The organism is Vreelandella sedimenti (assembly GCF_013416325.1).
GTDB lineage: Bacteria > Pseudomonadota > Gammaproteobacteria > Pseudomonadales > Halomonadaceae > Vreelandella > Vreelandella sedimenti.
In genome coordinates this window covers 1-114,238 of sequence record NZ_JACCGK010000005.1, presented here as the reverse complement: position 1 = coordinate 114,238, position 114,238 = coordinate 1, and the positions used below count along the sequence as shown (strand labels likewise).

The window sequence follows — 114,238 nt, the reverse complement described above, 5'->3', positions numbered from 1 at the left end:
ATATAGCTATACATTGATAACTGAATTTTGATGGAATAATAACGACGCCAGGAAGCCGATATGACCCATACCCCTCAAAATGCACCCGGGCAAGAGTGGAATGCCAGCGACTACGCCCAGAATGCTAATTTTGTACCTAAGCTAGGCAGCGAAATGGTCAAACTGTTAGCGCCTCAACCCGGCGAACGTATTTTGGATCTTGGCTGCGGCGACGGCTCTTTGACAGAGCGCCTTGTGCAACTGGGCGCTAACGTTCTCGGTGTTGACGCTTCAGAAGAGATGGTAAATGCCGCCCGCCAACGGGGCATTACCGCTCGCGTCGTTGATGGCCACCAACTGCCCTTCGACCATGAGTTTGATGCGGTATTTAGCAATGCGGCGCTCCACTGGATGCTTGACCCTCAGTCGGTACTCGCAGGCGTTAAGCGCTCATTGAAACCGGGAGGTCGGTTTGTGGCCGAGTTTGGTGGTCATGGCAACGTCGCCGCTATTTGCACCGCGCTGATTGCCGCCCTCCAGTTTCGGGGCATTAGCGCTCGTGGCCGTCATCCGTGGTATTTCCCAACCACCCATGAATATGGCCATCTGCTGGAAACAGTCGGTTTCAAAGTAGAAAGCATTGAGCTGATCCCACGCCCGACTACGCTACCCACCGGTATGATTGGATGGCTTGAAACGTTTGCCAGCCCGTTCTTACATGGGCTCGACGAGGATGTACGCGATGCCGTGCTTGAGAATACCTTGACGCTACTGGGCCACAGCCTGCGCGATGAGCAAGGAAACTGGACGGCAGATTATGTGCGTCTGCGTGTTTCCGCTCGCGCGTAAGCGATAGCTGTCTCTGAGGTGTTCTGAGATGTAAAAGAAGCTGCCGATGGTAAGTACGCTTAACATCGGCAGCTTTTTGTTGATTAAGACCTAGAACTCATCCCATTCATCGACGGCCTCTTTTTTACTTTGCGTCGACTGCTGGCGTGGCGCTGGCTCAATGTGGCCGTCATGCTGATGAGAAGCGCCCTTATGCGTCAGCACAACAGCGCTGGCAGCACTCTCATCAATGCGGAAGGTAGCCATCAAGTCGGCCAGCTCGCGGGCCTGCCCCTCTAGAGCGCTAGCCGCCGAACTGGTTTGTTGCACCAGCGCAGCGTTTTGCTGGGTGACCGAATCCATTTCGGTAAGGGCAGCATTAATCTGCTCAATGCCACTATTCTGCTCCCGAGTCGCGGTCGATATTTCGCCCATCAGAGTGGTGACTTGGCGAATCGCATCTACTGTTTGATAAATCGTCTGTCCACTGCGCTCCGCTTGTTCAGCGCCGCCGTTAATCTTCGTGGTGGTCTGCTCGATCAGGCTACGAATCTCTTTGGCCGAGTCAGCACTTCGCGTCGCTAGTGAGCGAACTTCGCTGGCCACCACGGCAAATCCACGACCTTGTTCACCTGCACGCGCTGCTTCAACCGACGCATTGAGCGCTAATATATTGGTTTGGAAGGCAATAGAGTCAATCACGCCGATGATATCGTTTACTTGGTTCGCACTGGCCGCAATCTCACGCATGAGTTGCACAGTGCGCTCCACCTCTTCACCACCTGTCTCCGCCGACTGTGACGCCGCCACCGAGAGCTGATCCGCTTCTTCGGCCGTTTCAGCATTTTTGCTTACCGTCGTCGACATCTCCTCCATACTGGAAGCGGTTTGCTGAAGTGCGGAGGCCTGCTGTTCGGTTCGTGAAGAGAGATCCTGGCTTCCCGCAGAGATATCACCCGCCCCGCTGAAAACCTGTTCGCTACTGCCTCTCAAGGCTATCACCAGCTGTTTTAACTTCTCCTGCATGGCCGCCAAGCCACCGAACAACTGACCAATTTCATTACGGCCCCGATCTTCAATTTGACCTGTCAGATCGCCATCGGCAATCCGTGCAAAGTGCTCACTGGCTCGCCGAAGGGGCCTCACAACGCTACGCATCATTGCCCATCTAATGACCACCACGGCCACCAGTGAAATCACTAAAAGGGTAATCGCAATGACGCCAATAGTCGTCGCCAAGCGATTGACCTGCTGGAGGACGCTAGCGCCACGCTCTTCGGTATAAGCAATAAAACCGCTCATGGCCAGATCCAGCTCGGCGCTTAATATTCCCAGTTCCTCTTGCCTGCGCTGGATTTGGAAAGGGGCGGCCTCGAGCAGCGGCGAAATACCCTCTGTCACAAAGGCGTTGTAAGCGCTGATAATCGCATCACGGTGGGGTGCAAGTGTGCCTTCAGGATTGATTGGCACTGCACTAAACTCATTAAAACGTGCCTCTGCCTCAGCGACCGCCTCTGCCGCCATGGCAAGGCTCTCCTGCCCCTTTTCTGGATTACCCTGGGTGCTAAAACTTGCCGAGCGGTCTAAAAACGTTTGTGCTCTGAGCGCATTGACTTGCGTGCGGTTGGCTAAATTCGTAAGTCGCACGTTGGTAGCCGTCAACTCTTCAAGCGCTTGAGAGCTATTATGATTAGCAAAAAATCCAAGCCCACTGATCAACCCAATCATAAGCACCAGCAAGGCTAACGCAGCAGTCAGGCTCCATTTAATAGAGAGGTGCTTCATCCCGTTGATCCCTTTTTCGTTTATAAGTCATTTAATTAGGTATCGGCCAGGTTAAAACCAACTGAAGCACTGCAGAGCGAATCTAGACGTTGGTATAATAAATAGCGTGACAGATGCAGCAGCTAGCGGTTAAGACGCCATGGCAATTTTGTGTAGTTTGACCCTATTAGCCACATCCACCTGGAGCCAAGCCCCCGCCATGCACTCTAGGTTAGGCGCCTCGACTACCCCCTGAATACGCGCCCGTGACAGCAGTGTGGCTTTAGTGTTGGCTTTAAGCGTACCGACCATTCTTCCGTCAATATCGACAGTGTTGCCTTCAAGATACGATGCGACGTGGCCAGAGGCAGTCACAGAGACAGGATGATTAGGTGCAATGAGAGTACCCTCCAAACGGCCCTTAATGAGCACAGGTTCATCGGCGATCACTCTGCCTAAAATATGAGTGGCTGACCCAATTCGGCTGCCACCTGACATGCACTGGATGGCGGGAGACGTCGCAGCGGAGGCTTCTTCAGGTGGCATCATAGCTTCAAAGGGGAGTTCTGCGATGGGAGCGGTATCCACTGTGTGTGGTCTCCCTGCGGCGCTTAAAGAGCGCTGTTTTAGCTTATGGCGCTTGCCATCCCATACGATCAGCGTCATTACTCCAACGCCCATCACAATAAACCATACTTGAATGCCCATACCGCTTCCTGCCGCTTTAGATGTGGTTGCCCCAGCTAACGTTATACTCGCTCTTTTATATTGCGGCGGCGTGAATAAGCCCACTCACTTGGCTTAACTCCAGGCTTTGAGATAGCAACAAGCCGATTAAGGTATTTAATGCCCAATACCACGCACCCCAAAGGCGCTCTGGCGTCATTCACTAGGAGCCACCCTATGTTTAACAAAGCCAAGAATGCCTCACCTGAGAATAAGGCTGCGACGCTAACGCCACCTGATACACGTTCATCAACAACGCCAGGCACGCCAACCAGCAGTGCGCGACCAAGCCTCTCCGTTATTGGGGGCCATACGCAAGTGGAGGGAGACATTAATAGTGATGAGGATTTGACGGTAGAGGGACGCGTAAGCGGCATTATCACCTGCAAACAACACACCGTCACCCTGGGTGCCAATGGCTATATCAACGGCGATGTATTTGCTCACACACTGCATATATCAGGCGAGGTAACCGGCAACTTGATGGCACACCACCGCGCAACGATACATAAGGGCGCCCAGGTCTCAGGCACTATTGTTGCCCCCTGCCTGGTACTGGAAGATGGCAGCGTTTTCCACGGCAGTATCGATATGAACCCCGACAACGATGTGCTGAAAAGTGCCTTTAGCGACGCCATCGACAGCATGACTAAAACCTCGCCAAAAGCAACCGTCGAAAAGCATTCAACCACGAGTGCGAATGCCGCAGAGCATGACACAGCAGAAGCAAAAGCTAACGATTAAGTCGCTTTCAGCACGTCAGAGGCGCTGAGCGCACACAGGGCAAGCGGGATCGCGAGGCACTAGAAAGTGCCGCCATTGGCCGCTTAAACCATCAAAGGTAGAGAGCCCCTGGTGGGCAGAACCTGCGCCACTAAGCATCTTAAATGCCTCAACCGCCTGAAAGCAGCCGATCAAGCCCACCAGTGGCGCCATGACGCCACTTTCTGAGCAGCTTAACGCTTCATCACCACTTTCGTCGGGCGGATAGAGGCAGGCGTAGCAGGGACACTCGGCATTGCGCGGGTCAAAGACTGCCAACTGACCTGAAAAGCGAATTGCCGCACCCGATACCAGCGGCACACCAGCTTTTTGGGACGCCGCATTCACCGCATAGCGGCTTGAGAAACGATCGGTACAGTCAAGCACCACATCCGCCGAAGCGACTAACCGCTCAAGCGATTCGCCCTCAACATGTTGGTCTAACGCAACCACTTGGCAGTGGGGATTGAGTGCGCACATGCTGGCCTGGGCAGAGTGCGCTTTATTTAAACCAATACTGGACTGCTGATGGGCAATTTGCCGTTGAAGATTGGAAAGTTCGACATGGTCGGCATCGGCGATAGTGATGCGCCCTACCCCAGCAGCAGCTAAATAGAGCGCTGCCGGAGAGCCCAAACCGCCGGCCCCAATAATCACTGCATGGGCAGATTGGAGGCGCTCTTGGCCCTCGAAATCCACCTCGGGCAGCATGATTTGACGGCTATAGCGCAGTAGCGCCTGGTCATCCATCATCGGCTTACTTATCCTCAAATTCCTCAAAGGCAGGAATGTGTAAATTGAAGCTCTCTTTTACCTCTTCCATCACCACGTAGCTTTTCGACTCTTTCACGCCCGGTAGCGTTAACACCACATCGCCCAGTAGCTGGCGGTAAGCGGCCATTTCGGGAATACGGCACTTCAAAATGTAGTCGAACTGACCCGAGACAAGGTGGCACTCCTGAATCTGCGGCAACTTCTCCACAGCACGGCGAAACTCATCAAAGACCGCTGGCGATTGCGTTTCTAAGCTGATCTCGACAAAAACTAATAAATTGGCCTTCAAAGCCCGCGGGTCAAGAATGGCTTGGTAACCACGAATAATACCCGCTTTCTCCAGACGCTTAACGCGTTCAAGGCAAGGGGTTGTGGATAAGCCCACTTCCGAAGCTAAATCGACATAAGAAATACGCGCATTTTCCTGCAAGCAGCGTAGGATTTTAAGGTCGATACGGTCCAGCGTTCTATTTTTTGGTTTCATGGCAGGATCCAATACTGATGAATCAGGCAGTTATTAAAGGTGCCCCAGGGTAACCCGTTCATGCCCCCCCAGGTCACGAGCACTTTCAACGTTTTTATAGCCAGCGCGCTCAAGCGCCTCACGCACCATTTCGGCCTGTTTATAGCCGTGCTCTAGTAGCAACCAACCTGAAGCCGCTAGATAGCGCTGCGCGGCGTTTACCAAATGCAGCAAATCCCCCATGCCGCAGGCACTAGCAATCAGCGCTGAGCGTGGCTCAAAACGCACATCGCCTTCGGCTAGATGAGGATCATCGGCGGCAATATACGGGGGATTACTGACGATAATATCGAACTGCTTATCTGCATCCGCACTCGTTTCCAAAGCAGCAAACCAATCACTCTGTAAAAACCTAGCATTAGATATGCCTAACGAGCACGCGTTACGGTTTGCCAACACGACCGCCTCAAAGCGCAGATCCACACCCACTACTTGCCAGTTAGGTTGTTCGCTGGCAAATGCCAGGGCAATGGCACCAGTCCCCGTGCCAAGATCGAGCAGCCGGCCTGAGGGTAGCGTCGCCCGCTTTAGGGCAAGCTCAACAAGAGTTTCAGTATCAGGCCGGGGTATCAACGTATCAGGTGAGGTGGCTAAGCGCAGCCCCCAAAATTCGCGTTCGCCGGTAAGGTAAGCAACCGGAGTGCCCTGGACACGTGCAGCGATGAGTGCGTCGAAACGGGCCTGCTCCCATAAGGGGCATATTTTGTCTCCCCAGGTGTAGAGCCAAGTGCGATCACGCCCAAGCACGTGGCATAACAGCACTTCAGCGTCGATACGCGGCGAGCTGGAACCCGCCACCTGCAAGCGTTGGACAGCCTGTTTCATCAGCGCATCAAGGGTCATTAGACATCCTGAAGGGCTGAGAGCTGTTCCGCTTGATACTCGTGAATCAACGGGCTAATCACGTCATCCAGCTGTTCGCCGCTAACCACTTCGTTGAGTTTATAGAGGGTCAGATTAATGCGGTGATCAGTGATTCTGCCCTGAGGAAAGTTATAAGTGCGGATGCGCTCACTGCGATCCCCAGAGCCCACTAGCGAACGGCGTGCATCCGCTTGCGTCTGACGCTGGCTATCGACGGCATTCCGCTTCAACTTCGCGGCCAGTAGCGACATCGCTTTGGCACGGTTTTTATGCTGGCTGCGCTCTTCCTGACACTCCACCACCACGCCGGTCGGCAGGTGAGTAATGCGGATCGCAGAGTCCGTGGTATTAACGTGCTGACCACCGGCACCACTGGAGCGGTAAGTGTCCACGCGCAGATCCGATGGGTTAATATCGATATCGCCTACGTCATCGACTTCAGGCATCACCGCTACGGTGCAAGCAGAGGTGTGAATGCGGCCCTGGGATTCGGTCGCGGGGACGCGCTGTACCCGGTGGGCGCCGGATTCAAATTTTAATTGGGCATAAACACCGTCGCCTTTGACGCGGGAAATGATCTCTTTGTAGCCGCCCTGCTCGCCGTGACTGGCGCTCACCACTTCGACCCGCCAACCGCGCTTTTCGGCATAGCGGGAGTACATGCGAAACAGGTCACCGGCAAAAATTGCCGCCTCGTCGCCACCGGTACCAGCACGCACTTCAAGAAACACCCCACGGCCATCATCGGGGTCTTTAGGCACCAGCAGGCGCTTCAGCTCGATATCCAGCTCGACTAACCGCTCCCGCCCTTCGCTTAGCTCCATCTCCGCCAACTCGCGCATGTCAGCGTCGCTATCGCGGCTAAGCTGCTCGGCTTCGTGCATATTGGTTTCAATATCACGATAGCGCTGCCAGGCCGCCACCAGCTCTTCTAACTCGGCATACTCACGCGAATAATCGCGAAAACGTTGCTGGTTATTGATCACGTCGGGATCCGACAGCAGCATCGCCAGCTCTTCAAAGCGTTCGGTAAAGCTGTCTAAGCGTTGGCGCAGAGTCTCTTTCATGCGGGCGTATCATCCTTCTGGCGGTTAACCGGGGGCGCTGGGGTAGTCTCAAAGGCTGGCTTAGTGGGCAACAGCAGACGCGGAGCGGCGTTGAGCAAATCGTGGTGCTCTTCAGACGCAGCATCGCGGATGGCCTGGGTGGGCTGGTGGAGCAAACGGTTAGTCAATTGATGCGCCAAGCGCTCAATGACTTTAGCGGGATCTTCACCTCGAGCCAGCCGCTCCAACGCTTGGTCGCGGGAAAGATCGCGCAGCGCTTCACCATGCTGGCGGTAGTCGCGGATCAGTTCACCACCATTACGAATACGCCGCTCATGCTGCCAACTACCCACCCCGTGTTCGATCAGCGACTCGGCTTGGTCAGCGGCAACCTGGCGGTGACGGCGATTTTCCTGGATGACCTCTTCCAGATCATCCACGGTGTAAAGAAACACATCCGCTAATTCGCCCACTTCGGGCTCAATATCCCGAGGCACCGCGATATCGACCATAAATACCGGCCGATGGCGGCGTTTTTTGAGCGCGCGCTCGACCATGCCTTTACCAAGTATAGGCAGCGGGGACGCGGTGGAAGAGATCACAATATCGGCGTTCTCGAGAGCGTCAGGAATCTCTTGCAGGGTAATCGCCGTTCCTCCCAGAGGGCCAGCGACCAACTCAGCACGTTCGCGTGTGCGGTTAGCAACCGTAAGCTCTCGGACCCCCGCCTCATGTAGATGTCTCGCCACTAATTCAATAGTTTCACCAGCGCCGATTAGCAACGCCCGTGAACGGCTGAAGTCATCAAAAATCCGGCTGGCCATGCTAACGGCAGCGTAAGCCACTGAAACGGGGTTTTTACCGATGCCGGTTTCGGTGCGCACCTGCTTGGCCACCGCAAAGGTGTGCTGGAACAAGCGTTCAAGTTCGCCACCCAAGCCCTTGGATTGGCGCGCTTGCTGATAGGCATCCTTCAACTGGCCCAGAATCTGCGGCTCGCCCAACACCATGGAATCCAGGCCAACCGCTACACGCATTAAATGGCGCGCTGCATCGTTGTCTAGATAGTGGTAGGCACAGCGCATCAGCTCATCGACGCGTAAGTTATGAAAGCGTCCGAGCCAATTGAGTACTGCCTGCTCGCCAGCCGCATCCGTGACACAGTAAAGCTCCGTGCGGTTGCAGGTAGAGAGCACCGCCGCTTCACTGATTTGTGGCAGGTTACGCAATTCAGCCAATGCGGTTTCAAGCTGCGTTGGCGTAAAAGCCACCTGCTCACGCACGGCCACGCTGGCGGTACGATGATTTATTCCCAGGGCAAGAAGCGTCATGCGTTATGCGTCTTCGCTAGTGTGTCGGACTTTTTGGCAGCCGTCGTGATGATAAGCGGCTGCACCGTCAATTAGGGCTTGCTAAAACAAGTCTTTAACGTGGTTCGCCGCTACCTACAAACATCTGTAAGCTGCCTACAATAGTCTTTAATAAGTAGGCATAAAGTTTGCTGACCACTTTTTCAAGGAGGAACATTCTATCACAGCAGGCTATCATCTGGCCCACACCACTTTGCCGCAGGCAGGCAAGCCGCTATGCTGGGCATCTGGCCACTTAATCGAGAGACGCATGCGACCTCGCTTTTCTTTATCGGGCCCTGGTTTAAAGGGCTTTACTTGTTCGGGCTTCTCACTAGTGAGCGCTATGTTCCGGCATTCGATGCGATTACCTTTGGCCGCTTCTGCTGCTCTGCTGCTGAGCGCCTGCCAATCTACGCCCAGCCCTCAGGATAGCCACCTCGGCACCTGGGCCGATGACCCAATGCGCAATGCGCCGCCCATTACCCGCGGGCTGGATGCCGCGGGGCTCAGCACGCTGCTTGGCGCTGAGCTTGCTGGCCAGCGTGGTGACTATCGCTACGCGAGCCAGGGCTACCTGGAAGCGGCTAAGCGCTATCGCGAGCCAGCGCTTGCCGAGCGTGCCACCTTCGCGGCCCGCTTTGGCGATGAAGCTGAATTAATCGAAGCCTCGGCACTTCGCTGGCGAGAACTTGCCCCCCAGGCAGAAGCACCCAATCGTCTGCTGGCGGCCTTTTCACTGCAGCGTGGTGATTGGCTCGACAGCCTTGAGCAGCGCATTGCTATTGTTGAAGCTGGCGGCCATGGCGATATCACCGCCTTTGCAGAGATCGCGGTGACTGAAGAGGCACCATTAACGTTGATCGCCCAGCAACTGCGTGAACATTTAGCCCGCCCAAACGCTGACCAACTGCCTCATCACAGCGATGTACTGCTGGGCACGGCCTTGATTGAGGCCGCCCTGGGTGATACTACGCTTGCCCAGCGACGGCTTGATCAAGTCGAGCTGCTCGACCCCGAATCCGCTGCGTTATGGTTGGTTAAAGCTCGCTTGGCACTGGAGGTCGAGGATTACCCGACCGCTCAACGCGCTGCCCAGCAGGGCCTTGAACTCGCCCCTGACGATGTGCGATTTATCCTGCTACTGGCTCAAGCAGAAATCCGCCTTAACAATATTAGCTCGGCTGAAGTGCAAACCAACGCTCTGCTAGAGAGCCATGCAGGCAATGAGGATCTGCGCTTATCGCTAGCCCAGCTCTATCTGGAAGAGGGGCACCCCGAACCCGCGCAGCGCTTGCTGCAGCCGCTGATTGGCCAACCTAACGTGCCGGATTTAGCCTATTACCTACTTGGCGCCATCACCCAAGTGCAAGGCGATACCGATAATGCACTGCTCTATTATCGCCAAGTCAGCGAGGGCAGTGAATTTTTGCCCGCTCGCGCGGCTGCCGCGCAAATGCTGATTGAGGAAGATCGCCTGCTGGATGCTCGCGCCTTTCTACGCATTGAGCGGATGCGCTTTGATAATTACTTTACTGAATTGGTGATGCTCGAAGTCCAGTTGCTGGACGAAATAAATCAGCCTGCGGACGCTAATGCGCTATTAGACCGCGAAATTAGCCGTACACCTGATGACGCATCGTTGCTTTATATGCGTGCCATGCGGCGTTGGGAAGCAGGCGACATCGCGGGCATGGAACAGGATTTACGTCAGATACTGCGCACCGACCCAGACAATGCCGAAGCGCTCAATGCCCTAGGCTACACACTAGCCGACCTTAACTTGCCTGGGCGTTTACAAGAGGCTTTTGAGCTGATTGAGCGTGCCTACGAGGCTGATCCGGACAACCCTGCCGTGCTCGATAGCATGGGCTGGGTCTACTTCCGCCTTGGCAAACCTGAAGAAGCGCTGCCCTGGCTTGAAAGCGCCTATATGCAGCTACCTGACCAGGAAGTCGCTGCGCATCTGGCCGAGGTGCTAACTGCGCTGGGGCGTGATGAAGAAGCGCGCCAGTTGATCCAGCAAATCATGCAGCGGACGAACCAACACCCACTGATCGACGGGCTACTTGAGCGTTATCCTGAGCTAAGCCCTGAGCTCAGTCCTTAAATAAGCCCTGAACTAACGCCGCCAGAGGCACCCTAACCCTGCGAACCCCATTTTAAGCGCACTCATCATGTTACCCTTGCGCTATAACCACCTGACATGGAGCCTGTTTATGTTGACACTGACGTCCCCCTCGCCCCGCTGGCCATTAACACGTCACACTTCGCGCCTCTGGCTTGCCAGCTTCGCGCTTCTCTTGCTCGCCGGGTGTGCCTCCCAGGCCCCCATGGATGAAAGTGGCCGCCAGGCAGGTCAGTGGGAACGCCAGCAGGCCGATGTAGAAGCATTCGATACCTGGACGCTGGTCGGCAAAGCGGGATTGCGCACTCCAGAAGAGAACGTCAGCGCCAACCTGGACTGGAATCAAACCCCCTACTATTTCCGTATGCTGATCAGCGGGCCCTTTGGCGGCGGACGCAACGTGCTCGAGGGTCGCGAGGGACGTTTCTCCCTCTCCAATAGCGACGGCCGCTTTGAGGCAGAAACCCCAGAAGCGCTTATGGAAGAGCAGTTGGGCTGGTCACTCCCCGTCACCGCTATGCCCAACTGGGTGCGCGGCCTGCCCGGCGATCCTGATAATGACAATACCGGCAGTTATCAGCTAGAAACCGACGAACTGGGCTTTCCTAGCCACCTTACCCAAGACGGCTGGGAAATCGACTACCGCGACTGGGAGAAAGTCGACGATTTATGGCTGCCACGGCGCATGGTCATGAACTACGATGATGTGCGTATTACGCTGGTCGTCAACCAGTGGCAAGCTAGCGAAGAGTAAGGGTAACCGTTTCAATGAACGCGCCATTAACGCTTCCCGCGCCGGCCAAGCTTAACCGCATGCTGCATATAGTGGGCCGTCGTGAAGACGGCTACCACGCACTGCAAACGCTATTTCAGTTTATCGACCTGTGCGACCACCTTACGTTGGCTCCCCGCGATGACGGGAAAATTCAGTTAACCAGTGAGGTTAGCGGCGTTAGCCACGATGACAATTTGATCGTACGCGCCGCACGGTTATTACAACAGCATAGCGGCACGGCACTAGGCGCTACGCTTACAATCGATAAGCAGTTGCCGATGGGAGGCGGTTTAGGGGGGGGCAGTTCCAACGCGGCCACCGCATTAGTGGGGCTCAACCACCTCTGGCAGCTCAATCTACCGCTAGTCGAACTAGCTCGCCTGGGGCTTCAACTGGGGGCTGATGTGCCGGTATTCGTACATGGTCATAGTGCCTGGGGCGAAGGCGTTGGCGAACGGCTTACCCCGGTGACGCTTGATACCCCTTGGTTTGTGATTATTCACCCCGGTATTAGCGTGTCTACGCCGGGCGTCTTCCAAGACCCGCAATTGACACGTGACAGCCGCCCCATTACTATGGCGCGCGCACTGCAGGGGGGAGCGCCGGAGTGGCGCAATGACTGTGAAGCCGTGGTAAAGGAACGCTATCCGCCAATTGCGGAAGCCCTGAACTGGCTTGCGCAGCACGCACCTAGTCGGTTGACCGGCACGGGGGCTTGTCTGTTTGCTGCTTTCGATACACAGCAATCGGCACAAGCCATCGCGCAATTAGCGGGACAACATTGGTCGACATGGGTAGCACGCGGACTCAACACCTCTCCCCTACATGATGCTCTGGGCTATTTATAGTTCCGCTCTGGGCAGCTAAAAGCGCCCGGTCAGTGCGTTAGGTTATTGCTGGGGTATCGCCAAGTGGTAAGGCACCGGTTTTTGGTATCGGCATTCCCAGGTTCGAATCCTGGTACCCCAGCCAACCCAACAATGGCCTGCGTTTTTTCCCCTGATCCCCAACACTGCAAAGGTGGCTGCGCGTGTCAAAATTGATGGTTTTCGCCGGGAATGCCAATCCCGCACTCGCTCAAAAAATTGCCGAGAGCTTAGACAGCCGTATGGGTAACGCTACGGTGGGTCAATTCAGCGACGGCGAAATCGCAGTCGAGATCAATGAGAACGTGCGCGGTAAGGATGTCTTCATTCTACAATCCACCTGTGCACCGACAAACGACAATCTGATGGAGTTGATCCTGATGGTCGACGCACTGCGTCGCGCCTCGGCAACTCGCATCACGGCGGTACTTCCCTACTTTGGTTATGCTCGCCAGGATCGCCGCGTGCGCTCCGCCCGGGTACCGATTTCCGCCAAAGTAGTGGCGGACATGATGGTTAAAGCAGGCGTTGACCGCGTGATGACCATGGATCTACACGCTGATCAGATCCAGGGTTTCTTTGACGTCCCTGTGGACAACGTCTACGGCTCTCCCATTCTGCTGGATGATATCGAGCGTCAGAATTACAGCGACCTTGTCGTCGTTTCCCCTGACGTGGGCGGCGTTGTTCGCGCCCGTGCCATCGCCAAACAGCTGAATGCCGATCTCGCCATTATCGATAAGCGCCGCCCCCAGGCTAACCAAGCCCAGGTGATGCATATCATCGGCGAGATTGAGGGCCGCACCTGTGTCGTAGTCGACGACATGATCGATACTGCAGGCACACTGTGCAAAGCCGGTGAAGCCTTAAAAGATCACGGCGCCAAGCGCGTGGTGGCCTATGCGACACACCCGATCCTGTCCGGCCCTGCGGTCGATAATATTACCAACTCCGTACTGGATGAAGTGGTGGTGACCGACACCATCCCGCTATCTGACGTTGCCCGTCGTAGCGGAAAAATTCGCCAGTTGAGCGTTGCTGGACTGATCGCAGAAGCGATTCGCAGGGTCAGCAACGAAGAATCTGTCAGCGCGATGTTCCACTAATCCGCTGACGATACAGCCCCCTTTTGGGGCCACGGAAACGTCGTCGTCTGGTCGCGGTCGGCGGCGTCTTCCTTACTTAAACTAAGAGGCAATTCCATGTCTGATTTTATCCTGAAAGCCAGCGTTCGTAACGACCTGGGGAAAGGTGCGAGCCGCCGCCTGCGTCGTGCGAACCAGCAAGTGCCGGCCGTTGTATACGGTGGCGAAAAAGGCGCGCAGTCCATCGCTGTTGAAAAAACCGCTTTCTACAAAGCGATTGAAGATGAGTCTTTCTTCTCTTCCGTCATCAAACTGATGATCGAAGGCAAAGAAGAGCAAGTCGTTGTTCGTGACCTGCAGCGTCACCCTTTCAAGCCGCTGCTGACCCACGCCGACTTCCTGCGCGTTGATGCGACTCACGAAATCACCATCAACGTGCCGCTGCACGTGACGGGCGAAGAGAAGTGTGTCGGTATCAAAGACCAAGGCGGCGAACTGCACGTACTGGCCAACGAAGTGGCGATCAGTTGCTTGCCGAAAGACCTGCCTGACTTTATCGAAGTCGACATCGCTGCCGTTGAGCTTGGCACGACACTGCACCTGTCTGACCTTACCCTACCGGCCGGCGTCACCTCAGTTGACCTGTCCCACGGTGAAGAGCATGACAATGCAGTACTCAGCATCACGAAAGTAAAAGTGCGTGCTGAAGCAGAAGATGAAGATGGTGAAAGCGAAGGCGAAGAAGACAGCAGCGCCGAGTAAGTACCCCGTTAAGCATCCTAGTGGGGCCATGCCTGCATGGCCCTCGTGATGCTGACATGATGTTAGAATCAAGCGCCTCGGCGCTTGATTTTTTTTAGGGCCGTCGCTGGCGCGGCGTCAACCATGTTTTCTGGATTGTTTTAGTCTTCTGGATAGTTTTGGTCTTCTGGATATTTTGTGCGAGGTGGGAAGATGAGCCAGGTAACAGCCATTATTGGATTAGGCAACCCCGGAGCGGAGTATGAAGCCACGCGCCATAACGCCGGTTTCTGGCTGGTAGAGGCTATTGCGCAGAGCGCCCATGCAGAGCTGCGACCGGAAAAGAAATTTTTCGGCCACTACGCCAAGGTACGCCTAGGCGGCCATGAGCTGCACCTGCTCAACCCCGCCACCTTTATGAACCGCAGTGGTGCCGCGGTGGCAGCCTTGTGCCAGTTTTTCAAACTTGCCCCTGAAAACCTACTGGTCGCCCACGACGAGCTCGACCTCCCCCCCGGCCAAGCACGCTACAAAACCGGTGGCGGGCATGGAGGCCATAATGGCCTGCGCGATATTATTAGCGCATTAGGCGGCCAGAAGCAGTTTCACCGGGTACGAATTGGCATTGGTCACCCCGGCGAGGCACGCCAAGTCACTAATTATGTATTGGGGCGTCCCGGCAAGGCCGAACACGAGGCCATTGTTCGCGCCATGGACGAGTGCGTCACCACCCTGCCGCTAGCGCTCGCGGGAGACTGGGCCAAAGCCATGAACCAGCTGCACAGTCTCAAGCCAGCATAGACGCCGCCAAAAGCGGTTAAGTTACGCCGGTAGCTGACGGCTAATGCATCTCGTAGAATGGCGATTACTTTTACGCCCTACCACCTTATTCTCAGGAACATTTTATGGGTTTCAATTGCGGCATCGTCGGCCTGCCTAACGTCGGCAAGTCCACACTATTCAATGCACTGACCAAGTCAGGCATCGATGCAGAAAACTTCCCCTTCTGTACCATTGAGCCGAACGTGGGTATCGTGCCGATGCCGGATCCGCGCCTTGATAAGCTTGCCGAGATCGTCAAGCCTCAAAAAGTACTGCCGACCACCATGGAGTTCGTCGACATTGCTGGCTTGGTTGCCGGGGCATCCAAGGGTGAGGGCCTAGGTAACAAGTTCCTGGCTAACATTCGTGAAACCCAAGCAATTGCCCATGTAGTGCGCTGCTTCGACAACGACAATGTTATTCACGTAGCCAACCAGGTCGACCCCCGCTCCGATATTGAAACAATCAATTTAGAGCTGGCGCTGGCCGACCTGGACACTGTTGAAAAAGCCAGCCAGCGCTTGGTTCGCTCGGTGAAGGGCGGCGACAAAGACGCCATTGCCACCAAGGCAATTCTTGATCGCATCCAACCCCACGTTGCGGAAGGCTTGCCGCTACGTAGCTTTGGCTTAAGCGAAGAAGAACAGCGCCAGGTGAAGAGCTTCGGCTTTTTGACCTTGAAACCGACCATGTACATCGCCAACGTCAATGAAGACGGTTTCGAGAACAATCCTTACCTGGATATTGTTAATGAAATCGCCGCTGAAGAAGGTGCACTGGTGGTACCTGTTTGCAACCAGCTGGAAGCAGAAATCGCCGAGCTGGATGACGAAGAGCGCTCGATGTTCTTAAGCGAGATGGGCATGGACGAACCGGGCCTTGATCGTGTCATTCGCGCGGGCTACTCACTGCTAGGTCTGCAAACTTACTTCACTGCCGGCGTTAAAGAAGTTCGCGCCTGGACAGTGAAAGAAGGCGCCACAGCCCCAGAAGCCGCTGGCGTGATTCACACCGACTTCCAGAAAGGCTTCATCCGTGCAGAAGTGGTTGCCTATGAAGACTTCATATCGCTAGGCGGGGAGCAGGCAGCCAAAGACGCCGGCAAGTGGCGCCTGGAAGGCAAAGAGTACATCGTCAAAGATGGCGATGTGGTGCACTTCCGCTTTAATGTGTAAGCGACAACACTGGCACGACCAGCAATAAAACATTGACTGAAGGCGGGGTTATCAGTATCATTCGCCCCCGTTGAAAGGCTACGTAGCTCAGCTGGTTAGAGCACATCACTCATAATGATGGGGTCCCCTGTTCAAATCAGGGCGTAGCCACCAAGCATATTAAAAGCCCGATAATTTTATTAACGGGCTTTTTTGTGTTGCCAAGTTTTTATTGCTAAGTAAAATTCAGCTATTTGCTTATATTAGCTTAATGCGGGGCGGTTTAGAAATAGCGTTAGAGCGCGGGTTAGATACTCAACATCTTTAGTACCCGCGGTTTCCCGAATCGAATGCATCGCCCATTGAGGCACCCCCACATCAATGGTGGGCACACCCAACTCGGTGGCAGTAATCGGGCCAATCGTGCTTCCGCAGCCCATATCCGCCCGGGTAACAAACGACTGCACGGGTACGTCAGCCTCACGACATACATCGCGAAACAGCGCGCCGGTGACACTATTGGTGGCGTAACGCTGGCTGGAGTTCACCTTGATGACCGGCCCACCATTAATCGCTGGGCCATGGCGCTCATCGTGCTTGTCGCGAAAGTTAGGATGCAGTGCGTGGGCATTATCGCAAGAGATCATCAGCGACGACTGAATCAGTTGAATCAGCGACTCGTCGCTTCCCTTGCCCACTTGGCCATTAATGCGCTTTAGCACATCCGCCAAGAACGGGCCTTGAGCACCACAGGCACTGGCGCTGCCGACTTCCTCGTGATCGTTGGCCACCAACAAAGCGCCTTGGCTGCCATCGCAAGCCAAGAGCGCTTCTAAACCAATGAAGCAGGAGAGCAGGTTATCCAATCGGGCGCTGGCCACCAGCTCTTGCTTAACACCGACCAGAGACGGCGGCTGAACATCGTAAAAGCCTAATTCAAAGTCCACCACTTCCACTGCACGCAGGCCGTGCTGCTCTTCTAACCATTGCGCCACTAGTTCATCTAGCGTAGCCGTATCGCTCTGCATCAATACTGGCGCCATTTGCGTCTGCGGGTTAATCGGCCGACCTGCGTTGACATCACGATCCAGGTGAATCGCCAGGCTCGGCACCATGGCAATTGCCCGATCGACATTTAGTAATACGCTTTCCAAGCGACCATCGGCATGGCGCACATGCACACGCCCTGCCAGGCCCAGGTCACGGTCAAACCACGGCGCTAACAAAACACCGCCATACACCTGCACTCCCAACTGTAGCCAGCCTGCAGAGTACTGCGTGGCGTTAGGCTTTAGATGCAGCCCTGGGCTATCAGTGTGGGCACCGATCATACGCAGCGCCGTCACTTCAGACTCAGGCAGTTGAAAAGCAATAATAGCCGAGTCATTACGGGTGACATAGTAGCGCTTGCCCGGGGTTAGCTGCCAGTCGGCCTTCTCTTCCAGCCGCTGAAAACCGGCTTGCTCCAATCGTGCAGCCATATTGCCTGCAGCGTGCCACGGGGTCGGTGACTGGCGCAGAAAATCGCATAACCGCATTAAACGATCAGCGTTGAAAGTCTCGGACATGGAAATCCTCATAACAGTAATGATTGAGTCTCATCGCGCAGGCGACCTGCTACAATACTCCCTCGACCTACGCAACTCATGGGTCATATGCGAGTCTAGGGAAGAATGAGTGTACACAAATCCGGGAGAGCTTGACTGATGAGCTTGTTTGCAACGCTTTCGCGTTCGGTCGCCCTGGCTGTCATGCTGGTTGTTACCAGCCCAGCCGCCTTGGCGCAACTTGAGCCGACCGACGAACAACGCCAAGCGGCAGTGGAAATTGCGGACTCGCTCCGCTACGGCCATTATGCTGACATTACATTTGATGAAGCGTGGTCGCAGGATGCTTTCCAACGCTATTTGGATATTCTGGACGGCCAGCGCGCCTACCTACTGCGCAGTGATATCGAGCCCTATCGTCACTTAGAGACGGGCATGGCAGAAGCTCTTTTTAATGGAGAGATAGATGATGCGTTCGATCTCTATAACACTTTTAGTGATCGGCAACGGTCGCGCCTTGAGTCGCTACTGGCAAAGCTGGACGAAGGCCTTGATTTCGATTTTGAGAGCAACGAGCGTTTAGAAATTGATCGTGAAGAGTCGCCCTGGGCATCCCGGCAAAGCGAGCTAGACGAGCTATGGCGCAAGCGGCTTAAAAACGACGCTTTAACGCTCGCTCTGACCGATCAGGATAGCGAACAGATTGAAGACAACCTGCGCCAGCGCTATGAAGGCCAACTAACGCGGCTGGAGCAAACCGAATCTGAAGATGTATTTGGCGTACTGATGGCAGCCGTTACTAGCAGTATCGACCCACATACTGGCTACCTCTCCCCCCGCCAGGGTGAATCTTTCGATATTCAGATGAGCCTCTCCCTTGAGGGCATTGGCGCCTTACTTCAGTCCGATGGTGAATATGTCAAAGTTTCCAGCCTTGTGCCTGGCGGCCCAGCGGAGCGCGCCGGTGTACTTGAGCCAGCGGATCGCATCATCGCCGTAGGCCAGGAAGAGGGTGAGATGGTCAATGTGGTCGGCATGCGACTGGACAACGTAGTGGACCTGATTCGTGGCCCTAAAGGCTCTGTGGTTCGTTTGGACGTGGTGCCTGCCCAAGCGGTGGATATGACCCGCTCGCAAACCGTTGAGATTACCCGAGACACCGTTAGCCTTGAAGACCAAGCCGCCCACGGCGAAGTGATTGAAGTTGAGCGTGATGGAGAACCTCACCGCCTAGGAGTCATTAACATTCCTACTTTCTACGTCGATTTTGACGCCTGGCAAGCGGGTGAAGAGGAGTATCGCAGCACTACCCGCGACGTAGCCAAAGAAGTCGAACGCCTTAAAGAAGAGGGCGTGGAAGGTATCGTGCTTGACCTGCGCAACAACGGCGGCGGTGCGCTCCAGGAAGCCAACTCGCTTATTGGCCTGTTTATCGATCGCGGCCCCACCGTACAGGTGCGCGATGCCCAGGGGCGTATTCAACTGTATGGCGACAGCGAAGCAGGGACACTTTATGACGGCCCGCTAGGGGTGCTGGTCAATCGCCTCTCCGCCTCTGCCTCTGAAATTTTTGCCGGTGCGATTCAGGATTATGGTCGCGGTTTAGTATTGGGCACGCCGACGTTTGGCAAGGGCACCGTGCAGACACTCAACGAGCTGAGTCATGGACAGATCAAGCTGACTCGCGCCAAGTTCTACCGCATTTCTGGCGACAGCACCCAGAACCGCGGCGTTGAGCCGGATATCGACTTCCCCAGCCTGATTGACCCCGAGCGTATTGGTGAGAGCAGCCTGGATAATGCCCTGGCCTGGGACACCGTTCAGAACGTCCAGTATCGCCGCTATGGAGAACCTGAAACCATGCTGGACAAGCTGATAGCCCAGCACGACGCACGTGCCCAGGACAACGCCAACTTTCGCTATTTAGAGCGCCAGTCCACGCTGGCCCGCCAGCTACGCGAGCAGCACACCAGCGTGAGCTTAAATCGCGAGCAGCGTAAGCGTGAAATGGAAGCTCAGGAAGCCGAGCAGCTTTCGCTGGAAAACCAACGCCGCCGAGCACTGGGCCTTGAAGAACTGGATGAGTGGATGGATGCCCGGACGGATGCTACCGAAGGCGTCGGAATTGAGGACGCAGAGGCAGCCCAAGACAGCGAAGGGGAAAGCGGCGAAGATGACGCACTGGCCGTTGACCGCGCCTATGTGCTCGAATCGGCTGAAATCCTGCTCGACTACGCCCATCTGCAAGACACTCAGCGACTAGCCGCAAAGCGCTAAGCAAGCCGAGTTAAAGAAGCAAACGCCGCCCCTTAGAGGGGCGGCGTTCTGGCTTTAATTGGCCTTAACCCTGGTTTCAACATAGCGCCGCCAGGCGCGCTGGCCGATCCCCCATTTTGGTTAAGCGCCGAGTCAACGCCGCTAACTGGGCGGCACTGCCCTGGCTACCCGCGCGAATAACCTCATGAGTCCAGGCAGGTAACTGGGGGGCAAGCCGGTAATAGACCCACTGACCCTCACGCTGGTCACTCAGCAACCCACATTGACGCAGCTGAGCCAAGTGGCGCGATACTTTAGGTTGGGACTCCTGCAGCGCATGAGTCATTTCGCACACGCAAAGCTCCTGCTCTTGAGCCACCAGCAGTACCAGCATCAAACGCGTCTCATCGCTTAAACATTTAAATACTTGTAGCGCCTGGGGCGCATTGACGTTGCCCACCATAAACTTCCCAAACTGAATGATTATGTGCAGTTTACGCCACAAGAACCGTTAGCGGTAAGCACCGTGCGAATGCTCGACATTCAGGTACAGAAAAACACCCAGATGCCCTTAAGCAGCGGGTGATTAAAGAAACAGTGAGACTTAAACTAACAGGGGGTATTAATTGGCTCCTCGAGCAGGACTCGAACCTGCGACCCAATGATTAACAGTCATTTGCTCTACCAACTGAGCTATCGAGGAACATCATAAGCTATCTTTCAAACGCTATAGTGTTTAAAGCGAAGCCAACTTGTCCATGAACATCAACAAGTGATTGGCTCCTCGAGCAGGACTCGAACCTGCGACCCAATGATTAACAGTCATTTGCTCTACCAACTGAGCTATCGAGGAACTGCTCAAACACGGTGCGTAGTATACCCATAGAATCGTGAGGGTCAAGTATCGATTATGGATGAACGCTAGCCGCTGGTTTCTTGTATCCGTATAATGCGCCAACTAACGATAGCGGTTTGGACACATCATTGCCGACCGCACGACAACACTCCATTCATCCTCGTCCCCCGACGACTCATAGATGACAGGTACCGATGGCGAAGAAGCTCTTCATCAAAACGCACGGCTGCCAAATGAACGAGTACGACTCCTCCCGCATGGCGGATCTACTCGGCGAATCTCACCAGCTCGAACTCACTGATAATGAGCGTGAAGCCGATGTCATTCTGCTAAACACCTGCTCAATTCGCGAAAAAGCGCAGGAAAAAGTTTTTCATCAGCTGGGACGCTGGAAAAAACTTAAAGACGCTAATCCCAACCTGGTGATTGGCGTGGGCGGCTGCGTGGCAAGCCAGGAAGGCGAAGCGATTCGCAAGCGCGCGCCCCACGTGGACATGGTGTTCGGGCCGCAAACCCTGCACCGCGTACCCTCAATGTTGGATGCCCGCAGCAATAATCAGATTGCCGCCGTGGATGTCACCTTTCCCGAGATCGAGAAATTCGACCACCTGCCCAAGCCCTCTTCTGATGGCGCAACGGCGTTTGTGTCGATCATGGAAGGCTGCTCAAAGTACTGCACCTTCTGCGTGGTGCCTTACACCCGCGGCGAAGAGGTCTCGCGCCCCTTTGAGGCGGTGATGGATGAAGTCATTCACCTTTCCGACCAGGGCGTGCGCGAGATCAACCTGTTGGGCCAGAACGTCAATGCCTACCGCGGTGAAAACCAGCTTGGCGATGAAATCGACCTGGCCGAATTGATTTCCTGTGTGGCGGCGGTAGAGGGCATTGACCGCATCCGCTTTACCACCTCACACCCGGTGGAGTTTACCGACAGCCTAGTCGACGCCTATGCCGATATTCCTGAGCTGGTGAGCCACCTTCACCTACCGGTACAGTCGGGTTCAGACCGTATTCTTACCGCCATGAAGCGCGGGCATACGGCGGCTGAATACATCGAAAAGATGGAGCGTATCCGCGCCAATCGCCCGGACATCAGTTTCTCTTCCGACTTCATCATCGGCTTCCCCGGCGAAACAGAAGAAGATTTTGAAGCGACGATGAATTTAATTCATCAAATCGGCTTCGATCACTCGTTCAGCTTCGTTTACTCCGCACGCCCCGGCACACCTGCTTCTGGCCTGCCGGATGAAACACCGGAGAGTGTCAAAAAGCAGCGTCTGGCGATTCTGCAGGAGCGGATCATTCAGCAAACCGCGCAAATTAGCCGCCGCATGGTCGGCAGCACACAGCGTGTACTGGTTAACGGCTTTTCGCCGCGTGACCCCGGCCAGCTCTCAGGGCGTACCGAGAATAACCGGGTGGTTAACTTCCGCGCTGCCAACCCCACCGAACTAATCGGCTACTTTGTCGATGTAGAGATCACCGAGGCATTTCCCAATTCGCTACGCGGTGAGCTTGCCTCACCCGAGCGCTATTGATCATTTATAAATGTCCGATAACGAGTGCAAGGGCAGGTTGAAGCGAGGGTCTTTTGCCAAGGCCGGAAAAGGCTCCCAACAATTCCGGCATTTCCGCCATCCATGGCGGTCAGATGGCAAAAGTAGCGCCCAAGGACGGGTTCACAGCGTCCTCGCGGAAACCTGCTCTTGGTACCGTGATGTACTTTCACTTATCACAGATCATTGCCCCGCTTCTGGTGGGGCAGTAAGCTGAACGATACACACACTAACGAGGGGTTCCCCACTCTTGAGCCAGCCAACACCTCAGGCCAATCGCATCATCACCTTAAGCCTTGAACCCAATGATCCGCAGCGCCTTGCTAGCCTTTGCGGCCAGCAGGACGAGCATTTGAAGCTGATTGAAAGCCGCCTAGATGTGACGCTGCGCAACCGGGGCAATGTGTTCCAACTGGCGGGCCCAGCCAACCGCATTAAGGCAGCGGCGAACGTGTTGGAACACCTCTATCGCGAAACAGCGGCGAGCGAACTTGACGCCGACACTGTGCACCTGTTCCTACAAGAGTCCGGGCTTGAAGCGCTGGAAGAGGAAGTTGACGGCACCGGCAGCAGCGATGAAGTGATCATGCGAACCCCGCGCACCATGATCAAACCGCGCGGGCTCAACCAGCAGCGCTACGTTTCAAGTATCCGCGAACACGATATCAATTTCGGTATTGGCCCTGCGGGTACCGGTAAAACCTACCTCGCTGTTGCCGCCGCAGTTGAGGCACTCAACCAACAGGAAGTACGCCGCATCCTGCTCGTACGTCCGGCGGTGGAAGCGGGTGAAAAACTTGGCTTCTTGCCTGGCGACCTGGCTCAGAAAATCGATCCCTACCTGCGGCCTCTTTACGATGCCCTTTATGAAATGATTGGCTTCGAGCAGGTGGCAAAACTGATTGAGCGTCAGGTGATTGAGATTGCTCCGCTGGCCTATATGCGTGGCCGTACGCTCAATAACTCCTACATCATTCTGGATGAGAGCCAAAACACTACCCCGGAGCAGATGAAAATGTTCCTGACCCGGATTGGCTTTGGCTCCACCGCAGTGATTACCGGCGACGTGACCCAGGTCGATCTACCCAAAGGACAGCGTTCGGGACTGATTCAGGTGCTCGACGTGTTGAAAGACACGCAAGGCATCGGTGTCACCCACTTTGCCGCCAAGGATGTGGTACGCCATCCGCTGGTACAGCGCATTATCGAAGCCTACGATATGTTCGAATCCCAGCAGGAAGTGGAAGAGCGCGCCCGCCGCGAGGCACGCCAGCAAGAGCGTGACGCACGTATGCAGGCACGCGAAGACGCATGGGATAGTTCGCGATGAGCATGTCTTTATGAGCATGTCTTTATGAGTAGGTCTTTATGAACGATGCCCCTATGAACCAGGCCACGCAGGTCATTGTTGATCGCCAGGCGGCGATTGATGAACCGCTTCTACCCGATCTGACACAGCTCACCCAGTGGGTGGGCTGTGTGTTTGCCCACCACCCTGACGACCAGCGTCTTGAAGTGACTATTCGCTTTGTGAATGAGCTTGAAAGCCAAACGCTCAACCGTGATTACCGCGGCAAAGACAAAACCACTAACGTGCTGTCATTCCCTTTTGAGAGCCCGCCGGGCGTGGATTTGCCGTTACTCGGCGATCTGGTGATTTGCCATGCCGTGGTGGCCAAAGAAGCCAACGAGCAAAACAAGCCGATCGAGCACCACTACGCCCATATGGTCGTGCATGGCATCCTGCATTTAATGGGCTACGATCATATTGATGATCACGAGGCCGAGGAAATGGAGCAGTTTGAGCGCGAGCTGTTAGCCGAGCTAAGCATTCCTGATCCGTATGCTGACAGCCTCCCACCCAATAGGGAAAACGCTTAGCCCCTTACCTCTTTATTATTTAACGGTGGGCGCGTTAAATCACGTAACAACTAATCTGGTACTATCCCCCGTTTCAGTGATAAAACAGCTACCTGACGACATGGTTTATATAACGATGTCGTCAACGAGATAGCAACTGTCTGCCCGCAAACGAGAGAATTGACGCATGAGCGAAGACCGATCGAGCAACCCCAATCAAAAATCCTGGCTCGAGAAACTCTTTGGCGCCCTTTCCGGAGACAATGACGAACCCAGCTCACGCGATGAGCTGATGACGTTTTTACGCCATACCGCTGGGAAATTAAAGCTGGATCAAGACGCCATTATGATCATCGAAGGCGCCCTTGAGATCAGCGATCAGCAGGTTCGTGAAGTGTTGATACCCCGCTCCCAGGTCTCAGCCATTGCGCTGGATCAAACCAGCGACGGCTACCTACCGCTGATTCAGGAAACCGGTCACTCCCGCTACCCGGTGATTGGTGAAAACCTGGATGATGTAAAAGGCATCCTGCTGGTAAAAGATTTACTCCCCCTGCTCTCCCAGACCCAGGCCCAGCGTGATGCGTTCAAGTTAGACGACATTTTGCGCCCCGCGATGTTTATCCCTGAATCAAAACGTCTAAACAGCCTACTCAAAGAGTTTCGGGATACTCACAATCACATGGCAGTGGTGGTGGATGAATACGGCGGCACGGCGGGCATTATCACTATCGAAGACATTCTTGAGCAGATCGTCGGCGACATCGAAGATGAGCACGATACCGATGAAGAGGACGATATCCGCGAAATAGAGAATGGCCGCTACGCCATTCGCGCACTGACCCCCATCGAAGACTTCAACGAACGCTTTGACACCGAGTTCTCTGACGATGAGTTCGATACCGTTGGTGGCCTGGTAATGCAGCAGTTTGGTCATCTACCTCGACGCGGTGAACACACCATTCTGGGCGGCTGGCGGTTTGTGATTCTCAATGCAGATACCCGACGCATCCGTCTACTCGAAGCCTATCGCGACACTCGCCGCGATGACGAAGAGGATGATGACCAGGAGAACAAGCCAGCCTAGGCGCTTGTTGTCACGCTGCTTTCTATCCACTCCCTCGCACATTACCGTAGATAGGTTATCGCTATGGGTTTACCCCCCGCGTTTTTGTTACAGCTGCTTGCCGCCCTGGTGGCGGGCGGTTTCACCACCCTAACGGCTTCCCCTTTTGAGCTTTGGTGGCTGGGCCCGGTGGCAATTGGCTTACTCTATGTGGGCCTGCACACTTTAACCCCCGCCCAGGCGGCTCTGAAGGGCTGGTTATACGGTGTGGCACTGTTCGCCAGCGGTACCTCCTGGGTGTATGTCTCTATCCACGACTATGGCTACACCGGTGTACCGCTAGCCGTTTTCCTGACCGCGCTGTTCGTGACGATTCTGGCACTGTTTTTTGCCGGCACTTTCTGGCTCTACCGGCGCTTTACCTCCGCCCGGTTCGCGTTTGTCAGCTTTGCCGGCGCCTGGGTGCTGGGCGAGGTGCTGCGCACCTACCTGTTTACCGGCTTTCCCTGGCTACTGCTGGGCTCTGGCTACGTCGACTCGCCGATGGCTGCCTGGGCGCCCGTTGGCGGCGTATACCTGCTCTCGCTGCTAGTCGCACTGAGCGGTGCACTTGGCGCTGAGCTACTGTTGCGCCGTCAGTGGTGGTCGCTTGCCCCACTGGCGGCCATTTGGCTGATTCCCTTGGCACTCCCCCAGCAGTGGACTACCCCAGCCGCCGAGCCTACGCGCGTGGCACTGCTACAGGGTAATCTACCGCAGCTGTTGAAGTGGACGCCCGAAGGGCAGCGCACGGCGGCGAATACCTATAGCGAACTCACCCGCGAAGTCGCCGATGAGGTTGACCTGATCATCTGGCCAGAAACCGCCCTGCCGATGATGGAGACCCAGGCCCGGCCGGTGCTGGAGCGGGTGCAAGCGAACCTACCGCCCGACGTCGCCCTGCTCACCGGCATCGTTCAGCGCGACGAGCAGGAGCGCTACTTCAATAGCGTGATTGGCGTCGGCGACGTAGAGGGCAGCTACCAGAAAGAGCACCTGGTGCCTTTTGGTGAGTACCTGCCGCTGGAGAGCGTACTCCGCGGGGCGATCGATTTTTTTGACCTCCCCATGTCGACCTTTACCAAAGGTGAGCATGAGCAAACACCGATGCAGGCCGCCGGGATTAATATTGGCAATGCGATCTGCTATGAGATTATTTACCCGCAACTAGTGGCCCGCCGTGCCCAAGACAGCGGTGTGATCATGACGGTATCTAACGACACCTGGTTTGGCGCCTCAATTGGCCCCCACCAGCATCTGCAGATGGCACGCCTACGCGCCCTAGAGAATGGACGCTATGTGGTCCGCGCCACCAGCAATGGCATTACCGCTATTATCGATTCCAATGGGCGCATTGTTGAACGCGCGCCGCAGTTTGAGACAACTACGCTCACCGGTGAGTTTTACGCCATGGAGGGACTAACACCTTTCACCCGCTTGGGTAGCTGGCCAGTTTGGCTACTAGCAGGCTTGATGCTCTTGCCCGGCGTAGTGGCAGCAAGAACCACACGCCAAGCGTGAACTTGAAACGCCATAGTCGCTAAAGCGGCTAGCTAGAAAAACGGCCCGGGTCCTCTGCAGGACTCGGGCCGTTTTGTTTTACTCAAGCTAACCGCCTATCTACGTGGCTAGATAGGCGGCTACTCAATCCGTTATTTAGGCTGCGCTGTTTTTTAGCGTCGCCATATCAATCACGAAACGATAGCGAACATCGCCTTTTTCCATGCGCTCAAAACCTTCGTTAATGTTGTTGATATCGAGCATCTCAATATCACAGGTAATGCCTTGATCAGCGCACAGCTTGAGCAGCTCTTCGGTCTCTGCAATGCCACCAATTAGCGAACCGGCCACTACACGACGCTTAAAGACCAGGTTAAAGGCTTCAATGGCGGGCTCAATGGGCTCCAGCAAGCCAACGATGATGTGAGTACCGTCATACTTCAGCGACGTTAGGTAAGGGTTTAGATCGTGCTGTACGGGCACGGTGTCGAGCATGAAGTCGAAGGTTTCAGCCACCGCATCCATTTGTGCCTGGTCGCTGGAAACCACCACGTGGTCAGCACCGTTACGTTTCGCTTCTTCAACCTTGGCGTCGGAACGGGTGAACACCGTGACTTCAGCGCCCAGCGCTTTGGCCAGTTTAACGCCCATGTGGCCTAAGCCACCCATACCGATCACACCGACTTTATGGCCTTTGCCCACGCCGTGATGCTTGAGCGGCGAATAAGTCGTCACACCGGCGCAGAGAATCGGCGCCGCTGAGGCCAGATCAATACCATCAGGCATCTGTAGCACAAAGTGCTCGCTCACCACGATGGAGTCGGAGTAGCCACCCTGGGTCATTGTGCCATCCTGGCGATCTTCGCTGCCGTAGGTCATGGTGAAGCCTTCCAGGCAGTACTGCTCTACGCCGTCTTTACAGGCGCTACAGGTACGGCATGAATCCACCATGCAGCCCACACCCACCAGGTCACCGGCTTTAAAACGCGACACTTTATCGCCCACAGAGGTCACGCGACCGACAATCTCATGGCCGGGGACGACGGGGTACTGGCTCATGCCCCAGTCATTGCGAGCAAAGTGCAGGTCGCTGTGGCAGACGCCGCAATAGAGAATTTCGATGGCTACGTCATCGGGGCGCGGCTGACGACGATCAAACGTAAACGGTGCTAAGGGCTTATCGTTAGCAAATGCGGCGTAGGATAATGCTTGGCTCATCGGTGAAACTCCTTATCAGCAAAAGACTGCCGTATAAATCAACAGCCATTTGCCTCGCGTGCGAGGCATGCCAATAGTATTGGCCTATTCAGTGGGGATAGCGATAAACGAAGCTACGTCATTTTTGCCAAATACTCCGACACAACGTAATAAAATAACAAAAAATAGCCATAAATCGTTATGATTATACAAAAGTCACCATAAACCCGAGAGAAACCATCATGGCCTCCACCGCTCAGGCTGGCAATGCGCTGGCTGCCGTTATCGCGCCACTGGTTAAAGGCGACGGCATCAATCAAACACCGCTACCCGGCGTGTCGTTACTCTGTTTAAGCCGCCATCAGGTACGTACGCCACTGCTCTATGAGCCGAGCCTGACCATCATTGCCCAGGGGCGCAAAATGGGTTATCTCGGTGATCGCGAAATCCACTACGACCCCGGCCACTACTTAGTGCAAACGCTGCCACTGCCTTTTGAGTGCGAAACCCACGGCTCACCGGAAGCCCCGTTACTGGGTATATCGGTACGCCTGGATCCGGCGCTGTTAAGCGAGATGGTGACGGCCATGGGCGATACCGGTCATAACGCATTGGCTCCGCTGCCGATGGCCTCGGTGGCCATGACAGAGGAAATGCAGGATGCCGTTTTGCGCTTGGCCAACGCGCTACATGCAGACATTGAGCGCAACACAATGGGCAACGCTCGCATCCGCGATGTGGTGTTTGAAGCGCTAAGGGGGGAACAGGGACCTGCTTTACGGGCGTTGGTATTAGGACACGGTAATTACTCACGTATCGTGCAGGTGCTGTCTAAGCTCCACACCCATTTTGCCGATGACTTTAGCGTGGAGCAGTTGGCAGCACAGGCCCATATGAGTCCGTCGACATTTCACCAGCACTTCAAGCAAATTACCCGCTCGTCACCGGCCCAATACTTAAAACAGTTGCGCTTAATCAAAGCGCAGCAGTTGCTGTTACAGGACAATCACAACGTCAATCAGGCCGCTGCGGCGGTTGGTTACCGCAGCGTGCCTCAATTTAGCCGCGACTATAAACGCTACTTTGGTGAGCCCCCGCTTCAACATCGCCGTCAGGAGCAAGCGTTACGAGCTTAAAACGAGATTTAATGCAGGGCTTATTTGGCAAAATTTATTTGGCAAAAACCTGGCTCATATCTTTAAACGCCTTGAATTCCAGGGCATTTCCGCAGGGGTCGAGCAGAAACATGGTGGCCTGCTCACCTACCTCGCCTTTGAAGCGAATGTAGGGCTCAATCACAAACTCCGTATCGCGCGCTTTCAAGCGCTCGGCCAAGGCTTCCCACTCGTCCCACGCTAATATTACGCCAAAGTGCGGCACCGGTACGTTGTGCCCATCTACAGGATTAGTGTGGGCGCTTTCTTGCCCCGGCGTTTTGGGCTGCTCATGAATGACCAGTTGGTGGCCAAAGAAATTAAAGTCGACCCATTGCTCGCTGGAACGCCCCTCTTCCAGGCCAAACACATCGTTGTAAAACGCCCGCGCCAGCGCTACATCGTAAACGGGTATCGCCAGATGAAAGGGTGAAAGGCTCATGGTCATTCTCCACATTATTGGGTTTTATGAGGGTTAGCGGGCACTTTTTATGCAGCCCCGCTGTATTAATCCTAGGGCCGCTCATGGGAAAATAAAATCAATAACTATTTAGCTGATTCACAAAAAGGATTGATCAATGATCCGCGAGCTAAAAACGCTGATTGCGGTAGCACAGGAAGGCACCTTTGCCGCAGCGGGCAACAAAATTGGCCTGACTCAAGCGGCGGTGAGCGCACAAATGAAACGTCTTGAGGAAGAGTTGGGTATCCCACTGTTTGAGCGTAAAGGGCGTACCGCCATATTGACGCAGCGTGGGCAGGAAACGTTAAAGCAAGCTCATACACTGCTCACCCTCTACAGTACACTGGGTGCGACGACTGCAGGCCAACCCACCACTCAACGGGTCAACATTGGGGCCATCGCGTCCATACAGCGCTCGCTACTGCCCGATGCGCTGGCGCGCTTTCATCACGGCTATAGCGAATGCCGCACCCGCGTTGTGCCAGGGCTCTCCATGGAGCTGGTGAATCAAGTCGACGCTGGGGAGCTTGATATGGCGGTGATTATTCGCCCGCCCTTTTCACTGCACAGCGATTTACGCTGGACGCCCCTTGCCCACGAGCCATTTCGTTTAATCGTGCCGCGCCATATTGAGGTCGATCACTGGCGGGAGCTGATCGCCCGCCAGCCGTTTGTCCGCTACGACCGCGCCTCCTTTGGTGGGCGGCAGGTCGAACGCTTTCTACGTGACAATCACTGCAATGTGCGTGAAGTATGCGAAGTCGATGAACTAGAGGCCATCGTTAAGCTCGTCGCCAAAGGGGTAGGCGTTGCCCTGGTGCCCCAGGCGATTGCGCAGCAACGCTGGCCAGCGGAAGTGCGTGCGATTGATTTAGGCGAACGCACCTTTCACCGTGATGTCGGGCTAATTCATCCCAGTAGCGGTCATTTGAGCGAACCCGCCCGGGCGCTTGCCCAACTGATTGGCGAAATCGCCCAGCGGCCTGATAATAGCGCCTAAGGCGTTTCGTTGAATATCAAAGGAGTAACTGCATGAAACCAGAGGATCTGGAAAAGTTAGTGACTCGCACCATGCCCTTTGGCAAGTACGAGGGTCGGCTTATCGCTGACCTTCCCGGCCCTTATTTAAACTGGTTCGCTCGGGAGGGGTTTCCCTCCGGGGAAATTGGCCAACTGCTGCATCTGATGCACGAAATTGATCATAACGGACTTGGCCCGTTGCTTGACCCACTGCGAAAAACGCCTAGCCAGCGTGGCGAAACTTAAGGGTGAGCGTTTTTATCTGCGTTCTCACGCTCGTCAAGGGCACCCTGAAACTCAACACGGTAAGCGGCCTCTTGCTGTGCGGTGTCCGCAGGAAAGCGGCCTAAGGCGACGGCTAGTTCAAAAAAACCAGCTGCGGGTAAACCGTCGCCGCGCCGGCTGACCACCAGTGCTGCGATGAAAGGCTTCTGCTGTGCGGCGTCTTCGCGCATTAAATGCTCTAACGCCTGAGTAACTTGAGCGATAGTCCGCGGCGGTGTTAGCGCTAGCGCGCTAGCCACCTGCTGATATGTCATTGGCAGGGCTTCACGCGGTGCGCTGAGCAGTAGCTGGCGAAGAGCGGCAACGTTATCGGTCATATATATCCTATCGTCAGGGTTTAACACGTTCACACTGCCAATTGACCCAGTGTTTGTGCTAAGAATAGCGAAATACGCTGTGATAAGGAGAGAACATGGTAACGCGACTAACAACGGTACGCCCTCGTGGAGGCCGTTGGCCAGGCGTCCTGGCTGGCTTAGCCATTTTGCTGCTAGCGGCGGCGACCCTAATGATGGCGGGCTCCGGGCCTGCTTATCGGGGCGAATTTATCAGCCTAGGCGAGGCGTTCAACTTACTCCGTAACGGCGTTTATGCCGCTGGAGGAGCAGTCGCGGTCAGTATTGTCACGCTACTGTTTAGCCTGCTGGCTCGTCGCTCTAGACCCGCTTTAATAGCCACGCTGGTTATCGTCGCCGCTGCTGCACTGCTTTACGTACCCTGGCAGCATTGGCAACGCGCTCAACAGGTGCCCGCAATTCACGACATCACCACCGATACGCAAAACCCACCTGCCTTTGAAGCGTTAGCTGACGTACGAGAAGCGGCGCCGAACGCGGTTGACTACCCGGGCGATGCCACCGCTCAGCAGCAGCAAGCAGCCTATCCTTATATCAAGCCGCTGGTCTTGGACGTGGCCCCACAAACGGTACTCGCTGCCGCACAAGCAGAGGCCGAAGAGGCTGGCTGGCGGATCGCCCGAATTACCGACAATCACATAGAAGCCACTGCGACCACGCGCTGGTTTGGCTTTGAGGATGATGTGGTCATTCGCCTAACCGAGATTGAGAACGGGGTGCAGGTGGATATGCGCTCAGCGTCACGTCTGGGTGCAAGCGACGTGGGCACTAACGCAGCGCGTATTGAACAGTTTTTAACGGCGTTGGAAGCGCGACTTGAGTGACCGTTTCAATAACGCCTTACTCACTCCTATCAATGCAATGGGTCGCGCGTTTTGCCGCCCTCACGCGCTAAAATTTGCTCAGCGTCCAAGGTGGCAATTGGGATTTGGTGCTGGGTGGGAATATCACCGGTCAATTGCAGCGCTTGATAACGCAGGGCGCAAACGCGCAAAAAAGAAGTAAAGTTACCCAAATCGTGTCCGGCGTCGATGGATTCGTGATAAAGCCGGGTAATCATCTGGGCCGTGTTCATTCCGTCACGCTGGGCTATCTCTTCCAGAATGTGCCAGAAGTAATTTTCCATTCGCACACTGGTAACCATGCCATCAATACGCAACGAGTGTGTCGCGCTGCGCCACAGCTCAGGGTCGGCTTGAATAAACAGTTTACACATGGGCGTTGTCTCTCCGCGTATTCGTATCCACTCAAACTATTAGCATAGCGGCAATTATTGGCGCAGCAAATAAGAGCGCCCAGCGGGAGCTGGGCGCAAAGACCGTCAGGTTACTGGGTCACGCTCACTTATTCAGTAGCGCCATAAACTGCGCAAGCCAGGCGGGGTGGGCAGGCCATGCAGGGGCGGTAACCAAGTTGCCATCGGTTATCGCATCGGTCACCTCCAGATTGGCAAAATGACCACCTGCAAGCTCTACTTCCGGCTGGCAGGCCGGGTAAGCGGAACACTGCCTCCCTTCCAGTACTTTTGCAGCGGCTAATAACTGAGCGCCGTGGCAAATCGCCGCCACGGGTTTGTTGGTCTCAAAAAAGTGCTGAACCATGGTTAGCACCTCTTTGTTCAAACGAAGATATTCAGGCGCACGTCCACCAGGCACTACCAGGGCATCGTAATCGGCGGGGTTAATACTGGCAAAATCGGCATTCAGGGCAAAACGGTGGCCGGGCTTTTCGGAATAGGTTTGATCGCCTTCGAAGTCATGAATCGCCGTCGCCACAGTATCGCCCGAGGCTTTCCCAGGGCAAACTGCATCGACGCGATGACCGACTGCCATAAGTGCTTGAAATGGCACCATGGTTTCATAATCTTCAGTGAAATCGCCGGTGATCATTAAAATGCGTTTGCTGCTCATCTCAGTGCTCCTCTTGGTTATCTTATGGTTATTGATCGAGTGTTTGAGCACACGCAGGGCGTGTTAGATGAGACTAGCAAGCGCCTTCCGACAATAGGTAGTAATTGCTTACTACTGAGTCACTTTCTCCTGCTGCGGAAGCGCTAGATGCCGTTGTCCTGCCGTGTCGCCGACGCGAAAACGCCCTACCAGTGAATGCATATCACCGGCACGATCATCCAGCGTATGGCTGGCAGTAGTCGCTTCTTGCACCAAGCGGGCGTTCTGGTGTGTCACCTGATCCAGCTGCGAAATTGCCTGATTGATCTGATCAATACCAGCCGATTGCTCATGGGTCGCCCCAGCAATCTCGGTAACATAGCGCGTCACCTCTCCCAGGCTATCAATGATTTCCTGCAGGTGTTTGCTTGAGGCGTTTACCAGTTGCTCACCTTCGCTTACCTTGGCGACACTGTCGTCTACCAAATGACGAATTTGGGCCGCTTCGTCGGCGCTACGTCCCGCTAGTTTGCGCACTTCTTGGGCCACTACGGCAAACCCACGGCCCTGCTCACCCGCTCGCGCCGCCTCAACAGAAGCATTGAGCGCCAGCAAGTTGGTTTGAAAAGCGATATCGTCAATGGCTTTGATGATCGAGGTAATCTTTTCGCTCGCCTCGCGGATATCCCCCATTGCCGCCGTGGTGCGCGTTGATACCTCACCAGCGGCACGGGCGCGCTGGTCAACATTACCGCTAGCGTCTTTGGCTTGGTCAGCGTAATCAGCGGTCTGCTTCACCGTGGCCGTGATCTGCTCAAGGCTTGAAGCCGTTTCCGCCAACGATGCTGCCTGCTGGTCAGTACGCTGGGAGAGGTTTTCATTACCGGCGGCAATTTGGCGGCTGCTGGCCGCGATAGCTTCGGCACTTTCGCGGATTTGAGCCACCATGCCTTCAAAAGTATTCATCATGTTGTTAAACGCTTGGGCAGTTTGGCCCACTTCATCATTGCGCTTAAGCTCAAGACGCTTAGAAAGGTCGGCGTTTTCTCCTGCGGTTCCGCTGATGCTTTCCATTTGCTGGCGCATAGCCACTAGCGGGCCCAATACACGCACCATGGTACGCCAGCCAAAGATGGCAAGCAGCGCGATAACCGCCAGAGTAACCGTAATCAGCAATGAACGCCCGGCGTTGGCTAATGCTTCGGCCTGGGTCGCGGCGCTGTCCGCCTGAGCCACGGTAAATGCCTCCACGTCGCTCAGCGCCGTGCGCATCTGCGCCATGGCCTGGGCAACATTGGTGAGCGCCGCTTGCACCTGGGCGTTTAATTCTAACTGCTGTAAACGCAGCTCATAGACAGCGTTGTCATCGGATACCATCAACCCATCCAGCCCTACGATGACATCGTCTAAATCACTGATTAGCGCGCGCTGATCCACTTCGGTGCTAGGCGCGTCGGCGATCGCCACCAGTGATTGGCGAGCTAGCCCCACCTGCTGGGCAATTTCATTGTGACGCAAATTGACCAGCGCATCGGCGCTATTCGTTTGCATCATTTGGCGGCCAAGATCTGACAGTTGCGCTAATGCCATGCGCGCATTGCCGCTCAGGCGCCCGATATCCGCTTGCCCGGTAAACATATTGTCGAGCAACTGAGTCGGTAGCGTGGTCATGCCATCTTCGCGCCAGGCTTCCATTAACTCTCGCTGTTCACGGTCACTGCGAACCTGTGCTAGCGCCGTTCGCCCGGCAATATCTTCTGCACTTAGCATTACTTGAGAAATAAGCGCTTGCATCGCACTGATGCGCTCGGCCATCTGGGTTTGTAGGCTCAACTCTTCGCGGCGTAAAGTTTCCAGCGCCGTATCTCCTTCCAGCAATGCTTGATAGTGGCTATCCAGCTCACTCAATCCTTGCCCTTGATCAACACCATGGAGGCCTTGCCGTGCATCATTAAAACGCTCATCCAGTGCCGCTTGAGTGGTGACCTCATCTAGACCAGTCATGCTTTCTGCGGCAAGCAAATCCGCATGGCGTTGGCCAAATGCCCCCATGGTAAGCACCATGCCCATGCTGGCATCCTGAAGCGGCAATACTTCATTGGTAATATAACGCTGTGAGTCGATTAGCCGTTGGTTGGTCGTCCAACCGGTTGCCGCCAGCACCACAGCGCCTAGCACTGCAGCTAAGAACAGGCTGATCAACATCGCTCGAATACTTAAGGTTTTTTTCATTATCTGTTTTCACTTGTGTCAGGGGGCAGACAGGTAACGTAAGCTTTAGGGCAACAGGCTTGCCCATTCCACCGACTCGAAACGGCCGTTTTTAATAATGGTTGGCCATACTGCATCACTGGCTTGATGGTCATTTGGCCCCAAGCTCAACGGCTCTTCCAAACCAATATCAACCGAACCCAACCCAAGCAGGCCATCCACAATCGCCTCACGGTCAGGGTTAGCACCGGCCGCTCTTACGCCCTCAACAAAGAGTTTTGCCGCCAAATAACCTTCCAGGGAAATAAAGTCAGGCTCACTACCACGGGCATGGGTTTCCAGCGCTTTGCGGTAGGCCTCAACGGCGGGCAGGTCGGCATTTAGCGGAGGCACGACTTGGGTAATAATGACGCCTTCCGCCAGATCGCCAAGTTCATCCATAAGCGCTTGGCTGCCCACAAAGGAAACGTTCAGAAATACTGTGTCAGGTAAGTCATTTTTCGCTTCACGAATGAAGTCAGCTGCGGGGCCGTATGTACCGACGATGATAACGGCGCGCGGTGTTACCGGCGCTTCCAGAATGGTCGCTAAGCCCTGGTGAATATTACGTGTACCGCGAGTAAAGCGGCCATGAGCAAGTGCTGCAATATTATCGACGCCATGGGCAGTTAGTGCCTGGGTGGCGCCATTGTATCCTGCATCGCCAAAGCTATCGTTCTGCGTAAAGAAGGCGATCTCCTCGGGCAAAACACCTGCCTCCAACAGCCCGTCCACCATGGCGGCGGTTTCTTGTACATAGCTTGCCCGATAGTTAATCACGTAGCGGTCAGGCGGCGCCTTACGCAGCACACCCGCGCCAGTAAAAGCGCCATACAGTAGCGTTTTATATTCGTTAAAGATGGGAATAGTAACGGTGGCCGTCGGCGTGCCGACATTACCGATCGCCGCTAGCACTTCATCCTCTTGAAGCAACTGTCGGGTATTACTGGCGGCCTGTAGTGGTTTGTACTGATCATCCCGGGCAATTAACGCCAGCGTTTCACCATTAACCCCGCCTGCCTCGTTGACCTCGGCAAAGTAGGTCTCGATACCTTTTTGCATACCCAATCCTAGCGGTGCGGCCCCACCGCTGGAAGGAGCAACAATGCCGAAACTCAGTTCTGCCTGCGCAAGAAGTGGAACAAACATCCCAACTGCTAATGCCATATTAAATAAGTATTTTCTTAATAAGGCCTTTTTTGACAAGGCTTTTATTAATAACCCGATTCCCAATCGTTGCATTGATCTGCTCCTTGCTGGCTAGATCACTTCCCCACTACATAAATGGCAATAGCGAATACGTGCAATGGTTAACACCGCACGCGTTCGAAATCACCAACCAGTACTTATCTCTATCGGCGGGAGAATATACGACTAAAGATTTATTATCGTCGATTACCAAGTAACAAATATTACTTAGATTGTAACAATTGATGTCACGCCCGCAATTAGCGCAAAATTATGCTTTTAAGCAGGTCTTTCGATGGCGAAACGGTCACTGATACGGATGTAATCACTGCCTGCAAGTCGGCCAACAGGTTTGAGTCGATCCATATCTACATGGCGACCGTCCCACAGCGAATCGTCAATATGGATGGAGACAACCTGAGCCAGCACCAAAGTACCTGCTAGCGGCTGGTCACCAAAGCTAATCATATCGAATAGTTTGCAACCAAAGGCCACGGGAGCGTTGGCAATGCGTGGCACGCTGACCCCAGGCATCTCAGCTTTTTCAAGGTCGGCCAGCGCAAACTCATCCTCTCCTGGCGGCAAGCTGGCGCTAGTGGTATTGAGCGCTTCTATCAGCCCCTCACTGCCCACATGTACGACACATTCAGGTACTTCTTTTAAATTGCGCACGGTGTCTTTAAGTTCACCGCTACCATTAAGCAGTGGGGAAAACGCCAGCACCGGTGGATTCACGCTGGCCACGTTGAAAAAGGAAAATGGCGCCAAATTGGCATTTCCTTGCTTATTCTGGGTAGACACCCAGGCAATAGGTCGGGGGCAAACAGTGCCCGATAGTAATCGATAAATAACCCCTGGGCTTAGAGGGGAATCATCCAATAGGTAGTCGCTCATTTTTGACTCCTGGGTAATGGGTTTAGGCGTATTATCAACCTATAACAGCTATCACTTTACAACAGCATTGCCAGCATAGACGTGTTTTACAAACACATGCTGCCAAGCAAGGAACCGATTCGATGAAGATTGTCATTGCCGATGATTATCAGGACTGTGTGCGCAGTTTAGACGCTTTCAAGCAGCTAGAAGGCCAAAAGGTAACGGTTTATCACGATACGCTTACCGACCTGGACGCATTGAGCGCGCGCTTTCAAGATGCGGAGGCTTTGGTACTCATTCGTGAACGCACGCCGGTCACGGCCGCCCTGCTTGAACGCTTGCCCAACCTGAAAGTCATTAGCCAAACGGGTGGCGGTGCAGCGCACGTTGATGTGGAGGCTTGCCGCCGTCATGGCATCACTGTCATGACGGGAACTGGCTCGCCTTATGCGGCGGCAGAATTAACCTGGGGCTTAGTGCTTGCCGCGATGCGCCATATACCAGCGGAGGTTGAGAACCTGAAAACGGGCCGTTGGCAGCGTACCTTAGGCACGGGCCTTAAAGGCCGCACCCTAGGCATTTTTGGCTATGGCAAAATCGGCAGCTTAGTAGCGCGCTATGGCCAGGCATTTGAAATGAACGTTTTGGTATGGGGAAGAGAAGGCACCCGCCAGCGCGCTTCAGATGCTGGACTAGAGGTAGCCAAAAATCAGGCCGATTTGTTCCAGCGTGCGGATGTGCTCAGCCTACACCTTCGTTTAAACGACGATACTCGCGGTATCGTCAACGCTGAATCCCTCTCCCACATGAAGCCTGCGTCGCTATTAGTCAACACGAGCCGCTCTCAGCTATTGGCCCCGGGTGCACTCGAACAGGCACTCCAAGCCGGGCACCCCGGCCAAGCTGCGGTAGACGTTTTTGACGAGGAGCCTGCGTTCGAAAGCTTGCTGCTGGCGTTACCCAACCTTATCGCCACGCCTCATCTTGGCTATGTGGAAAAGGATAGCTACGAGCTCTACTTTGGCGATGCGTTTAGTAACCTGCTGGCCTACATCAATGGTCAGCCCGTTAACAATCTAGCTGGCTAATAACGCGCTAAAACGTGGGCTTAACACCAGGGCTGCAAGCACCTCATAGTCTCATCAGGCTGGTAGCCCACACATTCGCGAGCTGAAGCTCTCTCCCACAAGTGCTGAAAGCCCTCCTTCATCTCATCAGGCTGAGGAGTGCCAATTGTGCTAGCCTTATGGGTTCACGAGTAACACAGGGGCCATTAATGCTCACCATTTCTAGCAACGTTACCCTGGCTGATTGGGAGATTGATATTAGCCAGATTCGCGCCCAAGGCGCGGGCGGCCAGAACGTCAATAAAGTCGCTTCAGCGGTACACCTGCGCTTCGATATTCTTAGCTCAACACTGCCACCGCTGTACAAAGAGCGCTTAATGGCGCTGTCCGATCAGCGCATCAGTAAAGAGGGCGTGGTGGTGATTAAAGCCCAGAGCCATCGTAAGCTTGAGCTGAATAAAGAGGATGCGTTGGCACGGTTAAAAGAGCTGATACAGAGTGCCACCAAGCAGCAAAAAGCACGCCGCGCCACTAAGCCCACTAAAGGTTCACAGCGCCGCCGCGTCGATCACAAAACCCGTAAGGGCAAAATTAAATCGCTGCGCGGTAAGGTCTCGGCATCTTCATGACGAAAAACGCCGCATCGCCCAATGGACGACCTCTCTCACCTTGCGTACATATTTGCCAGATCGAGCCCACCACGTCAGTCTGCCACGGTTGTGGCCGAACGCTGGATGAAATCGCGGGCTGGGGCAGTATGACCGAGGCCGAAAAAGCCCCGGTATGGGAACGTCTGGAAAGTGAAGGTTACGTATCTGCCCGCTAGGTTTACGTCGCGTCGCTATGTCTCACGTGACGAGGCTTTAGTGACAAGGCTGTCGGCTGGTGACGGTCTCGCAATATATGGTGTAGTTCACCACACGCTACCATCGGGTCTTCACAGTTGATAACGATATCCGAGTGGGCCAGCACGTAGCTGCGGCCAGTAATGGTGTTCTCCACTACCTGATAAGCGCCCTCCTGGTGGGTGCCGATGAAGGTACCGATAAACCCTGTCTCCCGCAGTGAAACGGTCTCTAGCTTATCACCCAGGTTTAACCGTCCTTCGTAGTTCATCAACGCCAAGCGCGCCGAGGTGCCGGTACCCGTCGTACTGCGGCAAATAACGCCTGGATGAACATACGTTGTTGAACGTGAGCGTATGTAGCCTTCTCCAATCTGCTCTTCAGGCCCCATAAAGTGCAAAAATGGCAGAGGCCCCACATCGCCCAGAGTGTAGTGAGAAAAGCCCCGCTGCGCTTTTATTGCCTCAACAATTTTGTAGGCACACTCTGAGAGTGCGCGCTCCTCATCACGCACCAACCTAAAGCCCAGCTCGGTTGCATCGACCAAGGCGTAAAAGCCACCGCTATAGGCGATTGAATAGGTGACTTCGCCAATCCCCGGCACGTGAATCGTATCGCGATAGGTATCGATATAGCTGGGCAGGCCACCACAAGTAACCGACTCCACCACACCGTTATGCACCTTCGCTTCGATTTGCACTAGCCCCGCCGGCGCTTCCAGCTTAAAGCGCTGTATGCCTTCCTGCTTGGGCACAATGCCGCTCTCTAGAACCGCTGTAGCGGTACACAGCGTGTTGGAGCCGGAGTAAATAGGGTACCCCATCACTTCCATGATGATGTAACCCGCCACCGCCTCAGGGTGAGTGGCCGGCACCAACAAATCGACCGACATTTCCGGGATGCCGTAGGGCTCTTCGAGCAGCAGGCGGCGCAAACCGTCGGCGTCATCGCGCAGGTACTCCATCTGCTCGCGAACGGTGGCGCCAGGCAGAATATCAATTCCCCCTGTGACGATACGGCTAACATCACCACCGGCATGAGTATCCATTAGCTGGATGGTATGAAGGTTATGCACTAGCGGCGCTCCTAAACAGCAGAAGAAGGATTTTCAAGGGCGAACGGCGCACCGTGAGATGCCCACTGAGCATCAGGAACAAGCACAATTTTGCCCAGATAATTGCTGCCCCGGTTAACAAAATAGCGCTCGGCGGCATGCAGGTCAGAAAGCTTAAAAGCGGCGTGGAGTACCGGCTTTAACTCCCCGCTGCGAATCCACGCCACCAGCTGTTCGGCCTCTTCTCGGGTGCCATGGGAAACGCCAAATATCTGTACTTGATAAAGGTAGACGCGGGTCCACATCATTTCGCTAAGGTTGCCACCACTGGCACCGGCAATAGAGAGGCGGGGGTAGCTCTTACGCCCCTGCATATCGACAATCATGGTGTCGATAAACAGGTTGGTCATCTCACCGCCGACCAAGTCCATCACCGCATCGATTGGTTTGCCGCCAGTGGTTTCCAGCACTCGGTCAACAAACGTTGGTAGGTCGCCACGATCGATGACCGCTTCTGCGCCTAGTTCTTTGAGCACCTCGGCTTTATCTAACTGGCTAACGGCATACGGAACCGCTCCCACAATACGGCAGAGCTGAATGAGCGCGGTGCCCACACCGCCACTAGCGCCACTGACCAGTACACGCTCGCCAGCACTCACCTTGGCGGCAGTCATCATGTGGTAAGCCGTTTGATAAGAGCACATGCCCATTGAGGCCAATTCAGCGTCATGAAGTTCGGGATTGGACACGTGATAAAACTGATCAGCAGGCACAGCGATATACTCAGCAAAGCCGCCGTCGGCTCCATGGCCATAGTAATCCGGGGTTAGATTAATATCACGGCGTTCATCGGCGTAAATATTAAAATCCAGCAAACCTCGCTGACCAATGCGCTCGGCGTCAACGCCCTCTCCCACCGCCACTATGCGGCCTGCTACGTCGGCACCTTGAATACGCGGGAAAGTTAAGGTTGGCGTACCTCCCATGGCAAAGGAGGTAACATCGCCTTTATCCTTGGTAGGGTACAGCCCTTCGCGCGCCTTGCGGTCCGTGTTGTTCTTCGCTGTGGCGGTCACCTGTACCAGCACTTCGCCCGCCTTGGGCTGCGGCGTGGCGACATCCTGATGGTATTCCAGCTTTTCGATACCGCCATGTCCGGTCAATAGCATAGCAGCCATTGTGGTGGGTACCGTGTGTGTTGTCTCGGCCATGGAGTGCCTCCTAGGTTGGGCTGACGTCAAACTGCTAAAAATAGATTAGCTAAAAACAGGGACGCCAATCAGCACTGTGTGCAAGTAAAAAGCAAACACCACATACACTACCAAGCCGACGAGTACAGCAACAATGGTGGCCATTTTATGGGTACTGACGGGCGTGGGCGGTGTAAGACGGTCACGCTTTTTGGCGGCTTTGAACGCCAGGATAGCCCAGATAAGAAAGGCAGCAAAAAAGATAATATCACCCAAGCGACCGTTGGCCAGCAGGTGAGCAAACGCCCAGATTTTTACCGCCAGCATCATTGGATGGCCAAGCTTGGCCTTAATCGCGTTATGCGGAATGTATGCCGCCACCAGCATAATAAAGGCGGGCACCATCAGCAGCGCCACCGCATGGCGCATTCCCATTGGCGGATACCAGATATAGATGGGGTCAAGGCGCATCTGGCCAAAACCGTAAATAGCTATAGCCAAGCCAAAGATGGATACCGCCGAATAGGCTACTTTCCAAGTGGTTTCGCCGTGTTTCGCAATCTGCTGCTGACGCCAGTTTTCAGCAAAGATACGTACAGAGTGGCTGCCTAAAAACATCAGCAGCCCGATAATCATAATCGTCATGGAACAACTCCCAGTGAAAACGCTAGTCGACGGCTTTATGCCTTATAGTCTTGGTCGCTGGAGAGGATGCCACACTCAACCACCGACCACCTATGCATGGGTCAACTTTTTGTTTCCTGGAGCCGTTCTATGGGGAGACTAAAACCCGTCCTTAAAACCTGTCTTTAAAACCAATGCTTGCGCTTAAATAGCCAAATCATGACCCCCGCAATACCCAACATGGCTCCCCAAACAAAAAAATAGCCGTACTGATAGCGTAGCTCGGGCATATTTTCGAAGTTCATGCCGTAAATCCCGGCGATAAACGTAAGAGGGACAAAAATCGCGGTAATGACCGTGAGCACCCGCATGGTGATGTTTAGCTGGTGGGAAGAAATAGAGATATAGCCATCGATCAAGTCACCGCAAATGTCGTAGTACATTTGGGTCAAGGTGTAGAGACGCTCAAAGCGATCCGCCACATCGTTGATCGCGTGTAGGGTTTCACTCTCTTCCCGCGGTAAATGCTCATAGTCATAAGCGGTGAGTTCTTGGGTAATCCCCTGGTGGTAGCTAAAGATGCGACGCATTTTAACCAGCCGGGAACGGTAAGTGATGATCTTGCGCATTAACACATCATTACCATTTTCCAGCAGTTCGTCTTCCAGGTCGCTTAACGCCGTTTCGAACTCAAGTAGACTATCGATATAAAAGCCCGCTGAAATATACATCACCCGCAGCGCGACATGTTCCGGCGAATGGGCCAGCAGGGCTTTACCGTGCTCGTTGAATAGCCGTTCTATGGAAAGCGCTTGGCCGGGATGGAGGGTGACCAGAAATCGCTCACCTACAAAGAAACAAACCTGCTGCGGCAGGTAGTTTAGTTCGGCATCAAAGGAAGAGATGCCACGATAAATAATCAAGGTGTGATTTTCAAACTCTTCAATTTTGGGCGGATGGCGGTCTTTGTGGGCATCTTGAATCGCCATGGGGTGAAACTCAAACGCCTCTAAAATCGCCCGCTCGCTTTGCTGCGACTCCCCCTGCATATCGATCCAGATATGGCTCCGAGGGGTGGTCTGCCAGACGGCCAGCAGGCGTTCATCTCCCTCATGGGTTTCGCCTTCAGGGGTAGTCAGAATAGCTCGAATCATGGTCGTCCTTGAAGGGTTCTTGGTTTCAACAAGCACTATCCAAAGGTTGTGCGATACGTACTTGGGCTTTTCCAGAGCGTTTGGCTTCATACATAGCCACATCGGCGCGCTTTAGCAGCTCATTGGCGGTCTCGGCACTCTCTGGTAGATACAAAGCAACCCCGATACTAACGCTGACGTGTAACGCTGCATTACCAGCGACCAGCGGTTCTTGCACCACCTGAACTAATTTGTTGGCCAGCGGCTCGATTGCCGTGGGCTCACTGCCCTCCAAGAGTAAGACAAACTCGTCCCCGGCCCAGCGTGCGATATAGTCGGTTTCGCGTACCGTTTTCCCCAATCTTTTAGCAATCACTCGCAACAGTTCATCACCCATGGCATGCCCATGGGTGTCGTTAATCGCCTTAAAGCCATCCAGATCCATAAACAGAATGGCTAGGGGTTGCTGGGTGCGGCGAGTGCGTGCCATGGCTTCAGGCAAGCGTTCATCCAAGGCTCGCCGGTTAGGTAGTTGGGTAAGTGCATCTTCACGGGCCTGCTGATCGCGCAGCCGCTCAAGCTGCTGACGCTCGGTAATATCGTGGATAAAAAGACTTCGCCGCTCGCGGCCGTCAATAATCAATGTTTTGACACGCAGCTCAACTGGCAGATCAGTACCATCACAGCGGCGTGCCGTATACTCAATGGCGGTTCGTTCATTAGCATTAGGCAAACCAGCGGGAAAGATAAGCTCCGTGACTGGCCTAGCCAGCGCCGCTTTACGGGGCCAGCCAAACATCATCTCAGCCGCTCGATTCCAATCCAAAATGACGTCTTGTGTATCAAGGCTAATATAGGCGTCGTAGGCCGACGCAATAACGAGATTGAGCTCGTTGGTACGCCGCTCTATTTGACACTCCATGCTGCGATATAACTCATTTAGCGCCTGCTGGGAGGCCTGAGCATTTTTTTTCTCTAATACCAGCCGCTCTCGCAAGTGAATCTCGTCAGTAATAATCGCCGCCAAGTCTTGCAGGGCTGCTAGTTCATCCTCGCTAATAGTGCGCGGTTTTGTGTCGAGTGCGCAGAGCGACCCTAGTGCTAAACCCTGCAAAGAGTGTATTGGAATCCCTGCATAGAAACGAATACCGCTGGGGCCAGTGACCAGTGGGTTGTGGGCAAAGCGAGGATCCTGGCAGGCATCTTCAATAATCAGGGGCTCAGAGGTAGCCACCGTGTAGGCACAGAAAGCTATATCGCGGGGCGTCTCGTGAAGCTCTACGCCTACACGCGACTTAAACCACTGCCGATTCGCATCCATCAGCGTCAGCGTTGAGATGGGCACATTTAGCAAGCGAGTCACCAAACGGGTGACCCGGTCAAAGGCAGGCTCTTCAGGAGTGTCTAGCAACTCGATCTGATGGAGGGCTGCTAACCGCGCATCTTCGTCAGGTGCTATGGGGAAGCTCATTGTCATATCAACCATGAGGTAACTGTTATCCTACCAGCATAACGCGATCAGCCTTTTACTGCTTAAAACTCACTTTTTTCTGGTTACACCCGCTAGCAGCACGCTCGTTAGCGTGGAGGCGATTAACGCCCCGACGAATGGCCCCAAGGTAGGAACACTGCCCGGAAAACTGGCGACCACCATCCCGGCGACAAAGCTTCCTTGGCTTAACCATCCAGGTAAAATGGCACCCAGCAATCCAGCGATGCCACCTAGAATGGCGGCCAGTGGCGTCATTCGTTGCCACAGGCCCAACAGCACAGGCACCACAATGGCAGCACACAGCAGGTCGGCAATCAAAAACAGCCGCAGTACTGACAGCCCCTGCAAGGCAATCAATACCACCGGCACCATTACTACCACTGTCACCCAGCGGGCAGCCACCAGTGATACGCCCTTCTGCTCGCTGCGCGCGACCACCAGCGAGGCAATACCGTTTTGCAGCGTATCAACGCTAGAGGCCACCAAGGTCACCGCTAATACCAAGGCGGGTAGCGTCAGCCACACAGGAGCATCGCTTAACAGGGCAAAAAACGGCATCGGCGGCTCGCCTAATGACACACCACTCATCGCGGCCAATACACCCAGACCACCAATCACCATGACGACGACTACCGTCATCGCGCCACCTAACCATGCCCCACGCCCCAGGCTTTGATCGTCTTGAGCGGCCCACACACGCTGCCAATAGCCTTGGTGGAAGAGATTGGCCGCGGTAACCGCGATCACTAACGTTAACGCGACACTGAGCGCACTGGTGATGGGAATGGAAGGAAGCGCAGCCTCATTGGGAATAGCGGGAAGCCGCCATAGGGCCATGCCACCAACCACACACAGCAGTACCAGCAACAACCACGCCTGCCAACGGTCAGTGGCAAGGCTGGCCCGTAGACCACCTGCCGCAGTATAGATTAGCGTAGTAAGCGCCACGCCAATAATCACCAGTGCGGGGGGTACATCGGAAAGGAGCGCGGTAATGGCGCCAATAGCGGTTAGCTCGGCAGCTAAAAAGCACGCCATATAGGCGATTGATACCAGCGTTACCCAGCGCCTTACACCAGAGCCATAGCACGCTTCAGCAAACTCGGCGATGCTGCGCCCCTCGGGCAGCGCCCGGCGAATCTTCGGCCCATACAGCCCCAAGACGATAAACGGCAGCGCAGAGCCTAATGCATAACCTGCCAGGGCCAGGGGGCCAACAAAGGCGCCGATTTCAGGAGGAGCAAAGAGAATCCATGCGCCCATGCCGGAGGCAAGGAAGGAGAGCCCCAGGGTAGACGCCGTTTGCGAGTTACGGGCGGTGACATAGTCATCAAGTGGGCCATCCACCCAGCGAGCCCGTAGGCCTAAATAAGCAAAGCAGCACAGCGCCGCGACAAGCACGGCTGACGTTAGGTAAAGCATGTCGCACTTCCTCCGCCGGTACGAACCGGATCAGGTTCCAGGGTCTGCGCAGCACGCATCTCAGCCCTTATATGCAGGGCTCCCCTGGCGACAGTGAATGTAGGTGTTTTGCTAAGCGCTTTTTCTAAGTACTTTTTTGGGTACTTTTCGAAGCGCTATCTCAAGAACTATTCTCAATCAAAATCATAGCTTAGTAAAGTTAAGGTGCGCTGGTAGCCTCTTAGCGAGGCACTCGCCCCATCATGTAGAACTCCTCATTGGGTGGCGTGCCTGCCAGGGTGACCAACCGATTCGACAAGCCAAAAAACGCCGCGATCGCGCCTATATCCCAGCAATCCTCTTGGCTAAAGCCTACTTCAAGTAGACGGGCAAGCCATTCATCGGTCATTTCACCCACATCGATGGCACAGTGCATGGCGAAATCGAGCATCACCCGGTGGCGCTCGCTAATCGGCGCCACCCCATGGTTGATCGCCACTTGATCAGCGAGTAGCGGGTCTTTACTGTAAATGCGTACCAGTGCCCCGTGAGCAACCACACAATATAGGCAGCGATTACGCGCGCTGGTAGCCACTACAATCATCTCTTTTTCGGCTTTGGTGAGGGTATCTGATTCGCGCTCCATCAACGCATCGTGATAGGCAAAGAAAGCCCGAAACTCCGCAGGGCGATGGGCCAACATCAGAAAGACATTGGGCACAAAACCCGCTTTCTCCTGAACGCCTAAAATGGTGCTGCGAATATCGTCAGGCAAGTCATCCAATGTTTCAGGTACGTTAAAACGACTTAATGATGAAGACATGCTCACCTCTTTATTGTTAAGTTTAGCCATCTCATAAAAACGGCTTAGCGGTTGTGTAACAGAAAGCTGAATTAAGAGGCTTTTATTAAGCCGCCCTACTCGCCATACTGAAGATTCGTTCTGTGACAAAAAACACGCGCTACTCTTAATAAACAGTTCGTTCAAAGGGACACTGTCATGAGCCATAACGAAGCCAAGGAACATACCCCCGGTCGTCTAAACGAGCTGTTTACTGACCCTTATCGAGCATTTGAGAATGATACCGATGAGCGTCAGTTGCACATTCGTATCATGCTGCATATGCTGCTTGCCCGCCCAATGACACGGGGTCAAATGACACTTCGCGTCATTCATGGCTGGGAAAATGGCGGCTGTGAGCCCGAAGACCTCCAGCATGTCGACTATACCCTTGATGGTGTTCCTGACTTTAAGCGCGCTGTACAGGATTTTGAACACGCTTCTAAGCACAACACGCCGTTACCTGCCGACAAAAGCGCCATTCTTGCCGCCCCACTTGCCAATGCAATTGCAGACGCCGAAGCCGAAGGGCAAGACCTTACCAACGATATTCGCGAGACCCCTGCGCGCTGGCCAGCCTTTGAGGGTGGTTTGGCGCTGTATACGCTGTTTAAAATGTACCATCGGCTGATTTATGGCGAAGATGACACCTACCGCTGCACTCAGTGTGTAACGCCACTGGGAATGCGCGAAATACATGAGTTTCACCTTGAAGAGGGTGAGTTTGCTCTGCTCGTCCCCCCCGCTGAACACTTTATGGGCGAGGAGTCGCTGTTAGTATTGCATGAAAGCCAACTCGGCCCCATTGAGCAACTGCTTGAAGAGAGCCTCCCGCTGTTTGATAACTTTTAAACCAGCCACCTGATTTGATCTGCCAGGCGGTTAACCGACCTCTTTAGCAACTGGCCCCGCTTAAGCGGAGCCAGTTAGCGCCACTTTGTTTAGCCCAGCGAAATCGTGCTATTAATACCGCTGGAAACATTCTCGGGTTCAAACCAACGTGCCGTTACGGTTTTTGTTTGTGTCCAGAATGCAATCGCCTGCTTACCATTGGGCCCTAAATCGCCCAGCTTTGAAGCCCTAGACCCAGTGAAACTAAAGTAAGCGACCGGTACGGGGATTGGCACGTTAATCCCAATTTGGCCAACATCGATATCGGTTTCAAAACGGCGCGCCACCCAACCTGAGTTAGTAAAGATGGAGGTACCGTTGCCGTTAGGGTTGGCATTGATAAAGGCAATCGCCTCATCAAGCGTTTCAACGCTAACCACACACAGCACGGGGCCAAAAATCTCTTCACGATAAATGGTCATATCTGCGGTAACGTCAGCAAACAGGGTCGGCCCCACGAAGTTACCGTTGGGGTAACCTTCTACCTGAACCTTGCGCCCATCGACCATCAGTTTGGCGCCCTCTTTTTCCCCCGCATCGATTAAACGCAGTACACGATCACGGGCAGCGGGTGACACCAGCGGGCCCAAGTCCGCATCAAGCTGAGTGCCTGGGCCTACTTTCATTGCTCGCGCCGCATCGACTATATCGCTTAGCCACTCGCGTGCCTCGCCGACAAGCACCACTACCGAGTTCGCCATGCAGCGTTGGCCCGCAGCGCCAAAGGCTGAGCCCAGCAGATTGTTGATCGCCTGACTGCGGTTAGCATCGGGCATGACCACACAGTGATTCTTGGCGCCCATCATCGCCTGCATGCGCTTGCCCGCCGCCGCTGCACGGTTATAAAGAAGCGACCCCACATGGGTAGAGCCGATGAACGAGAGCGCTTTGATATCCTGATGATCGGCAATTTGATTGGCCACGTCCGGGCCGCCGTGCACTACGTTTAGCACCCCCGCTGGGATACCCGCTTCATGGGCTAGCTCCACTAAGCGCATGGTGGAGCTGGGATCCTGCTCGGAGGGCTTAAGCACAAAGGTATTACCAGTGGCAATCGCCAGTGGGAACATAAAGCAGGGCAGCATAATCGGGAAGTTAAAGGCGGTAATCCCAGCCCCCACTCCCAGCGGTTGGTGCATGGTATAAACGTCTACCTCGTTGGCAGCGTTTTCGGCTAATTCACCCAACTGCAGCGAAGTAATCGAACAGGCGTGCTCTACCACTTCCAGACCACGGCCCACTTCGCCTTCCGCATCGGGCAGGGTTTTACCGTGCTCTTCAGTAATCAGTGCCGCGAGCTCAGCAGTATTGTCACGAATCAGCGCCTGCAGCTTGAGCATAATGCGCATGCGCTTCCCCAGCGGCACTTTACGCCACTCCTTGAACGCCTCTTTGGCACTCCTGATAGCACGTTCTACTTCGTCAGCGGTACAGAACGGCACTCGAGCCACTACTTCTTGCGTCGCGGGGTTGACCACGTCGCGCAACTCCTGGCTTTGCGACTGCACGGGCTGGCCATCGATATACATGGGAATTTCGCGAACGGACATAGCGTTGCTCCTATTTATGGTTGTGGTTGTTATGGTTGTTATAGGTGCGCGTGTTAAAAAAGCTGTTTTTAAAGCACATCGCGGTAAGGCAAGTACACAGGGTATAGCAGCAAGTTGACGTTAACGTCAATCAAACACCTCATGAGTAAACAAAATCTACTCCTGGACGTCAATTAGCCTTTCCATTGTGGTATCGCGCTGGCTATGCTTCGGCTAATCAGTGTACCGCAGGCTTGCGGATCGCCCACGGCGAAAGCTCGTGTTTAAACACAGGGAATTATCTATGCAGACCTTTCATTGCCGCTGTGGCAATCCGCTGTTCTACGAAAACACCCACTGCCTTGCCTGTCAGTCAGAAGTAGGCTGGTGCCCTGCTTGTAGCAATATCGTGGCCATTGAGTCCTTGGATAACGGCGGCTATCGCTGTACCCACCCAGGTTGCGATACTGCGCTAATGAAGTGCCACAACTACGCTGTTGAAAACGTGTGCAATCGACTGGTGGTGATGGAACACGGCCAAGCGGACACGCTCTGCGACTGCTGTCGTTACAACGAAGTAATACCCGACCTCAATGTTGCAGGCCACCGCGAACGCTGGGCAGCACTAGAGGCTGCTAAACGACGCCTTTTTCATACTCTGGATCTACTTAAACTTCCCCACGGCACCAAAGACAATGACATTACTGTGCCGTTAAGCTTCTCTTTTATGGCTGATGCCCTGCCCGACCAGGGCTTATGGCGCTCCACCGCCAAGCAAGAGAAGGTGTATACCGGCCATGCAGCAGGGCATATCACCATCAACATCAAGGAAGCCGACGACGTTGAACGCGAGCGCTTGCGGGTCGACATGAACGAATCCCACCGCACGCTGATTGGCCACTTTCGTCACGAAATCGGCCACTACTACTGGGATGTACTGGTTAAGGAGCGCGACGAGGAGACGTGCCGTGCGGTATTTGGCAATCACCACCGGCCAACCTATGCCGAAGCGTTAGAGCGCTACTACCAGCAGGGGGCACCCAACGACTGGCCTAATCGCTTCATCTCCGCTTACGCCACCATGCATCCCTGGGAAGATTTTGCTGAAACATTTGCCTACTACTTGGATATGGTCGCCGTGCTGGATACCGCACTGCACATGGGCATTACCCCCGTTGAGTACGACGGCAGCCTGGAGAACATGCTGATTGCCTTTCATCAGGTGGGGATGGCAGTGAATGAGCTCAACCGGGATATGGGCCTGCTCGATTTGGCCCCAGGGGTGCTTGCCCCGGCGGTGCGCGAGAAGCTGGCGTACCTGCATCGAATCGTGCAGGCCGCCAGCCCGCTAGAGCGCGACTCCCCCACTAGTTAGTCGTTATCGTTATCCCCTGCGTGGCTTTGACTCTGGCTCTGACTCTGGTTCTGGGTAACGCGAGGCACACTGTCGTCATTCACAAAGTAGGTTGCGCTAAGCGTATCGTGGATAGCGGCAAAGCCGATCTGCAGTTCGTCGATAAACAGGTGCAGTTTGCTGGGTGAGTGGGCCAGCGCTTGAATATCGGCATCCACCACATCAGCGCGCACCAGTGAAACGGTCGCCGCTGGTCGATCCTGTCTTGGCAGTAGCGTCAGCTCATGGCCCAGCGTTTCCAAGCTACAGGCAATGGAGCGCGGCAGGTTAGGGTCTTGCAGCAAAAAGCGCAGCACATCCGGGCCCCGAACGCGTAAGCGCACCTGCTGACGATACATTTGGTAGGCGGTGAGCGATTTGAGTACACTCATCCACTGCAGGTTCTCAAACGGCAGCAGTTCTTCAGGGTTTTGCGGCAGCAGGCTGGCAGAACGCACATCCACGATGCGAGTGGTCATATCGGCCCGCTCTAACTGACGCCCTAGCTCAATAAAGGTACGCGCAGGGCCATGGCTTAACGTGCCTTCAATCAGGCCTGTCAACGCCTGGCAGCCACGGATGACGCTTTTGAGAAAGCTATCACGACGGCGTGGACTAACGCCGTTTTCGGCATGATCGGCCACGCTTAGATAGAGTTGGTTAACCTCTTCCCAAATCTCCCGAGGCACCACATCCCGGGTGGTCCTGAGGTTCTCACGGGCACTGGCAAGCGCAGAGATAATCGAAATATCATTGTCGGTATCGGCGCATAAAAAGTGCACTACATTACGTTCATCGAAGTCGGTATGGCGTGCGGTAAAGGCTTCCAGACTGCCGGTCATTTCGATAAGAGGAGCCCAACCTAACGGCAGACGTCCCGGCAAATCGAGCATAAGGTGGCTATTGACACTCAGTAAACGGGCGGTATCTTCCGCACGTTCAATATAGCGCGCCATCCAGTAGAGGTTCTCTGCAACGCGTGACAGCATGGCGTTAGGCTCCTTTCACCGCGGCCACTGCCGCCTTATCGTCGGTTTCTACAATCCAGGTGTCTTTACTGCCGCCACCCTGAGAAGAGTTCACCACCAACGAACCCTCTATCAATGCCACGCGGGTAAGACCACCGGTGGTGACATGGATTTCTGGCCCCGACAGAATGAAGGGGCGTAAATCCACATGGCGCGGCTGCGGTAGTCCATTCGCCAGCGTAGGCGTGGTCGACAGTGCCAGGGTAGGCTGGGCCATATAGTTGCGCGGATTCGCCTTAATCAAACGGGCAAACTCTTCGCGGGTCTCTTTGGTTGAGCGTGGGCCAATGAGCATGCCGTAGCCCCCTGACTCATTGGCCGGTTTCACTACCAATTCATCCAGGTGGTCGAGTACATAGCGGCGGTCGTCCTCGAACATACACAGGTAGCTGGGCACGTTGGGGATCAGCGGCTCTTGATCGAGGTAGTAGCGAATCAACGCGGGAACAAAGGCGTAAACGACTTTATCGTCTGCCACGCCTGCCCCCGGCGCATTGGCGAGAGCTACTTTCCCCGCCCGCCAGGCACGCATTAGGCCCGCCACCCCTAGCATGGATTCCGGGTTAAATGCTTCCGGGTCTAGAAACTCATCATCTACACGACGGTAAATAACATCGACCCGGCGTAGCCCTTCCACGGTGCGCATGTACACCACATCATCGTCATCAACGAGTAAATCACTCCCCTGCACCAGCTCGACGCCCATTTGCTGGGCAAGATAGGCGTGCTCAAAGTAGGCAGAGTTGTAGATCCCAGGGGTCAGTACCACTACCTGGGGGTCATCCCCAGGCCTTGGCGACATTGCCGCCAGCATGTCGTAAAGCTGCGCCACATAGTCATCAACAGGCAAAATTTTGCCTGAGGCGAACAGCTCCGGCAGTACCCGTTTAGTGACATTGCGGTTTTCCAACATGTAGGAGACACCGGAAGGAATGCGTAAATTATCCTCCAGCACGTAAAGCGTACCGTCGCCATCGCGCACTAGGTCAGAGCCACATACATGAGCCCATACGCCGTGTGGGGGGTTAATGCCCACACATTGGGGGCGAAAGTTAACCGACTGCGCCAGCACCTCGGCGGGCAGCACTTTGTCCTTAATGACTTTTTGATCGTGGTAGAGGTCATCGATAAATAGATTCAGCGCCTGCACGCGCTGCTTAAGGCCTGCCTCGGTTTTACGCCACTCACTGGCGGGAATAATTCGCGGCACAATATCAAAGGGCCAGGCACGGTCAATCATCGCGCCTTCAGAGTAGACGGTGAAGGTAATCCCCATGGTGCGAATAGCGATCTCTGCCGCGGTTTTTCGCTCCGCTAACTCCTCGGCGCTAAACCTTGCCAACATGTTGCACAATTCACCCGCTGACTCGCGTGGCTGACCGGGTGCGGCCATCAGCTCATCGTAGTAATCACGACACGCATAGTTATTCCAATTCACTTGGCTCATGGGCGCTCTCCTGGCGCTGGGGGGGAAGCGGCAACTTCCTCAATGCTCAGTGTAGGCCTGCCGCGTGCAAAACAATCAAACAATTGGGAGCAAAATGCGTACCATCTTTTGCGATATTTCAACGTTCACTTACTTAAACGCTACTTGACAGAGAGCACGAGAAAACTAAAGCGCTTTTATGCGCCGCATTGGTGCGCAAAAGTGGCGTCAAATTGGTGCACAACGCGCTTTCCACTTTAGTTAAACGTCTTAGTTAAGATAGCGGCTGCAAAAAAGTAAAAGTGGAACGATACTTGCGAAACGTTCGGTTATTCCTTAACCCAACCGACCAGCCGGTTAATAACGGTTCTTTTGAGGGTGGCTCATGACCATTCGCGTTGCCTTGTATCATCGTACGACTTACCACTTTGACCGCCCGGTGCGTCTTTCGCCCCATGTTATTCGACTGCGCCCAGCGCCCCACTGCCGTACTCATATCGAAGCGTACTCGCTCAAACTCTCCGGCGATGACCACTTTTTAAACTGGCAACAGGATCCGTTCGGCAACTTCAATGCTCGCGTGGTGTTCCCCGAACCGCGCCAAGAGTTAACCATTGCCGTCGAGCTAATTGCCCCGATGACGGTGATTAACCCGTTCGATTTCTTCTTGGACGACATCGCGCAAAAGATTCCTTTTGCCTACCCGGAAGCGCTGCGCCAAGAACTTAGCCCCTATCTTGAAATAACCGAGTCAGGGCCACGGCTAATGGAGTGGCTAAAAGCCGTTCCCCGCGAACCTACTACCACCGTCGATTTTCTGGTCGCGCTTAATCAACGTCTGCAGGACGACATCGGTTACCTAGTGCGCCTGGAGCCCGGTGTCCAGAGCTGCGAAGAAACGCTGACGCTAGCCAGTGGCTCCTGCCGCGACAGCGCCTGGCTGCTGGTGCAAATTTTCCGCCATCTGGGCCTCGCCGCACGTTTTGTGTCTGGCTATCTCATCCAGCTCAAGTCTGATGTTAAAGCACTGGACGGCCCTAGCGGCAGCGAGGTCGACTTCACCGACCTGCACGCCTGGACCGAAGTATTCCTGCCCGGCGCTGGCTGGGTAGGTCTTGACCCCACCTCAGGTCTGTTCGCTGGCGAAGGACACATTCCGCTCGCCGCCACTCCGACAACAGGTAGCGCTGCGGCCATCACCGGGTTTTCGGATAAGTGTGAAGTCACCTTTGATGTGACCATGGAGGTCGAGCGCATCCACGAAGACCCTAGGGTCACTAAGCCCTATAGCGATGAACAGTGGCAGCGTATCTGCAACCTGGGCGACGAAGTGGACGCTGAACTATTGCAGCAGGACGTACGCCTTACTATGGGGGGCGAACCCACCTTCGTATCCGTCGACGATATGGAGAGTCCTCAGTGGAATACCGAAGCGTTAGGTGAGCACAAGCGCGAACGCGCCGAGGCACTGCTAACCCGGTTGCAAGCCGCCTATGCGCCCGGCAGCGCTATTCAGCAACAGCAGGGAAAATGGTACCCCGGTGAACCGTTACCTCGCTGGGCGCTGGCCTGCTACTGGCGGAAAGATGGCGTGCCGCTATGGCGAGACCCTCAATGGCTAGCCTGTATGGAAGGCGCCCCCAAGGTTGACGTTGATGATGCGATGGCGCAACGCTTCACCAAGGCGCTCAGTGAGCGTTTGGGTTTGGCCGAACGCTATTGGATTCCGGCGTTTGAGGATGCCTACTACTACCTTTGGAAAGAGCAGTCGCTGCCGGTCAACGTTGACCCGCGCGAAGCCAATCTCAAGGACGATGCCGAGCGTCACCGTCTAGCCCGCCTGTTGGAGCAAGGCTTGGACGAAGTCGTTGGCTACGCCCTGCCGCTGCGCCACTCGATCAGTCAAGCTCACCGCTGGGAGAGTGGCCGCTGGCCGCTCAAGCGCGACCATTTATTCCTGGTGCCCGGCGATTCGCCCATGGGGCTACGCTTGCCGCTTTCGGCACTGCCTTGGGCTGACCCAGAGGAGCAGCCGCAGCCTGAATCGCTGTTCGCCCCTCGACCTGAACTGGGTGATATTCACGGAGAAGTTGCCCGCCGCAACGCCGAACAGCTGCACATCAGCGACGCCGAACGCTTGGGTCGCTCAAGCCACCCTAGCCCATCACATCCCGAGGGCGAAGCCGTTCAACAGCAGCCACGGGCAAACAGCGACCGGGAAAGTAGCGTTATTCACACCAGCCTATGTGTGGAGCCACGGGATGGCCGCCTACATATTTTCCTGCCCCCGCTGACCAGCTTAGAGCACTACCTTGACCTACTTAGCACCGTTGAGGAGTGCGCCAAGGAGCTCGCTTGCCCGATCATGATAGAGGGCTACTCGCCGCCTCGGGATCCGCGTCTGGAAAACTTTATGATCACCCCCGACCCAGGTGTGATCGAAGTGAATATTATGCCTGCGGCCAGTTGGCAAACCTTGGTGGCACAAACCGAACGGCTTTACGCTGAAGCACGGGAAACCCGCCTAGGCACCGAGAAATTTATGCTTGATGGGCGCCATACCGGCACCGGCGGTGGTAACCATGTCACCCTGGGCGGGTTGACGCCTGAAGATTCGCCATTTTTGCGTCGCCCGGATCTGCTGGCCAGTTTAGTGACCTACTGGCAGCACCATCCCAGTCTGTCTTATCTGTTTTCGGGCCTGTTCATCGGCCCAACCAGCCAAGCCCCGCGGGTGGATGAAGCGCGCCATGAAGCCCTCTATGAGCTGGAAATCGCCCTACAGCAAATGCCCGAAGGTGAAGTGGTACAGCCCTGGCTGGTCGATCGCTTATTGCGCCACCTGCTCACCGACTTAAGCGGCAATACTCACCGCGCCGAGTTCTGTATCGACAAGCTCTATTCGCCGGATAGCGACAGCGGCCGCCTCGGATTACTGGAACTACGCGGCTTTGAGATGCCGCCCCACGCCCGCATGGGGCTGATGCAGATGCTGCTGATCCGCGCCTTGGTAGCGCGCTGCTGGAAAACGCCCTACCGAGCCAAACCGGTGCGTTGGGGCAGTGCGCTGCAGGATCGCTGGATGCTGCCCCACTACCTGTGGAGTGACCTTGACGACGTGCTGAGTGACTTGCGCCACCACGGCTTCGATTTTGACCTGGAGTGGTTTGCCCCCTTCCTGGAGTTTCGCTTCCCGCTGCACGGACGCTTGCACACCCCAATGCTGGATATCGAGCTGCGCCAAGCCATCGAACCCTGGCATGTATTGGGTGAAGAGGCCTCCGCGGGCGGCACTGCCCGCTATGTGGATTCCTCAGTGGAGCGCCTGGAAGTCAAGGTGAGTGGCATGAGCGGTGACCGCTATGTGGTGACCTGCAACGGCCGTCGCGTACCGCTTTCAGCTACCGGCAGAAACGGTGAAGCCGTGGCTGGAGTGCGTTACCGCGCCTGGCAGCCGCCCTCAGCGCTGCATCCGCAAATTCCCATTCACGCGCCGCTGGTGTTTGATGTCATCGACACCTGGAACCAGCGTTCAGTCGCGGGCTGTACTTACTATGTAGTACATCCCACAGGGCGTAATTTCGATACCTTCCCGGTCAATGCGTTTGAAGCCGAAGCACGAAGACTAGGGCGTTTTAGTGACAGCGGCCATCGTCATGGCCATCAGGTTCCAAAGCTGGAACCCCCCAGCCTGGAACTGCCGCACACCCTCGACCTGCGTTGGACGCCCAGCTAATGCTTTTCTCTTAGCGGCTAGTGCAGGATAATCCGCCTCCTACTTTTCAGGATTACAAGGATAATGACGGCCCCTGTCTCTCCCTCACTTCTCGCGCCCGCGGCTAACGGGCTTGTTGAGGATTACTTACATCAGCTAGGCAAGGGACAGCCCGGCACGTTTGACGCCATGCTTGATGGCCAAGGGCAGCTACGCCCCGGTTGGCAGAGCTTGCTCGGCTCATTGGAAAACCTCGGCCCGGTGGGTCGCCACCAGCAGCATGACGAGATTCAGCGCCTACTGGCTGAAAATGGCGTGATTTTTAATATGCATGATGAAACCCAGGGACGTTCGTGGCGGCTCGACCCGCTTCCCTGGGTGATTGATGAACCGCGATGGCATGCATTAGAAACAGGGCTAATCCAGCGCAGTCGTCTGTTGAGCGCCCTTTATGACGATATCTATGGGCCCAAAACGCTCTTTGAGGCGGGGCTACTTCCCACCCAGGAACTGCTTGCCTCAGCACATTTATTACTGCCCTGTCATCAGTCACTGCCCAACGACCGCGCGCCGATTACTTTCCACGGCGTGGATGTAATTCAGGATACTCAAGGCCAGTGGCGAGTGATGGCAGACCGTCTACAGGCGCCATCAGGCACCGGTTTTGCGCTTGAAAACCGTATACTGATGGCCCGCGCCCTGCCGGATATGTACCGCAATGCGCCATTAAAACGGTTAGCGGGGTTTCTGGACCTACACCACCGCACGCTGATCGCCATGGCCTATCAGCATCGCGATAACCCTACGCTTATTTTATTAACGCCGGGGCCGGGGAGCCCTCGCTATTTTGAGCACGCCTATTTAGCCAATTACCTCAATATTGCGCTGGTAGAAGGCCAGGATTTAGTCATACGCGATACCCAAGTATGGCTGCGCACCCTGGGCGGTTTGCAGCCAGTAGATGTGATACTGCGCCACTGCGACGACGCTTATTGCGACCCGCTGGAGCTGCGCGGTGATTCACAGCTGGGCGTACCCGGGTTATTGCAGGCCATGCGCGCAGGCGGCGTGGCGCTATCGAACGCCTTGGGGGTGGGCATTTTGGAAGCCCCGGTGTTAGCAGACTACTTACCGATGCTGTGCGAGCACCTGCTCGGCGAGCCCCTGCTATTGCCTAACGCCGATGCCACGACGCAGCCAGCCACCGCACCGGTTTTCGATAGCCACCTACAGCGTCTGGAACCCACCACGCTCAACCTACGCTGCTTTGTAACACGCACCCCCAATGCTACTGCCAAAAGCAGCACTGCTGCTAAAAATAGTGCGACCGGCGAGTACCAAGTAATGCCCGGTGGTTTAGCTTGGGTTGGCGAACCTGGCTTGCCATCACTAAGCAGCACCATCGTTAAAGACGTGTGGGTTACGGCGGCTTCTCCCCAACCCCATGTTAGCCAGCTTCGTCAGGCCCGCGGCCCCGTGGTGGCCACTCGTGACGGCACCGATCTACCTAGCCGAGTGGCCGAAAGCCTGTTTTGGTTAGGCCGCTACGGTGAGCGATTGGACACCCGCGCGCGACTTCTTCGTGAAGCGCTAATGAGGCTAATGGAGTACGACCAGGATGAGATCGCCGATCAACTGCTCGATGAACTTCTGCTGGCACTGGATATCACCACGCTAAACGAAGAGGACGAACAGCGGCTACAGGCACCGTTGATTGGTTTTGATCTAAAGCGATCCGCGCTGTTGGCGCAGTTTGATGACGTGGATCCCCAGGCCTTACAGCCACTGTTTGCCCAACTAATGCGCAACGCACGCAGCGTGCGTGACCACTTAGGCGATGACTCCTGGCGAGTGGTGCATCAACTGCGTCAGCGCATGGCCAGCTTCAACCCCAGCTTGGGGGCAAGCGCGGCGCGGCGCGCTTGCGAAGGGCTGTCTGCTCAGCTAGCCGCCTTCTTCGGGCTGTGTAACGAAACCATGCCTCATCACTACGGCTGGCGGTTTATGGATATCGGCCGCTTCCTGGATCGTGTGCTGGGGCTACTATCGCTGCTCAAGCTCACTCTCAATGCGCCGCACTCGCCGGGGCTGGCGTTGTGGGAAGTCGTGCTCGCCACCACCGATAACTTTACCGCCTATCGCCGCCGCTACCGCAGCGAGCTTCACCCTGCGGCGATTCTCGATCTACTGCTGTTCGATGAAACCAATCCTCGCTCGGTGGGCTATATGCTCAAACGCATTGAACGACAGATGGATCGCCTGCCCGGCAGCTCCTCGCCCTACCGTAACGCCGAACGGCGGCTATTAATTCAGGCCAATGCGGCACTGCACCTGGCCGACATTGATCGCTTAAGTCATCTAGCCGATACGCCGGAGGCACAGGATGCCTTAGAGCAACTGCTGGATGCTTTAATTGAACCCTTAAGCGCGCTTTCTGAAGCCATTAGTCAGAGTCATTTCAGCCACGTGGAGCGGCCACGCCAGTTAGTCAGCATGGAGCCTGATGCATGAACTACACCCTGCGCCATACCACCCGCTACCACTACAGCGCCCCTGTGACGCTGTGCCATAGTGAAGCGCGGGTGCTACCGCGTAAAACGCCGCATCAGCACTGTGGCGCCTCAGAACTGCAGATCAGCCCCGCCCCGCAGGTGCAGATGGAGCGGCGTGATGTATTCGGCAATCGAGTGCTCTATTTCGCCATGGAGGATGTTCATCAAACCTTGGATGTCACTGTGGTAACGCCGCTGAGCACGCAACCCTTAGCGGCGCTACCCACCACCTCAACGGCGTGGGAACAAGTCGCTCAGCAGCTTAGCCAGGACAACAGTTTTGACATTCAACTTTACCGCCTCGACTCACCGTTTATTCGCCGTAATGATGAGCTGGCCACCTTTGCCCACAGCTGCTTTACCCCAGGCAGGCCAATAGTCGAGGCGGCTCTCGCGCTCAATGAACTGATTCATCAAACCTTCGAGTATGACCCCAGCTTTACCACACTAGCAACGCCGCTAAGCGAAGTACTCGCCAACCGGCGAGGTGTCTGCCAGGATTTTGCTCATCTCGCTATTGGTGCATTGCGTTCGGTAGGTCTTGCTGCGCGCTATGTCAGTGGCTATTTGGAAACCCAACCCCCGCCCGGCCAACCACGCCTGATCGGCGCAGATGCTTCCCATGCATGGCTGGCGACCTGGATTCCGGAATGGGGGTGGCTGGCACTTGACCCCACCAATGGCACCGTGGCCAGTGAACAGCACCCTGTACTGGCCTGGGGGCGAGATTACGCCGACGTAGCCCCGCTAAAAGGCGTCATGAACGGGGGCGGCGAACACCGCCTGGAAGTCGAAGTGGATGTCATGCCCCTGGTGGGCTGATGCAAACCAACTCCACCTAAGGTATAACAGGTACATAGTTGGCTTGTTCAAGGAAGACGCGATGCAGCAAGGGGGTGGGGATGGTAAAAACGTCGGGCATACGCCTCTCTGGACATCCCAGCTCCTGCTTCTGGGCTGTTTCCTGGTCTTGCTATCGGGTGCCATAGAACAGTTTTACAAACCACATTTCACCGAGCTGCAACAGGCCGATGAAAACCTGAAAAGTCTTTCGAGCCACTACGGTTTCGCGCCACTCCCCACCAAGCTACGAATAAGAAACGATGCCGCCAAGCGGCAGGCAGATAAAGAACTTTCGAAGGGCATCGAATGGTCAGGCGACGATAACCCTCCCGTCAGCTTTGTCGCCTCGCTGCATTCCGCCATCTCCCACCAGGCAATTCTTGGCCGCATCGTTTCAAACGACAGCAGCGGCTGTGCCCTCCTTCTTCCCCCCGGCCGGGCGCCGCCTATCCTCGCAAAGAGCTAATTACGTCGTTGTTCAGTTATTCATTAGTGTAGTGGCACCGCTTTAGAGACACGTTGCCATTGCAAACTATCAGTACCGTTTAGAAGGGTTCTCTGTTTATGTTTCCCGTTGACCAGCTCATCTTACTTGCTGCGATTTTAATATTGGTGGGCATTGTATCGAGCAAATTATCTGCCCGCCTTGGCTTACCTGTCCTGGTTCTGTTCTTGGTCATTGGCATGCTGGCCGGTGAGAGTGGTATTGGAGGAATTGCCTTCGACAACCCAGCGGGGGCACATGCCCTAGGCACGCTGGCGCTGGCAATGATCCTCTTTGACGGCGGGCTTCAAACGCCTACCTCGTCGATTCGAAAAGTCTGGAAACCCGCCTCCCTGCTCGCCACTTTCGGGGTGTTGATCACGGCTCTAATCACCGGCGTGGCAGCCGCCTACATTCTCGACTTGCCGCTGCTGGAAGGCCTCCTGCTAGGGGCTATAGTGGGCTCCACAGATGCCGCAGCGGTATTTTCGCTGTTAAGAAACGCCGGCATACATATCAATAAAAAACTGAAATCCACGCTAGAGATCGAAAGCGCCTCAAACGACCCGATGGCTATATTCCTTACCGTCGGGTTGCTGGAAGTGCTGGTCAATGGCATGGAACCAGGTACGGGGCTGCTTGAGCTCTTCGTCATGCAGATGGGCGTGGGTGGCCTGGTAGGGCTTGGCGTAGGATGGGCATCGGTAAAGATCATTAACCGCATCCACCTGGTGGCCTCGGGCCTTTACCCGGTAATGGTGGCCGCGTGTGGCTTCCTTTCCTTTGGTATCTCAGCCAACGCAGGGGGTAGCGGATTCCTGGCCATTTTCCTGACCGGGGTGTTCATTGGCAACCACCGTATTGCCTTTCAGCGCAGCACGTTCCTGTTTCATGATGGGCTCGCCTGGCTAAGCCAGATCGTGATGTTCGTGGTATTGGGACTACTGATAAACCCGGTGTCTCTGCTGGATGTATGGCTGGAAGGGCTGGTGATTGCTGCAGTACTGATTTTGGTTGCCCGGCCAATCGCCGTGTTGCCGGTCATGAAGCTGTTCGGCTTCAATGCCCGTGAGGCCAGTTTAGTGGCCTGGGTAGGCCTACGTGGCTCCGTCCCTATTATCCTGGCTATTTTTCCGCTGATGTTCGGGCTGGAGGGTGCAGAATTAATCTTCAATGTGGTGTTTTTCGTGGTGCTAATCTCGGCAACCATCCAGGGCACCACCCTGCCAGTGGTGGCCCGCAAGCTGGGATTGACTGAAAAACCACCAGCGGTACCGGCGGCCAGCCTTGAGATTACCGCGCTGGAAGAGGTAGATGCCGATATTGTGGAGTACACCCTGAGCGACCATCCACGCGCAGCGGGTCGGCGGCTTTCACAAATGGCACTACCCGATACGACGGTCGTCGCGATGATTACCCGGGGTAAGGACGTAATTCCCCCGCGAGGCTCGACAGAGCTAATGGCTGGCGATCACCTGTTCGTGGTACTGCGTCCTGAGACGAGACCGTTTATCGACTGTGTCTTTTCAGATGCGGTGGGCGCGGTCAGTGACGAACTGCCCGATCAGGAGCTGAAGCTCAAGGGCAGTACCAGGATAGACGATTTACGCCACTCGTATGGCATGTTGATCGAAGAAGAGGATGGCCAGACGACTCTCGATGCGCTGCTGCGCAATACACTCTCCAGCCAGCCGGAGATAGGCGACTCACTTCAGCTCAATGGCATCATGCTGGCGGTACTGGCAACACTCGGTGGTCGTATTACCACGGTTGGCTTGACGGTGCAGGACAAGCCTGACCAATAAGCGCCTTATCCATACTTAGCCTCGCAAGAGGCTAAGTACCAGTGTTCAAGTCGAGGCCGTCTCGTAAGCGGCCTTGAGACGATAGAACTCTTCTACAATAGCGGCCATTTCATCGGCGTCGTAGTCGCAAAGGCCGCTCACTACGAGCTTCTTAGACCCAACACCCACAGCCTCCCCGGCGGACTCAATAGAGAACTCCAGCAGTGCATCGGCACGTTTACCGTGAACCTCCAGCGAAGAGTGATTCAGCGTCAAGCCCGGTGCAAAACCATCCAAGCGCTCGAGTGAAAACCCCATGCTATCGTAGATCACCAGTGGACGTTTGGGGTTAAACATGACCCCGTGCTCTTCCATCAGCGGTTTGAGATAGTGCGGAAAGTTTTTGCCTGAAAACGCGACATAGCAACGCGCAAAGGCTTCCACCACGGCAGGATCGTGGGTAATGTCACCACTACGCACTACCTTTAAGTAACATTTGCCACTCTCATCGCAGACGTGAAGTGCACCGTTGTCTGCTTCGCTAAACTTAAGCGGCGTATCAGCGCCCACCATGTTGGTGAAGCGAAATTCCATTTGCCGCGACAACCCAAACTTTGTGAGCACCAGCACAAACAGTAAATCACCGGGCACACAAAAGCGGCGTGCATCCGGGTTATGAATAGGGTTGTAGTCACCCGCCACGCCTTTGGCGAAGCGACTGGCCTGCTCTGCAGAGATCACTACATACTCTCCGCGCTGCGCGTAAAAATCCTTGAACATGGCGTTTGTTGCCTGCCTAGCGTTGAAATCGAAAACCCGTCACTGCCCAACGCCGCGCATAATGCCATAAAACACGCCCCAACAGGAGTTATCTGCCAGGGAAGCCACTATGTCAGACGCGAACACTCGTAAAAATCGCCTACCTCGCCTGCTGCGAAGGGTGTTGATTGGCCTACTGTTTATCCTCTTTACCTGGGTGGCGGGCAGCTATTGGCTGCTTAACAGCCAGTGGCTCCCCGAGCGCATTTCACAATTCGAGGGAATCGATATCCGCTGGGAGCAAGGCGTTAGCCACCACCCAGGCCGCTGGGAAGTAGAGGGGCTTTATCTTGCGCGTGAAGATGAAGCACTGCCCATCTCAATTGAAGCCGAACGTGCTACCCTTTCGCTCTCGCTAATGGCTCTATTACGCGGCGAGCTGCATATCGACACACTCGATGCCGAGGGTATTCGCCGCCTGACCATAGGCGATATCGCACTTGAAGCTGACGGCCAGCTGCAGGTAACGGAGACTACGCTAAGTCGCGACACCCTAGCGATTCCTAACGTTTCCCTCGCCATTACCAATGGTCGTTTAGTTCGCTTGAGCGATCAAGAGACCTTAGTGCGTGATATTAATCTTAACGCTGATGCGACACTCAATGCGATAACCCCTGTCGATGCTGCCAGCGGCGAGTTGAACCCCAATCTACTATCAGCGCTCTCAGCACAGCTTCAGTTGGATGCCCAGGCGGATGCCTGGAATGTCTTTATGCCCTACCTAGACACCCTGCCCTGGCTAACCCTTGAGGGGCGCGGGGCGCTAACTGGGGCACTGGGGCTCACCGCCGGTGAATTACAGCCCGGCAGCAAGCTTATACTGAACGCGCCCCTGTTACGCTTAGCGATTGATGAGCAACGTTTACGTGCGCCGACTGACTCGCCGCGCTGGATACTGGCGGATACCCCTCCGCCTCGCCACACGGCTACGGGTGAAGGCCAAGTTCGCTTGTCGGTTGAGAACGATCAACTGCATTTTTCAACGCAGTTGGCCGATGTTGAGCTAGCTGACACGCACCCTTACGCAGAGCACGCCGAGCTACGCCTTGCTACCCAAATTCCTAATCAGCGACTGGATCAACTCGATCTGCCCACCTCAGCGACACTCGCCTTGCAAGGCGATATCACCCGCCTGGATATGCTGGATCGATATCTTTCGCCCGGTGCAGGAGGACAGGATTCTGAAGGAGAGAGTTCTGAAGGAGAGAGTTCTGAAGAACAGAGCCCTGAACTCGAAGGCATCAGTCTTTCGGGCCATGGACAAATTGAGGCCTCCGCCAGCATTCGCCAATCGCGCCTTTTTGATGCTCAACTAAGTATTCAAGCAACTGAGTTGATAGCGGATACGCGTGGTTTCATTGCCCAAGGTGGCGGCTCGCTAGATGCCCAGCTAACACCACAAGCAATTATTGAAGCAACGCTTAACTTTAACAACGCCACGCTGCACCACCAAGAGCGTCTGCTGCTTGATGATGCCGCTATCAACGTCTCAGCATCGAGCCCAGCTGATCCAGACAAAGCCCGCGAAGAAGCATCCGCGACGTTGAGCTGGCAATCCGCGCGTCTGCCTAATATCAGCGTTTTACAAACTTACTTAGGCGCCATTTTACCTGACCCCGCGCCACTGCAGTTGCTTAGCGGGAAAGCCGCAAGCCACGGCCAGCTCACCATGGCGTCAAAACAGCTCAGCGGAGAGATGCATTTAGCCGGAAATGGGCTTACCACACGCTGGCAACACGGCGAACAAGTCAGCACGTTAACCAGTGATATGCAGCTTTTCCTGCCTATTCAGCAGGCAGCAATGGATGGCTCAACGCTGAACATCAGCGGCACCCGGTTGAGCTGGCAAGTGGCCGATGTCGACCAACCGAGCGAACGCTTAGAGAGCGTATTGGTGCTAAATGATGGTCATTTTCAACGCAGAGGTGACGTACCAAGCGGGCAATTTTCACTCGAAGGAAGCGTGCAACGGCTGGGCTTTTTAAATGCGTTTCTGCCTGACGCCCACGGCTTAACCATCGCGGGTGAAGGCCAGCTTTCTGCTCGGGGCGCCTTTCACGATAACCGCTTGCTGCCCCCCACTCGGCTGCGGGTCAACGCCGACCAGTTAGAAATCACGTTTTTAGATTATCTCGCCACCGGACGCGGCGAACTCACCACCCAGTTGGATAGCACCGAGCGGGCCCAGCTCTCGCTTGGCATCCCCCGCTTTACTTTGAGTCGCCAAGGCGATGATAGCCCGCACCTGGAAGGACGCCACTTTGCTCTCACCACGCAAACCGAGCGCTTTAGCGATGTGCTTGAATCTCCCCAGCCCGAGCACTTCACCACGCGCATCGCGCTGCCGATTACCGAGGTGCCCGACTTCACCCGTTACAACCGCTACCTACCCGAAGGCGCGGGTATTAGGTTGCTGGATGGGCAAGCCAGCCTGGAAAGCGAGTGGCTGTTGGAAGGATTAAACGCACAGGGCGAAATAACCCTGCGCGCCTTTGGCGCAGAGTTAGCATTGCTGGATCAGCGGCTTCGCGGCGACGTTCATCTCGACTTACACCTCACCGACGGCGACCTGGAAACGCGTCGCTTTAACGCCGATGACTCATTCCTACGCCTGGAGAACGTTAGCCGACAAAGTGAAAATGGCTCTACCGATGCTGGTTGGTGGGTAACGCTTTCCATGTTGGATGCGCAATTGGCGTGGGAAGACCCTGTTCGTCTCGTCAGCCAGCTCCGCCTTGAGATGCGCGATACCGGTTTACTCGCCCGGCTATTTCTCGCCCGCGCAAGGGATAGCGACTGGTTAGGGCGACTGCTAAATGTGCACGATATCGGGGGCACGGCGCAGCTAGAGATCAGCGGCGAGCAGATCAGCCTTAGCGACTTGATGCTCACTGGTGGCCCGCTGCTGCTGCTTTCCGATGTCGCTCTGGCAGACCGCAGCGCAAACGGCGTGCTCTATGCCCGCCTTGGCGTGCTTGGATTAGGGGTTGAACTTGAGGACAGCGAACCAGCCTTACGCGTTATTCAACCCCGCCGCTGGTTTGACCGCTGGCGGGAGGCCAATAGCAGGTGATAAAAATAATTTAGTGTTTTTTGCGCTCACGGCGAATCATCCTCACCCGCTCTTTAGCCTTTTGCGGCGTAGAGAGCGGTGCAGCCGCCTCATCATGGGTTTTCGGTGGCACCGTGACCCAGGCAAACACCGGCAGCGCCAAGTGCCAATGGATCGCCGCCAAACGCAACCCTAGGGTGACGCTTAGTGAGGTGGCAATCGCCATGGTCAGCGGCGCCTCCAGGGCATGCAGCGCCACGTAAACGATTCCCCCAGCCATCGCTGCCGTCGCATAAACTTCTTCGCGAAGCACCATGGGCACTCGCTGGGCCAATACATCACGTATCATGCCGCCTGCTACGCCGGTCATCATGCCCATCAACACCGCCACCATACCCGATGTGCCCAACAGAAGCGCTTTATGGGCACCAATAACCGTGAACAGCGCCAGCCCAAACGCATCGGCAATCGGCAAAAAGCCTCGCGACAGCCTGTGGATATAGTGAAAGCCCATCAACGACACACCCACAGTGGCTAAAATCACCCACAGGTAGGTTGGATCCGTCACCCAGAACACTGGCCTGACACCGAGCACTAAATCACGCAGCGTGCCTCCACCAATGCCGGTCACGGCGGCCAGCACGAGCATACCTATAGGATCCATGCGCGACCGGCACGCCAAAATCACGCCCGACAGCGCGAACACGATGACACCCGCCATATCCAGCCAATAGACCACGCCCGACACGCCCTTCTCCTTTTGCTCGCTATCTTTAAAGGCAGGCAGGATAGCACCCTTCAGAGGATATGCTCGCACCAAAAAACACGCTTGCGACCTAAGCAAGATAAGTTCACATAATTAGGTTACGCTGACCTAATTGTCATTAACACTTGCATTCACGACGGAGCAACACTGCTATGGACTGGAGCCCGGCTTATAGCTGGCTGGTACTCGCCTTACTATTAAGTTTGGCAGAGCTGACTTCTGGCGCGATGGTGCTGCTAGCGCTGGGTATTGCCGCTGCGCTAACAGCGGCCGTTACAGCGCTAGGATTAACGCTTCCTTGGCAACTGCTTAGCATGGCTATTTTTACCGGGCTACTGCTGCCAATATGCATTATGGTCATTCGCCCGCGCTTCTCCCCCCGCGGCGTTGCTTATGGCACAACAGGTACAGGTGTGGAAAAAGGTAATCGCTACACTACTCTACGCCGGGATTTTGATGATGCCACGGGCATTAAAGTCAACGGCGACTTCTACCGCCTGCGCGTACTTGAAAGCGGTGAAACCGAGCTACCCAGCGGTACGCTGGTCATATTTAAACGATTTGAAGGCACCACTGCGCTAGTCGCGTTACATCAGCCTGACGATACAGCCTCTCAAGATGACAATTCCCAACGCAAGGAGCCTTAACCATGGATCTGCCTGTAAGCCCCGGCTTATTAATAAGCCTCATTATTGTCGTGATCGCAGTACTGATCATCTCTAAAGGTCTGATTATTATTCGCCAATCGGAAGTGATGGTGGTTGAGCGCCTAGGTTCTTTTCACCGTGTTTTAGAAAGCGGCATTAACATCATCATTCCATTTATCGAACAACCCCGCGCGATCACTATGTTGCGTTATCGCAAAATGGGCGAGGACTATACCGCGATCACCACCGACGAAACCCGCATTGACCGACGCGAAACGGTGATGGATTTCCCCGGTCAACCGGTCGTCACCACCGATAACGTCACCGTTCGTATCAATGGCGCGCTCTACTACCAAATCATCGACCCCAAGCGGGCCGTCTATGAGGTAGAGAATATGAGCCAGGCCGTCGAAGTACTAGCGAAAACCACGCTACGCTCCGTGGTTGGCAAAATGGAACTGGATAAACTGTTTGAATCCCGTGCGGAAGTGAATAATGAGATTCAGGCCGCGATGGAAGAGCCTGCGTCCAAGTGGGGGGTCAAAATCTCCCGTGTCGAAGTACAGGATATAGCCATGCCGGAAGAGGTGGAAACTGCTATGCGCCTGCAAATGGCCGCCGAGCGTAAGCGCCGCGCCACCGTCACCGAAGCCGAGGGGGAAAAATCAGCGGCGATTGCCATGGCCCAGGGCCAGCGTGAATCCTCAATTCTCAACGCTCAAGGTGATAAAGAGTCGGCTATTCTGCGTGCCCAGGGTGAGCAGGAGTCAATTAAACTGGTGCTTAGTGCCATTGGCGATAGTGAAGAGAATAAGCGCACCGTAGTGGGCTACCTGCTGGGCCAGAGCTATATCAAGGTACTACCCAATATGGCGAAAAATGGTGAGCGAGTATTTGTACCCTACGAGTCCTCTGCTCTGCTTGGCTCAATGGGCATGTTCCGCGAAATGGCCGGCTCACCAGAAGATACTGTCGCACACCATCTTAAAAGCCGTAATCACGGTGACAGTGATTTTCGCAGTGGGATAGTAGGCGGCGCCGCTAGCGGGCTCTAACCGCGTAATCAAACCACAGACTAAAAATGCGATAGACCGAGCCCAGGAAGGCTCGGTTTTTTACTTCCGATTTTATTTCTCTACTACCCACGGCCAAACGTTGAAGAAACACGCATCACCTAAGCCAATATTTAGCTAAACTGGGAACCACTGCTCAGAGTATGAGCATCCTGCAGCATCGCTCGTTACTTGTGTCGTTAGTTGATGCCTTTATCAGTGGAATGCAATATTGTTGGAAATCAGGACGTTCACCATGCTGCTTCGTGGGTACGCCATACATTATGGCATTCTACTATTGATGGCATTTGCCATGCTGTTGATGTCCCCAAGCGGCCTCCAGGCTGCTTCTCCGCCACACTCCCTGCAAAACTGGGAGTATCGCTGGGGCGACTCTCCTTACGATGCCGATAGGCGTCCTCAATGGCTGCAAAGCGACTCTACAGAGTGGCAGTCGGTTGACTCTCCTTCAAACCCACCTGGCCGCAACGGGCACGAACACCTCTGGTTACGCACGACAGTGCCCGCCGGTGATTGGAACGATCCCGTGCTTTTTATCACCAGTATCAATTTGATTGGGCAAGTTTATCTAGGCGATGAACTGATCTATCAATATGGTGAATTTGACGAACAGGGCAAAGGCGATTTTGCGGGCTGGCCCTGGCACATGATCGACCTACCAGAAAATGCCGCCGGTCAGACGCTCAACTTTCGCTTTTACTCTTACTACACCAGTATTGGCTTATGGGGCCAAGTCCAGATAATGGAGCGCATTGAGGTTCTAAAGCAAATTATCCATGAATCTGCTCAGGATCTCGGTGTGAGTGCTTTGGTATTGTTACTCGCTATCCTGGCCACCATTTTCGCATTAATAGGCCCCGAACGCCGCGGTTTCGGGTCTATTGCGTTGTTTGCCTACGCTTCAGGGCTAATGCTGCTTGCGGAGACCCCAGCCCGTCAATTCATTGCCGATGGGCCATTGGCCTGGGACACACTCCGAGCGGCCAGCTACTACACCCTACCGGTGGCACTAGGGTTGTTGCTCAGCTACTGGCTGGAGGGCACCGCTAAGCGCTGGATAACTCACCTGTGGGTTATCCACTTGGTGTATCTGGTGCTGGCGATTGGTTTGGTTCAATTGGGAGAGGTGAGCCTTTCATTAACCTTCCCCATTTTTGATGTCATGCTGGCCTTAACGCTCCCCGTAATGCTGGCGCTTGCGCTCATGCGCTTTCAAAAACTCACTCTTGAACAACGACTTCTGGTCGTGAGTTTTACTTTTTTTGCCCCGCTGCTACTGGCCGATATGGCGGTCGCCCACGGCTTTGTGGGCTGGCGCAGTGTGCCCTTGAGCTACGGCATACTGGCTTTTTCTTTAGCGAACGCGGCTATTTTTCTATGGCACTACCGGCATACACAGCAACAGCTTGCCATGGCCAATGAGACCCTAGAGCAGCAGGTGGCAGCGCGCACCGCCGATCTCGACCGGCTAGTTCAAGAACTCGAAGGGTTATCACGCAAAGACCCGTTAACAGGCTTGCACAACCGACGCCATTTCGACACGACATTCGAGCACCATTGCCAGCGAGTTAAGCAGCATGACAATCAACTGTCCGTGCTAATGCTGGATGTGGATCACTTCAAACAGATTAACGATGATTTTGGTCATGACGCAGGAGATGCCGTGCTGGTCGAAATCGCCCTGTTATTGCGGCACCACCTAAGAGATTTGGATGTGATCTGTCGTTTTGGGGGCGAAGAATTTGTTGCCTTGCTACCTGCCACCTCAAGAATCGCTGCCGAGACGCGCGCGAAGGCGCTGTTAACATCCATTGCTCATCAGGCATTTGTTCATCAAGGCTCTCCTCTTCGGAAAATCACGCTTTCCTGCGGTGTCGCAACATATCCTGATCACACCCAAGACCCTAAGAAATTGCTACGCCTTGCCGATGAAGCGCTTTATCAAGCCAAGCACAGCGGCCGTAACCGCTGTGTCGTATGGGAAGAGACACTTGAAGAGCAGGGATTTATGCTCGGTAGGCAACAGCCGCAATAATCACCACTGGTGCTGGTTAATTAAGCAGGCTCCGCCAGAAAGTGATCGATAAACACAGCGTAATCCTGCTCTGCGCAGTCGGCGTAAGCCACCGCCAGTGTTGTAACCACCTCAACAAAGAGGTCTTCACGCCCTTTTAATCGCTGGTAAACGGCCTTGGCAAAGCGTGTTGAATCACCCTGATTAAGCGCCTGGGCACCGCGCAGGTGTTCACGGGCGAGAATTTCTCCCCACTGCTGTGCCAGTTTTCGATATGACTTACCGCCAGAAAGTTTATGGGTCGGAAAGTCTTTCTTGAACGGCGAGCGCTCACGCACCGAAAACACCTTTCCGTTCATGGTTAGCCAGCCGAGATAGGCATCTGGGTGCTCAGCAATGGCGTGGAAGGCAGCTGCATGACGGATGGCTTCGTTAGGAAACAGCTTGCGCCACGCCTGCTGCTGTTTTTTATCCATTAATCGAAATGCTTCTGGAGGTACCTGCTCTTTAACGTCCAGGATGATGTCATCGTGCTCGTGCTCGACACCGCCTTCAATCAAGACGTAATAGCGTTCGACACCCAACGAACCGGTGCCTGCATCCAAACGCCGTGCCGTATCTTTGACGCGAAAATGGTGGGGATCGCTCTCTTTAATAGCGTGTTGCAGCGTTTGCTGATACTCCTGCTCAATTAAGCGGTGTAGTTGGCTGGCTACATCCGCAGGCAGGTTAGCGAGCTTGCCAGGCCGTTCGGCGAACTGGCGGCCTTTCTGCTCATTTAGAGTGGTCCACTTTTCGAGCATCCGCGCACGGCTCTGCTTATCGGCGACTTTACTCATAAAAGGCTTAAGCAGTCCCTTTGCACTATCAAGGGTCACGGCGTCCACGGGCTTACTATCAACGTGATCGACCAGCGTTTGGTAATAGCCTTTTATTAACTTTTTAAGCGCTTTATCAATCGCTTTTGGATCCAGCTCAGCATTTTCACGAGCATCTAATACGACGCTGATAGCCAGTCGCCACAGGTCATATTGGTAGTCGCCAATCAGCGCATCATCGAAGTCATCCATGCCGTAGCGCACTTGGTCATCGTGGTGACCATAAGCGCCAAAGTTATAGACGTGGGCGTCGCCCTGCAACCAGGTTTGGGTCTCCGGCCAGCCGCCAAACAGGGCAAAACGCCAATCGTGCCATACATCATTCCAGTACAGATGATTACTGCCGCGATAAAAGCGGTAGGGCGACGCAGCCATTTTGGCGTACTTAGCTTGGCGGGTGGCCGTTGGTAAGGCGTTATTCGCCTGGTGGGTAGCCTCAATCACCTGCTGAGGGCGGTTATGTCCAGTCAATGCATGACTCATCGAATTACCTTTGTTGATGCAAAAAAGCACTTTAGTACAAAGGTAGTCGATAACCATGAATAGATTAAGTCAGCACTCACACCGTAGCTCTACATCCCCGCTGGGTAAAACCTCGTGGTGCGGCAATACGAAAGAAGCGCTCCACCACCTCAGCGTGGGTAGCAGGCGTCATCAATGAGACGGCGACAAATACCGGCAAATTGAGCATCAGCCCCCAGAAGCCCGCGTGAATACCCATTGGGTGTGGCCAAAGAGTAGTAAACGCCACGGTAATCAGGAAGCCCACCACGATCCCCGCCATGACGCCCAAGCGAGAAGCCCGCGGCCAGAAAAACATGCCGATAAAGGCAGGCAGCACCTGGGAGGCAAACCCAAGCCCCACTAGCAGAATCATTACCAAACTGCCGGGCTCGGCAATCGCGAGCGGCGCGACCACGAAGAACATAATGGGCAGGATCAGCAGCCGCGCAAGTTTTCCAGTAACGCCATCCGAAAGTTTTAACACTGGCTGAAGAACATCTTTACTAAGTGACAGCGATACCGAATGAATAAACGGCTCGCTGGAAGACATTGAGGCTGCCAGGGTTCCCGCGCCGAGCAATCCTACTAATACCACCGGCAAGTGCTGCATGGCGTACTCAAGTACCACGGTATCGGCCCGGGACAATTCAGGTAGCGAGAAAATACCGATAAAGCCTACAACGACCATAGGCAGAATAACCACGTAATACGTAGGCAGCCACGTCGCGCTGCGACGAATAGTACGTGCAGAGGAGGCGCTCATCCACTGCGTCCACACTGGCGGCATAAATGAGAACATGGAAACGATGATCGAGGTCGTCCAGAAACTAAAGCTCATATCGCCACCTGCCCCTGGCAGGGTGAGAAACTCACTATGCTCGGCCTGAATGCGCTCGAATACTCCAGCAAAACTTAAGCCACCGGTTGCACTATGCACTGCCCACAAACCAACCGCCCAGGCGACGATCAGCATCAACACGCCTTGAAAGGCATTGGTGCGACCAATCGCCCGCTGACCGCTGGCGTAGAGATAGACGGCAATGCAGGACAGTACCAGCACGACCCCCAACCAAATCGGAATCAAACCGCCGCTCATCACAAACAGAATATAAGCCGAACCTATGGTCTGCAGCACCGCATAAGCAATGGAGCCAATCGCCATGACAATTGCCGCCAGTGCGCCCAGCGCGGGGCTCTGGTAGCGGTCAGCAATGGCGCTTGCCTGAGTTACGTGGCCAAACTGCTCACCGAACTGCCACACTTTAGGGCCAAAATACCAAGCGACCAGCGCTAGGTACGAGAGGTAAATAGCTACATAAAACACCGCCACCCCTTTGGAATAAGCCCATCCGGGCGCTCCCATAAAGGTGTAAGCACTCACACTACCAGCGGCAATAAGCAAGTAAAGCGTCACCGGCCCCATGCTGCGGCCCGCCACGCCCCACTCCTCCAAGCTATTCATGGAACGCCCTGCTCTGGCGCGTAGGCCAATCACCATGGCAATGGCGACATAGGTCAAGGTTATCAACAGTGGCCAAGGGCTATTCATGGTCGTCTCGCTCCACAATGCGATTTCCGATCAGCATCACCACTACGCAGGCAAAAATCACCAGGTAGCTCCACACCACTAACAGAGGCAAGCCCATCACTAAGGTGGCTCTGTTTACCCAACCAATCACCGGCCACGTTCCCGCCAGCACCAGCAGCACAAACGCAATTAACAGCCCCCAGCCCGCCCGGGAGGTAGGCAGTACCAATAAACGTTCCATGAGTGTTCCTCTTATTTAACTGCAGAGTTAATCACTGGCAGCATCGGCCAGCGCGTGGGCAACGCCAAACGCGTTTCTAGCTGCCTTGCCAGTTTCAGCACAAAGTGATCTCCAAAGCGCGGGCCAACCAACTGCACACCTATCGGCATATTGACGGAACTAGCGGAACGGCTAAACCCAGCATTAAGCGAGATCGCAGGCTGCTCACCCATATTCCACGGCACGGTGTAAGCAATGTGCTCAAAGGGCTGACGCGGATCATTGGTAGGCGATGGCCACTCGGCTGGGAAGGTAATATTGGGTGTGGTGGGTGAAATCACCGCATCGATCTCATCAAATACGGCTTCTGTGGCGCGTCGCATCGCCATGGTTTGCTGAAAACCGTGCACTGCTTCTACGCCACTTAAGTGTGCACCACCGTCGGCCCAAGCTAAAATGGCAGGCAACACTTGCTCACGCTCGTTAGCCGAAAGCTTTAACAGCTCGCCCCATTGACGGGCCTGCCAAAAGTGATCCAGTCCATCTAACATTTCTCGAGTCAGCACTGGCGCCATCGGCACCAGCGTTGCCCCAGCGGCTTCCAACTGCTTTGCGGCCTGTTCCACGTGGTGGCGAATCTCATCATCCAAAGGTAACCCGCAGCCCGCCTCCATCATCACACCCACTCGCAAACCTTTAACGTCGAGCTCCAGATCCATCCAGTCAATCGTTTCCGGCGGCAGACGCATCGCATCGCGTCGATCTGTACGGGCAAGCGCCGTCATCATTAACGCGGCATCCTCTATGCTTCGGGTCATCGGGCCGGCACAGCGGCCTACATAATAAGGGTCTATCGGTACCCGGCCCAGAGTGGGCTTAAAGCCGACAACGCCGCACCACGCCGCTGGGAGGCGTACCGAGCCACCAATATCGGTGCCCACATGCAGTGGCCCAAGCCCAGCAGCGGCGGCAGCGCCAGCGCCTGCGCTTGAACCGCCGGTATTACAAGCTAAATCCCATGGATTGCGAGTCAAACCATGAAACGACGAGAGTCCGGATGAGAGCATGCCAAAGTCGGGGCAGGTAGTTTTCGCCAGCAGCAGAGCGTTATCTTCCGCTAAGCGAGCAGCGGGGGGAGCGTCTTCGATGGCAACGGACTGCTCGCCAAGCCCGGTTCCTACCGGTACCGGCATGCCTTTCGTTGCAATCAACTCTTTAAGGGTGATTGGCACGCCATCCAGCGCGCCGCTAGGTTGCCCCTTAGCCCAGCGCTGGGTGGAGGCTTCGGCTGCTTTAATGAACGCATCAGGCTGATAGGCATACAGCGCATTGATGTGCGGCTCCCAGGCGTCGATATGCTCAACCAGGGCGCTGGCTACTTCAGTTGGCGAGAACCTATAAGCTCGGTAGCCATCAATTAATTGAGTGGCGGTGAGTTGGTGTAGTTCAGGCATCACATTACCTTTTGCTGTTGTTATCAGGCTGACGTTATCAACAAGCTCAGCATGAACCCACACCGTGTCTTCTGCTATTTCAATCTTGGCCGCAGCGTGTCCACTTTTTGTGTGCACTCTATTCTTTCAGGATCTTCTTTCAATATCTTTCAAGATGAAGGAGATTGCAGTGTTTGTAGGGCATTTGCCAGCAGCGAAAGGCACGCCTCGGTGGCAAAGCTACGCTGGCGATGACGATAAACACAGAGATCCACCCGCGCTGCTTCAAGCTCTGAAGAAGCCAAGGGCATGCTAACGAGTTGACCTAATTGGCACTCACGAGCTACCGCCATCGGTGGCAATACCAGAACGCCTGCACCGTTAAGGGCGAGTGCTTTTTGAGTTTCCAGTGAAGCAGTTCTAAAGGTGGGGGCCAGAACTATCCCGTCCTGATGAGCGGCGCGCTCCAGCGCTTGGCGCACGCCATAAGATTCATCAGGCAGGATCAGCCGGTGCGCTGCCAGGGAGTGAAGACTTACCTCAGAAGCTGCGGTCAATGGATGGCCTGGAGCCATCACTGCATGGTGGCGTAACTCGGCGCTAGCAAAGGGCACAATGTCATCATGGCGGGGCATAAAGAAGGACAAGCCAATATCGGCATCACCTCGGCGCAGCGCCTCCACCATTTGGCTAGCGCTGACAATTCCGATATCAAAACTCAAATGGGGATAGCGCTGCCCCATCTTGGCTAACGCAGGTGCTAGCAAGCCAGCCACAACGCCTTCCGCCACCTGCAAACTGACCCGCCCAGTTCGCAAGCCCTTCAAATCGGCAATGTGTTCCTGAACCCGCTCTAGGTCTCGGAGAGTGCGCTGCGCCTGGGCAGCTAACAACTCCCCCGCCGCCGTTAGGCTAATGCCGTTGGGGCCGCGCTCGATGAGCGGTGCGCCAAGCTGATGTTCCAGTAAATCGATCTGGCGGCTAATCGCCGTGGGGGCAATATGCAGTTGGGAGGCTGCTTGGCGCAGCGAACGACACCGGGCCACAGTATCGAAATAGAATAATGCGCGGCCACTGATCATAAGCGCCCCTTAAAGCCCCAACTGCCGCGACATCACCGTGACGGTTTCACCCCGGTACTCAAGGCTTTCTACATCTTGCCAACCCAAGCGCCGATAGAGTGCCTGCTGGTCGGGGGTATAGAGATAGAAGTGCCGTATGCCACTCTCTATTGCTTCCTCCTCTACCCGTTTCACCAACCCAGAAGCAATACCCTGCCCCCGCCATTCGGGCACGACAAATACGGAGGCAAGCCAGGGGGTAAATTCGCGACGAATGCTCATATCATCGGCAATTAGGCTGGCGGTTCCCACAGGGGTTTCGGCTTGCATGGCCACAAAGATGGAAGGCACACTGCCCTGGCCACATTCGGCTTTTAAACGTTCAATAGCTTTTTCTTGGGTGAGACCTGGGTGCAAATGACCCCAGGCTTCAAATGTCCAGTCCGCAACTAACGCAACATTTGGATCGTCAGCGCTGAGTCGTTTAATGGTTATATCGCCCCACATGGTTCGCTCCAGACCTTATTTAGCACAAGCGAATACATTAGCGGCAAATAAGGTGTAGCGCTATAGCGCGTCAAGCCAGGGTGCTGCAAGCGGCTGCCCCCACTTATCGCCATGCACTAGCTCACTTAATGGTAAGCGAGAGCGCCAGCCTTTGGCTTCAAGCTCCGGCTGAGTTAAAAACTCGCTCACATAGCCAAGGCAGAGATACGCCAAGGGATAAACGTGTTCAGGCAGGTTCAATGCCACGCTTAGCTTCTCTTGGTCGAGAATACTCACCCAACCAACACCAATACCTTCTGCCCGCGCAGCCAACCAGAGATTCTGTACAGCGAGACAAGTGCTGAAAAGATCGGTATCCACCATACTATTGCGCCCCAGCACGTGAGGGCCGCCCCGGCTGCGGTCGCAGGTAATACAGAGATTAAGCGGGCTCTCCATAATACCTTGCAGCTTAAGACTGCGATAATGCGCTTGACGCTCGCCATCAAAACGTTCGGCGGCTTTCTGATTCTCCTGCTCGAACATCGCCAGAACCGTTTCCCTGACGCTACGACTTTCAATCACGATGAAATCCCAGGGCTGCATAAATCCCACTGAAGGCGCATGATGCGCTGCCTCCAAAAGGCGGGCCAGTACATCAGAAGGTATCCTGTCGGGCAGAAATTGCGAGCGCACATCGCGCCGCTCGTGTATGGCGCGGTAGAGCCCACGGCGCTCAGCATCGGAAAAACGGTGGTTCGAGGTGGTCATGGCGCTGATTGGGCCTTTTGCTGATCTGTTTTATAGACAGTAAGAGTCTACACGAGCTCAGCCTAGCCGCCATCTCAGCGGGTTTGTTTGGCGTAAAACGCCGTCATCGTCCCAGTCATCCCATCCTGTAAAGGGGATGGGCAGTTCGCTGTCCAAGTTTCTCAGACGAGCTACCCAGGCCGCTTTGCAGGCCTCTAGGTGACCAATGATGTCAGCTTCCTCTTGGTAACGAATACCACCGCCCTGAATGCCATAGCTCACCTGAGGCGCCAGCACGTCAAAGCCAACGTAGTACAACGATGCGTGTATGGGCCACAGCCAGTGCACCATATTGCCAGCTCGGCCAAAAGGCTGAAATGCTTTCTCCGGAGAACCCGTGGTGACTGATAGCATCGCCGTGCTACCGCGATAGTAGCCCCGGTCGTAACGCATGCGGCTTGTATAGCGCCCGCCATACACCAGCACCCGATCAAACCAGCCTTTCAAAATGGCAGGCTGGGCGTGCCACCATAAGGGAAACTGAAAGATCACCAAGTCAGCCCACTCCAACCGCGCCAACTCCCGCTGGACATCCTGCGGTAATGTGTTTTTCTCGTAGTGAGCCCGCTGCTCATTGAGGGGATAGAAGTAATCCGACGCCACGGCGCTATGCGGATATTGCTCAGGGCGCTCCACCGGATCAAACTGCTCAGCATAGAGATCATCCACTTCCACTGTATGCCCCTCGCCCACCAGCTGCTCTACCGCCCCATCCACTAGGCCGCCATTAAACGACTTGCGTTCAGGATGAGCCAAGACGATCAACACATTCATTCTGCGCTTCCCCTATTGATTGGTTCAACGACAGACTAACCTGTTCAAATACGCTCAAACATTCGCGAAAAATGACAACTCAGTTTGCATGAATGAACAGCAAATAAGCTGGGACGATCTAGCAATTGTAGAGGCGGGGTCGCTATCCGGCGCCAGCCGAGCGCTGCGTATCAACCATGCCAACGTCTTCAAGCGTTTAAGCGAGATGGTACAAAGTCTAGGCGTGACTCTTTTCAATAGTGACTAAGTTGCTGCTATGACACATATCACTCCTGCTCAAATCCCGCTAAGAACTGCTTAAGCAGATCATCGAGTTGCGCTCGTTGCTCTTCAGTCAGGCCGCTTACCAGCTGCGCCTGGGTTTCCACATGGGCAGCAACGGCTTCATCGATTAACTCGAATCCACGTTGAGAAAGAGAGATGAGAAAACCACGACCATCGTCAGGGTTTTTGACACGCTCGATCAAACCCGCCTTTTCCAGTTGATTGATGCGGTGAGTCATGGTGCCTGAAGTCACCATGGTGGATGTCATCAAATCCCCCGGCGATAGCGCGTAGGGCGCCCCCTCACGGCGAAGAGTTGCCAGAACGTCAAAGCTCGCGTCAGTCAGACCGTATTTCGCCCAGATCTTCTCCATCGCGCGCATTAAGGCGTGGTTTAGACGCTTGACTCGCCCGAGGGTGCCCATCGGAGCTACATCGAGGTCAGGCCGCTCCTGCCGCCACTGTTTAAGAATGTTGTCTACATGATCCATAAGCGTATTTTGCGCTTAATTAGCTTGACGTCAAGATTAATTGCACATACCTTGATATCAAGATACTTTCAAAAACGGTATGAATGAGAACATCGCTAATGACATCATCAAGCACTACCTGCACACACTCACGCAAAAGAGCTTGGCTTACCCCTCTGGTGTATCTGCTATCCGGTGGTGCCTTGCTGGGTCTATCGACTAATTTGGCAAAACTTGCCGGTGACATTCAGCTGCCAGCGCTCGCTTTTCTGTTCTGGTCGATTTCAGGGGCGGCGCTTATTCTGCTGATGCTTGCGGCCTTCCGCCACAATCTACCCCCAGTAAACGGTCGCACCGTTGAGTATTACGCTATTTCAGGGCTGCTGGGCGTGGCAGGTGCCAACCTACTCTTTTTCTCAGCCGTTCCCCATGTGGGTGCTGGATTCGTAGCATTAATCATCACCCTGCCGCCGCTACTCACCTACGGCGGCGCACTAGCGTTAAAAATGGAGCGGTTTCAGGTGTTGCGAGCGGCGGGAGTAATATCAGCCCTGGCAGGGGCCGTCGCCCTGGCCTTTCATAAGCTTTCCGCGCCGGATGCCGATTATCTCTGGATTCTCCTCGCTTTGATCGGGCCCGTGCTGCTGGCCATCGGCAATCTTTATAGAACCTTGCGCTGGCCAGAAGGCGTATCCAGCGATGCGCTGGCGCCGGGGATGCTTATCGCCGCGGCCATCATTCTACTCAGCGTGGGGTTTCTGCCGGGCTTCTCACTGAACGTTCCGACAGAACGCTCCCTGCCGTTCTTGCTGATTGCACTCCAGGCGATGATCTTCGCAGGCCAGTTCTTACTTCTCTTCCTGCTGCAGAAAAGTGGCGGTCCGGTGTTTCTGAGCCTATTGGGTTCCGTCGGCGCCGTGGTGGGCGTTCCGGTCGCCATAGTGTTGCAAGGAGAGACCGCTCCCGAAGGCTTACTGCTTGGCACCCTATTAATTGGAGCCGGCATTACCCTGCTCAATATTGGCAAAATCAAACAAGCGCCTAATAGAGCCGCCTAAACGAAGGGAACTACGATCATGGCAGGCCGCCCCATAAAGGGGCTCATCAGTAGCCGTTAAACAGCCTTATTTTTACTATTAAATAAGGCGCCGCTGCATGTAGTGAGTATTATTTTCCGTTTTACAAATGCGAAACCCCATACGTTCGTATAGCGCTATTGCTGGGTTGATACAAAACACACGCAGCCGAAGCAAGCGGATGCCCGACTGTTGGGCGATTTCCTCCGTGTAGCGAATGGCCGTTGTGCCTAAGCCTTGACGCTGCCACTTCTGATCAATTTGTAACTCTCGAATATAGTAAGCGGCTTCATCGTGGTTTATGCATAGCAGCCCCACTCGTGAAGCATTTATGACTAACGCGTAGCTGTCTAACTCATCCCACTGTTTATCAAACAGGGCTGTATTCCAGCGCATATCCAACTGTTCGTAGTAGGCAGACATATTTTGGCGAATTATTTTTTCCGCGAACGCCTTGTCGTTAGTAGACCGAATAATAGGCGTCATATCTCGATATCCTAGTGCTGCTTTCACGAACTTGTAGCAAGAAGTACAGTATTAGCTTTGGCTATTTCATACTGACTAAACACGTGAACACCATGTTCCCGGAGCAGTGCGGCTGCCACTCCCATACCCGGTATTTGTTTACCAGAGAAACTGCCGTCATAAATAGCGGAGCTGCCACATGAGGGGCTGAACTCAGCAAGCACTGCGATATCGATATCGAATTTACGGCAAAGGTTCAAAGCGATAGAGGCACCTGCTAAAAATTCATTGGTCACCTTGCCTCCATCGTTTTCGATAACATCGACCTCACCGTTTAAAACGCCCTTACCACTGCCTTGGAAAATCTCCGCGGGCGGCCTGGGAATACTCATCCCTGCCTCAACTTCAGGACAAACAGAAACGATTCGGCCTTCAGAACGCCACCGCTCAACGATCTGATCATCCACGGAAAGGGCGCCACCATCATAGCGAACCTTTTTACCCAAAAGGCAAGCGCTCATTAATACCCTTCTCAAATCGCCGGTCTCCAGAACGGTGGTTAACTTAAGACTGATACTTCATATGCCCCTAACTGAGTGCTCTCTTCTTATTATCATCCATCAAACTTTAGCTATTTTCAAAAGTACACATCGATGATGTCCTGCTTCGCGCTTGAAGCCACTGACGCACTATTTCAATGCTCTCTTCATTCACTAACAGCCCCAAGTGCGATGTGCCGGGGACAGTGACGACATCGGCGTCAGGGACATGCGGTCAAACCGCCTGCATTTGTTCTGATCGGCATTGAAAACAGCACACCTATCATTAAGGTCAACATGTATGTCGCAATGCGACTTCCTGAGAGCACGATGCCTTTAGGACAGGACTCGGTCGTTAAGATGCTATCAGGCCTTTTACGCTCATCGTCATAGTTCAAAAACATGTTTCAGCGGTTCCATCTGCTGATGGAGTATCCTGATGACAAAAATATCTTGCTCACGTTGCCGGTAAAAAATGGCGTGTCGTTGGTGATCATGACGACGTACCCCATCGCAGATCTCTGGGCACTCATAACCCATTAGCGGCGAACCAGACAGTAGGCGCAAGGTGCCCTCAAGATTATCAGTGTAAGCATCAGCCTGAAAAACGCCGAAGTTAAGCAGGGTATATTCGTAAATAGATGCAAAATCTTCTGCCGCCAGGTTAGACAGCTTATACATGGTGTTTCTGTTTTACCTGCGCGGCTATATCATACAGGGACAAACCGCTTTCTCCGCTTAGCTCCCCGGCTTCAACAGCACTTCTCAACGCGGCAGTTTGATGTTCCTGGCGCTCAAGTAATCTCAAGGCTGAACGCACGACCTCACTGGTTGAGCCGTAGCGACCAGACGCAATCAATTTCCCCACAAAATCGTCTAGTTGTTCGCCGATAGTAATGCTCGTTGTTCTGGGCATAGCCAATCCCCTGTGTGAATAGTTAACACAAATAATAGCATCCTTGGATGTCCCTGCAAGGGCCATGACCTCAAGGCGGCTAGCCTATGGCTTTTCCATACAAACCAATTGATGGGGGCTCCTACCCCAACTGAAACGGGTAAACAGACCCGATCTTGAGTAACTGGGTGAGTTCATCCAGTGCAGCAAGTGACTCTTCCGCCAGCTGTGGATCGGCCAAATCGTCCGGGGCGAGGCGATCGCGGTAGTGGCGCTCCACCCACGCGGTCAGATCAGTGTACAGTGCATCGGAGAGCAGCACGCGGCCAGAAAGCGCTGCACGCTCGGCCTCCGTTAGCACCACGCGCAAGCGCAAGCAAGCGGGGCCACCACCGTTGCGCATGCTCTGCTTGACGTCTTTGACGATTACCTCACTGATCGGGTTATTGCCCGCCAGCAGATAGTCTTGAATGGTGCGCCATACCGGCTCGCGCTCCTGGCATTCGCTGGGCACTACTAACGTCATGGTGCCATCGGGGTTGGAGAGCAACTGAGAATTAAATAGATACGAGGCTACCGCATCCTCCATGCTTACCGCTTCCAAGGGCACGCGCACGGGAATCAGCGGGCTGGCCATTTTGGCGCGAAGTTCGTCCAGCGTACCTTCTTCATCCAGAAACGCCATTTCGTGGTAGAGCAGCACGGGGCCGTTGCCCACTGCAATAACGTCATTATGGAAGACACCCGCGTCGATGGCGTCCGGGTGCTGCTGGGCGAATACCGTTTGCGCTTCCGTAAGCCCGTGCTGGCGGGCTACCGCCTGGCTGGCTTCCAGCGTTTGCCGGGCGGGGTAGCGCTGGGGTTCGCGCTCGCCGCTACGCACGTCACCAAACGTCTGGCGGCCATATACAAACAGGTGAATGCCGGGTTCGCCGTGCTCACCACACAAACGGGTGTGATTGGCTGCACCTTCATCGGAAAAGGCTGGAGTCGCGGGCAGCACCGGGTGGTGGCAGAAGTGTTGTTCGTCGCGGAAGATCGCTTTCAGCACGCGTCCCGTGGTTTGCGGCTCCAGGTAGCGGTGAAAGCTGGACTGAAGATTCGCTGGGGTGAAGTGTACCCGGCTATCGGGTGCATCCATGCTGGGGGTAATAGTGCCCGCGTTAGCCGTCCACATACTCGAAGCCGAGCACACCGCCCGAAGCAGTTGCGGCGCTTCTTTAGAAGCACGAGCCAGCACCTCACCATTACTACCGCTAAAACCTAAATCGCGCAGTGCGCCAATATCGGGGCGCTGTTGGGGTGGCAGAACGCCTTGAGCGTAGCCCGCGTCCATCAGCGACTTCATCTTAAGCAGCCCCTGCAGCGCGCCCTCTTTGGGATTGGAGACCAGACCGCCGTGACTCATGGACGCGACATTGCCTACGGCCAACCCAGAGTAGTTATGGGTTGGGCCGACTAGGCCGTCAAAATTAACTTCCTTGACGCTACTGATGCCAGCGGCACTCATAGGCTCACTCCCGGCGGCAGGGTCTCGGGCATCTCCAGGCTGTCAGCTTCCATGGAGGCCACCGGGTAGGCGCAGTAGTCTGCCGCATAAAAAGCGCTGGGACGGTGGTTGCCACTGTCCCCCACGCCGCCAAAAGGTGCATCGCCGGAGGCACCGGTGGTTTGGCGGTTCCAGTTGACGATTCCGGCGCGAATACGCAGCAGGAAGTCGTCCCAATCGGCTCGATCGCCGCCAATTAAACCGGCGGAGAGCCCGTAGCGGGTGTTATTGGCAAGCTCTAGCGCTTCATCCCAATCGCGATAGCGGTGGATTTTCAGCAGCGGGCCGAAGTGCTCCTCGTCCGGCACGTCAAGACCGGTCACATCAATCAGCGCGGGACTTAACAGGCTGGTGTTCTCTTTCAGGCGCTGCATGCGATTGATCACCGTACCGCCCATGGCCTCCAGCTCCTCTTGGGCCTTGAGCAGGCCGTCCGCCGCCGCCACGCTGACCAAACCGCCATAAAATGGCGCAGGATTTTCTTCGAACTGGCCCGCCACGTGCAGCTTAGCGATCGCCTCTGAAAGCGCATCGATCAAGCGATCACCGGCTGCACCCTCCGGCACCATCAAGCGCCGCGCGCAGGTGCAGCGCTGCCCACCAGAGAGATACGCCGACTGCATAATGGTCAATACCGCGGCGCGCTCGTCGTCGACATCCTTCACTACCAGGGGGTTATTGCCGCCTAGTTCCAGCGCAAGGATTTTATCCAGCTGTCCGGCAAACTGCTGGTGCAGCATGCCACCCACTTTGGCGCTACCGGTAAACAGCAGGCCATCAATATGGGGGTTACCTGCCAGCGCCTGACCTACCGGCACACCACCTTGCACCAAGTTAATGACGCCTGCCGGAAGCCCGGCCTCTAGCCAGCACTGCAGGGTCAAATCCGCGGTAAGCGGGGTTTGGTCGCTGGGCTTGAAGACCACACAGTTACCCGCCAATAGCGCAGGCACCATATGGCCGTTGGGCAGATGGCCAGGGAAGTTGTAAGGGCCAAACACCGCCATTACACCATGAGGACGATGGCGCAGCACCGCGTTTGCACTACCCACCACTTTTGCCCGTTCACCGGTGCGCTCGTTATACGCTTTAACCGACAGCGCCACCTTGCCCACCATGGCTCCCGCTTCGGTGCGCGCCTCCCAGAGCGGCTTGCCGGTCTCAGAGGCAATCGCCACGGCCAGGTCTTCACCACGTGTTTTTAGCACCTCGGCAAATCGCTCGACTAGCGCCTGTCGCTCGGCAAAAGGTGTGCGCGCCCAGCCGGGGAAGGCGCCGCGAGCGGCTTTCACAGCGGCCGTGACCTGTTCAGAGCTAGCCGTCGCTGCTTGCCATAGCGACTTGCCAGAAACGGGGTCGTGCTTGCTCAACGGTTCTGCGTCGCCTGCAACCCAGGCGCCATTGATCAGTTGCTGCTGTTGGGCGTGCATTGTTCTCTCCTTGACGTAGCCAAACGGTTGGGTACCTAGGTTTTCCGTGCTCAGGTTTCCAGCAGGCGAAGTTGATCACCGGTGGTGACGCCTAAGCGGCTAGCTTCCTGCTCGCTAAGCACGATGGTGTTGTCAACGGCAGGCGCGCGGCCTACCCAACTGGCGGTAAAGTTCAGCATCTGGGTGGTGGCGGCCAGCCAGCGGCTGACACTCTCTTCACTGGCAGCGGCAGAAACTTCCACCTGGCAGAGCCGTGAGTTGCGGATGGCGCGTACGTCATCAATGTACGCCTCCACCGTTGGGCCACCGTCGAAAATATCGATATAGCCTTCCCAGCGCAGCCCCTCTTTCTTAAGCATTTCCAGCGCCGGGCGAGTGTGGCGATGCACCTGACCAATACAGGCCCGCGCCTCTTCGGCCATAAAGGTGGTGTAAATGGGGAACTTAGGCATCAGCTCGCCAATAAAGCTCTTCTGCCCCAGGCCGGTTAAGCGGTCAGCTTCGCTGAAATCCATAGGGAAGAAGTGTTTGCCCAGGCTCTCCCAGAAAGGGCTGGTGTTGTTCTCATCAAACACGCCACGCATTTCCGCTAATACTTTGTCGGGGAAACGGTCGCGAAACTGGGCAATAAACAGCCAGCGCGCCTTGGAGAGCAGCGCGCCGTTGCGCAAGTGGCGATTGGCTTCACCGCGATACTCGGGGCGCAGAAACAGCGAGCACACCTCAGCATCACCGGTGTGGTCAGAGCTTAAAAACAGCGTATCGATGGTACGGTGCAAATCAAGCTGAACCGAGGAGTGGGCCAAAGTGCCCAGCCGATAGTTGTAGAACGGCACTTCGCGCCCGACTTGTCCCTCAATGGCGCAACAGCCCGCCAACTCGCCGCTTACTTCATCCTCTAGCACAAAGAAGTAAAGCCGGTCATCCACCGGGGTGCGCTCTTCAAAGGCACTGGCAGCCGCTTCAATCTTACCGGCTAGAAACTCGCGATTATCCGGCAGCGAGGTAAAACCAACACCCGCCTGCTGCGCAAGCGCCTGAAGCCCATCCAGATCATCACGGGCAATGGGTCGAATGCGCATTACATTTCTCCTTCATCGAGCGCGTCTACCACGGTGGGTAGCGTCAGCGGCGCAGCAAGCACCGCTCGTCCTTCCGTGACGCCCAGCCGTTCGGCATGCTCCGCTGAGAGCATCAACTGACCCGTGGGTGACAGCGCGTAACGGGCGACGATGCAGCGAAACTCGCCCAGTTTCTGATTGGCAACCAGCGCGGGCTCGGCATCCGGCAATGCATGCTCAGGGCGTATCCGTACCGGGTGCCAGGCGGCACTGCGGAAGGTTTCCAACCGCTCGCGCTCGGCTTTGACAATCGGCCCGGCGTCAAAAATATCCACATGGCGCGAACGCACGAAGCCCTCCGCCAGCATCTCCTCCAACGCCTCTTCATGAGCAGGGTGCTCACGACCTATCGCCGCCCGCGCCTGGGGCGTTAGCAGCGGCAAATAAAGGGGAAACTGGGGCATTACTTCGGCGATAAAGCTTTTCGAGCGCACCCCGGCAATGTGGTTAATATCCTGGAAACTGCGGGCGAAAAAGTGCCGCCCCACGCTCTCCCAGAACGGCGATTCACTGCGCGTATCCAGGTAGCCGGGAAACGCCACCGCCAGAATGCGCGAAAAGCGCTCGGGGTACTGGGCGATAAACATCAGCCGCGCCCGGCGCAGCAGGCTCTCCGCGCTGGTGCCTTTATAACGCGGGTTAAGTGAAAAGGCGCACAGCAGGGTAGCGTCCGAAACTTCATGGGAGAGCGCTAGCGTCTGCACTTCGCGACGTACGTTCAACTGCTGGGAGGCGTGAATCAGCGTTTCCTGACGGTAGGTGTAGTAAGCCTCATTGGCACCCGCCTGGGCACGTATGGTGGCTGTACCGAGCACTTCCTCGCGTGAGTCGTCAGCCAGCACAAACGTATAGTGCTCGTTTTCTGGAAACTCGACGTCGCCGTTAAAGGCGTCTTGAGAGCGCGCAATGCGCTCCTGAAGCCGCTCACGGTTAGCAGGCAAGTTAGTAAGCTTAGGCACTGCATGCTCGGCTAATTGCTCAAGCGCCTCGAGATCAGACGCTTTAACGGGTCGGACTACCAGCATCCTCGATGCCTCCCCTTCAGTTAACACGATTGACGCAGCCTGTTGTTCACTCATGCTGCCGCAACTAATCGCTCAATCGCGCGCTCTAAGCGGGTCATGCCCTCGGCGATATCCGCTTCAGGAATGACCAGAGAAGGCGCCATGCGCAGCACGTTCGGCCCGGCAATCAGCGCCATCAAGCCCTCTTCAATCGCCAGCGGCAGTATGTCTTTGGCACGCCCTTCATAGGCATCCGACATCTGGGCACCTATTAATAAGCCCATACCGCGAATCTCTTTAAACACGCCATGCTTGCGGTTGATGGTTTCTAAATGCTCGCGGAACAGATCGTGGCGATGTTTAACGCCTTCGAGCACCTCGGGCGTATCGATAAGCTCTACCGCCGCCAGAGCAACGGCAGATGCCAGCGCATTGCCGCCGTAAGTAGAACCGTGGGTGCCAACAACCAGCGATTTAGCCACCGAGTCGATTGCCAACATGGCGCCAATGGGGAAACCGCCGCCCAAGGATTTGGCACTGGTAAGAATATCCGGCGTAATGCCGTAGTTCTTATAAGCGTAGAGTTCGCCGCTACGACCAACGCCGGTTTGCACCTCATCAAAAATCAGCAGCGCATTGTGCTCGTCGCAGAGATCGCGCAACCCTTGGAGGAATTCTTGGGTGCCGGGCACGATACCTCCCTCGCCCTGCATGGGTTCAACCATAATCGCGCAGGTGTCGTCGCCCACCAGCTTGCGAACGCTATCCAGGTCATTGTAATTAGCGTGCAGAATTCCGCCCGGCACCGGGCCAAAACCCTGGGAGTACTTGGGCTGGCCACCCACGCTGACGGTGAAGAAGGTGCGGCCATGAAAAGATAGGTAGAACGAGATGATTTTATCTTTCTGCTCACCGTGATTATCCACCGCCCAGCGGCGTGCCAGCTTAAGCGCAGCTTCGTTGGCTTCACCGCCGGAGGAGCATAAGAACACCTTATCGGCGAAGGTGCGCTCGACCAGCGTCTTGGCCAAATTCAGCGCTGGCTCGTTGGTATATACGTTGGAAAGGTGCCACAGCTTCTCGCCCTGCTCTTTGAGCGCATTGACCAGCACTGGATGGCAATGACCAAGGGAGTTAACCGCGATGCCCCCGGCAAAGTCGATATATTCACGGCCCTGTTGATCCCACAAGCGGCTACCTTCACCACGCACGGGAATGACCTGCTGTGGTGAGTAGTTGGGCGTCATGTAGTGGTCGTAATCTTGACGGCTTGGGGTATGGCTCATGGGTCGCTATCTCCAGTGGAGGAAAGGAATGAAAACAGTATAAGCGGGCAATAAGGGTAACCGCTTTCAGCAATGGGACGGCAAATTATGAATAGCGGCGCCTAATGAAGTTAGGTACTGCCTTGAAGAACCCTAAAAGAGCTCCATACTTATTAGCAAGCTATGGAGTCATGTGTTGCGTACTCCTGTATTTCATAGATCTGTATAGTGAAGCACCGACACTCAGGACGAGAGGAGACCAGCGTATGCAGATTGATCTAAGCGGCAAACACGCCATTATCACGGGTTCTACAGCGGGCATCGGTTTTGCAATTGCTCAAGGGCTCGCCAAGGCAGGCGCTGACGTGGTCATAACAGGGCGTACCCAAGCACGTGTTGATGGCGCCATCACCGCACTTAAAAAAGACACTCCCAATGCCAAGGTAGAAGTCGTGGCGGCTGATCTCGGCACCGCTGAAGGTTGCCAAACGCTTATTAAACAGCAGCCCAGCGCGGATATCCTGATCAATAACGTAGGCATTTTCGGCCCGCAGGACTTTTTCGATGTAGATGACGCTACGTGGCAGCAATTTTTCGATATTAATATCATGAGCGCGGTGAGGCTTTCCCGTCACTACGCCCAGGGCATGCGCGAGCGCGACTGGGGCCGTATACAGTTTATCTCCAGCGAGTCAGGGATCAACATCCCTGGTGAAATGGTGCATTACGGCATGACCAAATCGGCGCTGCTCTCCTTCTCTCGCGGGCTGGCCAAAGTGCTCAGCGGCACCCAGGTCACCGTGAATGCCATTCTACCTGGGCCGACCCGTTCAGAAGGCGTGCTCAAGATGATCGGGGAAATGGCGGAAAAAGAGGGCATTTCTCAGCAAGAGATGGAAGAACGCTTTGTTAAAGAGAACCGCCCCTCTTCAATTATCCAGCGCCTAGCAACACCCGAAGAAGTCGCGAGTATGAGCGTCTACGCCGCTTCTCCCCAAGCCAGTGCAACCACCGGGGCGGCACTGCGTGTGGAAGGTGGAATTGTGGATACATTAACCTGAGCCCTCTAATCTTATCCTTCTAACCCAGGCGCTCTTCTCTCGGCGTCATGCCGAAATGGTGACGGTAGGCGGTAGAAAAGTGCGCGCCTGAGGAAAATCCCGTGGCAAACGCAATATCGCCTACCGGCCGGTCACTATCGCGCAACTGTTTGCGCGCCTCTTGTAAGCGTAAATCCAGGTAGTAGCGACTAGGCACCGCCTGCAGATACTTCTTAAATAGCCGCTCCAACTGACGCCGAGAGATCCCCAGATGTTCGGCCAGTTCCAGGGTCGAGAGCGGCTCCTCAATATTGGCTTCCATAAGCGTAACAGCCTCCACCAGGCTTTGCGGCGCATGCCCCAGGCGGCTACGCAGCGGCACATGCTGGCGCTCATCTGCCAAGCGAATGCGGTCACAGACAAACTGCTCAGACACCTGCTCCGCCAAGCGGGCACCGTGATGCTGACCAATCAGCGTGAGCATCAAATCCATGGCCGCGGTTCCCCCCGCGCAGGTCAGCCTGTCGCGATCAATCTCAAACAGCTGTTGAGAAAGTGTCACTTGCGGATAGGCCTGAGAAAAAGCCTCAAAACGCTGCCAGGGCAGCGTCGCACGATAGCCTTCAAGCAGCCCACAGCGCGCCAACACTTCCGTGCCCCCTGCCAACCCACCCAGTGCCACACCGCGCCCCTGGTGCCCACGTAGCCACTCATTCAACTTTGCGGGTAACGTATAGGGCAGCGGCGTCGGTGCGCATATCAACAGCAGGTCAAGCGGGCCTAATGCGGTACTTAATGCGTGCTGAGCAATGAGCGAAAGCTGAGCACCGCTGCGAACGGGCTCGTCATTGAGACTTAATGTGACGGTGTGGTAAAGCATCTGCCCACTCAGCTGGTTAGCCATTTGTAGCGGTTCCAGTGCGCTGGCGTGGGTCAATAACGAAAAACCTGGCAGCAGCAGAAAGGCCACCCGCCGACGAGGTAGCGCTGCCTGTGAGGCTAACGGGTTGGGCTGCATGATAACTGATTGAGTTGCATGAAAAGATGCATGAAAGACCGCCATCGACATAGATAAACAATCATCTTACCCAATTGCGTAGAGGATGGCAGCGTTATGACCACTGCAACAAAAACGTGACGCATGAATGCAAGTTGCCGGGCGCAAGGCCCGGCAAAAAGAGAAAATGGCTAAGCACTAATTACCCCGGTTAATTATGCCTAACACAACGATACTAACCACAATCACGCCGAGAATGATCACCACTAGCGGGAGTAGCTTATACAGCCCGCCTGGCTGCTTCTTGGCTTCAGGCTGTAGGTGCGGTTTTGAGGTTTCATAATCCTCAGGTATCCGCTCATTGATAATATGCTGCTTCTCTTCTTCCGGGGTTTTGCTTTCCCTAGTATCCATAAACACCTCCAGCGTTCCGGTCGAATTGGGCGGCGCTACCGCCTCTGTGAATGGCTTACAGATTCACGACATCAAACGTAACCTCTGGATTGACGTCGGCATCGTAATCGACATCGTCACGCTCAAAGCCAAATAGCTTCAAGAATTCGTGCTTATAACCAGCATAGTCGGTAATCTCGAATAAGTTTTCAGTCGTCACTTCAGGCCAAAGATCCTGACACGCTTGCTGAACGTCATCGCGCAGTTCCCAGTCATCCAAACGCAGGCGCCCAACGTCATCAGTTACCAATTCACCGCGCTTGCCTTGGGCTGAGTAGAGCTGCTCGCCGAATAGACGGTTCAATTGATCGATCGTGCCTTCGTGCAGGCCCTGCTCTTTCATGATGCGGTAGACCATGGCGATATACAGCGGCATTACCGGAATGGCCGCACTTGCCTGGGTGACCACCGACTTGAGTACCGCCACATTGGCACCGCCACCGGTCTTTTTCAGCTTGGCGTCGATAGCCGCTGCGGCGCGATCAAGGTCTTCCTTGGCTTTACCCAGCGCACCGTGCCAGTAGATCGGCCAAGTAATTTCAGTGCCGATATAGCTAAACGCCACGCTACGCGCACCTTTTGCCAGCACACCTGCTTGGTCAAGTGCTTTCATCCACAGTTCCCAATCTTCGCCACCCATTACCGTAATGGTGTCGTCGATTTCCTGCTGGGTGGCTGGCTCTACTTCTGCTTCAATAATGGCATCTTTATTGGTATCGATAGCGGTGGCGCGGTAGGTTTCGCCAATTGGCTTGAGGCTGGAGCGCTTAAGTTCGCCGCTATCCGGCAGCTTGCGAACGGGTGATGCCAATGAGTAAACCACCAGATCGATCTCGCCCATGTCCTGCTTAATCAATTCAATGGCTTTTTCCCGCGCTTCATGGGAAAACGCATCGCCGTTAATCGACTTGCTGTACAGCCCTTCCTGCTTGGCAAACTTATCGAAGGCGGCACTGTTGTACCAGCCTGCAGTGCCAGGCTTCTTATCGGTGGCAGGCTTTTCAAAGAAAACGCCCAATGTGTCGGCGCCGTAGCCAAACGCTGCAGTAATCCGGGCTGCTAACCCATAGCCACTTGAAGCCCCAATGACGAGTACTTTTTTTGGGCCAGCCTGCTTATCCAAACCGCGAGCGCGGGTCGCTTCAATCTGTTCGCGAACGTTCTGCTCGCAGCCAATGGGATGAGTAGTGGTACAAATAAAGCCGCGTACTTTGGGTTTAATAATCACAGAGAACCTCTTTATCGGATTGATTTAGCTTTTAATATCGTAACTGGCAACATCATAACTAGCGACACCGTTTTGGCATAGTTCTTGGCATAGTTCTTGCCATAGTTCTTGGCATAGCTTTTGGCATAGCAGCGTCATGACTCATAGAGGCTATTCTAGCTGTCTCCGTGCGCGCTGTCCGCTCCATGAGCGACTCTCCATCCTTGAGCTCCTGCCCGCTCTTGAGCTCGGGGCGCATTCGCGTCACGATAGCTGCCACAGTACTTATATCGGCAACGACTTCCCACGAGGCGATCATGAATGCACAGCAGCTAGTAGATGAACGCGGCGATCTATGGCTAGCGCTAGCCCCGCTGTGGCTGGATCGTGAACCCAGCGAACGCGACTACGCGCGTATGGTCGAGGTCATAGAGCGCTATGATATGACGCTAAGCGAGCTCGAATGGATGTTTCGCCTGGAAATGGCACCGGTGATGTCTCGCCATCAGCTTTCAATCGCCAGCGAATGGCGACAATTTGACGACTACAAGCTAATGAAGCAGTTGGTCAATCACAACATGCGCTTGAAGGGCTGGCGACGCAAAAGCTGGGCGCTGTTTTCAGGATTAACGACCATGATGGTGCGTCACCGCTGGAACGCGCTCATGAATCGTGTAGCAGTCGCGCGGGGCGAGCAGGTATAGAAAGATAGTACTTTGTGGGGCTATGGGTAAGTTTGATCCAAGGCTTCTTCCAACGCCAGACGCAATGGACGCCCGTGGTCGCGCGGCCCAAAGCGGGCAATCACCTTGCCATCACGGCCCACCAGGAACTTGGTAAAATTCCATTTAATCAGCTGTGTGCCTAGGACTCCAGGCGCCTCGCGCTTGAGCAGCACAAACAGTGGATGGGCATCACTACCATTGACATTAACCTTTTCCAGTAGCGGAAAGCTGACTCCAAACTGCTGCTCGCCAAACTGGCAAAACGCTTGAGCACTTTCCGGCGACTGGCGGCCAAACTGATTACACGGGAAACCGAGCACAGTGAAGCCACGATCCCGGTAGCGCTGAAAAAGGGTTTCAAGTTCGCTTAGCTGCGGGGTAAAACCACACTGGCTGGCAACGTTAACCACCAGCAGCACTTGGCCGCGTAGCGCACGTAAATTGAACGGCAGCCCTTGGTGGGTATAGCAGTCTTGGTCGTATATTTGCATAAATCGGCCCCACAAAACCCCAAACGGCATAGGTATCACCATGCCACGGCTATGCTTTTTACACCAGCGGTCCAGCCACCACTCGTAGCGCCAGCGCAATTAACAATACGCCTGTGATGCGGTTAATCCAGTGGGCACGCTGCTGCAGCCAGGGCAGAATCTGCGAGTGGGAAAGCATCACCGCCACCAACACGTACCATCCACCATCAATAATCATCGCCGTTAACACAATGATAGCTTTAGCTACCCCACTCATCTCCGGGGTCACAAACTGGCTTAGCAGCGCGACAAAAAACAGAATCAGCTTCGGGTTGCCCAATGCCACCAACACCCCTTCTTTGGCTGCTTGCCCTCGGCTAGTGACGATCGCCTTAGGCTCTAAGGCACCGGCTTTCTCGGCACGCAGCGCTTTAACCCCTAGCCACGCCAAATAAGCCGCGCCGAACCAGGTAATCAGCTGGAACAGCAGCGGAAAACCGGCGATTATCGCGCCTAGCCCCCAAACGGTCAGGAGCGCATAAAAGCCCACCCCAAAGGCATGGAAGATTGCGGCGGTCACCCCAGTAAAACGCCCGCCGCCTAACGTATGGCGCAGTACCAGTGCCAAACTCGGCCCTGGCGACATAGCGCCCATGGCACAAATCGCGGCGAGTGATAGCCAGAGTGTCAATGGCATGCCTGTTCTCCTTGAAGAGTCGATATCACAGTGTGGGAACTGGCAGCCAGTATACGCTAAGCCAAGCAACACTTCGGTAAGCGCCTTAAATAACGCTGTTAGCATGGTACGCTGTTGGGTAAAATTTACTCTTTTCGCTCTATGCAACTTTTCGCTCTTTTTTACTTTTTTGAAAAAAACCGCCCCACCGCTCAATGCGCGGGGCATATAGCAAACATAGGTCTAGAAAACATAGGTCTTGAAAATCTAGGACTTGAAAACATAGGACGGCAACATGGGTAGGGCTTTTCAGAACCGTAAGGAATCCATGGCCAAAACGGCCGATGCAAAGACCAAGGTCTACAGCAAATATGGACGCGAGATTTACGTTTGCGCTAAAGCGGGCGGCACCGACCCTAATGGCAATCTGGCGCTGCGCGGCTTAATGGAGCGGGCCAAAAAAGATCAGGTGCCCTCTCACGTTATTGATAAAGCGCTCGACAAAGCCAGCGGTGCCGGTGGCGAAGATTTCTCGCCCGCACGTTACGAAGGCTTCGGCCCTGGCAATGTGATGGTGATTGTCGACTGCCTTACCGACAACCCCAACCGCACCTTTGGCGATGTGCGCGGCTGCTTCACCAAAACCAAGAGCAAAATCGGCACTCCCGGTAGCGTCAGCCATATGTTTGACCACTGCGCCATCTTCTCCTTCGCCGGAAGCGATGAAGAGGCCGTGCTTGAAGCGCTGATGGAAGCCGATGTAGATGTCACCGACATTGAGCAAGAGGGCGATCGCATCACTGTTTTCGCCCCGCACACCGACTATGCCAAAGCCAAGCAGGCGCTACTGGACGCGTTCGGTGAGATTGACTTCGAGGCTGACGAGATCCAGTTTCTGCCGCAAACCACCACCCCGGTTGAAGGTGACGACGTGGCAATGTTCGAAAAGTTTCTGGGCATGCTCAACGAGCTGGATGATGTACAAAACGTCTATCACAGCGGTGAATTACCCGAAGAGAGTGATAGCTAATCATTACCTCTTGAGTAAGCTGATCCCACCGCGTTGCGGGTATCCAAGGCCGCATCCGGTGGCAACATCGCTGACTGCACCCCCGCGGCACTCAGCACTTTTTTGCCGCGTATAGTGAGGTCGGTAATAAACAGAAACTGCTGACGGGGATCCACCGGATAGGCGCGTATGCGGTAGTGGGTGCCCCAGGGTTTCTCCTCGGCCACCACAATGATTGGCTGGTCGAATTTAAGATAGGCACTGGTCAGCGCTACGTCACGCAGCGCTTTCCGTACCCAGCTTGCCTCGTGCTCAGGGTGCAGATAAAAGCTCGCCACGCACTGCAGGCTGGTACCGCCGTTGTTGGCATTATAAACGGCGTGATCCCACAGCTTTAAATGCGGTACATAGACCAAATCATCGTCAGGGGTTTGGATATCAACGGTGCGTAAGCCAACGTGTTTGACCTCGCCGTAGGTATCTTCAATTTGAACCCAGTCGCCGGGCCGATAAGGCAGCTCTATCGCTGAAACAACGCCTGCTATCAAGCTGCTCACGTAATCTTTCATGGCAAAGCCAATGGCTAAGCCCAGTGCACCCAACAGGGTCACCATGTTGCGCAGCGACGGCTCAATAATAATCGGTACGATGATGGCGAGTGTAGTAAGCAATATCAGCAAGCGCGTCATCGGCACCAGGGCAAAAATACGAAAGCGAACTTGGCCATGCATTCGGTTGCCGATCCAGTTCAGCCCCCGTTGGCTGACAATAATCAGCACGATGGTTGATAGCAGCACGACCCCCAACGTAATCAGCGCTTGGCTATCGATATCGTTAAACAGTCGCGCGTACTTCTGTTGTTCTTCCATGGGTTGCCCTCCGCGGGCCTGTCACTTTTAGAGCGGATCGACCAGATAATTACGCGACTCTAGTAATTGACGAACGCTCGCGTAGCTTAACGGTGTGATCTGCCAACGCCCTTCGCAGCTTGAAACAATGCCTTTGCGCTGCAGAGCTAAACGGGCATTAAGTGCTTCATGGTGTGAGAACGGCAGCACTTCACCTAAAGAGTCGTCATCCAGACCGCCATGAACCAATAACGCATGCAGCACCAGGGTGGCGATATCGCCGGTATCAACGGCAAGTTCCGCCTCTGCGAGGGCATCCACCAGCCACAGGCCCTCTTCATCGTCTGCTTTTGGCTCACGCAACCGCTCGCGCCAGTAGTGCCAAGCAAGACCTATATGACCGCGGCAGTGAGCTGCCAAGCGCTGAAGTTCTTTATTAGGTGCTTTACTCTTTTGCTTAGATACTGAGTCGAACAAGACCGGCTCACCGGTTCGCGTGCTGTAAACAGGCGGAGGCTGCCCCGAATGGGTCGCAATTTGTGCAAAATAGCGCGCCAGCTGCTCGCCCTCCATCGATTGAAGGGTAAACACCGGCGCCCCATCGATACCGATCACCCGTTGAAGGTAAGCGTAGGTCCAGCTGTCGCAACCAATCACACCTTTACCCAAACGGCCACTTAAAGCGCGCTCAAGAAACTCTCGGATACCCTGAATACCCTGGGTGTGGCGTAAAAAATAACGTTCCAGAGCCGGAACTGCCCATTCACGTTGATTGATACCCTGCTCTACCCACTCAGTGCCACCCTCGGCGAGCTCTCTAAGTGAAGGCGTCGGCACGCAAGTGATGCTGCGCGCTTCTGCCCATTGGCTAACCACCGCTGCATGGCCACCATAGGGTGTGGTAATGAAGAAGGTTACCGGCGAGTTCTGGTCATCGAGCTGTTGTGCTAACGCTGTTGCGACGGGTGCCCAATCAATAGGCGGTACTAAATGCGCTAGCCTAACCTCAGGTAGCGAGCGGAGCTCGCTTTCGTCTTTCACCTGCTGCTCAGCGTCGTTTTTGCCCCCCAGCCACGTCGAGAGCGAGCGTAACGAACGTCGCCATTGGCTTGCCTGGGTCTGCTCAGGGGTACGAAATTGATCGAGCTCAACGACCGCCCACAGCGGCGTGTCGGCTGATGATGACTGCTCCCCCATGACCCTGCCCCTATGGCTAGCGATAAGCGCCCATTTTAGCACGGTGCGCGCAGCTTCTAACCTCATAGACGAACTTATAGTCTAAAATAAAGTCTTTATAGACAGTAGTTAGCGCACATAACGGATTATTATTTTATTGCGAGAGCAATGGCAAAAGCTAAAGGAGAAAGCAATGAGTGTTGTCCACGTTAGCGAAGCAGAACTGCACGCCAAGCTCGAGAAGTGTATTGCCGGTGAGCGGCTACTGATTGAGCATGAGGGGAATCGCTTTAGTGCCAGAATCCAGCACGTTGGGCTAGTGGGTGTGAAGGTGATTCCTGAATCAGAAATAAAGAACAGCCACAGGACACCAGGAGATGTAGAGGGCGTCACGGTACCCTACGACGAGATACTGGAGCTTGAAGTGAAAGGCGTGGTCTACAGCCGCTTGCCAGATTAGTCTGCACTTGCACGCCCGGCAAGTGCGCAAGGCGTGCAAACTGTTTGTCTATGACTCACTTACTCGAAAGTAAGCCAACTGTTTTAAAACGTTAGGCAGATCTTGCCGAAGTGCTGTCCAGACTCCTGATGGCGGAAAGCGTCGGCGATCTCGGCAAGCGGAAATTCGCGGTCAATGATCGGGTGCATATCGAATGTTTCCAGTGCACGAATCATCTCAATCTGCTGACGACGACTGCCTACAATCAAGCCTTTCAAACTCGCCTGCTTGGCCATTAATTTAGCCGTCGGTATTTCACCCTCACGGCCAGTGAGGATACCAATCAAGGCGATATGCCCACCGATTTTGATCGCATCAAAGGATTGCGGCAGCGTACCTGGCCCGCCCACTTCGACGATATGATCAACGCCTTCGCCGTTGGTCAGCTCTTTCACGCGCTTACCCCAATCAGGTGTCTCTTTATAGTTGATGGTGTGCTCGGCCCCCATCTCACGCAGCCTCGCCAGCTTTTCATTCGACGATGACGTTGCTATGACCCGCGCACCCATCAGACGGGCAAACTGTAGGGCAAAAACGGATACTCCGCCCGTGCCCATCACCAGCACGCTGTCGCCCGCTTTAATGCCACCATCGACGACCAGTGCCCGCCAAGCGGTTAAGCCAGCGGTGGTTAAGGTAGCGGATTCCGCATGGCTGTACCCCTTGGGCTGAAGGGTAAACCACTCGACAGGGCGTACAACTTGCTCACGAGCGTAGCCATCCACGCCATCGCCCGGCGTAGTACGAAAGTCGCCGACACGCGCCGGGCCTTCCAGCCAGTGGGGGAAGAAGGTCGATACCACGTGGTCGCCCACCGCGAACTCTCTGACACCTTCGCCGATGGCTTCGACAACGCCTGCGCCGTCTGACATGGGAATACGCCCATCGTCGGTGGGAATCATCCCGGCGACCACGGCGTAATCGTGAAAATTCAGTGAGCTGGCGTGTAGACGTACTCGGATTTCACCAGGGCCCGGGGCACCAGGCGCGTCGATGTCGACAACGTCCAGCTTGTCCAAACCGCCGGGCTGATTCAGCTTGATCGCTTTCATCGTTACCTCAGTATGTACAGTTCGAATATGTACAGTGATGTATGTATCTACTGTTGGTTGGGGCCGTTGCCGTCGATATCAAGCCCCAGGAAGCCACCTGACTGGCGCTGCCAAAGGCTGGCATAAATGCCGTTGAGTGAAAGCAGTTCCTGATGCGTGCCACTTTCCACCATTCGCCCTTTATCCACCACAATTAACCGGTCTAGCATTGCTATGGTCGACAGCCGATGCGCGATGGCAATCACCGTTTTGCCTTCCATCAACGTATCCAGCTGTTCTTGAATGGCGGCCTCCACTTCCGAGTCCAGCGCCGAGGTGGCCTCGTCCAGAACCAGAATCGGGGCATTTTTGAGCAGCACCCGGGCGATCGCGATCCGCTGTCGCTGCCCGCCGGAAAGCTTCACTCCGCGCTCGCCCACATGGGCATCCAGGCCGCGACGCCCTTTCGGGTCGACCAAATCATTGATAAAGGTATCCGCATGGGCGCGGCACACCGCGTTCCAAACATCTTCGTCACTGGCGTGGGGGCTGCCGTAACGGATGTTGTCACGCAGCGAGCGGTGCAGCAGCGAGGTGTCCTGGGTGACCATGCCAATCTGGTGGCGCAAGGAGGTTTGGGTCACCTCGGCAATGTTTTGCCCATCAATCAAGATCTGCCCACCTTGCAAGTCATAAAAACGCAGCAGCAGATTGGCCAGGGTAGATTTGCCCGCTCCGGAACGGCCGATCAGGCCGATTTTCTCGCCGGGCTTGATGGTCAGGCTTAGTCCATCAAAGACGTTTTTACTCTCCCCTTTCGCCTGGGCGTATTGAAAGCGCAGCGCATCAAAAACAATTTCGCCATGGGGAACCTGAAGCGCTTTCGCATTGGGCGCATCGTTGATCGTTGGCTTCTGAGCGATGGTGTTCATGCCATCCTGAACCGTGCCAATATTTTCAAACAGCCCGGCGACTTCCCACAAAATCCAGTCAGACATAAAGCGGATACGCATGACCAGCGCGATGGCAATCGCCAAAACGCCCAGAGAAATCGCCTCCGTGTACCAAGCGCTGATCGCCATGGCCGCAGTGCCCACCAACAGCGCGGTGTTGAGCAGCGTCAGCCCCACGCTCATGATCGTCACCAACCGCATTTGGCGGTGAACGGTGACCATAAAGCCTTCCATAGCGTCTTTGGCGTAGCGCTGCTCGCGCTCGGTATCGGCAAACAGCTTGATGGTCTGGATATTGCTGTAACTGTCCACTACGCGCCCGGTCATCTGGGCACGGGCGTCCGCCTGGGCCATGGAGACATCACGCAGGCGTGGTACGAAGTAGCCCATGATCGCCAGGTAACCCACCAGCCACAGTCCCAGTGGGATCAGCAGCAACAGATCCGCCCGGCCCAGCAGGTAGGCCGCACCAGTGAAATAGACGATGGCGTAGACCAATAGATCCATCACCTTGGTGACGGTCTCGCGGATCGCCAGTGCCGTTTGCATCACCTTTTGCGACACCCGACCGGCAAATTCGTCCTGATAAAATGCCAGGCTCTGGCTAAGCATATGGCGGTGGGATAGCCAGCGGCCGATCATCGGATAGTTACCGAAAATACTCTGATGGGTGACCAGTGACTGCATCAGCACCAACAGCGGCAAACCGATCAGCAGCAATAGCCCCAGGCCAGCAAGCCACAGGCCGTTTTCAGCCCAAAAGCCTGCACGTTCAACGTTGCCCAGCCAATCGACCAGTTGCCCCATGTAGCTAAAGAAAACCACTTCAGCCGCCGAGACCAGCGCCGTGAACAGCGTCATTAGCAGCAACAGCGGTAGCATCGGACGGGAAAAGTGCACAATAAACGGCATTAAGCCCTTAGGCGGCGTTTTAACCTCGCCTTCCGGATAAGGGTTTACCCGCGTTTCGAAGTAACGAAATAGCGGCTGTAAAACACGCGATAGCATGAGGCTTCCTTACGTGACTGGCGTTGGTGTGTCTGGAATTGATGTAGCAGACGTTAACTTATTTATGTATCAGTTTGATTGTTTAAGATTTAAGAAGGGGCGTGGCGCAGCAACCAACGCGCCCAAAAAGGCGCAATGATCATCAGCGTGACCATGCGCAGTAGGTGGTGAAAGGCAACAAACACCGGGTCGATATTAAGCGCGACGGCCAAAATAGCCATTTCGCCAATGCCCCCCGGCGCCAGCGCCAGCAGCGCCACATCGCGCCCTACCCCTAGCAGTTGGTGAATCAACTCGGCAAATAGTGCAAGTACCAGCAACGCTAACAGCGTCGCCACGCCAGACTGCCATAAATAGCGGCCAAAAAGCTTTCGCGTCATGCCCTGAAAGCGCGAACCAATGGCACTGCCCAGCACCCACAGCATCAGGTTCATTCCCCACTCTGGGAGAGCGAAACTGGCAATATCAACACCGGATAATAGAGCAGCGACTAGTAGCGGTGCCAGCAGTGCAGGACTGGGAATTCGCAGCCAGCGTCCTAATGGCAACAGCAGCGGGATCATAAGTAGCATCCAGCCGTGTTCAAAACTGCGATGAACAGGGCCGATGCCCTCGCCTCCACCTTCATAGGCCCAAAATAGCGGCGGCAAAAAAAGAATCACTAAAATGATGCGCAGCGACTGCGCTACTGCAATACGCTGGGGGTCGCCGCCGCACTTTTCACCCAACAGAATCATCGCCGTCATCGCGCCGGGCGAGGCGCCAAACCAGGCACTGACGGGGTCGAAACCACAGCGCCGGTACCAGGCAGCGGCTACCGCGGTGGAAGCGGCTACTCCCAGCAGCAAGAGAGCAGCTGAAACCGGCCAATCCAGTACGCGATGAGCCAGCTGTGGCGTCACCTGGCTACCCAACACCAACCCCATGACGGCTAGAAATACGTTACGCAGTGGCTCAGGCACTGCGACCTTCACACCTCGTGAAGAGGCCACGAGGTTGGCAATAAGAGGGCCAAGCATCCATGCAAGGGGCAGACCGGACAGTTGAAACAGCGTACCGCCAACGGCGCCAACGGTTAGTGATATTGTCAGCGCTTTTGCGCTCCATGCATTCAACACGACGCCCTTCACATCGACTCCCTAAATCTTAAAATCTGTCCCTACTGACGCAATAATTAACCTGCTAATGACATCCAATAGTTTAGCACTGAACCAGCGGCTTGGGCTTCAATGATGGCGAAGAGATAGGGTTTTGGTTGCTAAGCTCACCTTTCAAGACGTCATCTTATTTTTTTGGTCATGCTATCTGTATCTGCCGGCCAGCCAGCGTATAATGTCTTCCGCCAGTAATGGCGAACTTTCTCAGGGCGGGGTGTAAGTCCCCACCGGTGGTGATGCCATATCTTTATTGATGCGGATAAGCCCACGAGCGCTCAACCAGAGGTTTAACCTAACGGTTGAGGACAGCAGATTCGGTGAGATTCCGAAGCCGACGGTAATAGTCCGGATAAAAGAGAAGGTTTCCTAGTGATATTACCCGTAGCGTTACAACGCATGCGGGTGCTGTGCTATTGGATGCCTCATGCCCTGGTTCTGGTAAACAATCCCCATAGGATGACCATGAATCAGACCCAACTTTCTTCATTCCCTCGCGTTGCCTTTATCGAAGCGTCTTGGCATCACGATATCGTTGCCCAAGCCAGAGAAGCATTTATTGCTCAACTTGCCAGCGAGCATGGCTTTTCCGCTGATCAAATAGAAATATTCCAAGTTGCGGGGGCTTATGAAGTGCCTCTTCAAGCTAAGTTGCTAGCCAAAACAGGTCGTTACAGCGCTATTGTGGGTGCAGGTTTTGTTATTGATGGAGGCATCTATCGCCACGACTTCGTTGCTCAAGCAGTGGTTGAAGGCATGATGCAGGTGCAACTGGAAACAGAAATTCCCATACTTTCTGTCGTGCTGACGCCGCATCATTTCCATGAACACAGCACACACCATGATTTTTTCTATGACCATTTCCGTGCCAAAGGCAAGGAAGCGGCTGCAGCGTTGGTAATGACGTTGGAAAACCATCAGAGGATTCAAGGACTAAGATAGGTCACTGCCAAATCCCTCATAGTATATGAAAGAGACGGCGGGCGGTCTAAATGGCCGCTCGTACCTAAAGCGACGCCAATAGCTGTTTAATAGCATTAGGAATGTTCAGAAAATTAATGCACTGGTTTCGACTGTCTTTAGGTACTTTGATATATGATCCCATCTACCTCTTCCGCCATCGGAATACTACTGGCAGCGCCGCGTTTTTGAACCGCCAGGGCAGCCGCCGCTGTTGCCCTTTGCAAGCACTGAGAAGGCTTGAGGCCAGCTTGCCTAGCGGCAAGGAAGTAGCCCACAAAGGTATCGCCCGCGGCCGTTGTATCGATGGCCTTTACCTTTAAAGCCGCATGAAAAAGAGTCTCACTGCTGCGCTGATACCAAGCCCCCTCGCTACCTAGGGTAAGAACCACCTCGACATCGCCAAGCGATTTTTTACAACGCCTTAGCAAATCTGCGGCGCTCGACTCTACCGGCATCTCTAATAAAGCGGCGGCCTCTGTACGGTTAAAAAAAAGCAGTTCACATTGGTCTAGAGGGAGTGATGATACCTTCGCAGTCATTGGTGCTGAGTTAAATATCACCTTGCAGCCATGACTCACTGCTAATGGAATAAGCTGATCGAGCCCGTTACATTCGTTCTGAATAAGTATTGTGTCGCCCGGAGCGGTTTGCGCAATAAGAGCCGTCATTTTCTCCTGCGTAAAACCATGATTGGCCCCAGAGAACAAAAGAATAGCGTTTTCACCCAGTGCGTCAATTTGAATAATGGCATGCCCACTTGGCTCTGGGGTCAATTCGATATCTTTCACACCAACACCCGCAGACTCAAGTTCACTGATCACCCAGGCATCTATCGATGAAACACGCCCCCAGTGACTCACCCTTCCTTTGGCACGCGCTATTGCCAACGACTGATTGACGCCCTTCCCACCTAATCCAATATTATACTCACCGCTTTCCAAGGTTTCGCCAGGGCGAACAAAATAGGGCACACGGTAAGTATAATCGATATTGATGGAACCAAAATTAAAGATCATTAACACGCCCTCTTATTCAAAAAAGCCAGCCAGCTTTATAGCTGACTGGCCTCTAGGCAAGTTTCTCTAACACTTACGCTTCTAATGCTTACTCTTCTAAAACCTATTCTTCCAAACCTTATTCTTCCAAAACAAAGGGAGAGGTATAGTTGTCTACATTATCTGGCGTAATAAGGATGCAGTCATAAAGCTGCTTTTCACTGTCTAGCCCTGTTTCACCTGTGTTGATGTAATGATCAGCTATTTTTACTGCATCTTCTGCAAATACGGCCACCGGCTGTAGAACGGTATAGGCCAGTTCACCCGAGCGAACCGCATCAACAGCATCTGGTGAACCGTCAAAACCACCTACTATGACATCGTCTAGCCGCCCCTCCTGCTTTAGGGCCACAATGGCGCCTAAGGCCATTTCGTCGTTACCGCTAATGACGCCTCGAATATCAGGATGTGAACGGAGCATGCTCTGCATTTTATTGCGACCTTCCGTCCGATCCCAGTTAGCGATGTCAGACGCAGCAAGGCTAAGGTCAGGATATTGACTAAGCACCGTCTCATAGCCATTGGATCTTGTCGCAGCATTATTATCAGAAGGAGGCCCCTTTAACTCTATATAGGATCCCTCACCATCTAGTTGCATTGCCCACTCTTGCGCGCCTAACGCGGCTCCCTGTGCATTATTGGAAACCAGTTGCGCCTTGGCTAAACCCTGCTGGTTAATCTCAGCGTTAATAATAAATACCGGAATTCCCGCCTCGATTGCTCTTCGCACAGCGCCAATGGAACCGTCCGCATTAGCAGGGTCGAGAATGATAGCTTTAGCACCATTGGTAATCGCAGTATCGACCTGATTGCTTTCAGTGTTGGTGTCACCCACATGGGAACTAACATTTGCATCATAGCCCAACTCTTCTGCTGTGCGCTCAGCAATTGTTCCTTCCGTTTGCCAATAGGGGTTTGACATATCATTGACAATAATTGAGATCAGCCCCTTGTCCTGAGCAACTATAGAGCTACTAAAGAGCATCGAGACACTGGCGAGAGCTGTAAAAAGCACTTTTTTACTTTTTGGAAGCATGATTATTACCTCATAGTTATGATTGTTGGTCTTTGAATAGGTAGACCTGAGCAGGCCACACTTCTAAGCAATGCTACGTTAAGTAGCGCTTGCTCTAGAACCTTCACGCTTAATTTCTGCCGTTTTCTCGGCTTGTTGCGAGGACTTGTGTTTAGCACTGTATTGGACATTATTTAACATGACGGCGAAGACAATCACGCTACCCGTGAAGACCATTTGCCAATAAGCAGACACACCGATGATGACCAGACCGTCGGCGAGAAAGCCAATCACAAATGCACCCAATAAAGTATTTCGAACCGTGCCACGTCCCCCCATCAGTGAGGCGCCGCCGATAACAACAGCTGCAATCGCTGTCAGCTCATAGGTAGTACCTGCAGTAGGCCCAGCAGACGTCAACTGTGAGGCAAGCACAATTCCAGCCAGGGCTGCGCACACACCGGAAATAATGTAGACGGAGAGCTTAACGCGATTGACGGGGACCCCTGATAGCTCTGCAGCACGCGCATTGCCACCGGTAGAGTAAATCCACCGGCCAAACGGCGTACGACTGAGCGCCAACATGCAAATAACCGCAGCACAAAAGAGAATCAAAACACCGACAGGAATATCGAATAGTTTATTAAACCCAAGCCATTCAAACCCAGTATTACCTAATGCAGGGTCACCACTTAAACTATTGAACGTTAATCCATCGGTTAGCAGCAGTGCGGCTCCGCGCGCTACATACAACATGCCCAGTGTGGCCACGAAAGCAGGCACTTTGAAGTAGGCAACTAATACGCCATTTATAGCCCCCACGAGCCCGCCCAGTAAGCAGGTAAGTACCACGACGACCCACACTGAAGGAAAGAAAGCCAAATTAAACGCTTCAATCTCCACCCCTTCTAACAACATACCCGCGAACACTCCGCAAAGTGCCAGCGTAGAGCCAACCGATAAGTCTATACCGCCGGTCAGAATGACAAACAGCATGCCGATGCCTAGCAAGCCAAAAACAGCCACATGCGAAGACATGGTTAAAAAATTACCCGTTGAAAAATAAACAGGCGAGAGCATGGAAAAGACAATAATGATCACGATTAATGCAAAAAAAGCCCTACCTTCCAGCAAAATCTTGACGATATCGATACTGCCTTTTTCAACTTGTAACGCGTTATTGTTGTGATGAGACATGTTTTGATAAGACATAGTCATTACCTATCCGATTGAATAATCATGCAGCAACTGATTCGCCCGAAGCAGCCATAATTTCATCTTTCGTTACACCCGGTTTGAATTCAGCGGAGATCCGTCCTTTGCTCATCACCAGCACTCTGTGTGGAATACTCAAGCACTCGCTCACTTCAGATGTTGTAAAGACAACCGCCAACCCCCGCCGAGCCCCTTGGCTCAATAACTTGAACACTTCGGCCTTGGCGCCCACGTCGATACCACGGCTTGGCTCATCAAGTATGATGACGTCTGGATGGGTAGCCAACATCTTACCGATCACCACTTTTTGCTGGTTACCGCCAGACAATGAACCAATGGCAGCCTCCCCGCCGTCTGTTTTAATGTGCACCTTATCGATAGCTGAATTAATCATTTCTGCTTCCAAGCTGGAAGAAGTAAGCCCCTTGCGAGTAAACGCATGGATACTGGCTAGCGACAGATTTCTACCGACTGACAGGGTGGGCACTAACCCATCACGCTGGCGATCCTCAGGCACTAACACCAACCCTCTCTCGATTCGCTGTGCAATGTTGTAATGCGATACGTCAGTTGAGTTGAGCAAGATATCTCCCTTGGACTGCCGAGTTCGTCCTGCCACACATTCCAATAACTCAGTTCTTCCAGCGCCCATTAGTCCATAAATGCAGACAATCTCGCCGGCGCGCACATCAAGAGAAAGATCCTCAACAACATAGCGACCTGCCACTTTATCGTCGCTGAGGTAAAGATTCTGGATAGAGAGCGCGGTAGGGCCCTGCTCATACCCTGTAGGCGGTGAGCCAAGATCGAAACTCTCTCCTACCATATGCCTGACGATCCACTGCAGGTCGATATCACTACGTGGGGCGTAAGCAGTCATGACCCCATCGCGGAGAACAACGGCATGATCGGTAATCTGCAACGCCTCTTCCAAATGGTGAGAAATATAAACAATCGACACACCCTTGTTTTTGAGATCCTGAACGACTTTAAATAACGTCTCGACTTCCGTGGCACTCAATGCGGAAGTCGGTTCATCCATAATCAAAATGCGAGAGTTCTTGGACAGCGCTCTAGCGATTTCAACGATTTGTTGCTGCCCAACCCGTAGATCTTCGACCAGGGTAAGAGGGTGGATCGGTTCATCCAGCTCCTCCATTAACAATTCAGCCTGACGTGCCTCTTCTTTATAGTCGACGCTGCCCCTTCCTTTAGTCAGCTCACGCCCCATAAAAATGTTGTCACGCACATTCAGGTTAGAGGCCAAGCTCAACTCCTGATGAATAATGGTAATCCCCAGCGCTTCAGCATCCGACGGTGAAGAAAAGCTGACGCTCTCTCCCTCCAATACAATCTCCCCAGCCGTCTGAGCAATGACACCAGACAAAATTTTCATCAGCGTAGATTTACCAGCTCCATTTTCGCCAAACAGCGTTGTCACCTGTCCTCGATATATATCGAAGTTCACTTCTTTGAGGGCTTGCACGGCACCGAAACGCTTTTCGATATTGCGTGCAGAAAGAATCACCTCGGGTGGAGCCACTTCCACTGTTGATCTATCGATATTCATAGCCGCCCCTCACTCAATGGTCACTATACTCACAGGAGTAATTAGCCAGTTTTTGGGATTTATCATGGTAAAGGAGCCGACTACTTCTAACGTTTTTCCGGTTAACTCTTGCCCGGAAATATCCGCAAGCACTTGACGCTTCATTTCATCATTGAGCGCTGCGCCGACATCTTGGTACTCAATCTGATTGGTAAAGTCGCCAAATTGAATATTGCCGGTTGTATCTCTCAGCGTAGTGCCATTAATGGCTGGGCCTGTTTGCACACGAATGACGATATCTGAAGGCACATCGGCAACCTCTAGGGTGTAAACGCCCCCCCGGCTTTCTACAGCAACTCCGGATAAAGAGACCGGCACAATATGGCCAATGCCGGCAGCGACGCCGTATTTCTCACCTGCCGCTCCGGCATCCTGGAGAACCTCTGGCGCCAATACCGATGCATTTACAGCGTTATTCTCGACATACGCTTGGATCTCTGGAAATGTTTCCTGAGCAAATTGCTGTGGTGAAAACCCCACCGCGCTCTCAAGTTCAGTAAGACTAATGACTTTGGTATCAAACGCCATGAGTGCAACCAGTGCTAAAGCAAAAGCAGCTGCCACATAGGCTTTTATACGCTTATCACCGGGCACCGAATTTAATGTCGCCGACATGATCACTCCGGTTATCATTGTAGTTATAAATAAGTTATAAATAAGAAACTTCCACTACCTACTTCCCGTCAGGTATAAGCACAACCTTTAACGCGTTAGGGTCATTGCGCATTAGATCTAGCCCTTGATGAAATTCGGCTAACGGCAGCTTATGGGTCACCACATGATCGGTTGGGAAATCACCATTACCAATCCCTTCAATGACAGGTGGGTAACAATAAGGGCCTAGATGCGCACCCAGTACATCCAGCTCTTTACGATCGCTAATAATGCTCCAATCAACAGTCACTGGCTCTTTGAATACACTAAATTCGACAAAGCGACCCAATTTACGGATCATATAAAGACCTTGCTCTACCGACTGTACCGCACCGCTCGCCTCAATATAAATATCGCAACCATAGCCTTCCGTTATGCCTTTAACGTAGTCAATAACATCGACTTCAGCGGGATTCAGGACAATGTCAGCACCAAACTGTTTAGCAAGTTCTAATCGCTTGTTATTGAGATCCAGTACGACCAGCTTGGAAGGTCCGGACTTTTTGATCGCACCGATCATTCCTAGCCCTAAGGTTCCTGCCCCGGAGAGGACAACCACATCTCCCAGTTCAATCTGCGCACGCTTAACGGCATGTAACGAACAAGCATAGGGTTCAATAAGAACCGCTTTCTCCATCGGAATTTCATCGGGCAACTTGTGATTAATGGCTTCTTTAGGAAAGACCAAATATTCAGCCATACCGCCATTTACGTTGTGCTGAAATCCATACACGTCGTGTTTTTCGCACATCCAGTACTGCCCACGGTTACAGAAACGGCACTCCCAGCAAGGCACGATTTGCTCAGAAATAACGCGATCACCGACCTCAAGGTTTTTAACGCCCTCTCCTAAAGCCATCACATGACCAATAAACTCATGGCCTGGAATCATTGGTGCCTTGATATAAGCAGGCTGAGTATCATCTCCCCAAAAGCTGGGAGCGCCTTCATATGCTTTGAGATCGCCTGCGCAGATTCCGCACGCTTCAACCTTTATCAGGACTTCACCCTCTCCCACCTTCGGCACGCCCACCTCTTCAAGACGATAATCACCAGGCGCGTAGGCTACAACGGCTTGCATGGTCAGTGGCAGTTCGGTGTGATTGTTGTTATCGGCGTTATGCATTACTCACTCCTAATATATCTTGTATTGCTTGGCTAGCGGCGCACGCTTTACAAAAGATCTTGTTGTGTACATATGAATTAACTGCTTTAAGCATAGCCGAGTCAATCCATAATGGAATTTTCTAACCTTATACTTTAGACCAATAACATAATTAATTGTTTTCTATATTTAAATTTTAAAAATGGAAATTATTTATTATTACGGCCACACAAAAACATCGTCACAAGATATACTATATGTTCCATAGCCGTACAAATGTACAAAAGCTCGCCAAATATCGCTAGCATCGGAGCGGGAGACAAGGGAGAAACCAGGCATGCTAAAGAGTGACCACATGCCTAAAGGAAGCCAATAAATGCAACAGATGAAGTTGGGCTGGCCTAAGCGTAAGATGCCGAGAAATCCTAGATTTTGAATACAAATTAAGCGCGCACTTACCCGGTAGTCGCTTCATCGAGACGCAGAATGGTGTGCGCGTTAGTGACACTAGTCGCCAAGGTATCGATAACCCCGGTACGCAGCGCCCCCAGTATCCCGACCGCTTTAGTATTTTCACTGGCGATGGCAATAACGTCTGGAATACGCGTGAGATCCTGTATATTAAGCCCCACCACACGCCCCTGCATCTGCATTGCGGAAGGCTTCCCATGGATATCGATAAAGTCATAGCCCATCATATCGCCCACGGTTCCAGAGAGCCGTGCTTCTGCAATTTCCTGGGCCGAAAACCACCCCATACGCACCATATTACTGTCTTCACTTACGTCACCCACGCCAATCAAAGCGGTATCCGCGCGTCGAGCGCGGTCCAGGGTCTGGCGCACGGTGGAGTTTTCATACAATGCATCCCTAAGTTCGCCGCTCTGTACCAGTGCAGGGGCATAAAGCGTCTCACTGTCACCGCCAAACCTACTCGCCAGGCGACGACAAATATGATCGGGATTCATATGCTCACCTGCACGTAGCGAGCCACCAATTGCACACACAAATGAAACCTTTAACGACTCTGCCAGGAAAACGTTATCCGCCACGGCGGCCACGTTACGCCCCATGCCAACGGCTACGATCTGACCATCGGTCAAACTACGCGACAGATGATCTGCCACTAGACTCGCGACTGACGAGCGCTGCACATCCGGGTCGGCGTTATCCAGGGCAATCAACGCTCGTTTCAGGCCAAAGCGCCGTTTGAGCTCCTGCTCAATCTCAACACTCACAGCGGGATGCAGGCGCACTCGAACGTCGACAATGCCTTCTGCCTGGGCACGTTTGAGCAGCCGCCCTATTCGCACACGCGAATGCCCGAGCCTATTTGCGATCGCTTCCTGCGTTTCCCCCTGCACATAGTAGAGCGTTGAAATCTCTGTCATTAAGTCTATATCTGCAGCGTCTTGACCATTCATCCTCGGCATCCAGGGGTTGTTGAAGGGCATGTATCATGTCAGCTTGCTTGACACTTTTTCAACACAGGAATCAGCGTCTGAATAATCAGCGCCAATGAAACAGAACCGGCATCAGGCGTACCCACGCTTTTTTCAGCCAATGGGCGTGCGCGGCCAACACGGGGAATTAATTGTCTGGTAGCCTCAGCAGCCTCACTCGCTATGCGTGCAGCGGATTCCCAGCAAACCACAGCTGCCTGACCTTTCTCAGCCTCCCACGACAGAGCATCGGCAAAAGGCACCAGCACGTCGACAAGCGTTTTATCGCCCAATTCAGCCTTACCAAATGCCATGACTTGTTGACGGGCGTTGACCACGCCAGCGGCAAGACGCTGCCCTGATAACGGCTTCTCATTGCCAAGCGACTCCCCCATCGCTTTTAAGATAACCCGCCATATGGCACCAGAGGTACCGCCCGCTTCGTCTGACCAGCGCTGCCCAGCCCACTGCAGCACTGTCTCCGCACCAGCCCCGCCATCAAGAGCCTCTTTTGCCGCTTCAAGCGCAGCCCTGCTGCCCCGCTGCATACCAATACCGTGATCACCATCCCCAGCAACCGCATCAATCTGGCCCAGCATCTCGCAGTTTTCATTGACCGTATTTGCGAGCACTTCGAGCGCCTCAACGACGCCGCACGCTAATTTTCGCGAGGCATCGCTAGCCTCGGGAATCTCATCTTGCGTAACCACCTCTACCTCGGCAGGATCCAGCGCCTGCGCTGGCGTCACGCTGCCTTTTCGATAGCCCGGCGCATCCGCAGCGGCGACCCACAGCGACTCCATGTTTTTATCAAGCCAGAACAACGTCAGCGAAACCCCGGCCATATCAAGACTGGTCACCAGCTCGCCCACATCGGGCTCCACAATGATTAATCCAGCTTCCTGCAGCAACTCGTCAACCTTGCGATAAATAACGAACAGCTCTTCATACTTAATAGTACCCAGGCCATTGAGTATCGGTGCCACCCGAGCTCCTTGGAGTCTGATACCGTCAGGAACTTCTTCCAATAATCGGGCAACGAGGATTTCTGCCAAGCCGTCTGCGGAAGGGATATCTGTCTCACTAATACCCGGCTCGCCGTGAATCCCCAGTCCTATGGCCATCCTGCCCTCGGGCACATGAAAGAGCGAATCGGCTGCGCCCGGTAACATGCACCCCTCAAACGCCACTCCAAAAGAGCGCGTGCAGCGATTTGCTTCCTTCGCCACTTGAACCACTTCTTCCAGTGATAATCCCTTTTCTGCTGCAGCGGCGGCGGCCTTGAAAACGGTGAGATCACCGGCGATGCCACGGCGCTTATCAATTTCCGCCAAGGGTGCACTGGCGACATCATCAGTGACCAGCACGATTTCACAGGGAATACCGTCCGCGATCAAACGCTCTCGCGCTTCACCAAAATGCAGCACGTCCCCCGCATAATTCCCAAAAGAGAGCAGCACACCACCGCCGTTGTTGGCGGCTTTGGCGACGGAATAAACTTGCTGTGCAGAAGGCGAGCAAAACAGATTTCCCATGACCGCCCCATGGGCCAACCCTTGCCCAACCAATCCCGCAAAGGTGGGATAATGGCCACTACCACCACCAACCACGACCGCAACACTATCTGGCTGGCTGCGCGTACTGCGTACGACGCCTCCCGGTACAGCCATCAGCTTATCGCGATGAGCAGCTACTAAACCTAAACGAGCTTCTTCAGGGAAATCATTTGGATCATTAAATAGGCGTGTCATTATTATATCCTCTGGAGTGAGGCCAAACTGCGTGATCACAGCTTGCATGCTGTTGTTATTAATCAGCGTCGACGAATATGAGCGATACCACGGTTACGGAGTATTCAATCGGGACTCATATTCGTCAATCTTTGCTATTTTTAATTCGGAATTTCCACCCGAAAAGTTGCTGCCCAAAAAGGTTGCCACTATTGATTTAGCCAACTCTGGCCCAATCACTCTGGATCCAAGCGTGACAATCTGTGCATTATTACTGGTGCGCGCCTTTGCTGCTGAGTAAGTATCGTGTGCCTGCGCAGCGCGGATACCGGGCACCTTATTGGCAGAAATAGCTACTCCGATTCCCGTGCCACATACCAGTACTGCACGATCGAAGCGCCCCTCCCTAATCGCCGTAGCCACCTCAAAGGCAACATCGGGGTACAGCACCGGCTGGGCATTAAAAGTGCCAAAATCTTCAACCTTGTAGCCTAACTCTCGGATATAACCAATGAGAATCTCTTTCAAGTCGTAAGCGGCCTCATCACCGCCAATGGCGACTTTGAGAGAAAACGTCGCACTAGACATTCATGTTCTCCCTTTCTAGGAAATAGAAACGCGGACGACTAACAACGATGAATACCGCCCCGCAGTTGCCAGCCATCTACTAACGTCATTCAATCTACCACCAACCGAGCATTTGTAAACACATCGATCATAAGATCCATTTGCATTTTCTAGAATGGCTCAGGATTAAAATCAATAATAAATAAATAAAATATTGATAATAAAAGAATTATTTGAGAATAAAACATTATCTACCAAACACTATACTTTTGTTCAATGCCTTAAAATCGATTCAAGTGGCACGGCGATTTGACTAAATCGGTCTAAATGGACAATCATTTGAACAAAGCATGTTCATTTTTAAGGAGAGTAGGCAATGTCGCTTCTGGCTGGATTACGCGAACACTCATTGGTCGTGGCCGACGCGGGCGATAGAAGAAGCTGAAGTTTCGTTTGCAGCACAATCAAGGCGCAGTGGCCAACGAGATGCTGACTGATGGGATCCGGCACTTCGCCAGTGACCAACAGACATTAGAGTCAATGATGACTCAGCGCCTGGTTGGCCGCGCCTAACAATACGCCACTCAATATAACAACCAACATCCAAGGTATAACTGATATGAATAGCCGTTTTGAGCTAGCCAATGCCATTCGCGCC

The 114,238-nt window shown here is 54.4% G+C and carries 106 protein-coding genes, 4 tRNA genes and 2 riboswitches; of the genes, 42 read left to right on the top strand and 68 right to left on the bottom strand.

Annotated features, from left to right (window positions below):
- Positions 1-60 precede the first annotated feature (60 nt).
- The gene (locus HZU72_RS06895) at positions 61-828 is read left to right on the top strand and encodes a class I SAM-dependent methyltransferase (RefSeq protein WP_180091129.1); all 768 of its coding nucleotides are present in this window, start codon (positions 61-63) and stop codon (positions 826-828) included.
- Positions 829-918: 90 nt separating this feature from the next.
- Here HZU72_RS06895 and HZU72_RS06890 read toward each other — a convergent pair whose 3' ends face one another.
- Positions 919-2,592, bottom strand: coding sequence for a methyl-accepting chemotaxis protein (locus tag HZU72_RS06890; RefSeq protein WP_180091128.1), 1,674 nt, complete (start codon positions 2,590-2,592; stop codon positions 919-921).
- A gap of 129 nt (positions 2,593-2,721) precedes the next feature.
- Positions 2,722-3,279 carry a bactofilin family protein gene (locus HZU72_RS06885; protein WP_208457988.1) on the bottom strand — a complete coding sequence of 186 codons (558 nt, stop codon included), beginning with the start codon at positions 3,277-3,279 and terminating at the stop codon, positions 2,722-2,724.
- Between the two features lie 195 nt (positions 3,280-3,474).
- Here HZU72_RS06885 and HZU72_RS06880 point away from each other — a divergent pair, with 195 nt between their 5' ends.
- Entirely contained in the window at positions 3,475-4,041 is a 567-nt protein-coding gene (locus HZU72_RS06880; protein ID WP_235976012.1) for a bactofilin family protein, read from the top strand.
- A 15-nt stretch (positions 4,042-4,056) separates the two neighbouring features.
- Here HZU72_RS06880 and HZU72_RS06875 read toward each other — a convergent pair whose 3' ends face one another.
- The 5 genes from HZU72_RS06875 to hemA are packed head-to-tail and all read right to left on the bottom strand — an operon-like array spanning position 4,057 to position 8,597.
- Positions 4,057-4,812, bottom strand: coding sequence for a HesA/MoeB/ThiF family protein (locus HZU72_RS06875; protein ID WP_180091125.1), 756 nt, complete (start codon positions 4,810-4,812; stop codon positions 4,057-4,059).
- 4 nt (positions 4,813-4,816) lie between these two features.
- Positions 4,817-5,317 (bottom strand): Lrp/AsnC ligand binding domain-containing protein, encoded by a 501-nt coding sequence (locus HZU72_RS06870; protein ID WP_007113443.1) that lies wholly within the window; start codon positions 5,315-5,317, stop codon positions 4,817-4,819.
- A 33-nt stretch (positions 5,318-5,350) separates the two neighbouring features.
- Positions 5,351-6,199 carry a peptide chain release factor N(5)-glutamine methyltransferase gene (gene prmC / locus HZU72_RS06865; RefSeq protein ID WP_180091124.1) on the bottom strand — a complete coding sequence of 283 codons (849 nt, stop codon included), beginning with the start codon at positions 6,197-6,199 and terminating at the stop codon, positions 5,351-5,353.
- Entirely contained in the window at positions 6,199-7,287 is a 1,089-nt protein-coding gene (gene prfA, locus HZU72_RS06860; protein ID WP_180091123.1) for a peptide chain release factor 1, read from the bottom strand. The genes prmC and prfA overlap by 1 nt, the downstream gene beginning before the upstream one ends.
- Positions 7,284-8,597: a glutamyl-tRNA reductase gene (hemA, locus tag HZU72_RS06855; protein ID WP_180091122.1), complete on the bottom strand. Its 1,314-nt coding sequence runs from the start codon at positions 8,595-8,597 to the stop codon at positions 7,284-7,286. The genes prfA and hemA overlap by 4 nt, the downstream gene beginning before the upstream one ends.
- 364 nt (positions 8,598-8,961) lie before the next feature.
- Here hemA and HZU72_RS06850 point away from each other — a divergent pair, with 364 nt between their 5' ends.
- The 9 genes from HZU72_RS06850 (at position 8,962) to HZU72_RS06810 (ending at position 16,360) form a co-directional block, all read left to right on the top strand.
- Complete coding sequence (locus HZU72_RS06850) at positions 8,962-10,725, top strand: tetratricopeptide repeat protein (protein ID WP_235976011.1); 1,764 nt, start codon at positions 8,962-8,964, stop codon at positions 10,723-10,725.
- Between the two features lie 109 nt (positions 10,726-10,834).
- Positions 10,835-11,497, top strand: a complete 663-nt coding sequence (lolB, locus tag HZU72_RS06845; protein ID WP_180091120.1) for a lipoprotein insertase outer membrane protein LolB — start codon at positions 10,835-10,837, stop codon at positions 11,495-11,497.
- A gap of 14 nt (positions 11,498-11,511) precedes the next feature.
- Complete coding sequence (gene ispE / locus HZU72_RS06840) at positions 11,512-12,366, top strand: 4-(cytidine 5'-diphospho)-2-C-methyl-D-erythritol kinase (protein WP_180091119.1); 855 nt, start codon at positions 11,512-11,514, stop codon at positions 12,364-12,366.
- A 49-nt stretch (positions 12,367-12,415) separates the two neighbouring features.
- Positions 12,416-12,490 (top strand) — tRNA-Gln (locus tag HZU72_RS06835).
- A 58-nt stretch (positions 12,491-12,548) separates the two neighbouring features.
- On the top strand, positions 12,549-13,490 hold the full coding sequence (locus HZU72_RS06830; RefSeq protein ID WP_009287569.1) for a ribose-phosphate pyrophosphokinase: 942 nt from the start codon (positions 12,549-12,551) through the stop codon (positions 13,488-13,490).
- Between the two features lie 96 nt (positions 13,491-13,586).
- A complete protein-coding gene (locus tag HZU72_RS06825; protein WP_180091118.1) occupies positions 13,587-14,231 on the top strand; it encodes a 50S ribosomal protein L25/general stress protein Ctc in 645 nt (214 codons plus the stop codon).
- A gap of 192 nt (positions 14,232-14,423) precedes the next feature.
- A complete protein-coding gene (pth, locus tag HZU72_RS06820; RefSeq protein WP_180091117.1) occupies positions 14,424-15,011 on the top strand; it encodes an aminoacyl-tRNA hydrolase in 588 nt (195 codons plus the stop codon).
- 104 nt (positions 15,012-15,115) lie between these two features.
- Positions 15,116-16,207: a redox-regulated ATPase YchF gene (ychF, locus tag HZU72_RS06815; RefSeq protein ID WP_180091116.1), complete on the top strand. Its 1,092-nt coding sequence runs from the start codon at positions 15,116-15,118 to the stop codon at positions 16,205-16,207.
- A gap of 76 nt (positions 16,208-16,283) precedes the next feature.
- Positions 16,284-16,360: transfer RNA gene (locus HZU72_RS06810), tRNA-Met, on the top strand.
- Positions 16,361-16,449: 89 nt separating this feature from the next.
- Here HZU72_RS06810 and HZU72_RS06805 read toward each other — a convergent pair.
- Entirely contained in the window at positions 16,450-17,754 is a 1,305-nt protein-coding gene (locus HZU72_RS06805) for a M18 family aminopeptidase (protein ID WP_180091115.1), read from the bottom strand.
- 138 nt (positions 17,755-17,892) lie between these two features.
- Between HZU72_RS06805 and HZU72_RS06800 the strand changes: the two genes are divergently transcribed.
- Positions 17,893-20,010, top strand: a complete 2,118-nt coding sequence (locus tag HZU72_RS06800) for a carboxy terminal-processing peptidase (protein ID WP_180091114.1) — start codon at positions 17,893-17,895, stop codon at positions 20,008-20,010.
- A gap of 76 nt (positions 20,011-20,086) precedes the next feature.
- Here the strand turns inward: HZU72_RS06800 and HZU72_RS06795 are convergent, their stop codons facing one another.
- The 3 genes from HZU72_RS06795 to HZU72_RS06785 all read right to left on the bottom strand — a co-directional run bounded on the left by HZU72_RS06795 (position 20,087) and on the right by HZU72_RS06785 (position 20,842).
- Positions 20,087-20,452, bottom strand: coding sequence for a metalloregulator ArsR/SmtB family transcription factor (locus HZU72_RS06795; protein ID WP_180091113.1), 366 nt, complete (start codon positions 20,450-20,452; stop codon positions 20,087-20,089).
- 164 nt (positions 20,453-20,616) lie between these two features.
- Positions 20,617-20,692, bottom strand: a tRNA-Asn gene (locus tag HZU72_RS06790).
- 74 nt (positions 20,693-20,766) lie between these two features.
- Positions 20,767-20,842, bottom strand: a tRNA-Asn gene (locus tag HZU72_RS06785).
- Between the two features lie 197 nt (positions 20,843-21,039).
- On the opposite strand from HZU72_RS06785, the gene miaB reads away from it, so the two are divergent.
- From miaB to lnt, 5 genes are all read left to right on the top strand, one after another.
- Positions 21,040-22,383: a tRNA (N6-isopentenyl adenosine(37)-C2)-methylthiotransferase MiaB gene (gene miaB, locus HZU72_RS06780; protein WP_180091112.1), complete on the top strand. Its 1,344-nt coding sequence runs from the start codon at positions 21,040-21,042 to the stop codon at positions 22,381-22,383.
- Between the two features lie 268 nt (positions 22,384-22,651).
- On the top strand, positions 22,652-23,731 hold the full coding sequence (locus HZU72_RS06775; RefSeq protein ID WP_180091111.1) for a PhoH family protein: 1,080 nt from the start codon (positions 22,652-22,654) through the stop codon (positions 23,729-23,731).
- A 38-nt stretch (positions 23,732-23,769) separates the two neighbouring features.
- Positions 23,770-24,282, top strand: a complete 513-nt coding sequence (ybeY, locus tag HZU72_RS06770; RefSeq protein ID WP_371829536.1) for an rRNA maturation RNase YbeY — start codon at positions 23,770-23,772, stop codon at positions 24,280-24,282.
- 166 nt (positions 24,283-24,448) lie between these two features.
- Positions 24,449-25,348: a CorC family transporter gene (locus tag HZU72_RS06765; RefSeq protein WP_022522556.1), complete on the top strand. Its 900-nt coding sequence runs from the start codon at positions 24,449-24,451 to the stop codon at positions 25,346-25,348.
- Positions 25,349-25,411: 63 nt separating this feature from the next.
- Positions 25,412-26,887, top strand: coding sequence for an apolipoprotein N-acyltransferase (lnt, locus tag HZU72_RS06760; protein ID WP_180091110.1), 1,476 nt, complete (start codon positions 25,412-25,414; stop codon positions 26,885-26,887).
- 135 nt (positions 26,888-27,022) lie between these two features.
- Here lnt and HZU72_RS06755 read toward each other — a convergent pair whose 3' ends face one another.
- Positions 27,023-28,084 (bottom strand): NAD(P)-dependent alcohol dehydrogenase, encoded by a 1,062-nt coding sequence (locus HZU72_RS06755; protein ID WP_180091109.1) that lies wholly within the window; start codon positions 28,082-28,084, stop codon positions 27,023-27,025.
- 221 nt (positions 28,085-28,305) lie between these two features.
- On the opposite strand from HZU72_RS06755, the gene HZU72_RS06750 reads away from it, so the two are divergent.
- The gene (locus HZU72_RS06750) at positions 28,306-29,199 is read left to right on the top strand and encodes an AraC family transcriptional regulator (RefSeq protein WP_180091108.1); all 894 of its coding nucleotides are present in this window, start codon (positions 28,306-28,308) and stop codon (positions 29,197-29,199) included.
- A gap of 34 nt (positions 29,200-29,233) precedes the next feature.
- Here the strand turns inward: HZU72_RS06750 and HZU72_RS06745 are convergent, their stop codons facing one another.
- Positions 29,234-29,659 carry a VOC family protein gene (locus tag HZU72_RS06745; RefSeq protein WP_180091107.1) on the bottom strand — a complete coding sequence of 142 codons (426 nt, stop codon included), beginning with the start codon at positions 29,657-29,659 and terminating at the stop codon, positions 29,234-29,236.
- 136 nt (positions 29,660-29,795) lie between these two features.
- Between HZU72_RS06745 and HZU72_RS06740 the strand changes: the two genes are divergently transcribed.
- Positions 29,796-30,680: a LysR family transcriptional regulator gene (locus tag HZU72_RS06740; protein ID WP_180091106.1), complete on the top strand. Its 885-nt coding sequence runs from the start codon at positions 29,796-29,798 to the stop codon at positions 30,678-30,680.
- 32 nt (positions 30,681-30,712) lie between these two features.
- Positions 30,713-30,946 carry a DUF3820 family protein gene (locus tag HZU72_RS06735; protein WP_022522550.1) on the top strand — a complete coding sequence of 78 codons (234 nt, stop codon included), beginning with the start codon at positions 30,713-30,715 and terminating at the stop codon, positions 30,944-30,946.
- On the opposite strand, the gene HZU72_RS06730 is transcribed toward HZU72_RS06735, so the two are convergent.
- Positions 30,943-31,302 carry a hypothetical protein gene (locus HZU72_RS06730; protein ID WP_180091105.1) on the bottom strand — a complete coding sequence of 120 codons (360 nt, stop codon included), beginning with the start codon at positions 31,300-31,302 and terminating at the stop codon, positions 30,943-30,945. The genes HZU72_RS06735 and HZU72_RS06730 overlap by 4 nt on opposite strands.
- A 95-nt stretch (positions 31,303-31,397) precedes the next feature.
- On the opposite strand from HZU72_RS06730, the gene HZU72_RS06725 reads away from it, so the two are divergent.
- Positions 31,398-32,165, top strand: a complete 768-nt coding sequence (locus tag HZU72_RS06725) for a DUF1499 domain-containing protein (RefSeq protein ID WP_180091104.1) — start codon at positions 31,398-31,400, stop codon at positions 32,163-32,165.
- 29 nt (positions 32,166-32,194) lie between these two features.
- Here HZU72_RS06725 and HZU72_RS06720 read toward each other — a convergent pair whose 3' ends face one another.
- The 5 genes from HZU72_RS06720 to HZU72_RS06700 form a co-directional block, all read right to left on the bottom strand.
- Positions 32,195-32,557, bottom strand: coding sequence for a ribbon-helix-helix domain-containing protein (locus HZU72_RS06720; RefSeq protein ID WP_180091103.1), 363 nt, complete (start codon positions 32,555-32,557; stop codon positions 32,195-32,197).
- A gap of 124 nt (positions 32,558-32,681) precedes the next feature.
- Entirely contained in the window at positions 32,682-33,251 is a 570-nt protein-coding gene (locus HZU72_RS06715; RefSeq protein WP_180091102.1) for a DJ-1/PfpI family protein, read from the bottom strand.
- Between the two features lie 111 nt (positions 33,252-33,362).
- Entirely contained in the window at positions 33,363-35,462 is a 2,100-nt protein-coding gene (locus tag HZU72_RS06710) for a methyl-accepting chemotaxis protein (protein WP_180091101.1), read from the bottom strand.
- Positions 35,463-35,507: 45 nt separating this feature from the next.
- On the bottom strand, positions 35,508-36,629 hold the full coding sequence (locus HZU72_RS06705; RefSeq protein ID WP_235976010.1) for an ABC transporter substrate-binding protein: 1,122 nt from the start codon (positions 36,627-36,629) through the stop codon (positions 35,508-35,510).
- A gap of 318 nt (positions 36,630-36,947) precedes the next feature.
- Entirely contained in the window at positions 36,948-37,562 is a 615-nt protein-coding gene (locus HZU72_RS06700; RefSeq protein WP_180091099.1) for a flavin reductase family protein, read from the bottom strand.
- A gap of 122 nt (positions 37,563-37,684) precedes the next feature.
- On the opposite strand from HZU72_RS06700, the gene HZU72_RS06695 reads away from it, so the two are divergent.
- From HZU72_RS06695 to HZU72_RS06685, 3 genes are all read left to right on the top strand, one after another.
- Positions 37,685-38,632 carry a D-2-hydroxyacid dehydrogenase family protein gene (locus tag HZU72_RS06695; protein WP_180091098.1) on the top strand — a complete coding sequence of 316 codons (948 nt, stop codon included), beginning with the start codon at positions 37,685-37,687 and terminating at the stop codon, positions 38,630-38,632.
- A 188-nt stretch (positions 38,633-38,820) separates the two neighbouring features.
- Complete coding sequence (gene arfB / locus HZU72_RS06690; protein ID WP_180091097.1) at positions 38,821-39,240, top strand: alternative ribosome rescue aminoacyl-tRNA hydrolase ArfB; 420 nt, start codon at positions 38,821-38,823, stop codon at positions 39,238-39,240.
- Complete coding sequence (locus HZU72_RS06685; RefSeq protein WP_180091096.1) at positions 39,237-39,437, top strand: DUF1289 domain-containing protein; 201 nt, start codon at positions 39,237-39,239, stop codon at positions 39,435-39,437. The genes arfB and HZU72_RS06685 overlap by 4 nt, the downstream gene beginning before the upstream one ends.
- 2 nt (positions 39,438-39,439) lie before the next feature.
- Here the strand turns inward: HZU72_RS06685 and HZU72_RS06680 are convergent, their stop codons facing one another.
- The 7 genes from HZU72_RS06680 to HZU72_RS06650 form a co-directional block, all read right to left on the bottom strand.
- Positions 39,440-40,531, bottom strand: coding sequence for a proline racemase family protein (locus tag HZU72_RS06680; protein WP_180091095.1), 1,092 nt, complete (start codon positions 40,529-40,531; stop codon positions 39,440-39,442).
- 11 nt (positions 40,532-40,542) lie between these two features.
- A complete protein-coding gene (locus tag HZU72_RS06675) occupies positions 40,543-41,721 on the bottom strand; it encodes a zinc-binding dehydrogenase (protein WP_180091094.1) in 1,179 nt (392 codons plus the stop codon).
- A gap of 45 nt (positions 41,722-41,766) precedes the next feature.
- The gene (locus HZU72_RS06670) at positions 41,767-42,345 is read right to left on the bottom strand and encodes an NnrU family protein (RefSeq protein WP_180091093.1); all 579 of its coding nucleotides are present in this window, start codon (positions 42,343-42,345) and stop codon (positions 41,767-41,769) included.
- 164 nt (positions 42,346-42,509) lie between these two features.
- Positions 42,510-43,478, bottom strand: a complete 969-nt coding sequence (gene corA / locus HZU72_RS06665; protein ID WP_180091092.1) for a magnesium/cobalt transporter CorA — start codon at positions 43,476-43,478, stop codon at positions 42,510-42,512.
- A gap of 25 nt (positions 43,479-43,503) precedes the next feature.
- The gene (locus HZU72_RS06660; RefSeq protein ID WP_235976009.1) at positions 43,504-44,943 is read right to left on the bottom strand and encodes a diguanylate cyclase domain-containing protein; all 1,440 of its coding nucleotides are present in this window, start codon (positions 44,941-44,943) and stop codon (positions 43,504-43,506) included.
- Between the two features lie 54 nt (positions 44,944-44,997).
- Positions 44,998-46,371 (bottom strand): sodium:solute symporter family transporter, encoded by a 1,374-nt coding sequence (locus HZU72_RS06655; RefSeq protein WP_180091091.1) that lies wholly within the window; start codon positions 46,369-46,371, stop codon positions 44,998-45,000.
- Positions 46,361-46,467: riboswitch (TPP riboswitch) on the bottom strand. (Overlaps the previous gene by 11 nt.)
- 124 nt (positions 46,468-46,591) lie before the next feature.
- On the bottom strand, positions 46,592-47,173 hold the full coding sequence (locus tag HZU72_RS06650) for a peroxidase-related enzyme (RefSeq protein ID WP_180091090.1): 582 nt from the start codon (positions 47,171-47,173) through the stop codon (positions 46,592-46,594).
- A gap of 177 nt (positions 47,174-47,350) precedes the next feature.
- Here HZU72_RS06650 and HZU72_RS06645 point away from each other — a divergent pair, with 177 nt between their 5' ends.
- Positions 47,351-48,043 (top strand): hypothetical protein, encoded by a 693-nt coding sequence (locus HZU72_RS06645; RefSeq protein WP_180091089.1) that lies wholly within the window; start codon positions 47,351-47,353, stop codon positions 48,041-48,043.
- A gap of 89 nt (positions 48,044-48,132) precedes the next feature.
- Here the strand turns inward: HZU72_RS06645 and HZU72_RS06640 are convergent, their stop codons facing one another.
- Positions 48,133-49,632, bottom strand: a complete 1,500-nt coding sequence (locus tag HZU72_RS06640; RefSeq protein WP_180091088.1) for a CoA-acylating methylmalonate-semialdehyde dehydrogenase — start codon at positions 49,630-49,632, stop codon at positions 48,133-48,135.
- Positions 49,633-49,915: 283 nt separating this feature from the next.
- Here HZU72_RS06640 and HZU72_RS06635 point away from each other — a divergent pair, with 283 nt between their 5' ends.
- A complete protein-coding gene (locus tag HZU72_RS06635; RefSeq protein WP_180091087.1) occupies positions 49,916-50,986 on the top strand; it encodes a zinc-binding metallopeptidase family protein in 1,071 nt (356 codons plus the stop codon).
- On the opposite strand, the gene HZU72_RS06630 is transcribed toward HZU72_RS06635, so the two are convergent.
- On the bottom strand, positions 50,983-51,993 hold the full coding sequence (locus HZU72_RS06630) for an alpha-E domain-containing protein (RefSeq protein WP_180091086.1): 1,011 nt from the start codon (positions 51,991-51,993) through the stop codon (positions 50,983-50,985). The genes HZU72_RS06635 and HZU72_RS06630 overlap by 4 nt on opposite strands.
- A 4-nt stretch (positions 51,994-51,997) precedes the next feature.
- Entirely contained in the window at positions 51,998-53,479 is a 1,482-nt protein-coding gene (locus HZU72_RS06625; RefSeq protein WP_180091085.1) for a circularly permuted type 2 ATP-grasp protein, read from the bottom strand.
- Between the two features lie 364 nt (positions 53,480-53,843).
- Here HZU72_RS06625 and HZU72_RS06620 point away from each other — a divergent pair, with 364 nt between their 5' ends.
- From HZU72_RS06620 to HZU72_RS06600, 5 genes are all read left to right on the top strand, one after another.
- Complete coding sequence (locus HZU72_RS06620) at positions 53,844-57,194, top strand: transglutaminase family protein (RefSeq protein ID WP_180091084.1); 3,351 nt, start codon at positions 53,844-53,846, stop codon at positions 57,192-57,194.
- Between the two features lie 63 nt (positions 57,195-57,257).
- Complete coding sequence (locus tag HZU72_RS06615; protein ID WP_180091083.1) at positions 57,258-59,684, top strand: circularly permuted type 2 ATP-grasp protein; 2,427 nt, start codon at positions 57,258-57,260, stop codon at positions 59,682-59,684.
- Entirely contained in the window at positions 59,681-60,547 is an 867-nt protein-coding gene (locus tag HZU72_RS06610; protein WP_180091082.1) for a transglutaminase family protein, read from the top strand. Before HZU72_RS06615 ends, HZU72_RS06610 begins: the two co-directional genes overlap by 4 nt.
- A gap of 61 nt (positions 60,548-60,608) precedes the next feature.
- Entirely contained in the window at positions 60,609-61,034 is a 426-nt protein-coding gene (locus HZU72_RS06605; RefSeq protein ID WP_180091081.1) for a hypothetical protein, read from the top strand.
- Positions 61,035-61,132: 98 nt separating this feature from the next.
- Positions 61,133-62,857 carry a potassium/proton antiporter gene (locus HZU72_RS06600; protein WP_180091080.1) on the top strand — a complete coding sequence of 575 codons (1,725 nt, stop codon included), beginning with the start codon at positions 61,133-61,135 and terminating at the stop codon, positions 62,855-62,857.
- Positions 62,858-62,902: 45 nt separating this feature from the next.
- Here HZU72_RS06600 and HZU72_RS06595 read toward each other — a convergent pair whose 3' ends face one another.
- Positions 62,903-63,616, bottom strand: a complete 714-nt coding sequence (locus tag HZU72_RS06595) for a DUF3581 family protein (protein ID WP_180091079.1) — start codon at positions 63,614-63,616, stop codon at positions 62,903-62,905.
- Positions 63,617-63,725: 109 nt separating this feature from the next.
- On the opposite strand from HZU72_RS06595, the gene HZU72_RS06590 reads away from it, so the two are divergent.
- Complete coding sequence (locus HZU72_RS06590; RefSeq protein WP_180091078.1) at positions 63,726-66,728, top strand: AsmA family protein; 3,003 nt, start codon at positions 63,726-63,728, stop codon at positions 66,726-66,728.
- Positions 66,729-66,738: 10 nt separating this feature from the next.
- Here the strand turns inward: HZU72_RS06590 and HZU72_RS06585 are convergent, their stop codons facing one another.
- A complete protein-coding gene (locus HZU72_RS06585) occupies positions 66,739-67,455 on the bottom strand; it encodes a trimeric intracellular cation channel family protein (protein ID WP_180091077.1) in 717 nt (238 codons plus the stop codon).
- A gap of 170 nt (positions 67,456-67,625) precedes the next feature.
- Here HZU72_RS06585 and HZU72_RS06580 point away from each other — a divergent pair, with 170 nt between their 5' ends.
- From HZU72_RS06580 to HZU72_RS06570, 3 genes are all read left to right on the top strand, one after another.
- Positions 67,626-68,120, top strand: a complete 495-nt coding sequence (locus HZU72_RS06580; protein WP_180091076.1) for an NfeD family protein — start codon at positions 67,626-67,628, stop codon at positions 68,118-68,120.
- Between the two features lie 2 nt (positions 68,121-68,122).
- Positions 68,123-69,175 carry an SPFH domain-containing protein gene (locus HZU72_RS06575; protein ID WP_180091075.1) on the top strand — a complete coding sequence of 351 codons (1,053 nt, stop codon included), beginning with the start codon at positions 68,123-68,125 and terminating at the stop codon, positions 69,173-69,175.
- A 253-nt stretch (positions 69,176-69,428) separates the two neighbouring features.
- A complete protein-coding gene (locus HZU72_RS06570; RefSeq protein WP_180091074.1) occupies positions 69,429-71,228 on the top strand; it encodes a GGDEF domain-containing protein in 1,800 nt (599 codons plus the stop codon).
- Between the two features lie 20 nt (positions 71,229-71,248).
- On the opposite strand, the gene HZU72_RS06565 is transcribed toward HZU72_RS06570, so the two are convergent.
- The 8 genes from HZU72_RS06565 to HZU72_RS06530 form a co-directional block, all read right to left on the bottom strand.
- Positions 71,249-72,568 (bottom strand): DUF2252 domain-containing protein, encoded by a 1,320-nt coding sequence (locus HZU72_RS06565; RefSeq protein ID WP_180091073.1) that lies wholly within the window; start codon positions 72,566-72,568, stop codon positions 71,249-71,251.
- Between the two features lie 76 nt (positions 72,569-72,644).
- Positions 72,645-74,138, bottom strand: coding sequence for a sodium:solute symporter family protein (locus HZU72_RS06560; protein WP_180091072.1), 1,494 nt, complete (start codon positions 74,136-74,138; stop codon positions 72,645-72,647).
- Positions 74,131-74,358, bottom strand: a complete 228-nt coding sequence (locus HZU72_RS06555; protein ID WP_180091071.1) for a hypothetical protein — start codon at positions 74,356-74,358, stop codon at positions 74,131-74,133. Before HZU72_RS06555 ends, HZU72_RS06560 begins: the two co-directional genes overlap by 8 nt.
- Before the next feature lie 11 nt (positions 74,359-74,369).
- Positions 74,370-75,791, bottom strand: a complete 1,422-nt coding sequence (locus HZU72_RS06550) for an amidase (RefSeq protein ID WP_180091070.1) — start codon at positions 75,789-75,791, stop codon at positions 74,370-74,372.
- Between the two features lie 149 nt (positions 75,792-75,940).
- Positions 75,941-76,852, bottom strand: coding sequence for a LysR family transcriptional regulator (locus HZU72_RS06545; protein ID WP_180091069.1), 912 nt, complete (start codon positions 76,850-76,852; stop codon positions 75,941-75,943).
- Positions 76,853-76,861: 9 nt separating this feature from the next.
- Positions 76,862-77,338, bottom strand: a complete 477-nt coding sequence (locus HZU72_RS06540; protein ID WP_180091068.1) for a GNAT family N-acetyltransferase — start codon at positions 77,336-77,338, stop codon at positions 76,862-76,864.
- Positions 77,339-77,398: 60 nt separating this feature from the next.
- Positions 77,399-78,088, bottom strand: coding sequence for a 5,6-dimethylbenzimidazole synthase (gene bluB, locus HZU72_RS06535; RefSeq protein WP_180091067.1), 690 nt, complete (start codon positions 78,086-78,088; stop codon positions 77,399-77,401).
- Between the two features lie 57 nt (positions 78,089-78,145).
- Positions 78,146-78,901: an NAD(P)H-dependent oxidoreductase gene (locus tag HZU72_RS06530; RefSeq protein WP_180091066.1), complete on the bottom strand. Its 756-nt coding sequence runs from the start codon at positions 78,899-78,901 to the stop codon at positions 78,146-78,148.
- 88 nt (positions 78,902-78,989) lie between these two features.
- Here HZU72_RS06530 and HZU72_RS06525 point away from each other — a divergent pair, with 88 nt between their 5' ends.
- On the top strand, positions 78,990-79,148 hold the full coding sequence (locus tag HZU72_RS06525; RefSeq protein WP_180091065.1) for a helix-turn-helix domain-containing protein: 159 nt from the start codon (positions 78,990-78,992) through the stop codon (positions 79,146-79,148).
- 19 nt (positions 79,149-79,167) lie between these two features.
- On the opposite strand, the gene HZU72_RS06520 is transcribed toward HZU72_RS06525, so the two are convergent.
- Positions 79,168-79,656 (bottom strand): MarR family winged helix-turn-helix transcriptional regulator, encoded by a 489-nt coding sequence (locus HZU72_RS06520; protein WP_180091064.1) that lies wholly within the window; start codon positions 79,654-79,656, stop codon positions 79,168-79,170.
- Positions 79,657-79,754: 98 nt separating this feature from the next.
- On the opposite strand from HZU72_RS06520, the gene HZU72_RS06515 reads away from it, so the two are divergent.
- The gene (locus HZU72_RS06515; protein WP_180091063.1) at positions 79,755-80,693 is read left to right on the top strand and encodes an EamA family transporter; all 939 of its coding nucleotides are present in this window, start codon (positions 79,755-79,757) and stop codon (positions 80,691-80,693) included.
- A gap of 78 nt (positions 80,694-80,771) precedes the next feature.
- On the opposite strand, the gene HZU72_RS06510 is transcribed toward HZU72_RS06515, so the two are convergent.
- The 9 genes from HZU72_RS06510 to HZU72_RS06470 form a co-directional block, all read right to left on the bottom strand.
- Positions 80,772-81,197, bottom strand: coding sequence for a GNAT family N-acetyltransferase (locus tag HZU72_RS06510; RefSeq protein ID WP_180091062.1), 426 nt, complete (start codon positions 81,195-81,197; stop codon positions 80,772-80,774).
- A 23-nt stretch (positions 81,198-81,220) separates the two neighbouring features.
- Positions 81,221-81,727, bottom strand: a complete 507-nt coding sequence (locus tag HZU72_RS06505) for a 2-thiouracil desulfurase family protein (RefSeq protein WP_208457994.1) — start codon at positions 81,725-81,727, stop codon at positions 81,221-81,223.
- Positions 81,728-82,102: 375 nt separating this feature from the next.
- Positions 82,103-82,396 carry a type II toxin-antitoxin system RelE/ParE family toxin gene (locus tag HZU72_RS06500; RefSeq protein WP_180091060.1) on the bottom strand — a complete coding sequence of 98 codons (294 nt, stop codon included), beginning with the start codon at positions 82,394-82,396 and terminating at the stop codon, positions 82,103-82,105.
- Positions 82,389-82,631: a type II toxin-antitoxin system ParD family antitoxin gene (locus HZU72_RS06495; RefSeq protein WP_180091059.1), complete on the bottom strand. Its 243-nt coding sequence runs from the start codon at positions 82,629-82,631 to the stop codon at positions 82,389-82,391. The genes HZU72_RS06500 and HZU72_RS06495 overlap by 8 nt, the downstream gene beginning before the upstream one ends.
- A 121-nt stretch (positions 82,632-82,752) precedes the next feature.
- Entirely contained in the window at positions 82,753-84,120 is a 1,368-nt protein-coding gene (gene astB / locus HZU72_RS06490; RefSeq protein ID WP_180091058.1) for an N-succinylarginine dihydrolase, read from the bottom strand.
- The gene (astD, locus tag HZU72_RS06485; RefSeq protein ID WP_180091057.1) at positions 84,117-85,589 is read right to left on the bottom strand and encodes a succinylglutamate-semialdehyde dehydrogenase; all 1,473 of its coding nucleotides are present in this window, start codon (positions 85,587-85,589) and stop codon (positions 84,117-84,119) included. The genes astB and astD overlap by 4 nt, the downstream gene beginning before the upstream one ends.
- 50 nt (positions 85,590-85,639) lie before the next feature.
- Complete coding sequence (gene astA / locus HZU72_RS06480; protein WP_180091056.1) at positions 85,640-86,671, bottom strand: arginine N-succinyltransferase; 1,032 nt, start codon at positions 86,669-86,671, stop codon at positions 85,640-85,642.
- A complete protein-coding gene (locus tag HZU72_RS06475; protein ID WP_180091055.1) occupies positions 86,671-87,735 on the bottom strand; it encodes an arginine N-succinyltransferase in 1,065 nt (354 codons plus the stop codon). Before HZU72_RS06475 ends, astA begins: the two co-directional genes overlap by 1 nt.
- A 50-nt stretch (positions 87,736-87,785) precedes the next feature.
- On the bottom strand, positions 87,786-89,000 hold the full coding sequence (locus tag HZU72_RS06470; protein ID WP_180091054.1) for an aspartate aminotransferase family protein: 1,215 nt from the start codon (positions 88,998-89,000) through the stop codon (positions 87,786-87,788).
- Positions 89,001-89,245: 245 nt separating this feature from the next.
- Between HZU72_RS06470 and HZU72_RS06465 the strand changes: the two genes are divergently transcribed.
- Positions 89,246-90,040 carry an SDR family NAD(P)-dependent oxidoreductase gene (locus HZU72_RS06465; protein ID WP_180091053.1) on the top strand — a complete coding sequence of 265 codons (795 nt, stop codon included), beginning with the start codon at positions 89,246-89,248 and terminating at the stop codon, positions 90,038-90,040.
- A 19-nt stretch (positions 90,041-90,059) separates the two neighbouring features.
- Here HZU72_RS06465 and HZU72_RS06460 read toward each other — a convergent pair whose 3' ends face one another.
- From HZU72_RS06460 to fabV, 3 genes are all read right to left on the bottom strand, one after another.
- Complete coding sequence (locus tag HZU72_RS06460) at positions 90,060-91,037, bottom strand: GlxA family transcriptional regulator (RefSeq protein WP_180091052.1); 978 nt, start codon at positions 91,035-91,037, stop codon at positions 90,060-90,062.
- A gap of 177 nt (positions 91,038-91,214) precedes the next feature.
- Positions 91,215-91,430: a hypothetical protein gene (locus HZU72_RS06455; RefSeq protein WP_180091051.1), complete on the bottom strand. Its 216-nt coding sequence runs from the start codon at positions 91,428-91,430 to the stop codon at positions 91,215-91,217.
- Between the two features lie 55 nt (positions 91,431-91,485).
- Positions 91,486-92,697, bottom strand: a complete 1,212-nt coding sequence (gene fabV, locus HZU72_RS06450; protein WP_180091050.1) for an enoyl-ACP reductase FabV — start codon at positions 92,695-92,697, stop codon at positions 91,486-91,488.
- Positions 92,698-92,993: 296 nt separating this feature from the next.
- On the opposite strand from fabV, the gene HZU72_RS06445 reads away from it, so the two are divergent.
- A complete protein-coding gene (locus HZU72_RS06445; RefSeq protein ID WP_180091049.1) occupies positions 92,994-93,380 on the top strand; it encodes a DUF7079 family protein in 387 nt (128 codons plus the stop codon).
- A gap of 20 nt (positions 93,381-93,400) precedes the next feature.
- Here the strand turns inward: HZU72_RS06445 and HZU72_RS06440 are convergent, their stop codons facing one another.
- Both HZU72_RS06440 and HZU72_RS06435 read right to left on the bottom strand, forming a co-directional pair.
- A complete protein-coding gene (locus HZU72_RS06440) occupies positions 93,401-93,892 on the bottom strand; it encodes a glutathione peroxidase (RefSeq protein ID WP_133730221.1) in 492 nt (163 codons plus the stop codon).
- A gap of 58 nt (positions 93,893-93,950) precedes the next feature.
- Positions 93,951-94,568, bottom strand: a complete 618-nt coding sequence (locus HZU72_RS06435; RefSeq protein WP_180091048.1) for a LysE family translocator — start codon at positions 94,566-94,568, stop codon at positions 93,951-93,953.
- A gap of 274 nt (positions 94,569-94,842) precedes the next feature.
- On the opposite strand from HZU72_RS06435, the gene HZU72_RS06430 reads away from it, so the two are divergent.
- Complete coding sequence (locus HZU72_RS06430; RefSeq protein ID WP_180091047.1) at positions 94,843-95,577, top strand: YebC/PmpR family DNA-binding transcriptional regulator; 735 nt, start codon at positions 94,843-94,845, stop codon at positions 95,575-95,577.
- On the opposite strand, the gene HZU72_RS06425 is transcribed toward HZU72_RS06430, so the two are convergent.
- On the bottom strand, positions 95,574-96,425 hold the full coding sequence (locus tag HZU72_RS06425) for a mechanosensitive ion channel family protein (protein ID WP_180091046.1): 852 nt from the start codon (positions 96,423-96,425) through the stop codon (positions 95,574-95,576). The two genes, HZU72_RS06430 and HZU72_RS06425, sit on opposite strands and share 4 nt — an antisense overlap.
- A gap of 27 nt (positions 96,426-96,452) precedes the next feature.
- Positions 96,453-97,601, bottom strand: coding sequence for a hypothetical protein (locus HZU72_RS06420; RefSeq protein ID WP_180091045.1), 1,149 nt, complete (start codon positions 97,599-97,601; stop codon positions 96,453-96,455).
- A gap of 172 nt (positions 97,602-97,773) precedes the next feature.
- On the opposite strand from HZU72_RS06420, the gene HZU72_RS06415 reads away from it, so the two are divergent.
- A complete protein-coding gene (locus HZU72_RS06415; protein WP_180091044.1) occupies positions 97,774-98,040 on the top strand; it encodes a hypothetical protein in 267 nt (88 codons plus the stop codon).
- Positions 98,041-98,123: 83 nt separating this feature from the next.
- Here HZU72_RS06415 and HZU72_RS06410 read toward each other — a convergent pair whose 3' ends face one another.
- The 3 genes from HZU72_RS06410 to HZU72_RS06400 all read right to left on the bottom strand — a co-directional run bounded on the left by HZU72_RS06410 (position 98,124) and on the right by HZU72_RS06400 (position 102,201).
- The gene (locus HZU72_RS06410; RefSeq protein ID WP_180091043.1) at positions 98,124-99,131 is read right to left on the bottom strand and encodes a zinc-dependent alcohol dehydrogenase family protein; all 1,008 of its coding nucleotides are present in this window, start codon (positions 99,129-99,131) and stop codon (positions 98,124-98,126) included.
- 47 nt (positions 99,132-99,178) lie between these two features.
- Positions 99,179-101,071 (bottom strand): ABC transporter ATP-binding protein, encoded by a 1,893-nt coding sequence (locus HZU72_RS06405; protein ID WP_180091042.1) that lies wholly within the window; start codon positions 101,069-101,071, stop codon positions 99,179-99,181.
- An 89-nt stretch (positions 101,072-101,160) separates the two neighbouring features.
- On the bottom strand, positions 101,161-102,201 hold the full coding sequence (locus HZU72_RS06400) for an AbrB family transcriptional regulator (protein WP_180091041.1): 1,041 nt from the start codon (positions 102,199-102,201) through the stop codon (positions 101,161-101,163).
- 223 nt (positions 102,202-102,424) lie between these two features.
- Positions 102,425-102,593: riboswitch (FMN riboswitch) on the top strand.
- Positions 102,594-102,690: 97 nt separating this feature from the next.
- On the opposite strand from HZU72_RS06400, the gene HZU72_RS06395 reads away from it, so the two are divergent.
- On the top strand, positions 102,691-103,167 hold the full coding sequence (locus HZU72_RS06395) for a 6,7-dimethyl-8-ribityllumazine synthase (protein ID WP_180091040.1): 477 nt from the start codon (positions 102,691-102,693) through the stop codon (positions 103,165-103,167).
- Positions 103,168-103,304: 137 nt separating this feature from the next.
- Here the strand turns inward: HZU72_RS06395 and HZU72_RS06390 are convergent, their stop codons facing one another.
- The 9 genes from HZU72_RS06390 to HZU72_RS06350 form a co-directional block, all read right to left on the bottom strand.
- A complete protein-coding gene (locus tag HZU72_RS06390) occupies positions 103,305-104,204 on the bottom strand; it encodes a ribokinase (RefSeq protein ID WP_180091039.1) in 900 nt (299 codons plus the stop codon).
- A 118-nt stretch (positions 104,205-104,322) separates the two neighbouring features.
- Positions 104,323-105,279: a D-ribose ABC transporter substrate-binding protein gene (locus HZU72_RS06385; protein WP_180091038.1), complete on the bottom strand. Its 957-nt coding sequence runs from the start codon at positions 105,277-105,279 to the stop codon at positions 104,323-104,325.
- Positions 105,280-105,357: 78 nt separating this feature from the next.
- Positions 105,358-106,470, bottom strand: coding sequence for an ABC transporter permease (locus HZU72_RS06380; protein ID WP_235976008.1), 1,113 nt, complete (start codon positions 106,468-106,470; stop codon positions 105,358-105,360).
- Positions 106,471-106,495: 25 nt separating this feature from the next.
- Positions 106,496-108,043, bottom strand: a complete 1,548-nt coding sequence (locus HZU72_RS06375) for a sugar ABC transporter ATP-binding protein (protein WP_180091037.1) — start codon at positions 108,041-108,043, stop codon at positions 106,496-106,498.
- 9 nt (positions 108,044-108,052) lie between these two features.
- The gene (locus HZU72_RS06370) at positions 108,053-108,697 is read right to left on the bottom strand and encodes a DUF2291 family protein (protein ID WP_235976007.1); all 645 of its coding nucleotides are present in this window, start codon (positions 108,695-108,697) and stop codon (positions 108,053-108,055) included.
- 58 nt (positions 108,698-108,755) lie between these two features.
- Complete coding sequence (locus HZU72_RS06365; protein ID WP_180091035.1) at positions 108,756-109,862, bottom strand: MDR/zinc-dependent alcohol dehydrogenase-like family protein; 1,107 nt, start codon at positions 109,860-109,862, stop codon at positions 108,756-108,758.
- Between the two features lie 434 nt (positions 109,863-110,296).
- Positions 110,297-111,265, bottom strand: a complete 969-nt coding sequence (locus HZU72_RS06360; protein WP_235976006.1) for a sugar-binding transcriptional regulator — start codon at positions 111,263-111,265, stop codon at positions 110,297-110,299.
- A gap of 38 nt (positions 111,266-111,303) precedes the next feature.
- A complete protein-coding gene (locus HZU72_RS06355; RefSeq protein ID WP_180091034.1) occupies positions 111,304-113,034 on the bottom strand; it encodes a dihydroxyacetone kinase family protein in 1,731 nt (576 codons plus the stop codon).
- Positions 113,035-113,127: 93 nt separating this feature from the next.
- Positions 113,128-113,601 (bottom strand): RpiB/LacA/LacB family sugar-phosphate isomerase, encoded by a 474-nt coding sequence (locus tag HZU72_RS06350; protein ID WP_180091033.1) that lies wholly within the window; start codon positions 113,599-113,601, stop codon positions 113,128-113,130.
- Between the last annotated feature and the right edge of the window lie 637 nt (positions 113,602-114,238).

Bases quoted from the DNA above. Each gene is read 5' to 3' on its own strand.
- HZU72_RS06895 (WP_180091129.1), top strand. From the start codon at position 61: ATGACCCATACCCCTCAAAATGCACCCGGGCAAGAGTGGAATGCCAGC.
- HZU72_RS06890 (WP_180091128.1), bottom strand. From the start codon at position 2,592: ATGAAGCACCTCTCTATTAAATGGAGCCTGACTGCTGCGTTAGCCTTG.
- HZU72_RS06885 (WP_208457988.1), bottom strand. From the start codon at position 3,279: ATGGGCATTCAAGTATGGTTTATTGTGATGGGCGTTGGAGTAATGACG.
- HZU72_RS06880 (WP_235976012.1), top strand. From the start codon at position 3,475: ATGTTTAACAAAGCCAAGAATGCCTCACCTGAGAATAAGGCTGCGACG.
- HZU72_RS06875 (WP_180091125.1), bottom strand. From the start codon at position 4,812: ATGATGGATGACCAGGCGCTACTGCGCTATAGCCGTCAAATCATGCTG.
- HZU72_RS06870 (WP_007113443.1), bottom strand. From the start codon at position 5,317: ATGAAACCAAAAAATAGAACGCTGGACCGTATCGACCTTAAAATCCTA.
- prmC (WP_180091124.1), bottom strand. From the start codon at position 6,199: ATGACCCTTGATGCGCTGATGAAACAGGCTGTCCAACGCTTGCAGGTG.
- prfA (WP_180091123.1), bottom strand. From the start codon at position 7,287: ATGAAAGAGACTCTGCGCCAACGCTTAGACAGCTTTACCGAACGCTTT.
- hemA (WP_180091122.1), bottom strand. From the start codon at position 8,597: ATGACGCTTCTTGCCCTGGGAATAAATCATCGTACCGCCAGCGTGGCC.
- HZU72_RS06850 (WP_235976011.1), top strand. From the start codon at position 8,962: ATGTTCCGGCATTCGATGCGATTACCTTTGGCCGCTTCTGCTGCTCTG.
- lolB (WP_180091120.1), top strand. From the start codon at position 10,835: ATGTTGACACTGACGTCCCCCTCGCCCCGCTGGCCATTAACACGTCAC.
- ispE (WP_180091119.1), top strand. From the start codon at position 11,512: ATGAACGCGCCATTAACGCTTCCCGCGCCGGCCAAGCTTAACCGCATG.
- HZU72_RS06825 (WP_180091118.1), top strand. From the start codon at position 13,587: ATGTCTGATTTTATCCTGAAAGCCAGCGTTCGTAACGACCTGGGGAAA.
- pth (WP_180091117.1), top strand. From the start codon at position 14,424: ATGAGCCAGGTAACAGCCATTATTGGATTAGGCAACCCCGGAGCGGAG.
- ychF (WP_180091116.1), top strand. From the start codon at position 15,116: ATGGGTTTCAATTGCGGCATCGTCGGCCTGCCTAACGTCGGCAAGTCC.
- HZU72_RS06805 (WP_180091115.1), bottom strand. From the start codon at position 17,754: ATGTCCGAGACTTTCAACGCTGATCGTTTAATGCGGTTATGCGATTTT.
- HZU72_RS06800 (WP_180091114.1), top strand. From the start codon at position 17,893: ATGAGCTTGTTTGCAACGCTTTCGCGTTCGGTCGCCCTGGCTGTCATG.
- HZU72_RS06795 (WP_180091113.1), bottom strand. From the start codon at position 20,452: ATGGTGGGCAACGTCAATGCGCCCCAGGCGCTACAAGTATTTAAATGT.
- miaB (WP_180091112.1), top strand. From the start codon at position 21,040: ATGGCGAAGAAGCTCTTCATCAAAACGCACGGCTGCCAAATGAACGAG.
- ybeY (WP_371829536.1), top strand. From the start codon at position 23,770: ATGAACGATGCCCCTATGAACCAGGCCACGCAGGTCATTGTTGATCGC.
- HZU72_RS06765 (WP_022522556.1), top strand. From the start codon at position 24,449: ATGAGCGAAGACCGATCGAGCAACCCCAATCAAAAATCCTGGCTCGAG.
- lnt (WP_180091110.1), top strand. From the start codon at position 25,412: ATGGGTTTACCCCCCGCGTTTTTGTTACAGCTGCTTGCCGCCCTGGTG.
- HZU72_RS06755 (WP_180091109.1), bottom strand. From the start codon at position 28,084: ATGAGCCAAGCATTATCCTACGCCGCATTTGCTAACGATAAGCCCTTA.
- HZU72_RS06750 (WP_180091108.1), top strand. From the start codon at position 28,306: ATGGCCTCCACCGCTCAGGCTGGCAATGCGCTGGCTGCCGTTATCGCG.
- HZU72_RS06745 (WP_180091107.1), bottom strand. From the start codon at position 29,659: ATGAGCCTTTCACCCTTTCATCTGGCGATACCCGTTTACGATGTAGCG.
- HZU72_RS06740 (WP_180091106.1), top strand. From the start codon at position 29,796: ATGATCCGCGAGCTAAAAACGCTGATTGCGGTAGCACAGGAAGGCACC.
- HZU72_RS06735 (WP_022522550.1), top strand. From the start codon at position 30,713: ATGAAACCAGAGGATCTGGAAAAGTTAGTGACTCGCACCATGCCCTTT.
- HZU72_RS06730 (WP_180091105.1), bottom strand. From the start codon at position 31,302: ATGACCGATAACGTTGCCGCTCTTCGCCAGCTACTGCTCAGCGCACCG.
- HZU72_RS06725 (WP_180091104.1), top strand. From the start codon at position 31,398: ATGGTAACGCGACTAACAACGGTACGCCCTCGTGGAGGCCGTTGGCCA.
- HZU72_RS06720 (WP_180091103.1), bottom strand. From the start codon at position 32,557: ATGTGTAAACTGTTTATTCAAGCCGACCCTGAGCTGTGGCGCAGCGCG.
- HZU72_RS06715 (WP_180091102.1), bottom strand. From the start codon at position 33,251: ATGAGCAGCAAACGCATTTTAATGATCACCGGCGATTTCACTGAAGAT.
- HZU72_RS06710 (WP_180091101.1), bottom strand. From the start codon at position 35,462: ATGAAAAAAACCTTAAGTATTCGAGCGATGTTGATCAGCCTGTTCTTA.
- HZU72_RS06705 (WP_235976010.1), bottom strand. From the start codon at position 36,629: ATGTTTGTTCCACTTCTTGCGCAGGCAGAACTGAGTTTCGGCATTGTT.
- HZU72_RS06700 (WP_180091099.1), bottom strand. From the start codon at position 37,562: ATGAGCGACTACCTATTGGATGATTCCCCTCTAAGCCCAGGGGTTATT.
- HZU72_RS06695 (WP_180091098.1), top strand. From the start codon at position 37,685: ATGAAGATTGTCATTGCCGATGATTATCAGGACTGTGTGCGCAGTTTA.
- arfB (WP_180091097.1), top strand. From the start codon at position 38,821: ATGCTCACCATTTCTAGCAACGTTACCCTGGCTGATTGGGAGATTGAT.
- HZU72_RS06685 (WP_180091096.1), top strand. From the start codon at position 39,237: ATGACGAAAAACGCCGCATCGCCCAATGGACGACCTCTCTCACCTTGC.
- HZU72_RS06675 (WP_180091094.1), bottom strand. From the start codon at position 41,721: ATGGCCGAGACAACACACACGGTACCCACCACAATGGCTGCTATGCTA.
- HZU72_RS06670 (WP_180091093.1), bottom strand. From the start codon at position 42,345: ATGACGATTATGATTATCGGGCTGCTGATGTTTTTAGGCAGCCACTCT.
- corA (WP_180091092.1), bottom strand. From the start codon at position 43,478: ATGATTCGAGCTATTCTGACTACCCCTGAAGGCGAAACCCATGAGGGA.
- HZU72_RS06660 (WP_235976009.1), bottom strand. From the start codon at position 44,943: ATGGTTGATATGACAATGAGCTTCCCCATAGCACCTGACGAAGATGCG.
- HZU72_RS06655 (WP_180091091.1), bottom strand. From the start codon at position 46,371: ATGCTTTACCTAACGTCAGCCGTGCTTGTCGCGGCGCTGTGCTGCTTT.
- HZU72_RS06650 (WP_180091090.1), bottom strand. From the start codon at position 47,173: ATGTCTTCATCATTAAGTCGTTTTAACGTACCTGAAACATTGGATGAC.
- HZU72_RS06645 (WP_180091089.1), top strand. From the start codon at position 47,351: ATGAGCCATAACGAAGCCAAGGAACATACCCCCGGTCGTCTAAACGAG.
- HZU72_RS06640 (WP_180091088.1), bottom strand. From the start codon at position 49,632: ATGTCCGTTCGCGAAATTCCCATGTATATCGATGGCCAGCCCGTGCAG.
- HZU72_RS06635 (WP_180091087.1), top strand. From the start codon at position 49,916: ATGCAGACCTTTCATTGCCGCTGTGGCAATCCGCTGTTCTACGAAAAC.
- HZU72_RS06630 (WP_180091086.1), bottom strand. From the start codon at position 51,993: ATGCTGTCACGCGTTGCAGAGAACCTCTACTGGATGGCGCGCTATATT.
- HZU72_RS06625 (WP_180091085.1), bottom strand. From the start codon at position 53,479: ATGAGCCAAGTGAATTGGAATAACTATGCGTGTCGTGATTACTACGAT.
- HZU72_RS06620 (WP_180091084.1), top strand. From the start codon at position 53,844: ATGACCATTCGCGTTGCCTTGTATCATCGTACGACTTACCACTTTGAC.
- HZU72_RS06615 (WP_180091083.1), top strand. From the start codon at position 57,258: ATGACGGCCCCTGTCTCTCCCTCACTTCTCGCGCCCGCGGCTAACGGG.
- HZU72_RS06610 (WP_180091082.1), top strand. From the start codon at position 59,681: ATGAACTACACCCTGCGCCATACCACCCGCTACCACTACAGCGCCCCT.
- HZU72_RS06605 (WP_180091081.1), top strand. From the start codon at position 60,609: ATGCAGCAAGGGGGTGGGGATGGTAAAAACGTCGGGCATACGCCTCTC.
- HZU72_RS06600 (WP_180091080.1), top strand. From the start codon at position 61,133: ATGTTTCCCGTTGACCAGCTCATCTTACTTGCTGCGATTTTAATATTG.
- HZU72_RS06595 (WP_180091079.1), bottom strand. From the start codon at position 63,616: ATGTTCAAGGATTTTTACGCGCAGCGCGGAGAGTATGTAGTGATCTCT.
- HZU72_RS06590 (WP_180091078.1), top strand. From the start codon at position 63,726: ATGTCAGACGCGAACACTCGTAAAAATCGCCTACCTCGCCTGCTGCGA.
- HZU72_RS06580 (WP_180091076.1), top strand. From the start codon at position 67,626: ATGGACTGGAGCCCGGCTTATAGCTGGCTGGTACTCGCCTTACTATTA.
- HZU72_RS06575 (WP_180091075.1), top strand. From the start codon at position 68,123: ATGGATCTGCCTGTAAGCCCCGGCTTATTAATAAGCCTCATTATTGTC.
- HZU72_RS06570 (WP_180091074.1), top strand. From the start codon at position 69,429: ATGCTGCTTCGTGGGTACGCCATACATTATGGCATTCTACTATTGATG.
- HZU72_RS06565 (WP_180091073.1), bottom strand. From the start codon at position 72,568: ATGAGTCATGCATTGACTGGACATAACCGCCCTCAGCAGGTGATTGAG.
- HZU72_RS06560 (WP_180091072.1), bottom strand. From the start codon at position 74,138: ATGAATAGCCCTTGGCCACTGTTGATAACCTTGACCTATGTCGCCATT.
- HZU72_RS06555 (WP_180091071.1), bottom strand. From the start codon at position 74,358: ATGGAACGTTTATTGGTACTGCCTACCTCCCGGGCGGGCTGGGGGCTG.
- HZU72_RS06550 (WP_180091070.1), bottom strand. From the start codon at position 75,791: ATGCCTGAACTACACCAACTCACCGCCACTCAATTAATTGATGGCTAC.
- HZU72_RS06545 (WP_180091069.1), bottom strand. From the start codon at position 76,852: ATGATCAGTGGCCGCGCATTATTCTATTTCGATACTGTGGCCCGGTGT.
- HZU72_RS06540 (WP_180091068.1), bottom strand. From the start codon at position 77,338: ATGTGGGGCGATATAACCATTAAACGACTCAGCGCTGACGATCCAAAT.
- bluB (WP_180091067.1), bottom strand. From the start codon at position 78,088: ATGACCACCTCGAACCACCGTTTTTCCGATGCTGAGCGCCGTGGGCTC.
- HZU72_RS06530 (WP_180091066.1), bottom strand. From the start codon at position 78,901: ATGAATGTGTTGATCGTCTTGGCTCATCCTGAACGCAAGTCGTTTAAT.
- HZU72_RS06525 (WP_180091065.1), top strand. From the start codon at position 78,990: ATGAATGAACAGCAAATAAGCTGGGACGATCTAGCAATTGTAGAGGCG.
- HZU72_RS06520 (WP_180091064.1), bottom strand. From the start codon at position 79,656: ATGGATCATGTAGACAACATTCTTAAACAGTGGCGGCAGGAGCGGCCT.
- HZU72_RS06515 (WP_180091063.1), top strand. From the start codon at position 79,755: ATGACATCATCAAGCACTACCTGCACACACTCACGCAAAAGAGCTTGG.
- HZU72_RS06510 (WP_180091062.1), bottom strand. From the start codon at position 81,197: ATGACGCCTATTATTCGGTCTACTAACGACAAGGCGTTCGCGGAAAAA.
- HZU72_RS06500 (WP_180091060.1), bottom strand. From the start codon at position 82,396: ATGTATAAGCTGTCTAACCTGGCGGCAGAAGATTTTGCATCTATTTAC.
- HZU72_RS06495 (WP_180091059.1), bottom strand. From the start codon at position 82,631: ATGCCCAGAACAACGAGCATTACTATCGGCGAACAACTAGACGATTTT.
- astB (WP_180091058.1), bottom strand. From the start codon at position 84,120: ATGAGTGCCGCTGGCATCAGTAGCGTCAAGGAAGTTAATTTTGACGGC.
- astD (WP_180091057.1), bottom strand. From the start codon at position 85,589: ATGCACGCCCAACAGCAGCAACTGATCAATGGCGCCTGGGTTGCAGGC.
- astA (WP_180091056.1), bottom strand. From the start codon at position 86,671: ATGCGCATTCGACCCATTGCCCGTGATGATCTGGATGGGCTTCAGGCG.
- HZU72_RS06475 (WP_180091055.1), bottom strand. From the start codon at position 87,735: ATGCTGGTAGTCCGACCCGTTAAAGCGTCTGATCTCGAGGCGCTTGAG.
- HZU72_RS06470 (WP_180091054.1), bottom strand. From the start codon at position 89,000: ATGAGCCATACCCCAAGCCGTCAAGATTACGACCACTACATGACGCCC.
- HZU72_RS06465 (WP_180091053.1), top strand. From the start codon at position 89,246: ATGCAGATTGATCTAAGCGGCAAACACGCCATTATCACGGGTTCTACA.
- HZU72_RS06460 (WP_180091052.1), bottom strand. From the start codon at position 91,037: ATGCAGCCCAACCCGTTAGCCTCACAGGCAGCGCTACCTCGTCGGCGG.
- HZU72_RS06455 (WP_180091051.1), bottom strand. From the start codon at position 91,430: ATGGATACTAGGGAAAGCAAAACCCCGGAAGAAGAGAAGCAGCATATT.
- HZU72_RS06445 (WP_180091049.1), top strand. From the start codon at position 92,994: ATGAATGCACAGCAGCTAGTAGATGAACGCGGCGATCTATGGCTAGCG.
- HZU72_RS06440 (WP_133730221.1), bottom strand. From the start codon at position 93,892: ATGCAAATATACGACCAAGACTGCTATACCCACCAAGGGCTGCCGTTC.
- HZU72_RS06435 (WP_180091048.1), bottom strand. From the start codon at position 94,568: ATGCCATTGACACTCTGGCTATCACTCGCCGCGATTTGTGCCATGGGC.
- HZU72_RS06430 (WP_180091047.1), top strand. From the start codon at position 94,843: ATGGGTAGGGCTTTTCAGAACCGTAAGGAATCCATGGCCAAAACGGCC.
- HZU72_RS06425 (WP_180091046.1), bottom strand. From the start codon at position 96,425: ATGGAAGAACAACAGAAGTACGCGCGACTGTTTAACGATATCGATAGC.
- HZU72_RS06420 (WP_180091045.1), bottom strand. From the start codon at position 97,601: ATGGGGGAGCAGTCATCATCAGCCGACACGCCGCTGTGGGCGGTCGTT.
- HZU72_RS06415 (WP_180091044.1), top strand. From the start codon at position 97,774: ATGAGTGTTGTCCACGTTAGCGAAGCAGAACTGCACGCCAAGCTCGAG.
- HZU72_RS06410 (WP_180091043.1), bottom strand. From the start codon at position 99,131: ATGAAAGCGATCAAGCTGAATCAGCCCGGCGGTTTGGACAAGCTGGAC.
- HZU72_RS06405 (WP_180091042.1), bottom strand. From the start codon at position 101,071: ATGCTATCGCGTGTTTTACAGCCGCTATTTCGTTACTTCGAAACGCGG.
- HZU72_RS06395 (WP_180091040.1), top strand. From the start codon at position 102,691: ATGAATCAGACCCAACTTTCTTCATTCCCTCGCGTTGCCTTTATCGAA.
- HZU72_RS06390 (WP_180091039.1), bottom strand. From the start codon at position 104,204: ATGATCTTTAATTTTGGTTCCATCAATATCGATTATACTTACCGTGTG.
- HZU72_RS06385 (WP_180091038.1), bottom strand. From the start codon at position 105,279: ATGCTTCCAAAAAGTAAAAAAGTGCTTTTTACAGCTCTCGCCAGTGTC.
- HZU72_RS06380 (WP_235976008.1), bottom strand. From the start codon at position 106,470: ATGTCTTATCAAAACATGTCTCATCACAACAATAACGCGTTACAAGTT.
- HZU72_RS06375 (WP_180091037.1), bottom strand. From the start codon at position 108,043: ATGAATATCGATAGATCAACAGTGGAAGTGGCTCCACCCGAGGTGATT.
- HZU72_RS06370 (WP_235976007.1), bottom strand. From the start codon at position 108,697: ATGTCGGCGACATTAAATTCGGTGCCCGGTGATAAGCGTATAAAAGCC.
- HZU72_RS06365 (WP_180091035.1), bottom strand. From the start codon at position 109,862: ATGCATAACGCCGATAACAACAATCACACCGAACTGCCACTGACCATG.
- HZU72_RS06360 (WP_235976006.1), bottom strand. From the start codon at position 111,265: ATGAATGGTCAAGACGCTGCAGATATAGACTTAATGACAGAGATTTCA.
- HZU72_RS06355 (WP_180091034.1), bottom strand. From the start codon at position 113,034: ATGACACGCCTATTTAATGATCCAAATGATTTCCCTGAAGAAGCTCGT.
- HZU72_RS06350 (WP_180091033.1), bottom strand. From the start codon at position 113,601: ATGTCTAGTGCGACGTTTTCTCTCAAAGTCGCCATTGGCGGTGATGAG.